108 protein-coding genes (1 of these 108 running past the window's edge) are annotated in these 113435 nt (G+C 58.9%); 58 read left to right on the forward strand and 50 right to left on the reverse strand.

Going from position 1 to position 113435, the window contains the following annotated elements; translation table 11 throughout:
• The first annotated feature begins 68 nt into the window (after nucleotides 1–68).
• From D882_RS1000000132985 to fabF, 9 genes are all read left to right on the forward strand, one after another.
• Entirely contained in the window at nucleotides 69–236 is a 168-nt protein-coding gene (locus tag D882_RS1000000132985) for a DUF6429 family protein (protein WP_218186584.1), read from the forward strand.
• Nucleotides 237–1017: 781 nt separating this feature from the next.
• On the forward strand, nucleotides 1018–2007 hold the full coding sequence (locus tag D882_RS0124485; protein ID WP_027925674.1) for a glycosyltransferase family 2 protein: 990 nt from the start codon (nucleotides 1018–1020) through the stop codon (nucleotides 2005–2007).
• A gap of 1 nt (nucleotide 2008) precedes the next feature.
• Nucleotides 2009–2719 (forward strand): class I SAM-dependent methyltransferase, encoded by a 711-nt coding sequence (locus tag D882_RS0124490; RefSeq protein ID WP_027925675.1) that lies wholly within the window; start codon nucleotides 2009–2011, stop codon nucleotides 2717–2719.
• The gene (locus D882_RS0124495; RefSeq protein ID WP_027925676.1) at nucleotides 2719–3057 is read left to right on the forward strand and encodes an EamA family transporter; all 339 of its coding nucleotides are present in this window, start codon (nucleotides 2719–2721) and stop codon (nucleotides 3055–3057) included. The genes D882_RS0124490 and D882_RS0124495 overlap by 1 nt, the downstream gene beginning before the upstream one ends.
• A 3-nt stretch (nucleotides 3058–3060) precedes the next feature.
• Nucleotides 3061–4857: a DUF2142 domain-containing protein gene (locus tag D882_RS01000000131410; protein WP_155953749.1), complete on the forward strand. Its 1797-nt coding sequence runs from the start codon at nucleotides 3061–3063 to the stop codon at nucleotides 4855–4857.
• Between the two features lie 233 nt (nucleotides 4858–5090).
• On the forward strand, nucleotides 5091–5426 hold the full coding sequence (locus D882_RS0124505; protein WP_027925677.1) for a helix-hairpin-helix domain-containing protein: 336 nt from the start codon (nucleotides 5091–5093) through the stop codon (nucleotides 5424–5426).
• Between the two features lie 475 nt (nucleotides 5427–5901).
• Nucleotides 5902–7323, forward strand: a complete 1422-nt coding sequence (ltrA, locus tag D882_RS0124510) for a group II intron reverse transcriptase/maturase (protein WP_027925678.1) — start codon at nucleotides 5902–5904, stop codon at nucleotides 7321–7323.
• A gap of 227 nt (nucleotides 7324–7550) precedes the next feature.
• On the forward strand, nucleotides 7551–8345 hold the full coding sequence (locus tag D882_RS0124515) for an SDR family oxidoreductase (RefSeq protein WP_027925679.1): 795 nt from the start codon (nucleotides 7551–7553) through the stop codon (nucleotides 8343–8345).
• Between the two features lie 32 nt (nucleotides 8346–8377).
• Entirely contained in the window at nucleotides 8378–9652 is a 1275-nt protein-coding gene (gene fabF / locus D882_RS0124520; protein WP_027925680.1) for a beta-ketoacyl-ACP synthase II, read from the forward strand.
• Here fabF and D882_RS0124525 read toward each other — a convergent pair.
• On the reverse strand, nucleotides 9649–10206 hold the full coding sequence (locus tag D882_RS0124525) for a TetR/AcrR family transcriptional regulator (protein WP_027925681.1): 558 nt from the start codon (nucleotides 10204–10206) through the stop codon (nucleotides 9649–9651). The two genes, fabF and D882_RS0124525, sit on opposite strands and share 4 nt — an antisense overlap.
• A gap of 175 nt (nucleotides 10207–10381) precedes the next feature.
• On the opposite strand from D882_RS0124525, the gene D882_RS0124530 reads away from it, so the two are divergent.
• Both D882_RS0124530 and D882_RS0124535 read left to right on the forward strand, forming a co-directional pair.
• The gene (locus tag D882_RS0124530) at nucleotides 10382–11035 is read left to right on the forward strand and encodes a GntR family transcriptional regulator (protein WP_027925682.1); all 654 of its coding nucleotides are present in this window, start codon (nucleotides 10382–10384) and stop codon (nucleotides 11033–11035) included.
• A 15-nt stretch (nucleotides 11036–11050) separates the two neighbouring features.
• Entirely contained in the window at nucleotides 11051–11902 is an 852-nt protein-coding gene (locus tag D882_RS0124535) for a DUF1989 domain-containing protein (protein WP_027925683.1), read from the forward strand.
• A 46-nt stretch (nucleotides 11903–11948) separates the two neighbouring features.
• Here D882_RS0124535 and D882_RS1000000132340 read toward each other — a convergent pair whose 3' ends face one another.
• Both D882_RS1000000132340 and eat read right to left on the reverse strand, forming a co-directional pair.
• Entirely contained in the window at nucleotides 11949–12116 is a 168-nt protein-coding gene (locus tag D882_RS1000000132340) for a DUF2897 family protein (RefSeq protein WP_081744012.1), read from the reverse strand.
• Between the two features lie 123 nt (nucleotides 12117–12239).
• Nucleotides 12240–13604, reverse strand: a complete 1365-nt coding sequence (gene eat / locus D882_RS0124545) for an ethanolamine permease (protein ID WP_027925684.1) — start codon at nucleotides 13602–13604, stop codon at nucleotides 12240–12242.
• Between the two features lie 416 nt (nucleotides 13605–14020).
• Between eat and kdpF the strand changes: the two genes are divergently transcribed.
• The 6 genes from kdpF to D882_RS0124575 all read left to right on the forward strand — a co-directional run bounded on the left by kdpF (nucleotide 14021) and on the right by D882_RS0124575 (nucleotide 22099).
• On the forward strand, nucleotides 14021–14110 hold the full coding sequence (gene kdpF / locus D882_RS1000000132345; protein ID WP_007899818.1) for a K(+)-transporting ATPase subunit F: 90 nt from the start codon (nucleotides 14021–14023) through the stop codon (nucleotides 14108–14110).
• A gap of 8 nt (nucleotides 14111–14118) precedes the next feature.
• Nucleotides 14119–15813 (forward strand): potassium-transporting ATPase subunit KdpA, encoded by a 1695-nt coding sequence (gene kdpA / locus D882_RS0124555; protein WP_027925685.1) that lies wholly within the window; start codon nucleotides 14119–14121, stop codon nucleotides 15811–15813.
• Nucleotides 15814–15823: 10 nt separating this feature from the next.
• A complete protein-coding gene (gene kdpB / locus D882_RS0124560; protein ID WP_027925686.1) occupies nucleotides 15824–17881 on the forward strand; it encodes a potassium-transporting ATPase subunit KdpB in 2058 nt (685 codons plus the stop codon).
• A 146-nt stretch (nucleotides 17882–18027) separates the two neighbouring features.
• Complete coding sequence (gene kdpC, locus D882_RS0124565) at nucleotides 18028–18573, forward strand: potassium-transporting ATPase subunit KdpC (RefSeq protein ID WP_027925687.1); 546 nt, start codon at nucleotides 18028–18030, stop codon at nucleotides 18571–18573.
• Between the two features lie 136 nt (nucleotides 18574–18709).
• Complete coding sequence (locus D882_RS0124570; RefSeq protein ID WP_027925688.1) at nucleotides 18710–21361, forward strand: sensor histidine kinase KdpD; 2652 nt, start codon at nucleotides 18710–18712, stop codon at nucleotides 21359–21361.
• A 48-nt stretch (nucleotides 21362–21409) separates the two neighbouring features.
• Nucleotides 21410–22099 carry a response regulator gene (locus D882_RS0124575; protein WP_027925689.1) on the forward strand — a complete coding sequence of 230 codons (690 nt, stop codon included), beginning with the start codon at nucleotides 21410–21412 and terminating at the stop codon, nucleotides 22097–22099.
• A gap of 104 nt (nucleotides 22100–22203) precedes the next feature.
• Here D882_RS0124575 and D882_RS0124580 read toward each other — a convergent pair whose 3' ends face one another.
• On the reverse strand, nucleotides 22204–23244 hold the full coding sequence (locus D882_RS0124580) for a patatin-like phospholipase family protein (RefSeq protein WP_027925690.1): 1041 nt from the start codon (nucleotides 23242–23244) through the stop codon (nucleotides 22204–22206).
• A gap of 225 nt (nucleotides 23245–23469) precedes the next feature.
• Between D882_RS0124580 and D882_RS0124585 the strand changes: the two genes are divergently transcribed.
• From D882_RS0124585 to D882_RS0124595, 3 genes are all read left to right on the forward strand, one after another.
• The gene (locus D882_RS0124585; RefSeq protein WP_027925691.1) at nucleotides 23470–23748 is read left to right on the forward strand and encodes a hypothetical protein; all 279 of its coding nucleotides are present in this window, start codon (nucleotides 23470–23472) and stop codon (nucleotides 23746–23748) included.
• Nucleotides 23749–23793: 45 nt separating this feature from the next.
• The gene (locus tag D882_RS0124590; RefSeq protein WP_027925692.1) at nucleotides 23794–24561 is read left to right on the forward strand and encodes a CHAD domain-containing protein; all 768 of its coding nucleotides are present in this window, start codon (nucleotides 23794–23796) and stop codon (nucleotides 24559–24561) included.
• 235 nt (nucleotides 24562–24796) lie between these two features.
• Nucleotides 24797–25594 (forward strand): acyl-CoA thioesterase II, encoded by a 798-nt coding sequence (locus tag D882_RS0124595; protein WP_027925693.1) that lies wholly within the window; start codon nucleotides 24797–24799, stop codon nucleotides 25592–25594.
• On the opposite strand, the gene D882_RS0124600 is transcribed toward D882_RS0124595, so the two are convergent.
• The 3 genes from D882_RS0124600 to D882_RS0124610 all read right to left on the reverse strand — a co-directional run bounded on the left by D882_RS0124600 (nucleotide 25595) and on the right by D882_RS0124610 (nucleotide 28666).
• Nucleotides 25595–25960 (reverse strand): Mpo1-like protein, encoded by a 366-nt coding sequence (locus D882_RS0124600; RefSeq protein ID WP_027925694.1) that lies wholly within the window; start codon nucleotides 25958–25960, stop codon nucleotides 25595–25597.
• Nucleotides 25961–26170: 210 nt separating this feature from the next.
• The gene (locus D882_RS0124605; RefSeq protein ID WP_027925695.1) at nucleotides 26171–27652 is read right to left on the reverse strand and encodes a methyl-accepting chemotaxis protein; all 1482 of its coding nucleotides are present in this window, start codon (nucleotides 27650–27652) and stop codon (nucleotides 26171–26173) included.
• 204 nt (nucleotides 27653–27856) lie between these two features.
• Nucleotides 27857–28666, reverse strand: coding sequence for a TatD family hydrolase (locus tag D882_RS0124610; RefSeq protein WP_027925696.1), 810 nt, complete (start codon nucleotides 28664–28666; stop codon nucleotides 27857–27859).
• Nucleotides 28667–28901: 235 nt separating this feature from the next.
• Here D882_RS0124610 and D882_RS0124615 point away from each other — a divergent pair, with 235 nt between their 5' ends.
• From D882_RS0124615 to D882_RS0124625, 3 genes are all read left to right on the forward strand, one after another.
• A complete protein-coding gene (locus D882_RS0124615) occupies nucleotides 28902–30323 on the forward strand; it encodes a transglycosylase SLT domain-containing protein (RefSeq protein ID WP_027925697.1) in 1422 nt (473 codons plus the stop codon).
• 103 nt (nucleotides 30324–30426) lie between these two features.
• Complete coding sequence (locus tag D882_RS0124620; RefSeq protein ID WP_027925698.1) at nucleotides 30427–30861, forward strand: DoxX family protein; 435 nt, start codon at nucleotides 30427–30429, stop codon at nucleotides 30859–30861.
• A gap of 248 nt (nucleotides 30862–31109) precedes the next feature.
• Nucleotides 31110–31418, forward strand: coding sequence for a hypothetical protein (locus D882_RS0124625; protein WP_027925699.1), 309 nt, complete (start codon nucleotides 31110–31112; stop codon nucleotides 31416–31418).
• Between the two features lie 3 nt (nucleotides 31419–31421).
• Here D882_RS0124625 and greB read toward each other — a convergent pair whose 3' ends face one another.
• Genes greB through D882_RS0124640 form a run of 3 tightly spaced genes read right to left on the reverse strand, consistent with a single transcriptional unit; the run spans nucleotide 31422 to nucleotide 35141 of the window.
• Nucleotides 31422–31919, reverse strand: coding sequence for a transcription elongation factor GreB (gene greB / locus D882_RS0124630; RefSeq protein ID WP_007943614.1), 498 nt, complete (start codon nucleotides 31917–31919; stop codon nucleotides 31422–31424).
• Nucleotides 31920–31953: 34 nt separating this feature from the next.
• On the reverse strand, nucleotides 31954–34458 hold the full coding sequence (locus tag D882_RS0124635) for an ABC transporter permease (protein ID WP_027925700.1): 2505 nt from the start codon (nucleotides 34456–34458) through the stop codon (nucleotides 31954–31956).
• Entirely contained in the window at nucleotides 34458–35141 is a 684-nt protein-coding gene (locus D882_RS0124640; RefSeq protein ID WP_027925701.1) for an ABC transporter ATP-binding protein, read from the reverse strand. The genes D882_RS0124635 and D882_RS0124640 overlap by 1 nt, the downstream gene beginning before the upstream one ends.
• A 10-nt stretch (nucleotides 35142–35151) precedes the next feature.
• Here D882_RS0124640 and D882_RS0124645 point away from each other — a divergent pair, with 10 nt between their 5' ends.
• From D882_RS0124645 to D882_RS0124655, 3 genes are all read left to right on the forward strand, one after another.
• Nucleotides 35152–35757, forward strand: coding sequence for an arylesterase (locus tag D882_RS0124645; protein WP_027925702.1), 606 nt, complete (start codon nucleotides 35152–35154; stop codon nucleotides 35755–35757).
• Between the two features lie 56 nt (nucleotides 35758–35813).
• Nucleotides 35814–36107: a hypothetical protein gene (locus D882_RS0124650; RefSeq protein WP_003226812.1), complete on the forward strand. Its 294-nt coding sequence runs from the start codon at nucleotides 35814–35816 to the stop codon at nucleotides 36105–36107.
• 103 nt (nucleotides 36108–36210) lie between these two features.
• Complete coding sequence (locus D882_RS0124655) at nucleotides 36211–37182, forward strand: L,D-transpeptidase family protein (protein ID WP_027925703.1); 972 nt, start codon at nucleotides 36211–36213, stop codon at nucleotides 37180–37182.
• Nucleotides 37183–37306: 124 nt separating this feature from the next.
• Here D882_RS0124655 and oprI read toward each other — a convergent pair whose 3' ends face one another.
• Nucleotides 37307–37558, reverse strand: a complete 252-nt coding sequence (gene oprI / locus D882_RS0124660) for an outer membrane lipoprotei OprI (RefSeq protein ID WP_003199355.1) — start codon at nucleotides 37556–37558, stop codon at nucleotides 37307–37309.
• Nucleotides 37559–38198: 640 nt separating this feature from the next.
• On the opposite strand from oprI, the gene D882_RS0124670 reads away from it, so the two are divergent.
• Nucleotides 38199–38480, forward strand: a complete 282-nt coding sequence (locus tag D882_RS0124670) for a GNAT family N-acetyltransferase (protein ID WP_027925705.1) — start codon at nucleotides 38199–38201, stop codon at nucleotides 38478–38480.
• Nucleotides 38481–38545: 65 nt separating this feature from the next.
• Here D882_RS0124670 and D882_RS0124675 read toward each other — a convergent pair whose 3' ends face one another.
• Both D882_RS0124675 and D882_RS0124680 read right to left on the reverse strand, forming a co-directional pair.
• On the reverse strand, nucleotides 38546–39622 hold the full coding sequence (locus tag D882_RS0124675; RefSeq protein WP_027925706.1) for a 3-deoxy-7-phosphoheptulonate synthase: 1077 nt from the start codon (nucleotides 39620–39622) through the stop codon (nucleotides 38546–38548).
• A gap of 128 nt (nucleotides 39623–39750) precedes the next feature.
• Nucleotides 39751–40194, reverse strand: a complete 444-nt coding sequence (locus tag D882_RS0124680) for a PilZ domain-containing protein (RefSeq protein WP_027925707.1) — start codon at nucleotides 40192–40194, stop codon at nucleotides 39751–39753.
• Here D882_RS0124680 and D882_RS0124685 point away from each other — a divergent pair.
• The 5 genes from D882_RS0124685 to cysB all read left to right on the forward strand — a co-directional run bounded on the left by D882_RS0124685 (nucleotide 40193) and on the right by cysB (nucleotide 44149).
• A complete protein-coding gene (locus D882_RS0124685; RefSeq protein WP_027925708.1) occupies nucleotides 40193–40579 on the forward strand; it encodes a co-chaperone YbbN in 387 nt (128 codons plus the stop codon). The two genes, D882_RS0124680 and D882_RS0124685, sit on opposite strands and share 2 nt — an antisense overlap.
• Nucleotides 40576–41532, forward strand: coding sequence for a putative 2-dehydropantoate 2-reductase (locus tag D882_RS0124690; protein WP_027925709.1), 957 nt, complete (start codon nucleotides 40576–40578; stop codon nucleotides 41530–41532). The genes D882_RS0124685 and D882_RS0124690 overlap by 4 nt, the downstream gene beginning before the upstream one ends.
• A 24-nt stretch (nucleotides 41533–41556) precedes the next feature.
• Complete coding sequence (locus D882_RS0124695; protein WP_027925710.1) at nucleotides 41557–42462, forward strand: 5'-nucleotidase; 906 nt, start codon at nucleotides 41557–41559, stop codon at nucleotides 42460–42462.
• A gap of 95 nt (nucleotides 42463–42557) precedes the next feature.
• Nucleotides 42558–43061 carry a universal stress protein gene (locus tag D882_RS0124700; protein ID WP_027925711.1) on the forward strand — a complete coding sequence of 168 codons (504 nt, stop codon included), beginning with the start codon at nucleotides 42558–42560 and terminating at the stop codon, nucleotides 43059–43061.
• A 113-nt stretch (nucleotides 43062–43174) separates the two neighbouring features.
• On the forward strand, nucleotides 43175–44149 hold the full coding sequence (gene cysB / locus D882_RS0124705; protein WP_027925712.1) for an HTH-type transcriptional regulator CysB: 975 nt from the start codon (nucleotides 43175–43177) through the stop codon (nucleotides 44147–44149).
• Nucleotides 44150–44158: 9 nt separating this feature from the next.
• Here cysB and D882_RS0124710 read toward each other — a convergent pair whose 3' ends face one another.
• The gene (locus tag D882_RS0124710; protein ID WP_027925713.1) at nucleotides 44159–44641 is read right to left on the reverse strand and encodes a GreA/GreB family elongation factor; all 483 of its coding nucleotides are present in this window, start codon (nucleotides 44639–44641) and stop codon (nucleotides 44159–44161) included.
• A gap of 2 nt (nucleotides 44642–44643) precedes the next feature.
• The gene (locus D882_RS0124715) at nucleotides 44644–45054 is read right to left on the reverse strand and encodes a hypothetical protein (RefSeq protein ID WP_027925714.1); all 411 of its coding nucleotides are present in this window, start codon (nucleotides 45052–45054) and stop codon (nucleotides 44644–44646) included.
• A 124-nt stretch (nucleotides 45055–45178) separates the two neighbouring features.
• Here D882_RS0124715 and earP point away from each other — a divergent pair, with 124 nt between their 5' ends.
• Both earP and D882_RS0124725 read left to right on the forward strand, forming a co-directional pair.
• Nucleotides 45179–46336 carry an elongation factor P maturation arginine rhamnosyltransferase EarP gene (gene earP, locus D882_RS0124720; protein WP_027925715.1) on the forward strand — a complete coding sequence of 386 codons (1158 nt, stop codon included), beginning with the start codon at nucleotides 45179–45181 and terminating at the stop codon, nucleotides 46334–46336.
• A gap of 48 nt (nucleotides 46337–46384) precedes the next feature.
• Entirely contained in the window at nucleotides 46385–46954 is a 570-nt protein-coding gene (locus D882_RS0124725; RefSeq protein ID WP_007943632.1) for an elongation factor P, read from the forward strand.
• Between the two features lie 94 nt (nucleotides 46955–47048).
• On the opposite strand, the gene D882_RS0124730 is transcribed toward D882_RS0124725, so the two are convergent.
• The 4 genes from D882_RS0124730 to D882_RS0124745 form a co-directional block, all read right to left on the reverse strand.
• The gene (locus D882_RS0124730; protein WP_027925716.1) at nucleotides 47049–48065 is read right to left on the reverse strand and encodes an alpha/beta hydrolase; all 1017 of its coding nucleotides are present in this window, start codon (nucleotides 48063–48065) and stop codon (nucleotides 47049–47051) included.
• Between the two features lie 33 nt (nucleotides 48066–48098).
• Nucleotides 48099–48518, reverse strand: a complete 420-nt coding sequence (locus tag D882_RS0124735; protein ID WP_027925717.1) for an organic hydroperoxide resistance protein — start codon at nucleotides 48516–48518, stop codon at nucleotides 48099–48101.
• A 348-nt stretch (nucleotides 48519–48866) separates the two neighbouring features.
• Nucleotides 48867–49328, reverse strand: a complete 462-nt coding sequence (locus D882_RS0124740; protein WP_027925718.1) for a MarR family winged helix-turn-helix transcriptional regulator — start codon at nucleotides 49326–49328, stop codon at nucleotides 48867–48869.
• 70 nt (nucleotides 49329–49398) lie between these two features.
• Nucleotides 49399–50355: a LysR family transcriptional regulator gene (locus D882_RS0124745; RefSeq protein ID WP_027925719.1), complete on the reverse strand. Its 957-nt coding sequence runs from the start codon at nucleotides 50353–50355 to the stop codon at nucleotides 49399–49401.
• 107 nt (nucleotides 50356–50462) lie between these two features.
• Between D882_RS0124745 and D882_RS0124750 the strand changes: the two genes are divergently transcribed.
• Complete coding sequence (locus tag D882_RS0124750) at nucleotides 50463–51212, forward strand: sulfite exporter TauE/SafE family protein (RefSeq protein ID WP_027925720.1); 750 nt, start codon at nucleotides 50463–50465, stop codon at nucleotides 51210–51212.
• Here the strand turns inward: D882_RS0124750 and D882_RS0124755 are convergent.
• A complete protein-coding gene (locus D882_RS0124755) occupies nucleotides 51202–52056 on the reverse strand; it encodes a LysR substrate-binding domain-containing protein (protein ID WP_027925721.1) in 855 nt (284 codons plus the stop codon). The genes D882_RS0124750 and D882_RS0124755 overlap by 11 nt on opposite strands.
• A 96-nt stretch (nucleotides 52057–52152) precedes the next feature.
• Here D882_RS0124755 and D882_RS0124760 point away from each other — a divergent pair, with 96 nt between their 5' ends.
• Nucleotides 52153–52368, forward strand: coding sequence for a DUF1127 domain-containing protein (locus tag D882_RS0124760; protein WP_027925722.1), 216 nt, complete (start codon nucleotides 52153–52155; stop codon nucleotides 52366–52368).
• 64 nt (nucleotides 52369–52432) lie between these two features.
• Complete coding sequence (locus tag D882_RS0124765; protein WP_027925723.1) at nucleotides 52433–53662, forward strand: winged helix-turn-helix domain-containing protein; 1230 nt, start codon at nucleotides 52433–52435, stop codon at nucleotides 53660–53662.
• Nucleotides 53663–53768: 106 nt separating this feature from the next.
• Here the strand turns inward: D882_RS0124765 and D882_RS0124770 are convergent, their stop codons facing one another.
• Nucleotides 53769–55115, reverse strand: a complete 1347-nt coding sequence (locus tag D882_RS0124770) for a class II 3-deoxy-7-phosphoheptulonate synthase (protein ID WP_027925724.1) — start codon at nucleotides 55113–55115, stop codon at nucleotides 53769–53771.
• 162 nt (nucleotides 55116–55277) lie between these two features.
• Between D882_RS0124770 and D882_RS0124775 the strand changes: the two genes are divergently transcribed.
• Entirely contained in the window at nucleotides 55278–56033 is a 756-nt protein-coding gene (locus D882_RS0124775) for a spermidine synthase (protein WP_027925725.1), read from the forward strand.
• Nucleotides 56034–56145: 112 nt separating this feature from the next.
• Here the strand turns inward: D882_RS0124775 and D882_RS0124780 are convergent, their stop codons facing one another.
• Complete coding sequence (locus tag D882_RS0124780) at nucleotides 56146–56937, reverse strand: crotonase/enoyl-CoA hydratase family protein (RefSeq protein ID WP_027925726.1); 792 nt, start codon at nucleotides 56935–56937, stop codon at nucleotides 56146–56148.
• 421 nt (nucleotides 56938–57358) lie between these two features.
• Here D882_RS0124780 and D882_RS0124785 point away from each other — a divergent pair, with 421 nt between their 5' ends.
• Nucleotides 57359–59032, forward strand: a complete 1674-nt coding sequence (locus tag D882_RS0124785) for a DEAD/DEAH box helicase (RefSeq protein WP_007943712.1) — start codon at nucleotides 57359–57361, stop codon at nucleotides 59030–59032.
• A 117-nt stretch (nucleotides 59033–59149) separates the two neighbouring features.
• On the opposite strand, the gene D882_RS0124790 is transcribed toward D882_RS0124785, so the two are convergent.
• Nucleotides 59150–59917, reverse strand: coding sequence for a class III extradiol ring-cleavage dioxygenase (locus D882_RS0124790; protein WP_027925727.1), 768 nt, complete (start codon nucleotides 59915–59917; stop codon nucleotides 59150–59152).
• 103 nt (nucleotides 59918–60020) lie between these two features.
• Between D882_RS0124790 and D882_RS0124795 the strand changes: the two genes are divergently transcribed.
• Nucleotides 60021–60677 (forward strand): thiopurine S-methyltransferase, encoded by a 657-nt coding sequence (locus D882_RS0124795; RefSeq protein WP_027925728.1) that lies wholly within the window; start codon nucleotides 60021–60023, stop codon nucleotides 60675–60677.
• 170 nt (nucleotides 60678–60847) lie between these two features.
• Here the strand turns inward: D882_RS0124795 and htpX are convergent, their stop codons facing one another.
• Together htpX and D882_RS0124805 are read right to left on the reverse strand one after the other, a co-directional pair.
• A complete protein-coding gene (htpX, locus tag D882_RS0124800; RefSeq protein ID WP_027925729.1) occupies nucleotides 60848–61738 on the reverse strand; it encodes a protease HtpX in 891 nt (296 codons plus the stop codon).
• Between the two features lie 319 nt (nucleotides 61739–62057).
• Complete coding sequence (locus D882_RS0124805) at nucleotides 62058–63269, reverse strand: pyridoxal phosphate-dependent aminotransferase (RefSeq protein ID WP_027925730.1); 1212 nt, start codon at nucleotides 63267–63269, stop codon at nucleotides 62058–62060.
• Between the two features lie 226 nt (nucleotides 63270–63495).
• Between D882_RS0124805 and msrB the strand changes: the two genes are divergently transcribed.
• From msrB to D882_RS0124820, 3 genes are all read left to right on the forward strand, one after another.
• Nucleotides 63496–63894 carry a peptide-methionine (R)-S-oxide reductase MsrB gene (gene msrB, locus D882_RS0124810; RefSeq protein ID WP_027925731.1) on the forward strand — a complete coding sequence of 133 codons (399 nt, stop codon included), beginning with the start codon at nucleotides 63496–63498 and terminating at the stop codon, nucleotides 63892–63894.
• A gap of 163 nt (nucleotides 63895–64057) precedes the next feature.
• Nucleotides 64058–64543 (forward strand): glutathione peroxidase, encoded by a 486-nt coding sequence (locus D882_RS0124815; protein ID WP_027925732.1) that lies wholly within the window; start codon nucleotides 64058–64060, stop codon nucleotides 64541–64543.
• Entirely contained in the window at nucleotides 64540–65001 is a 462-nt protein-coding gene (locus tag D882_RS0124820) for a MarR family winged helix-turn-helix transcriptional regulator (protein WP_027925733.1), read from the forward strand. The genes D882_RS0124815 and D882_RS0124820 overlap by 4 nt, the downstream gene beginning before the upstream one ends.
• Here D882_RS0124820 and D882_RS0124825 read toward each other — a convergent pair.
• A complete protein-coding gene (locus D882_RS0124825; protein WP_027925734.1) occupies nucleotides 64985–67306 on the reverse strand; it encodes a response regulator in 2322 nt (773 codons plus the stop codon). The genes D882_RS0124820 and D882_RS0124825 overlap by 17 nt on opposite strands.
• Nucleotides 67307–67472: 166 nt before the next feature.
• Here D882_RS0124825 and D882_RS0124830 point away from each other — a divergent pair, with 166 nt between their 5' ends.
• Entirely contained in the window at nucleotides 67473–68363 is an 891-nt protein-coding gene (locus tag D882_RS0124830) for an ATP-binding protein (protein WP_027925735.1), read from the forward strand.
• Nucleotides 68360–68842: a GAF domain-containing protein gene (locus D882_RS0124835; RefSeq protein ID WP_027925736.1), complete on the forward strand. Its 483-nt coding sequence runs from the start codon at nucleotides 68360–68362 to the stop codon at nucleotides 68840–68842. The genes D882_RS0124830 and D882_RS0124835 overlap by 4 nt, the downstream gene beginning before the upstream one ends.
• Here the strand turns inward: D882_RS0124835 and D882_RS0124840 are convergent, their stop codons facing one another.
• The 8 genes from D882_RS0124840 to D882_RS0124875 all read right to left on the reverse strand — a co-directional run bounded on the left by D882_RS0124840 (nucleotide 68843) and on the right by D882_RS0124875 (nucleotide 80221).
• On the reverse strand, nucleotides 68843–71791 hold the full coding sequence (locus D882_RS0124840; protein ID WP_027925737.1) for an HD domain-containing phosphohydrolase: 2949 nt from the start codon (nucleotides 71789–71791) through the stop codon (nucleotides 68843–68845).
• A gap of 50 nt (nucleotides 71792–71841) precedes the next feature.
• On the reverse strand, nucleotides 71842–75483 hold the full coding sequence (locus tag D882_RS0124845; protein ID WP_027925738.1) for a transporter substrate-binding domain-containing protein: 3642 nt from the start codon (nucleotides 75481–75483) through the stop codon (nucleotides 71842–71844).
• 8 nt (nucleotides 75484–75491) lie between these two features.
• Nucleotides 75492–76118, reverse strand: coding sequence for a response regulator transcription factor (locus D882_RS0124850; RefSeq protein WP_027925739.1), 627 nt, complete (start codon nucleotides 76116–76118; stop codon nucleotides 75492–75494).
• A 406-nt stretch (nucleotides 76119–76524) separates the two neighbouring features.
• Nucleotides 76525–77853 (reverse strand): deoxyguanosinetriphosphate triphosphohydrolase, encoded by a 1329-nt coding sequence (locus D882_RS0124855; RefSeq protein ID WP_027925740.1) that lies wholly within the window; start codon nucleotides 77851–77853, stop codon nucleotides 76525–76527.
• Nucleotides 77854–77888: 35 nt separating this feature from the next.
• On the reverse strand, nucleotides 77889–79052 hold the full coding sequence (locus D882_RS0124860) for an EAL domain-containing protein (protein WP_027925741.1): 1164 nt from the start codon (nucleotides 79050–79052) through the stop codon (nucleotides 77889–77891).
• Nucleotides 79053–79177: 125 nt separating this feature from the next.
• Nucleotides 79178–79519 carry a hypothetical protein gene (locus D882_RS0124865; protein ID WP_027925742.1) on the reverse strand — a complete coding sequence of 114 codons (342 nt, stop codon included), beginning with the start codon at nucleotides 79517–79519 and terminating at the stop codon, nucleotides 79178–79180.
• Nucleotides 79516–79905, reverse strand: a complete 390-nt coding sequence (locus tag D882_RS0124870) for a phage holin family protein (RefSeq protein ID WP_027925743.1) — start codon at nucleotides 79903–79905, stop codon at nucleotides 79516–79518. Before D882_RS0124870 ends, D882_RS0124865 begins: the two co-directional genes overlap by 4 nt.
• A 1-nt stretch (nucleotide 79906) precedes the next feature.
• The gene (locus D882_RS0124875) at nucleotides 79907–80221 is read right to left on the reverse strand and encodes a YqjD family protein (RefSeq protein ID WP_007943326.1); all 315 of its coding nucleotides are present in this window, start codon (nucleotides 80219–80221) and stop codon (nucleotides 79907–79909) included.
• A 305-nt stretch (nucleotides 80222–80526) separates the two neighbouring features.
• On the opposite strand from D882_RS0124875, the gene D882_RS0124880 reads away from it, so the two are divergent.
• Nucleotides 80527–81735: an ammonium transporter gene (locus D882_RS0124880; RefSeq protein WP_027925744.1), complete on the forward strand. Its 1209-nt coding sequence runs from the start codon at nucleotides 80527–80529 to the stop codon at nucleotides 81733–81735.
• A gap of 1 nt (nucleotide 81736) precedes the next feature.
• On the opposite strand, the gene D882_RS0124885 is transcribed toward D882_RS0124880, so the two are convergent.
• Nucleotides 81737–83449 (reverse strand): monovalent cation:proton antiporter-2 (CPA2) family protein, encoded by a 1713-nt coding sequence (locus D882_RS0124885; RefSeq protein WP_027925745.1) that lies wholly within the window; start codon nucleotides 83447–83449, stop codon nucleotides 81737–81739.
• A gap of 207 nt (nucleotides 83450–83656) precedes the next feature.
• On the opposite strand from D882_RS0124885, the gene D882_RS0124890 reads away from it, so the two are divergent.
• The 3 genes from D882_RS0124890 (at nucleotide 83657) to D882_RS0124900 (ending at nucleotide 85343) form a co-directional block, all read left to right on the forward strand.
• Entirely contained in the window at nucleotides 83657–83893 is a 237-nt protein-coding gene (locus D882_RS0124890; RefSeq protein ID WP_027925746.1) for a glutaredoxin family protein, read from the forward strand.
• Nucleotides 83894–84063: 170 nt separating this feature from the next.
• Nucleotides 84064–84381, forward strand: a complete 318-nt coding sequence (locus tag D882_RS0124895; protein ID WP_027925747.1) for a transcriptional regulator — start codon at nucleotides 84064–84066, stop codon at nucleotides 84379–84381.
• A gap of 71 nt (nucleotides 84382–84452) precedes the next feature.
• A complete protein-coding gene (locus D882_RS0124900) occupies nucleotides 84453–85343 on the forward strand; it encodes a pseudouridine synthase (protein ID WP_027925748.1) in 891 nt (296 codons plus the stop codon).
• 67 nt (nucleotides 85344–85410) lie between these two features.
• On the opposite strand, the gene D882_RS0124905 is transcribed toward D882_RS0124900, so the two are convergent.
• Together D882_RS0124905 and mobA are read right to left on the reverse strand one after the other, a co-directional pair.
• Nucleotides 85411–85632: a YgdI/YgdR family lipoprotein gene (locus D882_RS0124905; protein ID WP_027925749.1), complete on the reverse strand. Its 222-nt coding sequence runs from the start codon at nucleotides 85630–85632 to the stop codon at nucleotides 85411–85413.
• Nucleotides 85633–85711: 79 nt separating this feature from the next.
• Nucleotides 85712–86311 (reverse strand): molybdenum cofactor guanylyltransferase MobA, encoded by a 600-nt coding sequence (gene mobA, locus D882_RS0124910; protein WP_027925750.1) that lies wholly within the window; start codon nucleotides 86309–86311, stop codon nucleotides 85712–85714.
• A gap of 81 nt (nucleotides 86312–86392) precedes the next feature.
• Between mobA and moaB the strand changes: the two genes are divergently transcribed.
• The gene (gene moaB, locus D882_RS0124915; protein WP_027925751.1) at nucleotides 86393–86932 is read left to right on the forward strand and encodes a molybdenum cofactor biosynthesis protein B; all 540 of its coding nucleotides are present in this window, start codon (nucleotides 86393–86395) and stop codon (nucleotides 86930–86932) included.
• A 22-nt stretch (nucleotides 86933–86954) separates the two neighbouring features.
• Nucleotides 86955–88142, forward strand: coding sequence for a gephyrin-like molybdotransferase Glp (gene glp, locus D882_RS0124920; RefSeq protein ID WP_177327625.1), 1188 nt, complete (start codon nucleotides 86955–86957; stop codon nucleotides 88140–88142).
• Between the two features lie 62 nt (nucleotides 88143–88204).
• Here glp and D882_RS0124925 read toward each other — a convergent pair whose 3' ends face one another.
• The gene (locus D882_RS0124925; protein WP_027925753.1) at nucleotides 88205–88513 is read right to left on the reverse strand and encodes a hypothetical protein; all 309 of its coding nucleotides are present in this window, start codon (nucleotides 88511–88513) and stop codon (nucleotides 88205–88207) included.
• Between the two features lie 319 nt (nucleotides 88514–88832).
• Here D882_RS0124925 and yegS point away from each other — a divergent pair, with 319 nt between their 5' ends.
• The gene (yegS, locus tag D882_RS0124930) at nucleotides 88833–89750 is read left to right on the forward strand and encodes a lipid kinase YegS (protein ID WP_027925754.1); all 918 of its coding nucleotides are present in this window, start codon (nucleotides 88833–88835) and stop codon (nucleotides 89748–89750) included.
• Here the strand turns inward: yegS and D882_RS0124935 are convergent.
• The 3 genes from D882_RS0124935 to D882_RS0124945 all read right to left on the reverse strand — a co-directional run bounded on the left by D882_RS0124935 (nucleotide 89734) and on the right by D882_RS0124945 (nucleotide 92170).
• Nucleotides 89734–90393 carry a response regulator transcription factor gene (locus D882_RS0124935; RefSeq protein WP_027925755.1) on the reverse strand — a complete coding sequence of 220 codons (660 nt, stop codon included), beginning with the start codon at nucleotides 90391–90393 and terminating at the stop codon, nucleotides 89734–89736. The genes yegS and D882_RS0124935 overlap by 17 nt on opposite strands.
• Nucleotides 90390–91283 (reverse strand): sensor histidine kinase, encoded by an 894-nt coding sequence (locus tag D882_RS0124940; protein ID WP_027925756.1) that lies wholly within the window; start codon nucleotides 91281–91283, stop codon nucleotides 90390–90392. The genes D882_RS0124935 and D882_RS0124940 overlap by 4 nt, the downstream gene beginning before the upstream one ends.
• Before the next feature lie 416 nt (nucleotides 91284–91699).
• The gene (locus tag D882_RS0124945; protein ID WP_027925757.1) at nucleotides 91700–92170 is read right to left on the reverse strand and encodes a hypothetical protein; all 471 of its coding nucleotides are present in this window, start codon (nucleotides 92168–92170) and stop codon (nucleotides 91700–91702) included.
• A 462-nt stretch (nucleotides 92171–92632) separates the two neighbouring features.
• Here D882_RS0124945 and D882_RS0124950 point away from each other — a divergent pair, with 462 nt between their 5' ends.
• Both D882_RS0124950 and D882_RS0124955 read left to right on the forward strand, forming a co-directional pair.
• Nucleotides 92633–93568: a chemotaxis protein CheV gene (locus D882_RS0124950; RefSeq protein WP_027925758.1), complete on the forward strand. Its 936-nt coding sequence runs from the start codon at nucleotides 92633–92635 to the stop codon at nucleotides 93566–93568.
• 149 nt (nucleotides 93569–93717) lie between these two features.
• Entirely contained in the window at nucleotides 93718–94524 is an 807-nt protein-coding gene (locus D882_RS0124955) for an MOSC domain-containing protein (protein WP_027925759.1), read from the forward strand.
• Between the two features lie 69 nt (nucleotides 94525–94593).
• On the opposite strand, the gene D882_RS0124960 is transcribed toward D882_RS0124955, so the two are convergent.
• The 8 genes from D882_RS0124960 to D882_RS0124995 all read right to left on the reverse strand — a co-directional run bounded on the left by D882_RS0124960 (nucleotide 94594) and on the right by D882_RS0124995 (nucleotide 103902).
• Nucleotides 94594–94878, reverse strand: a complete 285-nt coding sequence (locus D882_RS0124960; RefSeq protein ID WP_007940055.1) for a pyrimidine/purine nucleoside phosphorylase — start codon at nucleotides 94876–94878, stop codon at nucleotides 94594–94596.
• A gap of 69 nt (nucleotides 94879–94947) precedes the next feature.
• A complete protein-coding gene (locus D882_RS0124965) occupies nucleotides 94948–95490 on the reverse strand; it encodes an exonuclease domain-containing protein (RefSeq protein ID WP_027925760.1) in 543 nt (180 codons plus the stop codon).
• A 71-nt stretch (nucleotides 95491–95561) separates the two neighbouring features.
• On the reverse strand, nucleotides 95562–97523 hold the full coding sequence (locus D882_RS0124970) for an acetyl/propionyl/methylcrotonyl-CoA carboxylase subunit alpha (RefSeq protein ID WP_027925761.1): 1962 nt from the start codon (nucleotides 97521–97523) through the stop codon (nucleotides 95562–95564).
• A gap of 109 nt (nucleotides 97524–97632) precedes the next feature.
• Nucleotides 97633–98430: an enoyl-CoA hydratase/isomerase family protein gene (locus D882_RS0124975; protein WP_027925762.1), complete on the reverse strand. Its 798-nt coding sequence runs from the start codon at nucleotides 98428–98430 to the stop codon at nucleotides 97633–97635.
• Nucleotides 98427–99584, reverse strand: a complete 1158-nt coding sequence (gene atuD, locus D882_RS0124980) for a citronellyl-CoA dehydrogenase (protein WP_027925763.1) — start codon at nucleotides 99582–99584, stop codon at nucleotides 98427–98429. Before atuD ends, D882_RS0124975 begins: the two co-directional genes overlap by 4 nt.
• A gap of 25 nt (nucleotides 99585–99609) precedes the next feature.
• Complete coding sequence (gene atuC, locus D882_RS0124985; RefSeq protein ID WP_027925764.1) at nucleotides 99610–101226, reverse strand: geranyl-CoA carboxylase subunit beta; 1617 nt, start codon at nucleotides 101224–101226, stop codon at nucleotides 99610–99612.
• A gap of 3 nt (nucleotides 101227–101229) precedes the next feature.
• Nucleotides 101230–102099 (reverse strand): SDR family oxidoreductase, encoded by an 870-nt coding sequence (locus D882_RS0124990; protein ID WP_027925765.1) that lies wholly within the window; start codon nucleotides 102097–102099, stop codon nucleotides 101230–101232.
• A 12-nt stretch (nucleotides 102100–102111) separates the two neighbouring features.
• Nucleotides 102112–103902, reverse strand: coding sequence for an acyclic terpene utilization AtuA family protein (locus tag D882_RS0124995; RefSeq protein ID WP_177327626.1), 1791 nt, complete (start codon nucleotides 103900–103902; stop codon nucleotides 102112–102114).
• A gap of 191 nt (nucleotides 103903–104093) precedes the next feature.
• On the opposite strand from D882_RS0124995, the gene D882_RS0125000 reads away from it, so the two are divergent.
• The 3 genes from D882_RS0125000 to D882_RS0125010 all read left to right on the forward strand — a co-directional run bounded on the left by D882_RS0125000 (nucleotide 104094) and on the right by D882_RS0125010 (nucleotide 106715).
• Entirely contained in the window at nucleotides 104094–104720 is a 627-nt protein-coding gene (locus tag D882_RS0125000) for a TetR/AcrR family transcriptional regulator (RefSeq protein WP_027925767.1), read from the forward strand.
• Between the two features lie 92 nt (nucleotides 104721–104812).
• Nucleotides 104813–105607 carry an ABC transporter substrate-binding protein gene (locus tag D882_RS0125005; protein ID WP_027925768.1) on the forward strand — a complete coding sequence of 265 codons (795 nt, stop codon included), beginning with the start codon at nucleotides 104813–104815 and terminating at the stop codon, nucleotides 105605–105607.
• Between the two features lie 94 nt (nucleotides 105608–105701).
• Complete coding sequence (locus D882_RS0125010) at nucleotides 105702–106715, forward strand: GNAT family N-acetyltransferase (protein WP_027925769.1); 1014 nt, start codon at nucleotides 105702–105704, stop codon at nucleotides 106713–106715.
• Nucleotides 106716–106870: 155 nt separating this feature from the next.
• On the opposite strand, the gene D882_RS0125015 is transcribed toward D882_RS0125010, so the two are convergent.
• On the reverse strand, nucleotides 106871–107419 hold the full coding sequence (locus tag D882_RS0125015; RefSeq protein ID WP_027925770.1) for an RNA polymerase factor sigma-70: 549 nt from the start codon (nucleotides 107417–107419) through the stop codon (nucleotides 106871–106873).
• Nucleotides 107420–107801: 382 nt separating this feature from the next.
• Between D882_RS0125015 and D882_RS0125020 the strand changes: the two genes are divergently transcribed.
• Nucleotides 107802–113435, forward strand: partial view of a non-ribosomal peptide synthetase gene (locus D882_RS0125020; RefSeq protein ID WP_027925771.1) — the 5' portion only. 7350 nt of this gene lie beyond the right edge of the window; only the first 5634 of its 12984 coding nucleotides appear in the window; the start codon lies at nucleotides 107802–107804; its stop codon lies off the right edge, out of view.

The following is a 113435-nucleotide window of genomic DNA, read 5'->3' on the forward strand; positions in this document are numbered from 1 at the left end:
CGCGCTATCCATCTTGATGGCTGCCGGGGTTTACGGTGAGCTTAAAGAGTACGAACGGAGCAACGATCATGGAATGCGACGATAAACTGATTGAAGAAGCCGTGCTTGCCCTGTTTGCAGCCTTCAGCATTGATAACGGCAATGCTTGGAAAGGGTTCGACTTCGACACCATGAACCGATCACATGAACATGGTTTCATCAGTAATCCGGTGACAAGAACAGATCGATTTGGTTGACGGCTGAAGGGTTGGAGCTAGGTCGGCAGATAGCCGACCGGTTGTTTGGGTTAAGAACTCAAGTGGAGCATGTATCCGACTCGGATATCTGACTTCATACCCCGGCCATATGGTAGGCGAGGTTTATGGATCGTTTACGGTTCTTCGAAGCTCCACCTCGGCGACTAGGTCGAGCCGGATGCCAAGATCACCGGGTTCGACTCGGCACTTTTCGTCTTTTTTAAATCGTCAGGCATCGGTTGAAAATACTTTATTGAAAGCGCAACGGCTTTTGCCTTTGGTTTAAACGACTGGCATCCACTTCAAATATTACGTAGCCCCCTCCTGTAAGCTGTCCAGCCCCTCGAAAACGAACCAAAAACCTCGTATTAACGCTTGTTGCGATTGCTGAGGGACTGAGGCATGTTGCTGGCCTGGGGCCTTCGACTTATCGATCCTTGCCCCGTATCCCTGTTTGACTTTCTGACCCGTACTTGGCTGCCTATGTGGCCTATACGGTTTCTCGCCAAAAAATTGCAAGAACACTGAAAAAATGGCCTTTGGTTTTTTTTTTTGCTTCAGTAACCAAAGGTCAACCTATTTGTGGTATTTTCGCCGATAAAATAATCGGGTCATTCACTATGCTGGCTTCAGTTTATGGCATTAATCACAATCCTCTCTTGAACCCCTTCTCATGTCGCGGAATAAAAGACAGCGCCCTTCAAGTATGTGGTTTTTTAGAGGTGCGGAGGCTATGTAATTAAAACATTTCTGCTGCGAATTTTTGAAAAATGGATGCGCGATGAATTTGAATTTAACCGTTGCAGTAGTTATACCTAGTTATAAGGTGTGCAAGCATATACAGTCGGTCATTGAAAAGATTGGCCCAGAGGTCGATCGGATCTATGTGGTGGATGATTGTTGTCCCGATGGTTCCGGCGATTTTGTTGTCGCGTCTTGTCACGACTCACGTGTTAGTGTGATCCGGCATACGGAAAATCAGGGCGTTGGTGGCGCAGTAATGAGTGGCTACAAAGCTGCCATTGAAGAAGGTATGGATATAATTGTTAAAATTGATGGTGATGGCCAAATGGATCCGGGGCTGATCCCGGACTTCATCACGCCGATCGTCATTGGTGAGGCAGATTATACAAAAGGTAATCGGTTCTTCGATCTGGAGGAGCTACGTGCAATGCCCAAGCTTAGATTGTTTGGCAACGCGGTGTTGTCATTTATGACAAAGTTCTCCTCTGGCTACTGGAATTTATTCGATCCAACCAATGGGTATACGGCAATACACAGCGATGCGGCTCGGCATTTGCCATTCTCCAAAATCAGTCGTCGTTATTTTTTTGAAACGGATATTTTGTTTCGTCTCAATATTCTACGCGCAGTTGTCATCGATGTTCCGATGGATGCAAAGTATGGTGAAGAGGTGAGCGGTCTAAAAATATCAAAAATAATGGGGGAGTTTCTTGTAAAGCACGTAAGAAATTTCTTTAAGAGAATTTTTTACAGTTATTACTTAAGAGACATGTCGCTGGCTTCGATCGAGCTTCCGGTTGGTGTGGTTTTGTTGTCGTTTGGAATTTTGTTTGGGGTTTATCAGTGGATGTGGTCCATCAGTATGGGATTGCAAACATCATCTGGCACGGTAATGCTTTCCGCGCTTCCTGTCATTATAGGTCTGCAACTTGTGCTGGCTTTTTTGGGGCACGATATAAATTCTGTTCCTCATAGGCCTTTTCACCGTCTCAAACGCTTTATCAAGTCAGGCAAGAAGAGGACTTAAAATGCAAGAAGAAGACAAAGCGTGGACAAAGTATCGGCAAAAATTTGCCTATGTTTATGATGACTCGAATTATGCCAGTCCGTTACAGTCAATGGTCATGCACGCCAGCCATAAGCTGGCGGAGAAAAAATTTGGCGGGACAACGCATTTTGGTCGGGTGCTCGAAATTGGGGCAGGTACAGGCGAACATTTGCCATTCGTTCGGCATACATTTGATCACTACATACTCTCCGATCTGGACGGTACGACGCTTGAGCGAGCAAAGGAAAAATTGGCAGGAAAGTATGATCAAAAAGTCTCGTTTGTAACTCAGGCTGGAAGTGAACTGGAATATCCGGACAATACTTTTGATCGGGTTGTCGCTGTTCATGTTTTGGAGCACATTTGTCAACCACATTTAGTGTTAAAAGAATGGCGTCGGGTGCTTAAACAGGGTGGGATTTTATCCATACTCATACCCACTGATCCGGGAATGGCATGGCGTTTTGGGCGGCACTTGGGGCCAAGAAAAAAGGCAATTGCCCAAGGGATTGCATATGATTATGTAATGGCAAGGGAGCATGTCAATTCGTGCAATAACCTTATAGCACTTCTTAGGCACTATTTTCCCGGTTCTACAGAGAGCTGGTGGCCGTTCCCAGTATCCTCTATTGATTTGAATTTATTCTTTGCCTTCCACGCTGTCGTTAATAAAGAGGAAGATGTTCAGTGATGATCTATGTCGTCGCCATTTTGTGTGTGCTTGGTTTGGCGATCGGACAAATTCTTTTCAAGACAAGCTCGCTCGCGCTTGCTCAGGCGGGGACTTTTTTTAATTTAAGGGTTATGATCGCGTTGTTTGCGGCCATGTTCCTCTACGGTATAACGTCGATAGCATGGGTTTGGGTATTGCAAAGAATTGAATTGGGTAGGGTTTACCCGTTAATGGCATTAGCTTTTGTTTTGGTGCCAATAGGTAGTCATTTTATTTTTGGCGAGCGCTTTCAACTTCAGTATTTTGTCGGGGTTGTATTTATAGTGTTCGGGATTTTTGTCGCAGTGAGGGCGTAATAATTGAAGTCAGATGCGGATTTTGGTATAGATATGGCTTCAAATAAAAAATGGCCGCTGCTTGCTTTTATTTTGTTTGCTATTTATTTGTTTTTTTCTACCCTTATTCCACCTTTTCAATCTCCTGATGAGTATGACCATATTAAGCGTGCTTATCTGTTGGTAGAGGGGCATATTGTTTTAGACTCTCCGATGGGGCAATCGTCCGGCGGGATGATTGATGTAGGGCTGATCTCATATATAAATTATTACAAAAAATTAATTGGTAAGTTAGATGGCAAATTGTCCGCTGATCAGATAGGGGAAGCAAATTCTATTCTATGGACAGGGCAGAGGGAGTTTAGCTCGGCACCTGGCACGGGATATTACCTGCCAATAGTTTATCTGCCTCAAGCAGTTGGATTGAAGGTCGGTGAAATGTTGGGGGCTTCGGTTGACGTATCCTATAGATTGGCGCGATTCAGTGCGTTGCTAATGGCATCGGTTTTTTTATTTATAGCCTTTCGTTTGTATTCGCCTCCACCGTTGGTCTTGGCATTATTATTGATTCCAATGAGTCTATTTCAGATGGCGTCAGCCAGTCTCGATGTGATATCGACTGGACTTGCTGTCCTGGCTATATCAATATTTATGCGGGTCACCAAAGAGGGGCGAAAGACCGGGCCTGAACTTCTGTATGGGTTGGCCATTTGCGTGTTTTTATTGGCCTCCAGTAGAGTCCATTTATTACCAATGATAGGGTTGTTGTTTGCAACTAGTTTTTACACAAACAGTAAGAAAGGGCTAATTTTAGGTGCGGTCGTTTTATTTGGTGTGCTCGCTTGGTTAGTCTTGGCAGTTAAAACGACCGTTGATATGAGGGTTGTGACCGGATTTACAACCTCAGGTATAGTTAAATTTTATTTGTTACATCCCTTTTCGTTTTTTGAGGTTTTAAGCACGACGATTCCAATGTTCGGTATGTTTTATGTAAACTCTTTCTTGGGTGTGCTGGGTTGGCTTGATACGCCGCTTTCTACAGAGGTGTATTCTCGGCTGTGTGTTCTGCTTTTTTGTGTTTTGATATGCTCGATATCATTTAAACGTCTTCGAACAGAATGGACTGCACGGGCATTATTGGCGGTTTGTGCACTGATTTCGACTTTGTTTGTTTTTTTTGCGCTACTGGTTACTTGGAATGCACATCCGGCGACTGTTATCCAGGGTGTTCAGGGGCGCTATTTTTTGATTTCGGCTCTTTTATTTGCATATGCTTTGGGGGGCGGAGAAAACATAAATCGTTCGTTGTTATCAGTTGCTGGGATTACGGGTGTAGGTTTAATATTTTTGGTTTCTACGTACAGCACGGCCTTCGCACTCCTGGACAGGTATTACGTTGTAAGTAGTCAACCAGTCGCTACTAAAACGGAAATGCTAGTAAGCCCATCGTTGATGATAGATAAATCAATCAAGCTCAGATTCTCCCAAAAGCACTTGGACGATTCCTTGGCTTTGAAGCGTATTGGTGTGATGTTCGCCACATACGTCAGACAAAACCCGGGAGAAGCAGAGCTACGTTTATCTACAGTTGATGGCGCAGTATTTTCACAACGCTTTGTTTTGTCTGATCTTGCTGACAATCAATATCGTTACTTTGACCTTGACCGGAAACGCTACACCTTAGGCGAGATTATCTCAGTGGGAGGCAGCGGTGTCAGTGTTTGGGAGGGGCGAGTGCTATCTGCGGATGCTAATACTTGCATCATTTACGAGTACTTGGACGGAAGAAGGATATCTACGTTAGGTTGTCCGCAACAATAATCACTGCCGGCTGGCGCCTTTGCTGCGCTGATAAGCGCTCGGATGAGGGGGAGGTGGCGGTATCGAAGCAAAATTGACTCGATCCTCCGGTTCAAAACTGACGCACTCGGATCTAGTGTTATTGTTTTACATACTGCAATAGACATATTTTTGACAACCCGCGCTCATCGCCTAAATTTGAGAGGCAGCTTCGGAAAAGCTGCTTTCTCAAACGATGTTATGGAGCTTCATCTATGCGTACTGGCTATTTTTACTCTCTGGTTTTTGCCCTGCTCACCAGCGCTTCTGTTGCCACAATTGCTGCGCCCGCGGCGAAACCCGAAATGGGCAACGCACCTGTGGTGCTGGAAGTTTCCCCTAAGACGCAGTCTGGCAAAGTCGATCTCAATCAAGCCGATGCACCGACATTGCAGCGTGAGCTGTCCGGTATCGGTGAGGCCAAAGCCAAGGCGATTGTTGCGTATCGTGAGAGTAATGGGCCATTTTCGTCTGTGGACGAACTGCTGGAAGTGAAAGGGATAGGCAAAGCGATTCTGGACAAGAACCGCGAAAAACTTCAGGTGAACTAAGCTTGTAGATCAACGCCAGAGGCCGGTCATTGACCGGCCTTTTTGCATGTGCGCCAGGCATGGCGCGTTGCGCGTAAGCGCAACCAGCTTGGCTGTGGTGGCCACGCTGGTGACTTGGAGGTGCAAGTCCTCTACACACCCGGCAAGGGGAAGTGTTAGCCAGAGGCAAGGGTGTCGCGGGTGACTGCGAATCTGAAGGAAGCCCGAGGCAAAATGCTGGCCTGACGAACAGGAAGCGGATAGAGGCGGCGCAGCGGGGTAAGGGGGCATGTTTCCTCAAAGCCCAATACTTGCACGGGACGCTGCGACGTAGATCCGACAGGCATAAGCAGGAAGGTCGCGCGAATTACCCTGGGAGATCTGCACGCTTGCCATTGTGCTACCGAGCGTCGAGAGGCGACGGGATGAGCGTGCAGAAGTCAGCCGAAGCCGTAGTAAGTGACGAATAACCCCGTCACCAAGGGCCGAACAGGTTATGCCGCCAGTAGGCGTCAGAGTCTCGTTGAATACCGAAATGCAGAAATTTCTCCCAGAGAGAACTGTGATTCCAAGTCCCGGACAGAATCCGAGGACGACGGCTAGCAGTGCGCAGGCATCGGCGGCGTCTGTGGCGTGGACGAACGCGGAGCCGGACACGCTGATGGAGCGGGTGCTTGCACCCGCCAACCTCAAGCGTGCGTATCAACGCGTGGTCAGCAACGAGGGCGCACCGGGTGCCGATGGCATGACGGTCGACAACTTGGCGGACTACGTGAAACAATATTGGCCGACCCTCAAGGTGAGGTTGCTGGCCGGCGAGTATCACCCGCAGGGTGTACGCGCCGTTGACACCCCCAAACCCAAAGGCGGAACACGGCAACTGGGCATCCCCAGCGTCGTGGATCGCCTGATCCAGCAGGCCCTGCTACAACAGCTCACGCCGATCTTCGATCCTCTGTTTTCGGACTACAGCTACGGTTTTCGTCCGGGCAGAAGCGCTCATCAAGCTATCGAAACCGCTCGCGGCCATGTGGCGGCGGGACACCGCTGGTGTGTGGAACTTGATCTTAAAAAGTTCTTTGATCGAGTTAACCACGACGTTTTGATGGCCCATATAGAGCGTCAAGTCGACGACAAACGGGTGCTCAGGCTGATCCGCCGTTACCTCGAAGCCGGGATCATGTCGGGAGGTATTGCTAGCCGACGGCAAGAAGGGACGCCGCAAGGCGGCCCACTCTCGCCGCTGCTGTCGAACATCCTGCTCAACGAACTCGACCGCGAGCTGGAACGACGGGGTCATCGCTTCGTGCGCTATGCCGACGATGCGAACATCTATGTGCGTAGTTGCCGTGCGGGCGAACGAGTGATGGCTAGAGCTGAGCGCTTCCTGAGCCAGCGTCTGAAACTGACGCTGAACCGGGAAAAGAGCCGTGTGGCACGGCCTTGGATCTGTGACTATCTGGGCTATGGAATGAGCTGGCATCAGAAGCCGAGACTGAGGGTAGCGTCGATGAACCTGGCTCGCTTGCGCGACAGGATCAGAGACCTGCTGCGCAGCGCGCGGGGCCACAAGATGGCAACTGTCATTGAGCGGATCAACCCTGTGCTGCGTGGCTGGGCAGGCTACTTCAAGCTAAGTCAGAGCAAACGGCCACTTGAGGAACTTGATGGACGGGTGCGTCGCAAACTTCGCTGCTTGCTCTGGCGTCAATGGAAGCAGCCTTCAACGAGGGCGCGCAACTTGATGCGCTTGGGGCTTAGCGAACCACGCGCCTGCAAATCAGCCTTCAATGGTCGCGGCCCATGGTGGAGTTCGGGGGCGTCTCATATGAATCAGGCGTTGCCGAAGAAGCTGTGGGACGAACTTGGGCTAGTCTCGGTACTGGACACGATGAACCGGCTTAGCCGTGTAGCCTGAACCGCCTTATACGGATCCGTACGTACGGTGGTGTGAGAGGACGGCGGATGTAAATCCGCCTCCTACTCGATTCTGGCATTAGGGTGGTGAGACGCCTTTCATCGGCTGATAAAAAATTATGGCTATCATATGTCGCTGATATTATGCCTATAATTCATTCGCGTGCCGCTGAAGCGTGCTGATGTTCAGACGCTCATTTTCCTCAAGTATTTTCCTGGAGCACAGTCATGACTTCCTCCCAGTCCCAAGGTACGGCCCTTGTTACCGGCGCATCTTCCGGTATCGGTGCGATATACGCTGAGCGGTTGGCGGCGCGTGGTTTTGATTTGCTGCTGGTCGCTCGCGACGAGCAGCGGCTTGAGGCGGCAGCGAGCCAGTTGCGCACCGAGTATGGTGTTCAGGTAGAAGTGCTGAAGGCAGACCTGACACAAAAGGATGATGTGCTGCAGATCGAACAACGTCTTCGCAGTGATTCGAGTATCAGCCTGTTGCTGAACAACGCTGGCGTCGCGTCGGATGGTCTGCTGGCAAATGCCGACATGGAACAGCTGGAAAAGCTGATTCAACTGAACGTCACTACGGTCACACGCCTGGCATCAGCGGCAGCCGCCAGTTTTGCCAAGGCCGGCCGGGGTTCGATCATCAATATCGCATCGGTGGTTGCGCTGTTCCCTGAGCGCTTCAATGCAACCTACAGCGCCAGTAAAGCTTATGTGTTAAGCCTGACCCAATCCTTGAATGCCGAACTGGATGGCACCGGGGTCAAGGTCCAGGCCGTTTTGCCGGGCGTCACACGCACCGAAATCTGGGAACGCTCCGGTATCGATGCTAGCCAGATACCCGCGGAAATGGTCATGGACGCAGGTGAGATGGTTGATGCTGCGTTATCCGGCCTGGACCAAGGTGAACTGATCACCATTCCATCGTTGCCAAACGCCTCCGAGTGGGACGACTTTGTGAAGGCCCGCTTGGTCATGGCGCCGAATCTTTCCAAAAGTACCGCCGCCGCACGTTACAAATGAAACACCTTCAATCGTATTGAGGTAATTACGGCATGAGTGATCGTCGAGTAGTTGTCACCGGCATGGGCCTGGTGACTCCATTGGGTAGCGGTGTAGAAGTTGTCTGGGAGCGACTGCTGGCCGGGCGTTCCGGGTTGCGGATTTTGCCGGACGAGGTGGTCGCCGATTTGCCGGCAAAGGTGGGCGGTGTGGTGCCGACTGCCGAGGAGGATGCCGAGGCGGGTTTTGACCCGGATCGGGCGACGCCACCCAAAGAACAGAAGAAGATGGACCGCTTCATTCTGTTTGCCATGGAAGCCGCGCGACAGGCGTTGGAGCAGGCGGGTTGGCAGGCGCTGGACGCGCAAGCCCAGGAACGTACCGCAACCATCATCGGCTCAGGAATCGGCGGATTCGGCGCCATTGCCGATGCGGTGCGCACCACCGACAGCCGTGGCCCACGGCGACTGTCGCCCTTCACCATTCCGTCGTTCCTGGTCAACCTCGCTGCGGGTCATGTGTCGATCCAGCACGGTTTCAAAGGCCCGTTGGGTGCTCCGGTGACGGCGTGTGCGGCGGGGGTTCAGGCGATTGGTGATGCGGCGCGGCTGATTCGTTGTGGCGAAGCGGATATTGCCGTGTGCGGCGGCGCGGAGGCGGCGATCGATCGGGTCAGTCTTGCCGGGTTCGCGGCGGCGCGAGCCTTGTCCAGCGGTTTCAACGAAACCCCGGAACGTGCTTCCCGGCCGTTCGACAGTGCTCGCGACGGCTTTGTGATGGGCGAGGGCGCGGGCCTTCTGGTGATTGAATCCCTGGAGCACGCCATGGCGCGCGGGGCTCAACCGTTAGCCGAGTTGGTCGGCTACGGCACCAGCGCCGATGCTTACCATCTGACGGCGGGCCCGGAAGATGGCAATGGTGCACGTCGGGCGATGTCGCTGGCATTGGCACAGGCCGGTGTTTCAGCCGCACAGGTGCAACATCTCAATGCGCATGCCACGTCGACGCCGGTGGGCGACCTCGGCGAGTTAGCGGCGATCAAGTCATTGTTCGGTTCAGACAACAAGGTGGCGGTGACATCGACCAAGTCGGCGATAGGGCATTTGCTCGGCGCTGCTGGTGGGGTTGAGGCGATCTTCACGCTGTTGGCGATTCGCGATCAGATCGTGCCGGCCACTTTGAACTTCGATAATCCGGACCCGGCGGCGCAAGGTGTGGACATCGTCCACGGTCAGGCGCGGCCAATGGCTATCGAGTACGCGTTGTCCAACGGCTTCGGGTTTGGCGGGGTCAATGCCAGCGTGTTGTTCAAGCGCTGGCAGGGTTAATCCTGCGGTTGTTTAAGAAACGCGCGGGTCACGTCAAGAATCCGCTGAGCCAGCTCCGGACTCTCGACACTGCGCGATAACAACAATGCGCCGACCAGGGCGGACATGATAAAGACGCTCTGGTCAGCGGCATCTTCGCCTTCAAGGCTGTTTTCTATTTGTTGGAGTCGTGCGTTCAGCACCACGTCCGAGGTCGGACTTGGCTGCCCGCGCAAGCCGAGTTCCGAGGACATAGTCGGTAACGGGCATCCTTCATGCGGCGAGGTCTGGTGCCATTCCGACAAATAGGTGTCGATGAACGCTTCCAGCGGGCGATCCTGGGCGAACAGCTCGGCGCAGACGGCGTCGCACTGATCACCCGCTGCTTGCAACGCCTTTTCAACCAGTTCGTCCTTGGACGTGAAGTGCGAGTAAAAACCGCCGTGGGTCAACCCCAGCGCTTTCATCAGCGGTTGCAGGCCGGTCGCACCAATACCGTCGCGGCGGAATCGCGCTGACGCTTCCTTGATGATGCGCTGATGGGTCTGGGCTTTATGGTCCTGCGAGTAACGCATCTGAAATCTCCGCAACAATGCGCCATCTTAACCAATGAAAATAAGATGGCGACTGTACTTCTACTTCTATAAAGCATGCAGATGCGTCCAACTCCGTCCTGAACACGACGTGATCTGGCACGGATAGTGATTACTCATTAGCCAGAGATTGTTGAACAATCATAAGGCGAAGCGCATGAGCAACGGACAGTCCCTGGCCGACCACATCACACTGGAATTGCGTGCCGACATCATTGGCGGCCGATTGGTGCCCGGCATGGCGTTGGTGGAAAACGATCTGGTGTCTGCCTATAACGCTTCTCGCAATACGATCCGCGAGGCCTTGCACCGCTTGGGTCAGGAAGGGTTGACCGTGTATGTCCGCAACAAAGGGGTGAGCGTGCGCAGGCTGGGCGTAGTGGACGTGCGTGACCTGTTCAAGGTCCGGCGCACCCTCGAGTTGCAAGCCATCAATGCCAGCCCGCCGCTGCGCGACGATCAGTCGGCGCGGATGCTCCAGGCCCTGGAAGCCACCGAGCTGGCCAGGGAGCGTGAGGACTGGCGTGCCGTCGGCACTCACAGCCTGGCCTTTCATCAACACATCGTCGGGTTGCTGCGCAGTCCGTTGTTTGATGAGTTCTTCACCAACGTCGTCGCGCAATTGCGTCTGGTGTTCTCCACGGCGCCCGATGAATCACGTTTTCAGGCGCCATGGCTGGCGCGTGACCGGCAGATCCATGCCTTGCTGGCCGAGGGCGATACCCGCGCAGCTGCGGATGCCATGAGCCTTTACCTGGATGATTCGGAACACCTCCTGTTGCAGATATGTACCCCTTCTTCCCATCACTGATCGAGGATTCGTGCCATGTACAAAGACTATCCGGCGGCCTATCAAGTCAGCAAAGGCTCGGCGTTGCAGGTGGATACAGCCTTCTACGAACGGATTCGGGATGCGAAGGACGGGCGGACGCTGATCGAGCAGTTCGAAGTACCGATCCGCACCGGCCGCGCCTGGAACGTGCCGGCAGGCCATGTGTTTCGTGTCACCACACCGGTCGGGCCGCAAGTGGGGGATTTCAACGTCTGGAACGCCCATGACCCACGGGAGCGCTTATGGGCGGCGCGCACCCGTCAATTGCAGGGCGCCCACGTCAGCACCCACGACCGGCTCTGGTCGAACCTGCCTTTTTTGCGGCCGCTGGTGACGATTACCGACGACAGCCTGGCGGGTTATGGCATCGACGAACACGGCGGTCGCTTGCATGATTTACTCGGCACGCGCTGCGATCCTTATGTGAACAAGATGCTCACTGGTGAGGACTTCCATCATCACTGCCATTCCAACCTGACTCGCGCCGTTTTGCCCTATGGCCTGACCGAGTTCGACGTGCATGACGTGCTGAACATTTTCCAGTGCACCGGTCTGAATCACGACGACCTTTACTTCATGAAAGCCTGTCCGGCGCAGAAGGGCGATTACCTGGAGTTCTTTGCCGAGATCGATTTGCTGTGCGCGCTCTCGACCTGTCCAGGTGGTGACCTGTCGCTGGCCATGTGGGGGCCGGATGCGCAGGATCCGCTGACCGTATGTCGACCGCTGGGCGTGGAGATTTATCGGTTGCAGGAGTCGTTGCTGGAAGGCTGGAGCCAACCGGAGCGTGCGGCGTACAAAGGTATGCACGGCTTGCACATCGCCAAAGCCGACTGGGAACAATAAAAGCAAACCCCCCTGTCATTCACTGAGAATGACAGGGGGTTTTTCGTTAGCGGTCCTGTGCTTCCTTGGCATCCATTTCCGCATTGCGTTCAGCGACGCGTTTTCGTTGCTCTTCGGTCAGGTCGACCTTGGTGGCGGTGTCTCGCAACATCATCAAGCCACCAACGATCGAGCCGATTGCAACGACCAGAATCAACCAGGCATACCAGGGCATAGGGCTCTCCTTGAGGCAGGGCGATTGGCGGAGGTCGCCAATCGATCGTGCATACCACTTTGAGCGATGGATTTTCGCAGTGGTTCCATTCTATGCCTGATAAGCCAATCGCACCTGAAGCGTTTACAGCCCGGTCAGCATCGCGTCTGCCGGTGCGTCTGCACGCAATTGCGCCGTGAGCAGGAAGTACACGAAACCTGCCGCCATAAAGCCGAGGAAGATCAGCCCGATCAAGGCGTTGAACCAGGCCATCGCCACCAGGCAGACCACCGCCAGTACCAGCGCGATCATCGGCACCAGCGGATAGCACGGCGCACGGAACGTACGCTCAAGGTTCGGTTCGGTTTTGCGCAGTTTGAACAGGCTGAGCATGCTCATGATGTACATCACGATCGCACCGAACACCGCCATGGTGATCATCGCCGCGGTCAGTGTCATGCCGCCGAGGTTGATCAAACCGTCGCTGTAAATTGCCGCGATGCCGATCACGCCGCCAGCGATGATTGCCCGATGCGGCGTCTGGAAACGCGACAGTTTCGCCAGGGAGGTTGGCAGGTAGCCGGCCCGGGCCAGGGCGAAGAACTGCCGCGAGTAGCCGAGGATGATCCCGTGAAAACTCGCCACCAGCCCGAACAGACCGATCCACACCAGCATATGCAACCAGCCGGAGCTCTCGCCGACCACGGTTTTCATCGCCTGTGGCAGCGGATCGTTGATGTTTGACAGGGTGCGCCAGTCGCCGACGCCGCCAGCGAAGAACATCACGCCCATGGCCAGCAACACCAGGGTCAGGATGCCGCTGATGTACGCCTTGGGAATTGTGCGTTTCGGGTCCTTGGCTTCTTCGGCGGCCATGGCGGCGCCTTCGATGGCGAGGAAGAACCAGATGGCGAACGGAATCGCCGCGAACATCCCGGCAATCGCCGGGGCACCGAACACATCGCTGCCGGCCCAGCCATTCAGCGCAAAGTTGCTGAAGCTGAAGGCCGGCGCAACCACGCCCATGAACACCAGCAATTCAGCCACGGCCAGTACGCAGACGACCAGTTCGAACGTGGCCGCGAGTTTCACCCCGAGGATGTTCAGGCCCATGAACACGATGTAGGCACCGACCGCCGCGTGTTTGGGGTCGAGTGCCGGAAACTGCACGTTCAGGTAAGCACCGATCGCCAGGGCAATCGCGGGGGGCGCGAAGACGAATTCGATCAGCGTCGCCAATCCTGCGATCAATCCGCCTTTTTCGCCAAAGGCGCGGCGACTGTAGGCAAAGGGACCGCCGGCATGGGGGATCGCCGTGGTCAGTTCGGTGAAGCTGAAGATGAAGCAGGTGTACATCGTCGCGACCATGAACGAGGTCACCAGAAAGCCCAATGTACCCGCGACGCCCCAGCCGTAGCTCCAGCCAAAATATTCACCGGAAATCACCAGCCCGACGGCAATGCCCCATAAGTGCAACGTGCCCAGCGTGGGTTTGAGTTGTGTGTTCATGCGGTTGCTCCCTGAACGGTTTGGATTGCTCGGGGGAGGGTGTTTGCAGTGGGCGTGCCAGTGTTGTGATAGCAGTCGTAAAGCGTAAAAAGGTGTCGTATCAGGGATGTTCGCCGCTGGATGAGCGCATTTTTGTGCGCCAGTTGAGGGCAAGGGCGTCAGTTGTGCCGCCATCGCGAGCAAGCTCGGCTCCCACAGGGATTTGGGTCAATCTCCGAATCCGACGCCACCACTGAACCTGTGGGAGCCGGGCTTGCCCGCGATGAGGCCCGCCCAAACACCGCTGTAAAGCAGGCATAAACCCACTCTTTACGCTTTCTTTATGCCCCGCCCGCACCCTCGATCTCGTTCCTTTACAGCCTCCCTGCCGACAATGACTCCACACGCGGCAATACGCCGTAACACGGAGAACTTCCATGAGCGTTCTGGACGGAGTGTCACTGCTACTGGCAGTGGGGCTGTTCATTTATCTGTTGGTTGCGCTGTTGCGCGCGGACCGGAACTAGGAGCGGCTATGCACAGTTATGACTATTGGCTGATCCTCGCGTTTTTCGCGGTGGTATTGGTCCCGGCGCCGTTTCTCGGGCGCTTCTACTACAAGGTAATGGAAGGTCAGCGCACGTGGCTGACGCCGATTCTCGGGCCGGTGGAACGCGGCTGCTATCGCGTGGCCGGCGTTGATCCGCAGGCAGAACAGAGCTGGCAGAAGTACACCTTGGCCCTGCTCGCCTTTAACCTTGCGGGCTTTTTGCTGTTGTTCGCGATCCTGTTGTTTCAGGATCACCTGCCGCTGAACCCGCAAAACCTGCCGGGCCAGGAATGGACGCAAGCGTTCAATACGGCCGTCAGCTTCATGACCAATACCAACTGGCAGTCCTACAGCGGCGAAGCAACCCTGAGCTACCTGAGTCAGATGGTCGGCCTCACCGTGCAGAACTTCGTCAGCGCCGCCACCGGCCTCGCCGTGTTGGTAGCCCTGTGTCGCGGTATCGGTCGCAAGTCATCCAAGACCCTCGGCAATTTTTGGGTCGACATGACCCGCGCTACCCTCTACGGCTTGCTGCCGCTGTGCCTGCTGCTGGCGCTGTATCTGGTCTGGCAGGGCGTGCCACAAACCTTCGCCCAGTACGTGAATGCGGTGACGATGCAAGGCGTCGATCAAGTGATCCCGCTCGGCCCGGCCGCCAGCCAGATTGCGATCAAGCAACTGGGCACCAACGGGGGGGGCTTCTTCGGCGTCAACTCGGCGCACCCGTTCGAGAACCCGACGGCGTGGAGCAACCTGTTCGAAGTCGGCTCGATCATTCTGATTCCGGTCGCCCTGGTGTTCACCTTCGGCCATTACGTCAAAGACCTGCGTCAGAGCCGCGCGATCATCGCCTGCATGCTGGCGCTGTTCCTGATCGGCGGCGCGACTTCGCTGTGGGCTGAATACCAACCGAATCCAACGCTGAACAACGTCGCCGTCGAACAGACCGCGCCGCTGGAAGGCAAGGAGGCGCGCTTCGGCACCACGGCCACGGTGTTGTGGTCGGTGACCACCACGGCGGCGTCCAACGGCTCGGTCAACGGCATGCACGACAGCCTTAACCCGCTGAGCGGCATGGTCGCGCTGGTCAACATGATGGTCGGCGAAGTGATCTTCGGCGGCGTCGGTGCCGGGCTCTACGGCATGTTGCTCAACGTGTTGATCGCGGTGTTCCTCGCCGGCCTGATGATCGGCCGCACCCCGGAATACCTCGGCAAGAAACTGCAAGCCCGAGAAGTGCAACTGCTGGTGGTGACCTTGCTGGTGATGCCGGTCGGCGTATTGGTGCTCGGCGCGATTGCCGCCAGCCTGCCTGGCCCGGTCGCGGCGGTGAGTAACCCTGGCGCCCACGGTTTCAGTCAGTTGCTCTATGCCTACACCTCGGCCAGTGCCAACAACGGTTCGGCGTTCGGCGGCTTCGGGGCCAACACCGCGTTCCACAACCTGATGCTCGGTCTTGGCATGTTGATCGGTCGCTTCGGTTACATCCTCCCGGTACTGGCATTGGCCGGCAGCCTGGCGATGAAGAAAACCGCACCGATCGGCCAGAACAGCTTCCCGACCCATGGCCCGCTGTTTGTGACCCTGCTGACCGTGACCATTTTGCTGGTGGGTGGTTTGACCTTCTTGCCGACGCTGGCGCTGGGTCCGATTGCTGAACATCTGAGCATGGGCTTCTAAGGAATCCATCATGAATATGCCTGTAAGCAAAACCGCCGTCGCCAAGGCGCCGGAACAACCGAAAACCGCGATCTCGGCCCTCTGGCGCCCGGCGCTGGTGCAAGCCTTCGTCAAGCTCGATCCACGGCAATTGCAGCGTGCGCCGGTGATGCTGGTGGTCGAACTGACTGCCATTCTGACCACCGTGCTGTGCTTCATTCCCGACAACGCCGTGCCGACGTTTGTCGCCGCGCAAATCGCTTTGTGGCTGTGGTTCACCGTGCTATTCGCCAACTTCGCTGAAGCCCTGGCTGAAGGTCGCGGCAAGGCCCGCGCCGACAGCCTCAAGGCCGGCAGCGAAGGCTTGAGCGCCCGCCGTAAAACCAGTAACGGCACCTTTCAAGTGGTACCGGCCACGAGCCTGCGCAAAGGTGATGTGGTGCGCGTTGAAGCCGGGGAAATGATCCCCGGTGACGGCGAAGTGATTGAAGGCATCGCGGCGGTCAACGAAGCGGCGATTACCGGTGAATCCGCGCCGGTGATTCGTGAGTCCGGGGGAGATCGCTCGGCCGTCACCGGCAACACCCGACTGGTGTCCGACTGGTTGCTGGTGAAGATCACCGCCAACCCTGGCGAATCGACACTGGACCGCATGATCGCCCTGGTCGAAGGCGCCAAACGCCAGAAAACCCCGAACGAAGTGGCGCTCGACATCCTGTTGATCGGCCTGACGCTGATCTTCCTGCTGGTGGTCGTGACCCTGCAGCCGTTCGCCCACTTTGCCAATGGCAGCTTGCCGCTGGTGTTCCTGGTGGCGTTGTTGGTCACGCTGATCCCGACCACCATTGGCGGTTTGCTGTCCGCCATTGGTATCGCCGGGATGGACCGTCTGGTGCGCTTGAACGTGATCGCCAAGTCCGGCCGTGCCGTGGAAGCAGCGGGGGACGTACACGTCCTGTTGCTGGACAAGACCGGCACCATCACCTTCGGTAACCGTCGCTGCACCGCGGTGCATCCGGCGCCGGGCGTCACCGCCAAGGAACTGGCCGAGGGCGCATTGTTTGCCTCGCTGGCCGATGACACGGCTGAAGGCAAATCCATCGTCGAGTACCTGCGCGGCACTCAGCCACAACCAGAACCCGCCGCCGAGTTGCTGACAGCGGTTCCGTTCAGCGCTGAAACCCGTCTGTCCGGTGTCGACTATCAGGGCCGCGTGTATCGCAAAGGCGCGGTGGATTCGTTGCTGGTCTTCGTCGGCCTGAAACGCGCTGACCTGGCCGCGCCGCTGTCCCGGGAAATCGACAAGATTGCCCAAAGCGGCGGCACCCCGTTGCTGGTCTGCGCCGACGGCAAACTGCTCGGTGTGATTCACCTCAAGGACGTGGTCAAGCCTGGCATCCGCGAGCGTTTCGCCGAGCTGCGCAAATTGGGGATTCGCACGGTCATGGTGACCGGCGACAACCCGCTGACCGCCGCTGCGATTGCGGCCGAAGCGGGCGTCGACGACGTGCTGGCCGAAGCCACCCCAGAGAAAAAACTGGCGCGCATCCGTCACGAGCAAAACGACGGTCGCCTGGTTGCCATGTGCGGCGACGGCGCCAACGACGCCCCGGCATTGGCCCAGGCGGACGTCGGTATGGCGATGAATGACGGCACCCAAGCGGCGCGCGAAGCGGCCAACATGGTCGACCTCGACAGCGACCCGACCAAACTGCTGGACGTGGTGCAGATCGGCAAGGAATTGCTGGTGACCCGCGGCGCGTTGACGACCTTTTCCATCGCCAACGACGTGGCCAAATACTTCGCGATTTTGCCGGCGTTGTTCGCCTCGATTTATCCGCAACTGGGCGTGCTGAACGTCATGCACCTGACCAGTCCGCAGAGCGCGATTCTCTCGGCCATCGTGTTCAACGCCTTGATCATCGTCGTGCTGATTCCACTGGCCTTGCGTGGCGTGCGGGTGCAAGCGGCGAGTGCGGCGGCGTTGCTGCGACGCAATCTGCTGATCTATGGATTGGGCGGGATTGTGGTGCCGTTCGTGGGCATCAAGGCAATCGACATGCTGTTGACGGCGTTGCATCTGGTTTGACGCCATCGTCGGAACGCCGCCCCGGAACAAGCTCGCGCTCACCGGGGAATGCGGTGCTTTTGTAGGCGTGAGCCTGCTCGCGATGAAAGCACCTCGGTGCACCTGATCGAACCCTGTATGTGTTATCCGAATTCGAGGATTTTGAAATGTCCACAATGATACGTCCGGCCTTGAGCCTGTTGGTCCTGATGACCCTGATCACCGGCGTCGCTTACCCGTTGGTGGTCACCGGTGTCGCCCAGGTTGCGTTCCCGGATCAAGCCAATGGCAGCCTGGTGCACGACGCCGACGGCAAGGTCCGTGGCTCGTCGCTGATTGCCCAGGATTTTGTCGGTGACGCCTGGTTCCATCCACGCCCCTCCGCCGGTGCGTTTGCCACCGTGTCGAGCAGCGCAAGTAACCTGTCACCGAGCAACCCGGCGTTGGCCACACGAGTGATCGACGATGCCAACAAACTGCTGGTGCCGGGTCAGGGGCCTGTGCCATTGGCCATGCTGACCACCTCCGGCAGTGGCCTCGATCCACACTTGCCACCGGCCGCGATTGCCTATCAACTGGCGCGTGTTGCCGCTGCGCGTAATCTGCCGGTGTCTACGCTGCAACAACTGCTGGACGCGCACATTGAACAACCATTGGTGGGACCGCCGGTGGTGAATGTGCTGGCGCTTAACATCGCACTGGAAAAGCTGTAAGAGATGATCGTTCCCACACGCTGCGTGGTAACGCATCAATGGACGCTTAGCGTCCGCTTTAAGCAGGGACGCGGAGCGTCCCGGGCTGCATTTCCACGCAGAGCGTGGGAACGATCAATTAGAGAGAGCTTCAAGCATGAGTGATTCCGGCCGCGCCGACGCGTTGTTAGCAGACTTGCCCCGCGATGGCCGTGGCCGGCTCAAGGTTTTCCTCGGCGCCGCGCCCGGTGTCGGCAAAACCTACGCCATGCTGCAAGCCGCTCATACCCAGCTGCGCCAGGGCGTCAAAGTCATTGCCGGCGTGGTCGAAACCCATGGCCGCGCCGAAACTGAAGCGCTGCTCGGCGGCTTGCCGCAACAGCCGTTGGTGCGCTCGGAATACCGGGGCGTGATGCTCGAAGAAATGGACCTGGACGGTCTGCTCGCGGCCAAGCCGAAACTGGTGCTGGTCGATGAACTGGCCCACAGCAACGCCCCCGGCAGCCGCCATACCAAACGCTGGCAAGACATCCAGGAATTGCTCGCCGCCGGCATTGATGTCTACACCACGGTCAACGTCCAGCACCTGGAAAGTCTCAACGATCAAGTGCGCGGCATCACCGGTGTGCAGGTGCGTGAAACCCTGCCGGACTGGGTGCTGCAAGAAGCCTACGAACTGCTGCTGATCGACCTGCCACCAAGGGAATTGCTTGAGCGTCTGCGCGACGGCAAGGTCTACGTGCCGGAGCAGGCGCGGGCGGCCATCGACGCGTTTTTCACCCAGACCAACCTGACCGCCCTGCGCGAAATGGCGATGCAAACCGCTGCCGCGCAGGTCGACAATGACCTGGCCCAGGGGTATCGCCAACTCGGTCAAGCAGCGCCAGCGGTACGTGGTCGTTTGTTGGTGGGGGTCGATGGCGATGCGCAGGCCGAGCGCTTGGTGCGTCACGCCAGTCGCGTTGCCCAGCGCCGGCATTTGCCATGGAGCCTGGTGCATGTCGACAATGGCAGCGTGCGTGACGAGCAATCGCGCCTGCGCCTGCAAAGTGCCCAGCAATTGGCCGAACGCCTCGGTGGCGAAGTGGTGTTGCTGCGTGCCGGTGAAGTCGCGAAGACCCTGATCCAGCACGCCGCCGAACGCCGCGCCAGTCTGGTGCTGGTCGGCCAGTCCCGGCAGCGGTTGCGTCGGCGCTTGTTCGGTGGGGGCTTGGCGTCACGCCTGCTGCGCGATGCGCGCGGGCTGGAAATCAACGTCCTCGACAGCGATGATTTACCGCAACAACCGCGCCAGCGTTCGGCACAATCGCTGGTGTGGTTTGACTACGTGCTGGCACTGGTGGCGACCGTTTTGGCCAGTGCGTTGGCCTGGGGCGTGGCGAGTATTTTGCCGCTGCCCAACATCTCGCTGGTGTTTCTCGCCGCTGTTCTGCTGGTGGCGGTGCGCAGCAGCCTCGGCCCGGCGCTGGCCTGTGCGGCGCTTTCATTTCTGACCTACGACTTTTTGTTCATTCCGCCGAATTTTTCTTTCGCCATCCAGCGCGAAGAAGACGTGCTGACCTTGCTGTTCTTCCTGCTGATGGCGGCGCTCACCGGCAACCTCGCGGCGCGGCAACGTCGGCAATTGCAGGCACTGCGTGACACCCAGGAAGAGACCACCGAACTGCTCGACCTGTCGCGCAAACTGACGGCCGCCACTGATCGCCAAGCCGTGATCAGCGCCGCTGCCCAGCACCTCAACGGCTGGAGTGACTTGCAGCTGTGCCTGCTCAATCAAGACGGGCAGGGTGGCTGGAAAGTCGAAACTGGCGGTCCGATAGAGTTCTCCGAAGCTGAACGCGCTGCCGCCGATTGGGCCTGGCAACACGATCAACCCGCTGGTGCAGGCACCGGAACATTGCCAATGGGGCGTTGGTGGTGGTGGCCGTTATCGGTGGAAGACGGGCCGTTGGCATTGATGGGCGTGTGCGCCAAAGAAGGCCAGACCTTAAGCGGTCAGCGTCGGCGTTTGTTGACCGCATTGAGCCAACCGCTGGCCCAGGCGTTGGCTCGCGCGCAACTGGCCGAAGACCTCGAAGCGGCGCGACTGCACGGCGAAACCGAGCAACTGCGTAGCGCACTGTTGGCGTCGGTGTCCCACGACCTGCGCACGCCGCTGACGTCCATGCGCGGCAGCATCGACAGCCTGTTGGCCCTCGGTGAAGCCATTCCGCTGGAGGATCGCAAGGAGTTGCTCGAAGGCACGCGTGACGAAGCCGAGCGGCTGGATCGCTACATCCAGAACCTGCTGGACATGACCCGCCTCGGTCACGGCGCGCTGAAGCTGGCGCGTGATTGGGTGTCGCCGGCCGATATCGTCGGCAGTTCACTCAATCGACTGCGCGCCGTGCTGGCGCCGTTGCAAGTCAGCACCGACGTGCCGCCGGAGTTGCCGCTGCTGTATGTCCACGCGGCGCTGATCGAGCAGGCGCTGGTCAACGTGCTGGAAAACGCCGCGCGATTCTCACCGGCACATGGGCGTCTGCAATTGCGCGCCGGTGTCGAGGATGGCGAGCTGTTTTTCTCGGTGGGTGATGAGGGGCCGGGTATTCCGGAGGAGGAACGGGCGAAGATTTTCGACATGTTCTACACCGCCGCGCGCGGTGATCGGGGCGGGCAGGGCACCGGGCTGGGGCTGGCGATCTGTCAGGGCATGGTCGGTGCGCATGGCGGACGGATCAGCGTCGCTGACGGCATTGAGGGACGCGGAACGTGCATTACGCTTCACTTGCCCTTGCAGGAACAACCCGCCTTTGAAAGTGAGCGCTGAAGTGAAGCCTGATACCCTTTGGACATCTCCATGCCGCGATCAGAAACCATGAGCCAGACCGCGACCATTTTGGTCATCGACGACGAACCGCAAATCCGCAAATTCCTGCGCATCAGTCTGGTCTCCCAAGGCTACAAAGTGCTGGAGGCCGGCACCGGCACCGAAGGCCTGGCGCAAGCGGCGCTGAACAAACCGGACTTGCTGGTGCTCGACCTCGGTTTACCCGACATGGACGGCCAGCAAGTGCTGCGCGAGTTTCGTGAATGGTCGACGGTGCCCGTGCTGGTGCTGTCGGTGCGTGCGAGCGAAGGGCAAAAAGTCGAAGCACTTGATGGCGGCGCCAATGACTACGTGACCAAGCCCTTTGGCATTCAGGAGTTTCTGGCGCGGGTGCGTGCTTTGTTGCGCCAGGCGCCAGTCGGTGAAGCCCAGCAGGCGGCGTTGACGTTTGGGCCGTTGACCGTGGACCTGGCTTATCGGCGGGTGCTGCTCGAGGGCGTCGAAGTGGCGCTCACACGCAAGGAATACGCGGTGCTGGCGCAACTGGCGCGGCATCCGGGACGGGTGATTACCCAGCAGCAACTGCTCAAGGATATCTGGGGGCCGACCCATACCGAGGACAGTCATTACCTGCGGATTGTGGTGGGGCATTTGCGCCAGAAGCTGGTGGATGATCCGACTCAGCCGCGGTTTATCGTGACGGAGGCGGGGGTCGGGTATCGGTTGCTTGATACTTGAACGTTCCTGCGTGGTAACGCATCCCGTGACGCTCCGCGTCACGATCTCAACAGCGGACACAGGGCGTCCATGGCGGTATTCCCACGCAGCGCGTGGGAACGATCTCAGGGCTCACGCTCATTCTCATACCGATCCAGCGTATCCCGAGCAATCTCGCGTCCCAACGCGATCAACTCCGGCGCCTTGTAAAACTCGAAAAACCGGCAAACCCTTTTCGGCACGTTGATCAGGATGTCCGGCGGATACCCGGCAATCTTGTACTGCGCCAGCGACGTCTGCATCACCTCGAAACTCTGGTTGATCAGGTCCAGCAAAGACGCCGGCCCAACGTTATCGATGATGAACGAACCGGTGGCCGACTTCGGCGCGCCTTCGCGCTCGGGAGCGGCGGCAGGTTGCTGGGCTTCGGGTTCGGCGGATTCGATCCAGGGGTTGATGTCAGCCGCTTCTGCCATCAACGCTTCCTTCTCCAGCAGCAGCAATTGTTCGGCCTGTTTGCGCCGGAACGGCAACTTCGAACCCAGTGAGTTGATCAGGCTGTCGAAACGACTCTTGAACGCTGCCGGTCGCTGGATCACCGGCAATTGATAGTGGCGCTGGTTGGTGGAGTTGAGGTTGACTGCGATGATCAGGTCGCAATGACTCGACACCACTGGCACGATTGGCAAAGGGTTGAGAATGCCGCCATCCACCAGCATCCGGTTGCCCTGCATCACCGGAGTGAAGAGGCTGGGGATCGCCGCCGAGGCGCGCATGGCCTGATGCAGACAACCTTCCTGGAACCAGATTTCCTGCTGGTTGGTCAGGTCCGTGGCCACGGCTGTGTAGGGAATGCGCAAGTCCTCGATATTGATCTCGCCGACGATCTTGCGGATCTGCCCAAAGACCTTCTCACCGCGAATCGCGCCAAGCCGAAAGCTGACGTCCACCAGGCGCAACACGTCGAGGTAATCCAGGCTTTCGATCCAGCTGCGATACTCGTCAAGTTTGCCCGCCGCATAAATTCCGCCAACCACCGCTCCCATGGAACAACCGGCAATGCAGGCGATGTCGTAACCGCGCCGTTCGAGCTCTTCAATGACACCGATATGGGCATAACCTCGGGCTCCGCCTGAGCCCAGTACCAGTGCGATACGCTTTTTCATGAATCGCCCTCGTCTGACAAGGTTCAACAATGCACCCATCAAGGGGCGGGCTTCAATCGCCATGGTCGCTCGACAGGCCTATGGCGTCGTTTTTTCGACACTCCATGGCGGCACTTGGCTATTCTTGCTCACGCTATAGTGAGTTTGCTTCGAGCGGCCAAGGCACTTTTCCCGCGCCGGGCCGTCTTACCTGCACGACTGTTGACCTATCTTGAGGTGGTATTGATGAAAGCCTGGATTTGCGTACCTTTGATTGCGCTGGCGCTCGCCGGTTGTGCCGGCAAAACGGCTTACCGCGAAAGCTGCGGCAGCCAGATTGACGCCGCGTGGCATGAGCTAGACTTGGCCAAGGCCGAAGGTTTCGCCGGGACAGTCAGCTATTCCAAGGCCCTGTCGTTACTGACAGGCGCCAAGACCCAGCAACAATTCGAAGCCTACGAAGGCTGCACCAGCAAAGCCGAGAAAGCGCGCTTCTATATTCGGGAGTCGCGTGCAGGCCGTTGAGGCATGACGCGGGTAAAAAGGGACACTCGATTCAGGGAGTAAGCGATGTCTGATTTGGTTGATCGGTTGGTGGCCCATGTCCTGGGCCTTGAAGTCCGCTTGTTGGCCTGTCAGGCGCGTTTGACTGCCCGCACTGACCCTGAAGCGTTGCACGACCTGCGCACCACGGTTCGCCGTTTGCGCAGCCTCTTGCGCCCCTTGCGCGGCCTGCCCGGTGTCGAGCAGGTGGAAGCGGCGGCGTCCCGGGTCGGCGAGCTGACTACGCCGTTGCGTGATCGCGAAGTGCTGGCGGCGTACCTGCTCGAGCACGGTCAACCCGAAGCCGCCCACCGGCGCATGGCGCTGATGGCCGAGGCGTATCCAGCGGTGGCGGCCAGTCCCGAGCTGGCGCAGTTGCTAATGATCTTCGATGCCTTTCCACGTTTTTTGCGCGCGTCCCAGCGCCAGGGTTTGCTCAAGGGGCTGCGCAAGCGCATTGAAAAACGCTTGGGCAAACAATGGAAGAAACTCGACGTTGCCCTGCACGACCCGGCCCACGACCGTCATCGCTTGCGCCTGTTGATCAAGCGTGTGCGCTACGGCATCGAGGCCTATCCCGAGCTGGACCGCTTGCCGAAGGCTGCCTTGACCCGATTGAAATCGGCACAGGGGGCTTTGGGTGATTGGCACGACAGTTGGCAATGGCTGGCCAGGGCGCAAGAAGAGGCGGACTTGCAGCCTTGTGTCGCGGTCTGGAAAACCACCATGGCTAACGCTGAAGCCCGCGCCGACCGTGTCCTCGACAAACTCAGCGCCCGCTGCTTCAAATCCTGAAAACCGCGCAAATCAAATGTAGGCGTGAGCCTGCTCGCGATGAGGCCGTGACATTCAACAGTGATGTTGGCTGTCATGCCGCTTTCGCGAGCAGGCTCACTCCTACAGGGTTTTGTGTTGAGTATGGAATCTAGTATGCGGCTCTTCTGTCAGTACTTTTGGCCGGAACAGGTGCTGTATCCCCATCGCTGGCTGGTTAAGATCTTCCTCTCCTTTTCCCGTTTCCGAGGTCTTCATGCGCTTTTGCGATCTGCTCGACGCCGTCCGCCAGCAACCGCTGGAGCTGTCTATTCCAGCCGGATGGGCGCAGGGGCGGGCCAGTTTTGGTGGTCTGGTGGCGGCATTGCAATACGAAGCCATGCGCGCAAAAGTCCCGGCAGACCGGCCGGTGCGTTCGCTGGCGATCACCTTTGTCGGCCCCGTCGAGCCTGAAGTGCCGGTCAGCTTTGAAGTCGATGTCTTGCGCGAAGGCAAAGCCGTCAGCCAGGTGCTGGGCCGGGCGATGCAGAAGGGGCAAGTGGTGACGTTGATTCAGGGCAGCTTCGGTGCCTCGCGGCCTTCCGAAGTGGCGATCACGGCTGAACCTGCTCCGGAAATGAAGCACTGGGACGAGTGTCAGGAATTGCCCTTCATCCCCGGCGTGATTCCGGAGTTCATGCGCCATCTGGCAATGCGCTGGGCCGTCGGCGGCATGCCGTTTACCGGCAACTCTTCCCGTCAAATGGGCGGTTGGGTGCGGTTACGTGGGGATGTGAAGGAAGAGGCCGTCACCGAGTCGCATATCCTCGCGCTGGTGGATGCCTGGCCGCCGTCCTTGCTGCCGCACCTGAAAAAAACCGCGATGGGCAGCACGCTGACCTGGACCATCGAATTCGTTCAGCCGTTGCTGGAACTGAGCACGCTGGACTGGTGCAAATACCTGGTCGAAACCGAGCATGCCGCAGACGGCTACGGTCATGCGGCCGCGAAGTTGTGGAGCGCGGACGGCCGGTTGATCGCCATGAGCCGGCAGACGGTAACGATTTTCGCCTGATCAGTGCCGACGATGGCGCTCACGCCAGGCGCGCCACCAGCCGCCGCTGAGGAAAAACCGTGGGAAGGTCAGGAATTGCTCGACCAGCAAGCGTGACACTGCATCTTTGCGATCACTGAACGGTTCGGAGGCTTGCGCCTCCAGGCTGTGACCGTGACGTTGCAGACCCAGCGCAGCGAGCAGGCCGATCACGCCGATGGCGATGTTCAACAGGCTCAGGCTGAACACCCCGGACACAATCAGCAGAAACGCGACAATGAACAGTGGTACGGCAATCAGGTGCAGCACCAGGTTGGTCGGGTGCTGGTGATTGTTCGGGTACGCTCGCCATTGCCAGGCGGGTAGGTTGGGGTGACGTTTGCCCATGTTGAAACTCCTCAATCCGTGTTGACCGTATGATTGAAGAATAGGCGGGGGGAGGGTGGTCGGCGAATCGAGGTTGGCTATGGGGGTGATAGGTGGGGATTGATGTTGACCGGGCTGACGCCATCGCGAGCAGGCTCACTCCTACATTTAATCGCATTCATCTGTTAAAACGCGGTCACTGTGGGAGCGAGCTTGCTCGCGATGGGGCCCTTACAGCCTGAGCTGCCCGATCGCCTTGCTCAACTCCCCAGCCAACGCTGCCAGCTCATGACTGGTCGTCGCAGAGTTAATGGTCTGCTGCACAGTGTTCTCGGTCACATCGCGAATACTCACCACCGCCCGATTCATCTCCTCTGCCACCTGGCTCTGCTGCTCGGCCGCCACCGCAATCTGCGTATTGCTTTCACGCATCTGCGCCACGGCGCTGGTGATTTCGGCCAGCGCGGCGCCAGCTTCTTGAGCCTGCTTCACGCAATCATCAGCCTTGAAGGAGCTTTCCTGCATGAAGTCCACCGCGTCCCGGGTCCCGGCCTGCAAGGCGGAGACCATCAGGGTGATCTCGTCGGTAGAGGTCTGCACGCGCTTGGCCAGGTTGCGCACCTCATCGGCCACCACTGCAAAGCCCCGACCCATTTCGCCCGCCCGTGCCGCTTCGATGGCCGCATTCAGGGCCAGCAGATTGGTCTGCTCGGCAATGCTATGAATCACCCCGACTACGCCGTTTATTTTCTGACTGTCCTCGGCCAGGCGCTGAATCATCTCCGCCGTCTGCTGCACACCGCTGGACAACCCGGCAATCGACTTCTGCACGCGACACACCACTTGCTGCCCACTGCCCGCCAGCTTGTCTGCCGTTTGCGAGAGGTCGCGGGTGGCGCCGGCGTGCTGGGCGATGTGATAGACGGTGGCGGTCATTTCATTGATTGCCGTGGCGGCCTGATCGGTTTCGCTTTGCTGGCCGAGCATGCCGTGGCGCACTTCGTTCATGCTCGAAGCCAGGCGCGCAGCACCGACATCCAGTTGCCGGGCCGTGCTGGCGACGGTGTTGACCACTCGCTGGTATCCGGCCTGCATCGCGTTGAAGGCGTTGGCCATCTGCCCGACTTCATCCTGGCAGGCCAGCGGCACACGGGCCGACAGGTCGCCGGTTTTTTCGACGTGGAGCATCACGTCTTTCAAGGTGTTGAGCTGACTCAGCAGGAAGCGGATCAACAGCTGCGATGCGCCCAACATCGCCAGCATCAAGATAAATACAGCCACCGCGTACTGGGCGAAACGTTCGCTGAAGACTTGACTCAGGCTCGGGCCAAAAGCGATCACCGCGACTTGCTGCCCGTCGGGGCGGGTGAACACCTCGGCACCCATCAACGGGTTGTCACCGAGCAGCGGCATCGGGTGGATCTCGACCCAGCCGTGGCTGTCCGTCAGTTCCAGGAGTGGCTGACCGTTCAACAATGGCGCCTGTCCGCGTCCGAAGGTCAGCAGGTTGTCGGCCTTGGGCAGCGGTTGCCCGACGGGCCAGGCACTGAGCAATCGCGCCTGTGCCTGGGCAGCCCCCTGCGCGGCGTGACTGCGGACTTGTTGTTCGAGTTGCACGGCGTACAGCACCAGCAACAGGGTGGTGAAGAAAGCGACCGCGTTGACCGCCCAGAATTTGTATTTCAGCGAGATGTTGCTAAGCCAGGCACCCATGGAGGTCTTCTCTGATAGCGGAAACAGCATTGGCAAGGTGCCAGCATTGTGCCGCTATCGAAGATTCTGAATTTGATGTGGATCAACATGCACCACAGTCCCCCTGCAGGAGTGAGCCTGCTCGCGATGGCGTTCTGTTGAGACATCAATGTTGAAAGTGCTGGCGCTATCGCGAGCAGGCTCGCTCCAACAGGGGATCGGTGATTACTGGGGGATTGTGGGCAAGCCGAAAAACGCTCGTGCACAGGCAGTGGTGTGATCAGCCAGATCCTCCAGCGTCTCCCCACGATGCAACGCCACTTCCCGCAACACTTCAGTTAAATACGCCGGCTCGTTGCGCCCGTTTTTCGGCTTCGGCCGCAAGCTGCGTGGCAGCAGATACGGTGCATCGCTTTCCAGCATCAAACGTCCGCGTTTGATCTCCTTCACCAACGGATGCAGATGCGTGCCCCGGCGTTCGTCGCAGATCCAGCCGGTGATGCCGATGTGCAAATCAAGATCGAGGTAGCTGAACAGGGCTTTCTTTTCGCCGGTGAAGCAATGCACCACGGCGGCCGGCAATTGATCACGGTAGTCGCGCAGGATTTCCAGCAGTCGCTGACTGGCATCGCGCTCATGCAGGAACACTGGCAACTGCAACTCGACCGCCATCGCCATGTGCTCTTCGAGGACCTTTTCCTGTTGCGGGCGTGGCGAGAAGTCACGATTGAAATCCAGCCCGCATTCACCCACGGCCACCACGTTCGGTTCCTTGAGCAAACTGCGCAAACGCTGGGCGCTGTCAGTGTTCCAGTCGCTGGCCGCGTGCGGGTGAATGCCCGCGGTGGCGAACAGGCGTTGAGCGCTTTTGTCCAAGTGTTGGCACAGTTCCAAAGCCTGTTCGCTGCCCTCGACACTGGTGCCGGTCAGGACCAATTGGCAAACCCCTGCGGCGTACGCGCGGTCGAGTACGGCCTGGTGTTTGTCGGCAAAACTGGGGTTGGTCAGGTTGACGCCGATATCGATGAGTTGCATGGTGCTACCTCGGACCAAAGGCCGGAAAGCATATCAGAGCTGTAGATTTATAAGAAAAGCCAAGAACTACAACGAGTTGAAGCTGTCTCTTGATGCCGCGAGACAGGCCCGGGTGGTCATTGTGCCATCACTGTGCCAGTCTTTCGCACTTTGCCAGCGCTCATGGCGCTCTGTTTCTGACGTTCGATTTCGAGATTTTTTTGGAAATCGGCCCAGTATTCTTTCCGGAGAGTGGATGACACGTCCCTCGATTTTGCTACTGCTGTGCTGTTCGTTGCTGCTGCCGATGCCGGCGGTCGCGCGTCTGGCCGGGCCGCTGCAAGCCGTGCCGGCGGCCAAGGTGCGCGATCTGGCAGAAATTCGCAGTAGCCGCGTGTTGCGGGTGCTGGTCAATCAGAGCCGCAACAGCTCCGGCGAAGTCCAGGGCCAGGCCATCGGCGTCGAATACCACCGCTTGCGCGCCTTCGAGCAATACCTCAACGGCCACGCCCGCGACGGTCAGGAAGTCACCCTCAAGATCATTCCCAAAGCCAAGGATCAACTACTCGGCGCGTTGCAGCGCGGGGAAGGGGATCTGGTCGCGCCCGGGGAGTTGCTCGATTTGCAGCCTGGCCACGCAGTCAGCAGCAGCGAACCGATCGCCAGCAACATCCCGTTGGTGCTGGTGGGGATCAAGGGCGAACGGCGTTACACCCGGGTCGAACAACTCTCGGGCAAGACCCTGGCGTTGCCCACCGGCAGCGCGGCCGGCGATGCCGTGAGCCAGATCAATTCAAGACTCGCACTGCACAAGTTGGCGCCGATAAAGATCGAGTGGGTCGATCCGAGTCTGGCCGTCGAAGACGTGCTGGAAATGGTTCAGGGCGGGATCTTTCACCTGACCATCGTCGAGCAACCGATTGCCGAGCGCTGGGGCAAGATCCTGCCAAAATTGCGCTTCGACAAGCAGTTGTTGATCAGTGATCCAGGCGAAGAATTCTGGTTTGTGCGCCGTGATGCCTCGATGCTGCGGGCGAGCATTGATCGTTTTCTGACGACGTACAAGAAACCCTCGGACCAGGACGTAGCGTTTCTGCGGATTTATCGGCGGCTGTACCAAGTGCACTATCCACTGGCAAAGGCCGACCGTCAGCGCCTGGAAAAACTGCGACCGGTGCTGCAGAAACACGCCGATGCCCAAGGCATGGACTGGTTGAACCTGGCGGCGCTGGCGTTCAAGGAGTCGGCGCTGCAACCCAGCGCCCGCAACGGTGGTGGCCCCACCGGCCTGATGCAAATCACCCCCTCTGCCGCCCAGCGGGTGGGGGTCAACAACATTCAGGACCTCGACGCCAACGTGCAGGCCGGGGCCAAGTACCTGGCCATGATCCGCCGCAAGTTCTTCTCCAGCCCCAAGCTCAACGAACGTGAGCGCATGGCGTTCGTACTGGCGGCCTACAACATTGGCCCGGAGCGGGTTCAGGGTATGCGCGCCGAAGCCCGACGGCGTGGCCTGAATCCCAATCAGTGGTTCTTCCAGGTCGAGCGCATTGCCATGGAGCAGGTGGGGATGGGGCCCGTCAGCTATGTTAATAGCGTGAATAAGTATTACTTGGCGTTCGATCGTGAGAGGGAGTCATTGGAGCCACAGGGACAAAAAGTGGCCTCTCGTAAATAATCAACTAAACTGATTGTTATGTCGCAATTATTGCGCTTTTCACATTTGTTTTATCGATTAATATGGTGCCCAACGAACACACACTCACAATGGATGACACAGCATGAGCTCACTGATCAACAAGGTACTGTTTACCCGCGCCGGTTTCGGCCTGACCGCGATACGGATTGTCGTCGGGATCATCTTCGCAGCTCATGGCGCGCAGAAGCTCTTCGGTATGTTTGGTGGCTACGGCATTGCCGGCACCGCGCAGTACATGGAAAGCCTGGGCCTGGCACCGGGTCACCTGATGGCGATTCTGGCCGGTGGTACCGAATTCTTCGGTGGTCTGGCGTTGATCATCGGTCTGCTGACACGTCCGGCAGCACTGGGCCTGACCTTCCTCTCGCTGGTCGCGATTTTCTCGGTGCACATCCATAACGGCCTGTTCATGGCCAACAACGGTTATGAATTCGCCCTGGCTTTGCTTGGCGGCAGCATCGCGGTACTGATCGAAGGTGCCGGCAAGCTGTCGCTGGACCGCGCCATTACCGACTGACCGCTCTGGCTCAACGAAAAGGCCCGCATTGCGCGGGCCTTTTTTGTTGCGCGTCATTCTTGACACTGTCCGGTCAGCTTCTCTAGGATGTTGCCCATGCGCCGATTTAAACAGCTACTTGCGGGGCGCCAGGTGACTCATTCAGTTGCCGATAGAAGCTTGAAACAGGCTTCGAAATACCGCTAAAGCGCTGGTTCGGTGTTGCCTCTCACCTGCCATGCAGAATTTTGAGGCAGAGACACGACTCGATGAACGCACTTAGCCCTGTAGTACGTCCCGCGCCGATCACGGCACACCTTACCCAGCGCAATCCAAAAATCCTGCTTGGCGGTAAACATCAGCCGACGCTCCTGCGTTACCTCGATGGCTGGCCACGTCGTACCGGCGGGCCTGCAGCCTTCCTGATCCAGTTTGTCGAAGACGGCGAATCGCTGGCTCGATTTGCCAGCGACAGCTTTGACCTTGCGGTGATTCAATCACCGAGCCTCGAAGACGCGCCGGAAGTGATAAAACAACTGACCCGCGTTGCCCGACAGGGGCTGATTACCCGTCGCTAAGGCTCAGAGATACTCAATCGCCACGATGTACACGCATTGCTCACCGGTCGGCGTCTGGACCCGAACTTCGGCGTCCAGCGCCTTGCCGATCAGCGCGCGGGCGAGCGGTGAATCGATACTGATCAGCCCCAGCTTCAGGTCCAGCTCATCCGGGCCGACAATGCGATAGCGCGACTCTTTGCCGTCTTCGTCTTCAATCGTGACCCACGCCCCGAAATAGACCTTGTTCGGATCGCTGGGCTTTTCGCTGACCACTTTCAACGCTTCCAGCCGTTTGGTGAGAAAGCGCACACGGCTGTCGATTTCGCGCAGCATTTTTTTGCCGTAGGTGTATTCCGCGTTCTCGGAACGATCACCCTGCGCCGCCGCCTCGCTCACCGACTGCGTCACTTGCGGTCGCCGTACATGCCAAAGCTCATGAAACTCCGCCCGCATCCGCGCTTCACCTTCGGGGGTGATCAGCGCGGTGCCTGCGGGGCGGGGTGGACGATAACGGCTCATGGCAACTTCTTGTATTTGAGAAGGTTCGAGTCTATCAACCCTCGCGCAACACTGTCAGGGGGCTGGCATTCAACGCACGACGTGTACCAAACACACCGGCACCGCCAATCAGCACCGCACCGATCACCGGCAGCACCAGCAACCATGGATGCGGGTGCCACGGCAGGTCGAAGGCGTAGCGGTAAAGCACCAGACTCACCAGTTCCGAGCCCAGTGCCGCCAACAAACCGCTGACCGCGCCGAGCAAACCGAACTCGATCCGCCGGGCCTTCACCAGCAACTGCCGCTCGGCCCCCAGCGCGCGCAACAGGGCGCCTTGGCGAATGCGTTCATCGAGTGTCGCCTGCAGGCCGGAAAACAACACCGCCATCCCCGCCGCGAGTACAAACAACAGCACATATTCCACCGCCAGCGTGACTTGGGCGAGGATGCTGCGCAGCTGTTCCAGCAAGGCTTCGACTTGCAAAATCGTCACCGCCGGGAAGCTGCGCGAGAGGTCGACAATCTGCTGATCGTGACCGGCCGCCAGATAGAAACTGGTCAGGTAAGTCGCCGGCAAATCTTTCAAGGTGCCGGGCTGGAAGATCATGAAGAAGTTCGGTTGGAAGTTGTCCCAGTTGATCTCTCGCAAGCTGGTGACCTTCGCTTCACGATTGACCCCGCCCACGGTAAACACCAGTTGATCGCCCAGCTTGAGCTTCAGGCTTTCGGCCACTTTGCCTTCAACCGACACACCGGGAACCTCGTCCGGTGTCTGCTCGGTCCACCAGTTGCCCGCCGTGAGTTTGTTGCCCGCCGGCAAGTCTGCCGCCCAAGTCAGGCTCAGGTCGCGCTGGATCGCCCGATCACCCGCCGAATCCTTGCTGACGATGTCCTGCACCGGTTCGCCATTGATGCTGATCAGTCGACCCGGCACCACCGGGTAAAGTGGCGCCGACTGCGCCGACAGTTGAATCAGGCGATCCGTAAAAGCCTGTTTGTCCGCCGGCAGAATGTTCAGCGCAAAATAGTTCGGTGCGTTTTTCGGCAATTGGTTCTGCCAAGTGTCCAGCAACTCGCCTCTGAGCAATGCGATCAGCGCCATGGACAGCAGAATCAGGCCGAAGGCCAAGGCTTGCCCCGCTGCGGCCAGTGGATGGCGCAGCAGTTGGCCCAGACCGAGGCGCCAGGGCAGCGAAGCACGGGCCAGCAGCCGGCGCAGGCTTTTGAGCAGCAGCAAGAGCAAGCCACCGAGCACCAGCGCGGCGATTACGCCGCCGCCGAGCAGGGCGAAGGTCAGCACCAGGTCGAGGCTCAGGCGCCACATGATCAGGCCGAGGGCACCCAGGGCGGCGCCATAGACCATCCAGGTGCTGGACGGAATTGGCAGCATGTCTCGGCGCAACACGCGCAGTGGTGGCACGCGACCGAGCGCGACCAGCGGTGGCAGGGCGAATCCGGCCAGTGCCACCAGCCCGGTGCCGATCCCGGCAATGGCCGGCAGCAGACCACCCGGAGGCACGTCAGTCGGCAGCAAATCATGCAGCAAGGCGAACAGCCCCAACTGAGCCAGCCAGCCGAGGAGGGCGCCACTGAGGCTGGCGAGCAGGCCGAGTACGGTCAGCTGAAAACTGAACAATGCCATGGTTTCCCGGCGTGACAGGCCCAGGCAACGGAGCAGGGCACTGGCATCGAATCGGCGCGTGGCAAAGCGCGTGGCCGACAGCGCTACCGCCACGCCGGACAACAGGACCGCCACCAGACTCGCCATGTTGAGGTATCGCTCGGCCTTGCCCAGCGCGCCGCCAATTTGTCGGTTGCCGTCGCGGGCATCCTGCAGGCGCTGGTTGGCCGCCAGGCCCGGCTTGACCAGTTGGCGATAGGTTTCCAGCGCCTCGGCTTTGCCGCGCCAGAGTTCGCGGTAGCTGACCCGGCTTCCGGGTTGCACCACACCGGTGGCGGCCAGGTCGCTGAGGTTGATCAGCACCCGTGGCGTGAGGCTATAGAAGTTGCCGGCCCGGTCGGGTTCGTAGGTCAGGACGCGTGCCAGTTTCAGGGTTTTCATGCCGACGTCGATGCTGTCGCCGATCTTCAGATCCAGCGCCGTCAGCAGTCGCGCCTCAACCCAGGCCTCGCCGGGTTTCGGGCCGCCGCCAGGTTCTTCCTGAGCAAAAGGCGCCGGGGCACTTTTCAGTTCGCCGCGCAGTGGGTAGACATCATCGGCCGCTTTGATGCTGGAGAGTTGTATGCCGTTATCGGTGGCGATGACGCTGGAGAATTCCACCACTTGAGCGTGTTCAAGCCCCAGCTCCGTACCGCTTTTGATCTGTTCGGGGCGTGCCGGTGAGCTGCCTTCGAGCAACAGGTCGGCGCCGAGAAATTCGGTGGCGCGCAACATCATGGCGCCGTTGAGGCGGGCGCCGAAGTAGCCGATGGCGGTACTCGCCGCGACGGCCACCAGCAGGGCGAAGAACAGCACGCGCAATTCACCGGCGCGGGCATCACGCAGCAGTTGACGGATGGCAAGACTGAACAGGCGCAACAGCGGCAGGCGTGCCATCAAGGCTCCAGTGGGGCGACCAGCAGGCCGGCTTCAAGGCGGATCAGGCGCCGGCAGCGATGTGCCAGGCGTTCGTCGTGGGTCACCAGTACCAGTGTCGTGCCGCGTTCCTGATTGAGTTCGAATAACAGGTCGCTGATGCGTTCACCGGTATGGCTGTCGAGGTTGCCGGTGGGTTCATCGGCGAACAGCACATCGGGCTCGGCGGCAAACGCACGGGCAATCGCTACACGCTGCTGTTCGCCACCGGATAGCTGGCGGGGGGAGTGGGTCAGGCGCTGGCCCAGGCCGACCCGTTGCAGCAACTCGGTAGCCCGCTCGCGGGCATCTTTGCGGCCATCGAGTTCCAGCGGCAACATGACGTTTTCCAGGGCGTTGAGGCTGTCGAGCAACTGAAAGGACTGGAATACAAAACCGACATGCTCGGCCCGAATGCGTGCGCGTTGATCTTCATCGAGGGTGCTCAGCCCTTGCCCGGCCAGCGTGACTTCGCCGCTGCTGGGCAGGTCGAGCCCGGCGAGCAGGCCGAGGAGGGTGGATTTGCCGGAACCGGAGGCGCCGACGATGGCCAGGCTGTCGCCCTTGTTCAGTTCCAGGTTGAGTTCGTGCAGGATAGTCAGTTCACCTTCCGCGCTGGGAACCACTTTGCTGAGGTTCTTCGCGGTGAGAATGCTTGCGCCCATGGAGAATCCGATGCGTGTGTGGTTTTTGAGTGCTGGCCTGGCCTTGATGTGCATGGCCCAGAACGCAGCGGCGGGTACTGTCCTGATCGTTGGCGATAGTATCAGCGCGGGTTTCGGACTGGATACCCGGTTAGGGTGGGTCTCGCTGCTCGAGCAACGGCTCAAACACGAAGGCTTCGACGATAAAGTGGTCAACGCCTCCATCAGTGGCGACACCAGTGCCGGAGGCCAGGCGCGCCTGCCTGCGCTGCTTGCAGAGCATAAGCCGGCGCTTGTCATCCTCGAGTTGGGCGGCAATGACGGACTGCGTGGAATGCCCCCGGCTAATTTGCAACAAAACCTTGCGTCGATGATCGACAGCTCCCGCGACAACGGCGCCAAGGTCCTGCTGTTGGGCATGCAACTGCCTCCTAATTACGGCGTGCGCTACACCGAAGCCTTTGCCAAGGTCTACAGCACGCTGGCCACCGAGAAAAACATCGCGCTGGTGCCGTTTTTCCTCGACGGCGTCGGCGGTCATCCGGACTTGATGCAGGCTGACGGCATACACCCGGCGGCCGGGGCTCAGGACAAGTTGCTGGATAATGTCTGGCCTACGCTAAAACCGCTGTTATGACCCTTTTCTAGGCGCAGGCTTTCGGCTAAGGTGGCGCCCCCGATTTGGAGCCCCCGATGCCGCGTCCTGCCTGGTCACTTTTTGCCTACCAACTGATCGAGCCTGACGAACAGCTGGATCTGTTCGCCTGCCAGGAAGTGCGGGTGCATCTGGTAACCCGTCAACTGGAGCTGGGCGGCTCGGCGGACCGAACCTTGTGCGGCAGCCTGTTGCCTGCACAGCCACGCTGGTCGAGTGTGGACCGTCGAGTATTCCAGGACCAGCGCCTGTGCTCGCTGTGCCGGGCGATCCTTGAATCGCAAAAGCGCGGCACCTCGCCGATCTGGCCAGAGCTGCGTTTTGAGCTCTGACGCATAAAAGATAGCGTGCTATCGGCCAACTCCCCGAAATTCCAGACGGCGGTGTACAATCCCGTTTTTTATACCCTTGTCGATCATGCGAAGGACTTTCCGGATGTTGCCGCGTTTTCCTGCCGTCACCCGCTGCCTGTCTCTTGCCGCCCTTTGTATGGCCGGTCCAGCTGCAGCATTGGAGTTTCCCCTGCCACCGCCCGGTGAAGACATCATCGGCCAGGTGCAGGTGATCAAGGCCAAGTACGAAGATACCTTTGCTGACCTTGGCACCGCTTACGACCTGGGCTACACGGAAATGATCGCGGCCAACCCGGGTGTCGATGCATGGTTGCCGGGCGCCGGTACTGAAGTCATTCTGCCGACCCGTTTCATCCTGCCACCGGGCCCGCGCGAAGGCATCGTGATCAACCTGGCTGAGTACCGCCTCTACTACTACCCCAAAGGCCAGAACGTGGTGTACACCTTCCCGCTGGGGATTGGTCGTGAGGGGTGGGGCTCGCCAATCGCCCATACCACCATCACCGCGAAAACGCCTAACCCGACCTGGACCCCTCCAGCGTCGATCAAGGCCGAGCACGCCGCCGATGGTGATCCGCTGCCGAATGTCGTGCCAGCAGGCCCGGATAACCCTCTGGGGCCGTTCAAGTTCAGCCTGGGCACTCCGGGCTACCTGATTCATGGCTCGAACAAGAAATTCGGCATTGGCATGCGCACCAGCCACGGCTGCTTCCGCATGTTCAACAATAACGTGCTGGAAATGGCGAAAATGGTGCCGGTCGGCACGTCGGTACGAATCATCAACGATCCGTACAAATTTGGCGTAAGTGGCGGCAAGGTGTATCTCGAAGCGCACACACCGCTGGATGACAAGGGCAACCCGTCGGTGGTCGACAAGCACACCGCGGTGATCAACGCGATGCTCAAGCGTGAAGACATCACTAACAACCTGCGCATGAACTGGGATGTGGTGCGTGACGTGGTCGCCGCTGAAGATGGCCTGCCGGTGGAAATCGCGGTGCCGAATGGCTCCGCGCCGATGGTGTCGAATACACCGCTCGATCCGTTGCAGTAAGGCTTGAAAACAACCCGCCGACGCACACCGCGTCGGCGGGTTTTTTATTGCCGGTAGGAAACACCAGGCAATAAAAAAGCCGACCCAAAAAATGGGTCGGCTTGATAACAATCCCGAGGGATTATTACTTGCGGCTAGCTTTGTCCAGCATGCGCAGAGCACGCTCGTTAGCTTCGTCAGCAGTCTGTTGTGCTTTTTGAGCAGCAGCCAGAGCTTCATCAGCTTTACGGTAAGCTTCGTCTGCACGAGCCTGGGAGCGAGCAGCTGCGTCTTCAGTAGCGGTCAGACGTGCTTCGGTTTCTTTCGATGCGCTGCTGCAACCGGTAGCCAGAACTGCGGCCAGAGCCAGAGCAGAGAATTTCAGAACGTTGTTCATCGTGTTCCCCTTCAAGGACTTTCTATTAAGTTAGCTGTCTCCTCAGAGTGAGGAAATAGCCGGCGTACATACTACTCATTACTACTCGTAAGTAAACTGACGTAAAGCAAGAAGCAAAAAAAATTGTAGGCGTTGATTCTTTTTCGAGCAACTTTTAACTGCATTGTCTAAAAAATATCCAGCTGCGAGGCCCGAGATGAGCGAGCCGCTCAAAAAAAGTTCCGCGCACTCACAGGGCTTTTTTTCGGTCTTGGCTAAAGTCTGGCTAGATGAGTTCGTCCATACTTCTGTTCGAATTTTGCGCAGAGGCTCTCATAATCTTTATCCATCTAGAGGTGACTTTAAGAGAGCGGATTCGTCTTATGTCTCAATATCCGGCAATGTTCAGGCTGCCGACCCGCTAAGACCGTCGGTCGAGCCGTCCCTGCGTACCCCCGGAGCAGCACCCGCTGGCTGAGCATGATGACGAGCGCACCTTGAGCATTTTCGCCAATGGTGCCTACTATTTGATACGTGCTCGGTTGCGCGAGATCGGTGCAGTTCTTCTCGGTGTCCATTGGCACGGGGTGGCGTAGATGTTCCTTCGCCGGAAAAACATCGGTAAGGTAGGGGTCAGAATTCAGACCCGCGAGGAGTAGTGATGAGCGAGGCGTTGTCCATCCACCATGACCAGGCTGGTCATCAGTTCGAGACCAATGTGGACGGTCATCGTGCCTACCTGACCTATATGGATCTGGGAAAACAGACCCTGGATATCTATCGCACCTTCGTGCCCAACGCGTTGCGTGGTCGCGGCATCGCTGCGGCATTGACCGAGAAGGCGTTGGAGTACGCTGATGAAATGGGTTACACCGTCATTCCATCGTGCTCCTACGTTGAGCGCTATATGGAGCGTCACCAGCGGCACGCCGCCAAGCTGTGACCCCAACGAACACATAAAAAAACGCCAGGTTTAAGCCTGGCGTTTTTGTGTGCGCTAAACGCTGATCAGGTGCGATCGCGTTTGGGCAGCACGTCCTTGAGCTTGGCATGCATGCTGCGCAAGGTGTTTTCGGTGGCGGACCAATCGATGCAGGCATCGGTGATCGACACGCCGTATTGCAGGTCGGCGAGGTCTTTCGGGATAGCCTGGCAGCCCCAGTTCAGGTGGCTCTCGACCATCAGGCCGATGATCGACTGGTTGCCTTCGAGAATCTGGTTGGCAACGTTCTCCATCACCAGCGGTTGCAGCGCCGGGTCCTTGTTGGAGTTGGCGTGGCTGCAATCGACCATGATGTTCGGCTTGATCTTCGCCTTGTTCAGCGCTTGCTCGCAGAGCGCGACGCTGACCGAATCATAGTTCGGCTTGCCGTTGCCACCGCGCAGTACCACGTGGCCGTAAGCGTTGCCCTTGGTGGTGACGATCGACACGCCACCCTCCTGGTTGATGCCCAGGAAGCGGTGCGGGCTGGAAACCGATTGCAGGGCGTTGATCGCCACGGTCAGGCCGCCGTCGGTGCCGTTCTTGAAGCCGACAGCCGAGGACAGGCCGGAAGCCATTTCGCGGTGAGTCTGGGATTCGGTGGTACGCGCGCCGATGGCCGACCAACTGATCAGGTCCTGCAGATACTGCGGGGAGATCGGGTCGAGGGCTTCGGTCGCGGTCGGCAGGCCCATTTCGGCCAGGTCCAGCAGCAACTGGCGACCGATGTGCAAGCCATCCTGAATCTTGAACGAGTCGTCCAGGTACGGGTCGTTGATCAAGCCTTTCCAGCCGACAGTGGTGCGTGGCTTTTCGAAATACACGCGCATGACCAGATACAGGGTATCGGACACTTCTGCCGCGAGTGCCTTCAGGCGCTCGGCGTATTCGTGGGCAGCCTTGATGTCGTGGATCGAGCAAGGCCCGATGACGACGAACAGGCGGTGGTCGGTGCCATCCAGGATATTGCGAATGACTTCGCGACCCTTGGTGACGGTGCGCAGGGCGGCGTCGCTCAGGGGGATGTCACGCTTGAGCTGGTCAGGAGTGATCAGCGTCTCGTTGGAGGCGACGTTTAGGTCGTTGATCGGTAAATCAGCCATCGTTTACTCGTCAGGTCACGGGTGCCGGCCGCCAGCGAACCCGCGCGGCGGAGCACAGCAAATTAAGCGCGTCGGGGACCCGAACCTTAGCGCGTTAGGCGCCTGCTCGACAATGGGCACACACCTGTTTAATCCAGCACAGCCTGTGCAAATGCCTTGCGCACGGTGTCGTGAGAGAACTCGTCGGCATGTGCCTGGACCCATTCAAGGGCCAGCGCCTGAATACCCTGCAAGTCGTCATGTGCGTCATGCAGGCGGCAATAGCGTTCGATCTGGCACACTTGCTCGCCCATTCGGGCACTGAACATCATCTGCTCGTCGACAAAGGCAATGCCCACCAGGTAGCCGCGTTTGCGCCGCAGGCACCAGGCCACATAGCCCAGGTAGCGCAAGTCGGGGTTCAGGGTCGGCATGCGCACTTCCAGCGCCGTGCCGTGGCGCCAGGCCCTGTGATAATTGCAAGCCATGCCCCCGAGGCTGATAGTGTGCAAGCGCTGTCGCGAGATGCACTCATGTGTGAGCAACGTTAATTCGACGGGCACATCATCAGGATGAGGAATAAAACGTCCCATGAACACGGACTCCCTGTGTCGGCCATCTGACATTCTTTCACCCAGTATAGTGGTCGAATTGGAACTGACCGATTTCGATGCCGACCAACGGCTGCTGGGAATGCCCGGTGTTTCCCTGGTGATTTTTACCAGTGTCGGCTGCGCCAGTTGCCGATTTGCCCGTGAGCAATTGCCAAGGCTCGATCTGGCAGTCGATCGACTGTGCTGGATCGATGCGGGGAACAATGGCGGGGTGGTCGAGCGTTATCAGGTTTTTCATTTGCCGGCGCTGTTTTTAGTGCGCGACGGTGAGTTCTTCGGGGCATTAAAATCGCGCCTGACCGGTACCGAACTCAATGAAGCGGTCGGACGGGCGCTGATGAAAACAGCAGAGGAGTTGCCATGATGGGGGCAGTGACCAGGCCGACAATCGGTGTGATCGGGACCGGCGCAATCGGCGGGTTCTACGGGATGATGCTGGCGCGTGCCGGCTTCGATGTGCACTTTTTGCTGCGCAGTGAATTTTCAGCAGTGGCCGAGCGCGGGTTGCGACTCGACAGCGCGGCGCATGGCGCGCTGACGTTGAACCCGGTTCAGGCCTATTCATCCGCGGAAGACATGCCCGCCTGCGACTGGTTGCTGGTCGGCGCCAAAACCACCAGCAATGCCGACCTGGCCCCCGCCATCATTCAGGCGGCTGCTGCGAACGCCAAAGTGCTGGTCTTGCAGAATGGCCTGGACGTCGAAGACAGCCTGCGAGAGTTGCTTCCTGACTCGTTGCACCTGCTCGGCGGGCTGTGTTTTATCTGTGTCCATCGCACCGGTCCCGGGGAAATTACCCATCAGGCGCTCGGCGCGGTCAACATCGGCTATCACAGTGGTCCTGCGGCCGATGAAGTGGAGCGCGTGGCGATTGTAGAAGAGGGCGCCAGACTGTTCCGCAGCGCTGGCATCGATTCCCAGGCCATGCCGAACCTGCAGCAGGCACGTTGGCAAAAACTGGTCTGGAATGTTCCGTACAACGGTTTGTCGGTTCTGTTGGGGGCCAGCACCACGCCATTGATGGCCGATGCTGACAGCCGGGAATTGATCAAGGCATTGATGGCCGAAGTGGTGCAGGGCGCAATCGCCTGTGGTCACGACATTCCGGCCGGTTACGCTGACCATCTGTTCATGGTGACCGAAAAAATGCCGGACTATTGGCCGAGCATGTACCACGATTTCCTGCACAAGCGACCGCTGGAACTGGCGGCGATTTACGCGCGCCCCTTGGCTGCGGCCAAAGCGGCAGGGTGCGAATTGCCGCTGATCGAAGCCTTGTATCGCAGTTTGAGTTTTATCGATCGACGAAATACCTGAGTCGATCAATCCGGGGGGAAGGGCATGGCCAAGACTATCGACGACAAACTGGTGCTGGCGATTTCTTCGCGGGCACTGTTCGACCTGAGCGAAAGCCACAAGGTGTATCTGTCGAGCGGTGTCGAGGCCTACCGGCAATACCAGATCGAGCACGAGGACGAAATCCTTGAGCCTGGTGATGCCTTCCCGCTGGTGCAGAAACTCCTGAACCTCAATACCCTTCTTGGTCGCGCCCGGGTCGAGGTGATCCTGGTGTCGCGCAACAGCGCCGACACCGGGTTGCGGGTGTTTAACTCGATTCATCACTACGGGCTGGCAATTTCCCGCGCGGCGTTTGTCGGCGGGCGCAGTCCCTATCCGTATCTCAAGGCCTTTGGTTGTGACCTGTTTCTGTCGACGCACGCCGAAGACGTGCGTAGCGCACTGGAGGCCGGTTTCGCCGCGGCGACCATTCTGTCGGGCGGTGCCAGCCGCGCGGCCAGCGATGAATTGCGGATTGCCTTCGACGGCGATGCGGTGCTGTTTTCCGACGAGTCGGAGCGGGTCTACCAGTCGGGCGGCCTGGAAGCGTTTCAGGCCAGCGAGCGCGAAGCCGCCCGTGAGCCATTGCGCGGAGGGCCGTTCAAAGGCTTCCTGGCGGCCCTCAATCTGTTGCAGCGTGAGTTTCCAGACGACGACTGCCCGATCCGCACGGCGTTGGTCACGGCGCGTTCGGCGCCGGCCCACGAGCGCGTGATCCGCACGTTGCGCGAATGGGATATTCGCCTGGACGAATCACTGTTTCTCGGTGGCCTGACCAAATCGGCATTTCTCGAAGCGTTTGCCGCCGATGTGTTTTTCGACGATCAGGCTGGCCATTGCGAATTGGCCCGCGAAGTCGTCGCCACCGGTCACGTACCGCACGGCGTAAGCAACGAGCAAAAGGTTTAAGCCTACCGTTCAACGCGTTACGCAGAGCGTCGTACTCGCCAAGGCACTGCTAAGCTGAATCAAATCTCCGCCATGTTGGCTTGCGAGGAGATCCTATGATTCAGTCGATGCTGTATGCCACTGACCTTGGCCTATATGCACCGTTGGTGATGCAACATGCCTTGGCCCTGGCGCGGACATTCAATGCCGACTTGTATGTGGTCCACGCGGTTGAGCCCATGGGGCTGTTTGCCGAATCGGTGCTTCAAAGTTATCTCGATGAACAGGCCTTGAACGAGTTTCACAGTCAGGGCCTGAGTACCGTCATTGCCAATATCGAGCAGCGGGTGCTCGACAGTTTTCGCGAAGAGCTGGGGGATGAAGGGGAGCAGGATCTGGCGCGAATCCGCGCGGTGCGCGTACTTCAGGGGGATCCGTCGCAGGTGATTCTCGACCAGGCGCAGAAACTCTCTGTGGATTTGCTGATCGTAGGTAGTCATAGCCATGGTGCTGGCGCGGAAACGCCTTTGGGCAGGACCGCCGCGCGCGTGTTGCAGCTGGCGCGGGTGCCGGTCTATCTGGTGCCACTGGTAGAGCGTCGCCGCAAGGAAGATCGCTAGAACACAAATAGTGGCAATTTGACAAAAAAGTTCTAGATTTATTCTTCACGCCATTAATATAGTTATATACCGTCGCTGATGCCCGTGGCGTCTACCTGCTTTGAGGGATTCATATGAAGCTTCAACAATTGCGCTACATCTGGGAAGTGGCGCACCACGACCTCAACGTTTCCGCTACTGCCCAAAGCCTTTACACCTCGCAACCGGGTATCAGTAAACAGATCCGCCTGCTGGAAGACGAACTGGGCGTCGAGGTGTTCGCCCGCAGCGGCAAGCACCTGACCCGCGTCACCCCGGCTGGCGAACGCATCATCACCACCGCCGGCGAAATCCTGCGCAAGGTTGAAAGCATCAAGCAGATCGCCCAGGAATTCTCCAACGAGAAAAAGGGCACCCTGTCGATCGCCACCACTCACACCCAGGCACGTTATGCGTTGCCACCGGTGATCAGCACCTTCATCAAGCAATACCCGGACGTTGCCCTGCACATGCACCAGGGTTCGCCGATGCAGATCGCTGAAATGGCCGCTGACGGCACCGTGGATTTCGCTATTGCCACCGAAGCGCTGGAGTTGTTCGGCGACCTGGTGATGATGCCGTGCTACCGCTGGAACCGCTGCGTGGTCGTGCCACAAGGTCACCCATTGACCAAACTGTCGAAGCTGACCCTCGAAGCCTTGGCCGAATACCCGATCGTGACGTACGTGTTCGGTTTTACCGGCCGTTCGAAGCTCGACGAAGCCTTCAGCCATCGCGGCCTGACGCCGAAAGTGGTGTTCACTGCCGCCGACGCCGACGTGATCAAGACTTACGTTCGTTTGGGACTGGGCGTGGGCATCGTGGCGAAAATGGCGGTCGATGCCAAACTCGATAGCGATCTGGTCATGCTCGATGCGAGCGATTTGTTTGAATCGAGCATCACCAAAATCGGTTTCCGTCGTGGCACCTTCCTGCGTGGCTTCATGTGCGATTTCATCGAGAAGTTTGCCCCGCACCTGACCCGTGAAGTGATGGCTAAAGCCATTCAGTGCCACAACAAGCAGGAGCTGGAAGAACTGTTCGACGGCGTCGAACTGCCGGTCCACTGATCGTTTGTTCTAGACCACCTCGGTAACAGAAAACTGTTGCCGAGCGCCCGCCACCAGAATCTCCACTTCATCCCCTTCGAACTTGCCCAGCAGGTTTTTGCCCAGCGGCGAGCGGGGGGTGATGACGGTGATCAGTTGCCCCACCAGATCGACCTTCAGGCCGGCCGCATCGGGGGCCAGAAACAGCCATTGCTCACGACCGTTCTCGTCTTCCAGGCCGAGCAGTGCACCGACTTCGATGCCGCGCTGATCATCATAAGGACGCAGCATCAGATTTTGGCACAGCGCCAGTGACTGGCGGATTTCCTCCACCCGTTTGGCCTGCCCGGCTGCCAGATAGGACGCCTCCAGCCCCAGGGTGTCGTACTTGTTTTCGGCGATGTTTTCTTCGTGGGTCGCGGTTTCGTAGGCGGTTTGCGCGGCACGCTCTGCGATGTCGAGATCAATCCGCAGCTTGTCGAGAATCAATTGGTGGACGGTCTGTTTGTTCATGATCAGTCGCAGAATTGCAGGACATTGGCGCGGCTTTTTTCGCTCGGCGCGGTATGGTCCTGCTGCAACCAGAACTGGCATTTTGGATTGGACAGATTGCGGCTGCTGCTGCGGGCCTGATCCATGCGCACCTGCTGTTCGTTCTTGCGCAGGTTCTCTTCGTATTGCTCGAACAACGGGCTCTGCGGTGGAATATCCGGCCTTGGCTGTTCGACAATCGGCGGCTTGGCCAGTTGTTCCACGGCGGCGGCTACCGGTGCCAGTTGCTCTTTGAAAAACACCGCTGAGACGAGCCAGCAGGTCAGCGCGATGGCGATAAATCCCAGCCACATACCAAGGGCAATGCTGCCGGTCAATCGCAGGGCGTTAAGCTGGATCGGCAACGGGCGGCGCGGGTTGGGACGGTAGGGCATGGCTGCCTCCTGGCGGATGGTCGCGGGCGAGTGGCGATTGTCGCACGAAGATTAATCGCCGTCGGCTCTTCTGCACGAGGTAATTTATGCGGACAATCGGTGCCTTTGCCAACGGGAACCTGGAATGCCTGAACTGCCTCAAGTGAAAAACCGCCGGCGCTGGGATATTTTTTGCACCGTGGTCGACAACTTTGGCGACATCGGCGTGACTTGGCGCCTGGCTCGCCAACTGGTGGCCGACCACGGGCTGGAGGTGCGCTTGTGGGTCGATGACCTGCGCGCCTTCGAACGTCTGTGTCCCGAGATCGATAGCCATGTCGCGCAGCAATGGCAGGCCGGTGTCGAAGTGCGCCAATGGCCGACCGAGTGGCTGGCCACCGACGCGGCGGACGTGGTCATCGCCGCATTCGCCTGCCAATTGCCGAGCGCCTACATGGACGCCATGGCCGAGCGGGTAAAGCCGCCGCTGTGGATGAACCTCGATTATCTGAGCGCCGAGGACTGGGTGATCGGCTGCCACGGTTTGCCGTCGGTCAAATACAAAACGGTGCAGAAGTACTTCTTCTTCCCGGGATTCCGGCCGGGCACCGGCGGTCTGCTGCGTGAAAGTGGATTGCTTGAGCGTCGCCGGCAGTTTCAGCAAAGTCCCGAGACTCAACGCGAATTCCTTCAAGGGTTGGGCATTGATCGTGCGCCGAACGCGCAATTGATCTCGCTGTTTGCCTATGAGAATGCCGGGTTGTCGAGTTGGCTGGATGTACTGGCCGCCGATTCGTCGCCCACACATTTGCTGGTGCCCGAGGGGCGGATTCTCGGCGATGTCGAACGCTGGCTCGGCGTTGAAGGATTGGCCGCGGGGGCGCTTCATGTTCGCGACGGATTGACCGTCCAGGTGCTGCCGTTCGTCCGACAGGATCAATATGATCACCTGCTCTGGTGCTGCGATTTCAACGCCGTGCGCGGTGAAGACTCCTTCGTTCGCGCTCAATGGGCGGGTCGGCCGATGCTCTGGCACATCTATCAGCAGGAGGAAGACATCCACCTGGACAAGCTCGATGCGTTCCTCGCGTTGTACACAAAAGGCCTGTCCGAGCCCGCCAGCCAGGCGATAAACGGTCTTTGGCACGCCTGGAATGCCGGTCATGATATGTCCGACCACTGGCGCACAGCCCGCAAACACTGGCCAGAGCTGCAAAAACACGCCGAGGCGTGGTGTCTGGAACAAGCCTTGCAGGCCGATCTTGCCGCGGCGCTGGTACAGTTTTATGTAAATTGGATATGATACGCGGCCTAGATTTTTGTAAATCCCATCCAAATTCGGATATTCGCAATGAAAACTGGTAAAGAACTGAAACCCGGTACCGTGATCCGTCTCGAAAACGATCCTTGGCTGGTTCAGAAAGCTGAATTCACCAAATCCGGTCGTAACAGCGCGATCATGAAGACCAAGCTGAAAAACCTGCTGACCGGTTACAAGACCGAGATCGTTTACAGCGCTGACGACAAACTGGACGACGTAATCCTCGACCGCAAAGAAGCGACCCTGTCCTTCATCAGCGGCGACACCTACACGTTCATGGACACCACTGACTACACCATGTACGAGCTGAACGCTGAAGACATCGAAGCCGTTCTGCCTTTCGTTGAAGAAGGCATGACCGATGTTTGCGAAGCGATCTTCTTCGAAGAGCGTCTGGTTTCCGTAGAACTGCCGACCACTATCGTGCGTCAGGTTGACTACACCGAAGGTTCCGCTCGCGGTGACACTTCCGGCAAGGTCATGAAGCCTGCCAAACTGAAGAACGGTACCGAGCTGTCGGTTGCTGACTTCATCGAAATCGGCGACATGATCGAGATCGATACCCGCGAAGGCGGTTCCTACAAAGGCCGTGCTAAATAAGCACTGCTTAAGGAATGAAAAAGCCCGACCTCTGAGTCGGGCTTTTTTGTGGGCGCAATTTCGAATTCAACGTTGCACCCCTGTAGGAGCGGTGTTACTTCTTCAGGTGTTCTTTGAGCTCTTGCGACGCTTGCAGCATCGCCGAACGCACCGCAGGCACCTGGCTCACCACGTTGAGCAAACCGTAGTCGTGGATCATGCCGTTGTAGCGAACCGACGTCACTGCCACCCCTGCCTCATCAAGCTTGCGAGCATAGGCTTCACCCTCGTCGCGCAGCACGTCAGCGCCCGCCGTCTGCACCAGTGCAGGTGGCAAGCCCTTCAGTTGGGCGGTGGTTGCCCGCAGCGGCGAGGCGTAGATCTCGTTACGCTGGTCGGCGTCGGTGGTGTAGTTGTCCCAGAACCACTTCATCATGTTTTTGGTGAGGAAGTGCCCCTCGGCGAACTGGTTGTATGACGCCGTTTCGAAGTTCGCATCCGTTACCGGCCACAGCAGCACCTGGAACTTGATCGCCGGTGTGCCCTTGTCCTTGGCCATCAGTGCAACCACGGCCGCCATGTTGCCACCGACGCTGTTGCCGGCCACGGCCAGACGTTTGCTGTCGACATTGATCTCTTTGCCGTGCTCGGCCACCCATTGGGTCGCCGCATACGCCTGGTTGATCGCCACCGGGTAATGCGCTTCTGGCGACGGGGTGTAATTGACGAACACCGCCACTGCCCCCGAGCCCGTTACCAGATCACGCACCAATCGTTCGTGGGTCGGGAAGTCGCCCAACACCCAGCCACCACCATGGAAGAACATGAACACGGGCAGCTCGCCCTTGACCCCGGCCGGCCGGACGATGGTCAGGCGCAGCGGTTGGCCATCGACTTGAATGGTCTTCTCGCTGACATCCGCTTTAGGCAGTGTCAGTTTCACCGAGGCTTGCGCACCCGTCAGCACGGCACGGGCGTCCTTCGGGGTGAGTTGCTCCATCGGTTTGCCGGTGCCGGCATTCAGTACGTCGAGGAAGGCCTGGGTGTTGTGTTCAACACCGTCGCCTGCAAACGCGTTGCCGATGGACAGGGCGAGAAGGGTGCCGGTCAAGACTTTGCTGAAAGCGTTCATGTTCGTTTCCTGTTCGGACTTTGGGATCAGCGGTTAGACGGTGACGTGCAGGCGCACATCGACGTTGCCACGGGTGGCGTTGGAATACGGGCAGACCTGGTGGGCAGCGTCGACCAGGGATTGCGCGTCGGCTTGTTCAAGGCCCGGCAAGCTGATGTGCAGGTCGATGTCCAGACCGAAGCCGCCAGGGATTTGGCCGATGCCGACATGGGCGGTGATCGAGGCGTCGTTCGGGATGGTGCGCTTGGTCTGGCTGGCAACGAATTTCAGCGCGCCGATGAAGCAGGCGGAGTAACCGGCAGCGAACAGTTGCTCAGGGTTGGTCGCTGCGCCGCCCGCACCGCCGAGTTCTTTCGGGGTAGCGAGTTTGACGTCGAGGATGTTGTCGCTGGAAACGGCACGACCATCACGGCCGCCAGTGGAGGTTGCGATTGCGGTGTAGAGAGTTTGCATGGTGTGAGCCTCATTCGGGTTTGATGTTTTGCGCTAAATGTTTGCGCGCTAAGTAAGTGCGAGATGAATGTATCGCGCAAGTATTTTGCGCGCAAGATAAATTTTTGAAAAAGTTTTGGTCGGGATTTGGGCGGATGATACGGAGGGCCGAGTTAGAGCGGTCGAGGCGAGATTTTCAGGACTGAAAATTTTTTGAGGAAGGGCTGAACGAGGTTGAAAGCACACAACAAAACCAATGTAGGAGTGAGCCTGCTCGCGATAGCGGTGCATCAATCGACATCAATGTTCGAATGTCACACCGCTATCGCGAGCAGGCTCACTCCTACAGGGATTCAGGTGGTAGAGGGATCAGAGGCTGTTCTGCAAATTGTCGCGCAGCACTTGCAGCTCCGCTTGCAGTTTGTTCAGTCGCTCCACGGTCATCCCGCTGGCGCCGAGGATGCACTGCGGAATGCTGCGTGCCTTTTCCCGCAAGGCGCGACCTTGTTCAGTGAGTTCGACGATCACCACCCGTTCGTCTTCGCGGCTGCGGGTGCGGCTGAGCAGGCCTTCGACCTCCAGGCGTTTGAGCAACGGCGTCAGCGAACCGGGATCGGTCAGCAGGCGCGTGCTGATTTCACCCACGGTCAAACCATCGCGTTCCCACAGCACCATCATCGCCAGGTATTGCGGATAGGTCAGGCCCAGCGCTTGCAACAGCGGTTTATAGACCTTGGTCATCAGTAGCGAAGTCGAGTGCAGGGCGAAACACGCCTGATTATCCAGCAGCAGTTGTTCGCAGTTATCCGGGGTGTCGCGTTCGGTGGTCATCTCAAAAGCCTTGATCGGTAATCCTCATGAATCTAGCGGGCGAATCTTTAATGCGCCATATAATTTTCGACTAGTGGCGATCCAGCGTGTTTTGCAGTGCCAGGTCCCACGGCGGGATCGGGCTGAAGCGAGTCTTGAGGTATTCCAGCAACAACCGGCTGCGCGAGTTGGGCTGTTGCGCCAATCGCAAGGCATAGATGCCGGCGCTCTCCGGTTTGGGCAGACCGTTTTCGCAGAACAGCGGCAGCAATTCACCGCGCAGCAGGTATTCACTGGCCAGCCAGGTCGGCAGGTGGGCGATGCCCAGCCCGGCCAATGCGCCACAGACCAGCGCTTCGGCATTGTTGGCGCTCATGCGGATCCGCGTCGGGCGATGCAAATGCATTTGCCCGTCACGTTCGAAGCGCCACGCGAAGGGCGGGGCGAGTCCATCCCAATCGAGGCCTTCGTGATCGACTAACTGTGCGGGCTCGGTTGGCACACCGCGGCGTTGCAGATAGTCCGGGCTGGCGCAGGCAATGCGCACCAGGCTCGCCAGTGGCGTGGCCACCAGTCGGGTGTCGGCCATCTGTCCGGCGCGCAATACCAGATCGACCTTGCCCAGGTTCAAGCCTTGCATGTCGACGAAGCTGTCGATCAGGTGCAGTTGTACGTCGAGGCCGGGGTACAGCATCAGGAAATCGGCAATCACCGGGGCCAGATGCCGTCGCCCGAATGCCGCGGGCGCATCGATTCTGATCAAGCCTTCCGGCGCGCTGCTCAGGGACACCGCTTCGGCCCGTGCCAGCCGAAGCTCGGCGACGATTCGTCGGGCGCGCTCGGCAAAGGCCAGGCCCGCCGGGGTCGCCATCACGGCGTGAGTGCTGCGGGTGAACAACTGGCTGCCGACGGCCTTTTCCAGACTATCAATGCGCCGCGCCACGGCCGATGGGGTCAGGGGATGGCGGCGGGAGGCCGCGGAGAAGCTTCCGGATTCCAGCACATCCAGAAACAGCCCAAGCTGTTCGGTCAATTGATTAGGGTTCATGGTGATCACGGCTATGCGAAGTTGGCACAGCCATTGTGCGGTGCTGTGCGTTTCCGCGCCATCGCGGACTGCGTAGCATGAACACCCTGACAAAAGAGGAATCGCCCGTGATCGAGTTTGTGATGTATCTGGTGTTTGGCGCGGCCCTCGGCACCCTCGGCGGGTTGTTCGGGATCGGCGGCGGTTTGATCGCGATCCCGTTGCTGGGCGTCCTGTTCGGGCTTGATCAACAAATCGCCCAAGGCACCGCGCTGGTGATGGTCGTACCCAACGTCATGCTGGCGCTGTGGCGCTATCACCAGCGCAATCGCATTGAATTGCGTCACGCGCTGCCCTTGGCGTCGATGGGCTTCTGTTTTGCCTGGATCGGTTCGATCTGGGCGGTCGGCATCGATGCGCAAACCATGCGCAGCGGCTTTGTCGCGTTCCTGGTGGCGCTGTCGGCCTACAACCTGTTCCGAATGTTCATCGCCAATACCCCCGCCTCGGCGCAGATGCATTACGGCTGGCCATGGCTGGGTGTGCTCGGCGCGGCTTCCGGGACCATGGGCGGCTTGTTTGGTGTAGGCGGGGCAGTGGTGGCGACGCCGGTGTTGACCAGCCTGTTTGGCACCAGCCAGGTCGTGGCCCAAGGGTTGTCGCTGGCGCTGGCGTTACCCAGCACCGGCGTCACGCTGGTGACTTACGCGGCGCACCATCAGGTCGACTGGCTGATTGGCGTGCCGTTGGCCATCGGCGGGTTGATGAGCATCAGTTGGGGCGTAAAGATCGCCCACGCAATGCCGGAGCGTCTGCTGCGCGGGTTGTTCTGCGGTTTTCTGGTGTGCTCGGCGGTGATGCTCGCGCTTAAAGTTTGAAGCCTTCGACAATGTGCTCGGCCAGGCACTCGGTGATCGGCGACGGGTTGTGCAGATTGCGCACGAGCATGATGCAGGCTTCCGGTAATTGCGGCAGGTCTTCGGCCTCACCGAGGATGCGCATGTCCGGGGTGATCAGGCTTTCCAGTTGCGCGGTCACCGCCAGCCCGGCGCTGACCACGGCCATCAATGCCGACAGGCTCGAACTGTTGTAGGCAATCCGGTAATCACGGCCCATCGCATCCAGTGCGTTACACGCCCACAGCCGGCAGAAACAATCACTGTTGAACATCGCCAGAGGCAATGGCGTCTGCTCATGGGCGCTGAAGCATTGCGCTTCGGCCCAGACGAAACGTTCCTTGCGTAACAACTGGCCAATCTCGGTCCCGGGCTCGCGAGTGACGATGGACAGATCCAGGTCCTGACGTTGCAGCAATTGTTTTGATGATTCGCAGTGAACCTCGATCTGGATCAGCGGATAGCTCTTGGCGAAGCGCGACAAAATCCCCGGCAGAAAGCGCATCACGTAATCGTCCGGTGTGCCGATGCGCACGGTGCCGACCATGTGCGGCTCCCGCAGCGTGTTGAACACTTCGCTGTGGAGTTTGAGAATGCGCCGCGCATACCCCAGCAAAACCTGGCCTTCGGCGGTCAGTTTGACCTGTCGCCCATCGCGTTCGAACAGTTGGCGCTGCAACACGTCCTCTTCCAGACGTTTCATCTGCATGCTCACCGCCGACTGCGTGCGATTGACCAATTCACCGGCGCGGGTGAAACCGCCCTGGTCGGCGATGGCGACAAAGGTACGCAGGACATCCGTATCGATACTGGGGAAAGCTGACATCCATCAATCTCCGAGATGGTTACCATCAGAAACATTCGTTGGATTGATCTTATCCCTCGAGCGAGACTTGAGCCATCCCCAACGGAGGACAACGAGATGAAAGGTCAACATCAACACGTAACGGAAGAAAGATTCTCCATTCATGCGGTATCCGATCTGCTGCACAAGTTTACCCGCTGGTACGAACTTCATCGTGAGCGCGAATTGCTGGCGAGTCTGAGCGATGAAGCACTCAAGGACATAGGCGTCAGTCGTGCCGATGTCGAACATGAATCGGTCAGACCCTTCTGGGATGATCCGATGCATAAATGATGAGGCCATTGCTACACAAACCCCTCTCTGGTGAGGTAGGTTGCGAGCAGACACGGAGGTATTCATGCCCGCAACGCTGTCCTTTTCCAACCGACAAGCTCGACGTCTGGCACTGGCTGCCCAAGGGTTCAACGGGCGCCAGCCGCCAGCGACGATCACGCCTGTTCAACTCAATCGACTGATCGAACGGCTGGGTATTTTGCAGATCGATTCGGTCAACGCGTTAGTGCGTTCGCACTACCTTCCCTTGTTTTCCCGCCTTGGAAATTACTCATCCGACTTACTCGATCAGGCTGCCTGGAGTCAGGGCCGACGTCGCACGTTGTTTGAATACTGGGGGCACGAAGCCTCGTTGCTGCCGTTGTCGATGTATCCCCTGATGCGTTGGCGCATGCAGCGCGCTACGCGTGGCGAAGATATCTATCAGCAACTGGCGCGTTTCGGGCGTGAACAACAGGACACCATTCGCCGGGTGCTGGCCTCGGTCGAAGAACTCGGCGCGCTGGGTGCCGGAAGCCTGTCGACTCGTGAGGAACGGGCCGGGCCGTGGTGGGACTGGAGCGCGGAAAAGCATGCGCTGGAATGGTTGTTTGCCGCCGGCGAAGTGACGGTGGCCGGCCGGCGTGGTTTCGAACGACTTTATGATTTGCCGGAGCGGGTGATTCCTTCGGCCATTTTGCAGCAGCCGGAATTAAGTGAGGCCGAGGCTCAGCGCGGCCTGTTATTGCATGCGGTGACGGCATTGGGTGTCGGCACGGAAAAAGACCTGCGGGACTATTTTCGCTTGAACCCGGCAGACAGTCGCCCGCGTCTGGCAGAACTGGTCGAGGCCGGTGAGTTGCTGACCTGCGAAGTGCAAGGCTGGCGGCAAGCGGCGTATTGCCTGTCCGAGCCGAAAGTGCCGCGCAAGGTTGCGGCCAGTGCATTGCTTTCACCGTTTGATTCGCTGATCTGGGAACGCAGTCGTACCGAGCGGTTGTTTGATTTTCGGTACCGGCTGGAGATTTATACGCCGCAGGACAAGCGGGTTTACGGGTATTACGTGTTGCCGTTTTTGCACAACGAACGGATTGCCGCGCGGGTGGATCTGCGGGCGGAGCGGGCGTTGGGGCGGTTGGCGGTGCACGCGGTACACGAGGAAGAGCCGGGGCTGGATGATGAAGGGATGCAAGCTTTGGCAGTCAATCTGCAGCGGATGGCGGACTGGTTGGGGCTTGAGCGGGTGCAGTTGAATTGTCAGCGGGTGAGTGCCGACAGGTTAAGAGTGGCATTGGCTCAATTCTCTGGTGTTTAAACGGCCGCCATCGCGGGCAAGCCCGCTCCCACATGGATCACCTAAACCCTGTGGGAGCGGGCTTGCCCGCGATGGCGGCCAGTCAAGCAATAAAGAACCTGCTGGCTTAACGCCGAACCTGTTTCAGTGTCTCCGCAATAAGAAAAGCCAATTCCAGCGACTGATCCGCATTCATCCGCGGATCGCAATGGGTGTGATACCGGTCCGACAGCCCATCCTCAGTAATCGGCCGCGCCCCACCAATGCATTCAGTCACGTTCTGCCCGGTCATCTCGATGTGGATACCGCCGGCATAACTGCCTTCCGCCTGGTGAACCTGGAAGAATTGCTTCACCTCGCCAAGGATCTGCGCGAAGTCGCGGGTTTTGTAGCCGCTGCTGGCCTTGATGGTGTTGCCGTGCATCGGGTCGGAGCTCCACAGCACCTGCTTGCCTTCGCGCTGCACTGCGCGGATCAGCGCCGGCAAATGATCGCCAACCTTGTTCGCACCCATTCGCGCGATCAGGTTCAGCCGGCCCGGATCGTTGTCCGGGTTCAGCACGTCAATCAGGCGAATCAGGTCTTCAGGGTTCATGCTTGGGCCGACCTTGACCCCGATCGGGTTGTTCACCCCACGCAGGAATTCGACGTGTGCGCCATCGAGCTGGCGGGTGCGGTCGCCGATCCACAGCATGTGCGCCGAGCAATCGTAGTAATCGTTGGTCAGGCTGTCGCGCCGTACGAAGGCTTCTTCGTAGTTGAGCAGCAGCGCTTCGTGGGCGGTGAAGAAACTGGTTTCGCGCAATTGCGGCGAAGTGTCCATGCCGCAGGCGCGCATGAACGCCAGGGTTTCATCGATGCGGTCGGCCAGGTGGCTGTATTTTTCCGCCAGTGCCGAGTTGGCGATGAAGTCCAGGTTCCACTTGTGCACCTGATGCAGATCGGCAAACCCGCCCTGGGCGAATGCCCGCAGCAGGTTCAGGGTGGCGGTGGACTGATGGTAAGACTGAAGCAGGCGTTCCGGGTCCGGCACGCGGCTTTTCTCGTCGAAACCGATGCCGTTGACGATGTCGCCACGGTAGGCGGGCAGGGTCACGCCGTCGATGGTTTCGTCATTGGCCGAACGCGGTTTGGCGAACTGACCGGCCATGCGCCCGACCTTGACCACCGGGCAACCGGCGGCGAAGGTCATGACGATCGCCATTTGCAGCAGGACTTTGAAGGTGTCGCGGATTTTCGCGGCAGAGAACTCGGCAAAGCTCTCGGCGCAATCGCCGCCCTGCAACAGGAAGGCGCGCCCCTGGGTCACTTCGGCAAACTGACGGCGCAACTCCCGGGCCTCACCGGCAAACACCAGCGGCGGATAACCGGCCAGGGTTTGCTCGACTTGCTGCAAGTGAGCGGCGTCGGGGTATTGAGGTTGTTGCTGGATCGGCAGGGCGCGCCAGCTGTCAGGGCTCCAGGGTTGGCTCATCACGTTCTCTAGTGTTTTACGCTCGGACGGTTATGTTATCAGCAATTAGTGCGTGACCTGTTCCCGTCGCTTCGCGGACAATCGCGCCTTTGCCGCGCCCCCTCGCGGTTTTATTGCGCTGCTGTTTATCACAGGTCGGCGCGGCAGCAATCAGGAGACGAAATGACTGAGGAGCGCGTCGAGCATCTGCTCGCCGAGGTACAGGATGAGTTCGGCGTGATACGCGTGCTGGAAGTCGCCGACTACCGTTTTCTGGAGTTCGGCGATGCCATCGAGCAGAGCTGCGTCTTCACCGCTGATCCGAGCTGGCTCGAGTACGACTACACCCGGGCGATGCTGATCGGTGCGCTGTGCCACGAGCAGCCGGAAAGCGCGCTGTTTCTGGGGCTTGGCGCGGGCACGCTGACTCAGGCCTGCCTGAAGTTTCTGCCGCTGGAAGATGTCGAAGCGATTGAATTGCGCCCGGACGTACCGCGCCTGGCCATTGAATACCTGGGGCTGGATGATGATCCTCGGTTGTATATCCGGGTGGGTGATGCGCTGGAATTGCTCGACACCGCTGAGCCGGCGGACCTGATTTTCGTCGACCTTTACACCGATGTCGGTCCGGGTGTCGGGCATCTGGCCTGGAGCTTTCTGGAAAACTGTCAGAAGCGCTTGAATCCGGGGGGCTGGCTGGTGATCAATCAATGGGCCACCGATGATGGCAAACCGTTGGGCGCGGCGTTGTTGCGCGGGCTTTATCACCGGCATTACTGGGAGCTGCCGGTGAAGGAGGGCAATGTGATTTTGATCGTGCCTTCGGAGCTGGATCAGGAATTGGACATGGACGGTTTGCTCGCCCGGGCCGAAGGGCTGGCGCCGCGATTGGGGTATTCGTTGCAGTCGCTGATCAAGGCGATTCGCCCGGCGACTTAAATGTGTTGCCTGTAATGGCCTCATCGCGGGCAAGCCTTACTCCTACAGGTTGTGGATAACCCTTGTAGGAGCAAGGCTTGCCCGCGATTAAGTCCGAAAAACCAACACAAAATCAAAGCCCTTTGAAGATACCGGGCCGCTTCTCGACCATCGACCGCACCCCCTCCTTGGCATCCTCACTCGCCAACAACTTCTTCACCAGCGGCGGCAATCCCTGCGCCGCCGCCGTTTCCCCTTCATAGCGCGCCTGCCGCGCCGACATCAACGTCGCCTGCACGCCCAATGGCGCCTGCCGGGCAATCCGTTCCGCCAATTCAATCGCCCTTGGCAGCAGATCCTCGCTGGCCATGACTTCCTGCACCAGGCCCAGATGCAACGCGTCATGCGCATCAAACTCATCACCGGTGAGCAGCCAGCGCATGGCATTGCCCCAGCCGGCGACCTGGTGCAGGCGCAATGTGGCGCCGCCAAACGGAAAAATCCCGCGCTGCACTTCTTTCTGGGCAAAGCGGGTGTTACTGGCGCACAGGTTGATGTCAGCGGCCAGCATCAACTCGATGCCGATGGTCAGGCAGTAGCCTTGCGCGGCAACAATCACCGGTTTGCTGACGCGGGGGCCGGCAAAAACACCCCACGGATCGCAGCCACCCGGCGGGGCCTGCCAGCCTTCGGCCAACGCCGCGCTGGCACTGACCAGATCGAGCCCGGCGGTGAAATGCTCGCCATGACCGAACACCACCGCGACCCGCGCCTCGTTATCGGCCTCGAATTCGCCGTAGGCCAGGCTCAGTTCGTTGAGCAGTTCAAGGTCGAAGGCGTTGCGCTTGGCCACCCGATCCAGGCCGATCATCAGGACATGACCGTGTCGTTCGCGGGTGACGCGACTGCAAGCGGGCTGATTCATGGAACAATTCCTCGGGCGGGAAGGGTGTGTCAGACCGCAGGTCTGCTTGCTAACGATGAACCGTTTTAGTGCCATCACCAGCAGGGCCGGGCCTTTGAAAAATAGACCGTGTCAGGATTATCCGCAAAGCCTGTGACACAACGGTGTATCCGTCAGTTTTCCGACAAATAATGCTCCCTTTTTGGGCGAATTCCGGTATAGTGCGCGCCGGCCTTTAACCGGGCCGCGTTTAGGTAGCGCAATTCCCCGAAGTCAGCTTCGGCTGCACGTCCGCACAGCGGACTCTCCCTTGACGAATCTTTTTCATTCATTCGTTTTCGCAAATCCCCGCCGACAAAGCAGCCAGGGCGACTCTTGAGTCTTACACGGCATGCGCAGCTTTGGAGCATGGGTCTTTGCGGATGCACTTAGAGGCAGACCCATGACCCAGGAAACCGGCGGCTTCGCCGCTTTTAATCTTAATCCGAATATCCTTGCAGCCGTCATTGCGACCGGCTACGAAGAGCCTTCGGCTATTCAGCAGCAATCGATCCCGATCATCATGGCCGGCCACGACATGATTGGCCAAGCGCAAACCGGTACCGGTAAAACCGCCGCGTTCGCCCTGCCAATCCTGCATCGCATCGATCCTGCAAAGCGCGAACCGCAAGCCCTGATCCTGGCGCCAACCCGTGAGTTGGCGCTGCAAGTAGCAACCGCTTTCGAAACCTACGCCAAGCAAATGCCGGGCGTTACCGTTGTGGCCGTTTACGGCGGCGCCCCTATGGGTCCACAACTGAAAGCAATCCGTAATGGCGCACAGATCGTTGTCGCCACTCCGGGCCGTCTTTGCGACCACCTGCGTCGTGACGAAAAAGTCCTGGCTACCGTGAACCACCTGGTTCTCGACGAAGCGGACGAAATGCTCAAACTGGGTTTCATGGACGACCTCGAAGTCATCTTCAAGGCTCTGCCAGCAACCCGTCAGACCGTATTGTTCTCGGCCACTCTGCCACAGTCGATCCGTGCCATTGCCGAACGCCATCTGCGCGATCCGCAACACGTGAAGATCCAGACCAAGACTCAGACCGTTACCGCGATCGAACAGGCTCACCTGTTGGTTCACGCTGACCAGAAGACCTCGGCTGTATTGAGCCTGCTGGAAGTGGAAGATTTCGACGCCCTGATCATGTTCGTGCGCACCAAGCAAGCGACCCTGGACCTGGCCAGTGCCCTGGAAGCCAAAGGCTACAAAGCCGCTGCGCTGAACGGTGACATTGCTCAGAACCAACGTGAGCGCGTGATCGAATCCCTCAAGGATGGTCGTCTGGACATCGTTGTGGCGACCGACGTTGCTGCTCGTGGCCTGGACGTTCCGCGCATCACTCACGTGTTCAACGTTGACATGCCGTACGACCCAGAGTCCTACGTTCACCGTATCGGCCGTACCGGCCGTGCCGGTCGCGAAGGTCGTGCACTGCTGCTGGTGACTCCGCGTGAGCGCCGCATGCTGCAAGTGATCGAGCGTGTAACCGGTCAAAAGGTTGCCGAAGTTCGCCTGCCGGACGCTCAGGCCGTTCTCGATGCCCGCATCAAGAAACTGACCAACAGCCTGTCGCCGCTGGTAGCTGATGCCGAATCGACCCACGGTGATCTGCTGGATCGTCTGACTGCCGACATCGGTTGCACTCCGCGTGCACTGGCCGCTGCTCTGCTGCGCAAGGCAACCAACGCTCAGGCGTTGACCCTGGCTGCGATCGAGAAAGAACGTCCACTGGTGCCGAACAATGCACCGCGTGGCGATCGTCCAGAGCGTACCGGTGATCGTCCGGACCGTGGTGATCGCGAGCGTCGTGCTCCGGTTCCATTGGCTGAAGGTCGTGCTCGTTGCCGTACCGCGCTGGGTGCGCGTGACGGTATCGCTGCCAAGAACCTGCTGGGCGCTATCCTGAATGAAGGCGGTTTGGCTCGTGAAGCCATCGGCCGCATCCAGGTACGTGACAGCTTCAGCCTCGTCGAGCTGCCGGAAGATGGTCTGGAGAAGTTGCTGACCAAACTGAAGGACACTCGCGTTGCCGGTAAGCAGTTGAAGCTGCGTCGCTATCGCGAAGATTGATCCGCTCTTGAGCTGATTGATCGCACATAAAAAATCCCCGACTGGTTCGGGGATTTTTTATGCCTGCTGTTTGTGCCCTGCCTGTCCTGCAGCGCCGCACCCATCGCGGTCTACCGGTCAGCCAAAACGATAAATGTCCATGCCCAGCGCGCCCATGGTGAACCCCTGATGCGCAATGCTGAACTCGCCTCCAGCCCCGCGAGCAAAATACAGCGGCAATAAATGCTCATCGCTAGGGTGATTGCGCACGGCATTGGGCGCCTGCTGACGGTAATCGTGCAGCGCCGCTTCATCGTCGGCCGCGAGTTTCTCGATCATCCAGTCGCGGAAGGATTTGGCCCACGGCTCGACGCTTTCCGGGCCCGCATGCCAATCCAGTTCACGCAGGTTGTGCGTGATGCTCCCAGAGCCGATCAACAGCACGCCATGCTCACGCAGGCTGGCCAAGGCATGGCCGACGCGGGTTTGCAGGGCAGGACCGCCACGGGTGGGCAGCGAGACTTGCACAATGGGGATATCGGCTTGCGGATACATCAACGTCAAAGGCACCCAGACACCGTGGTCGAACGGGCGCTTGGCATCGATGCGTGCTGGCAGATCGGCGGCCTTCAATAAATCGACAACCTCCGCCGCCAAATGGGGATTACCGGGTGCGGGGTACTGAACGTCGAACAACGCCTGCGCAAAGCCGCCGAAGTCGTGCCAGGTTTCCGGCCGGGGATTGCCGCTGACCAGCAGCTCATTGCTTTCCCAATGCGCCGATACGATCACGATGGCTTTCGGTTTCGGCAATTCGGCGGCTAATCGAGCTAGAGCCGGTCCGCTGGCCCCCGGTTCCAGTGCCAACATGGGCGAGCCATGGGATATGTACAGGCTGGGGAACATGAAAGAGCTCCTGAGGGGTAAGATGGCGTCATCTTCAGTCAGATCATTGATCTAAATCTAATATAAGTTTTAGGGTCTTTTGATCGAATTTTCGGGATTAATTATGCAGCCGGAGTTTTGGCACAAGCGGTGGACGACGAATCAGATCGGCTTTCACCTGCCGAAAGTGAATCCTTATCTGCAACGGTACTGGCCGCAGCTGGGGCTGGAAGAAGGCTCGCGCGTACTGGTGCCGCTCTGTGGGAAAAGCCTGGATCTGCTGTGGCTGGCGAAGTGCGGTCACGAGGTGTTGGGCGTCGAGCTGTCGGAAAAAGCGGTGGAAGACTTTTTCCACGAGCATCAATTTGATCCGGACGTCAGCGACCAAGACCCTTTCACGGTCTATCGAGCGGGCTCGATCGAGATCTGGTGTGGTGATTTCTTCGCGTTGACGGCCGGTGATGTCGCCGACTGCAGCGCACTGTACGACCGCGCAGCGTTGATAGCCTTGCCACCGATGATGCGCGAGCAGTACGCCGCGCATCTGACGCGGATTTTGCCGAAGAAGTCGCTGGGGTTGCTGATTACCCTGGACTACGACCAGACGCAAATGGACGGCCCGCCGTTTGCCGTGCTGGATGATGAAGTGCAGCGGTTGTTCGGTAGCTCGTGGGCGCTGAAGATTCTAGAGGATCAGGATGTTCTGAGTTCGAGCGGGAAATTCCTGGAGGCGGGGGTTACCCGGCTTGAGGAGCGGGTGTATCGGGTTTCCAGCCATTAAGGTGTGTTGAGTTTGCTGGCCCCATCGCGAGCAAGCTCGCTCCCACATTGGAATGCATTCCCCTGTGGGAGCGAGCTTGCTCGCGATGAGGACAGGAAGAACACCGCATCAACCAGGCAAATAAAAAAGGCCCGCATCACTGCGGGCCTTGTTTTTTTGTTGCTGAACAATCAGCGCTGAAGTCGATGCAGCGCGTTGATACGTTCTTCCAGCGGCGGGTGGCTCATGAACATCCGGGCGAACCCTTGCTTGATGCCACCGTTGATGCCAAAGGCGTTCAGGGTGTCCGGCATGTGTACCGGCAGGCCTTGTTCGGCGCGCAGGCGTTGCAGGGCGCCGATCATCGCGGCAGTACCGGCCAGGCGTGCACCGGCTTCGTCGGCACGGAATTCACGCTTGCGCGAGAACCACATGACGATGGAGCTGGCCAGAATGCCCAGGACCAGCTCGGCGAAGATGGTTGCCACGTAGTAGGCAATCCCCTGGCCTTCTTCGTTCTTGAAGATCACCTTGTCGACAAAGTTGCCGATGATCCGCGCGAAGAACATCACAAAGGTGTTCACCACGCCCTGAATCAGCGCCAGGGTGACCATGTCGCCATTGGCCACGTGGCCAATTTCGTGGGCCAGCACGGCTTTCACTTCATCAGGCGAGAAACGCTCCAGCAAGCCCTGGCTGACCGCGACCAGTGCGTCGTTCTTGTTCCAGCCCGTGGCGAACGCGTTCGCCTCGTAGGCCGGGAAAATCCCGACTTCAGGCATCTTGATCCCGGCTTCCCGGGACAGTTGCTCGACGGTTTGCAGCAGCCATTGCTCGTGACGGGTGCGTGGCTGGGTGATGATCTGGGTGCTGGTGCTCATCTTCGCCATCCACTTGGAGATGAACAGCGAGAACAGCGAACCGGCAAAACCAAAGACCGCACAGAAAATCAGCAGCTGATTGAGGTTCAGATCAACCCCGTTGGCCGCCATGAACCCGTTGAAGCCGAAAAGGCTCAGGGTGATGCTGGCAATCAGCACGACCGCCAGGTTAGTGGCCAAAAACAGCAGGATGCGCATCATGGTTGTAGAAATCTCCTCGTGCTAAAGATGTAGCGTACTGCGGGGTATATAAGGTGCTGCACCGGGCTATTCAACCGGGTGACTATTTCAAACTGTGTCCTACGGCAACAGTCTAGCCGTTTGCAGGCCTTTTCCGATGCGGGCATGGGAAATGTTTGACAGGCAAAGCGCGGCGTAGGCCCCGCCGTCGTTAGACGCGAGCACCCAACCAGTGACCAGGCATGACTTGAAACAAGGAAGTGCGGCGGGATGCAGAGATGTGTTGCTGAATTAATCACCGCGCGACTTTCGCAAAAAGTCGCACGGTGACGAACCCCTTTTACTGACGGTAGGACTTGAGGAAGCTACCGATCCGCCCGATGGCCATCTCCAGTTCATCCACGCGCGGCAGGGTCACCACGCGGAAGTGATCCGGCCAAGGCCAGTTGAAGGCTGTGCCCTGAACCACCAGCAGCTTCTCGGAGAGCAGCAGGTCGAGCACGAACTTCTCGTCGTTGTGGATCGGGCAGACTTTCGGGTCGATCCGCGGGAACGCATACAGCGCGCCCATCGGCTTGACGCAGGTGACGCCCGGAATGTCGTTAAGCAATTCCCAGGTGCGATTGCGCTGTTCCAGCAAGCGGCCCTGCGGCAGCACCAGGTCATTGATGCTCTGATAACCGCCCAGTGCGGTCTGGATCGCATGCTGGCTCGGCACGTTGGCACACAGGCGCATATTGGCCAGCATGTCGATGCCTTCGATGTAGCTCTGTGCGTGATGTTTCGGGCCGGAGATGGCGATCCAGCCGGAACGGAAACCGGCCACGCGGTAGGACTTGGACAGACCGTTGAAGGTCAGGCACAGCAGGTCCGGGGCCAGGGACGCGGTGCAAATGTGCACGGCGTCGTCATACAGAATCTTGTCGTAAATCTCATCCGAGAACACCACCAGGTTGTGCTGGCGCGCCAGTTCGAGCATGCCCAGCAGCACTTCTTTGGAATACACCGCACCGGTCGGATTGTTCGGGTTGATGATCACCAGCGCCTTGGTGTTCGGCGTGATCTTGGCCTTGATGTCGGCCAGGTCCGGCCACCAGTTGGCCTGTTCGTCGCACAGGTAATGCACCGGGTTGCCGCCGGACAGGCTGACCGCGGCCGTCCACAGCGGATAATCCGGGGCCGGCACCAGCACTTCGTCGCCATTGTTGAGCAGGGCCTGCATCGACATCACGATCAGTTCGGAAACGCCGTTGCCCAGGTAGATGTCTTCGATGCCGACGCCTTCAACCTGCTTCTGCTGGTAATACTGCATCACGGCCTTGCGCGCGCTGAACAGGCCTTTGGAGTCGCTATAGCCCTGGGCGGTCGGCAGGTTGCGGATCACGTCCTGGAGGATTTCGTCCGGCGCTTCGAAACCAAAAGGCGCCGGGTTGCCGATGTTCAGCTTGAGGATGCGATGACCTTCCTCTTCCAGGCGTTTGGCGTGCTTGAGCACTGGGCCGCGAATGTCGTAGCAGACGTTGGCGAGCTTGTTCGATTTGCTGACCTGCATGGCGATGTGTTCCCGAAAATGAACGATCCAGGCGGTGTATGAACTACCGTACTGGGAATCCTGCGTATTCACACAGGCCTGACGCCTTGAGATGCAGCACCCATAAATCCGTTTGAATGCGCGTGGTCTGGCTGCCAGACTGGCGTTTGACGAGGCGCAATCATACGTGCCGCCCGATCCGTGGAAAAGGTACAGATCGGGCTTTTTCAGTTGCTGAGGTGTGAAGATGGAAAAGTTGGAAAAAACCCTGGAAGAATGGAAGGCAATGCTCGATCCGGAGCAGTACAACGTGTGCCGCCTCAAGGGCACCGAACGGCCGTTTTCCGGTAAATACAACGGCACCAAGACTGACGGCGTTTACCACTGCATCTGCTGCAACGAGCCGCTGTTCGACTCCAAGACCAAATTTGACTCCGGTTGCGGCTGGCCGAGCTTCTACGCGCCGATCGGCGACAGCGCCATGGTCGAGATCCGTGATGTCAGTCACGGCATGATTCGCACCGAAGTGGTCTGTGCCAAATGCGATGCACACCTGGGGCACGTGTTCCCGGACGGTCCGCCGCCGACCGGCCTGCGTTATTGCATCAACTCGGTGTGCCTGGATCTGGTGCCGCGAATAGTGTGAGCCCTGTAGGAGCACGGCTTGCCGGCGTGGCAATCTCAAGGACGCCATCGCCGGCAAGGCGTGCTCCTACAGGGATTGTCCTGCTTCCATTGATTTATTAAATTGCACACAATTCAATTGCTCGCTATGTTTGTCTCATCTTCTTTCATCAAGAGTGCAAGTCATGACCGACAACCTGCTGAGCATCCCGTGCACCACCATCAAGGGTGAGCAAAAGACCTTGGCCGATTACGCCGGCAAGGCCGTACTCGTGGTCAATACCGCCAGCAAGTGCGGCTTCACCCCGCAATACAAAGGTCTGGAAGAGTTGTGGCAGACCTACAAGGACCAAGGGTTGGTGGTGCTCGGCTTTCCGTGCAACCAGTTCGGCAAGCAGGAACCCGGCAATGAAGGCGCCATTTCCGAATTCTGCGAATTGAATTTCGGAGTCAGCTTCCCGCTGTTCAAGAAAGTCGACGTCAACGGTGCCGGTGCGCATCCGTTGTTCGTTCAGCTCAAAAAGCGCGCACCGGGTGTGCTGGGTTCGCAGGGCATCAAGTGGAACTTCACCAAGTTCCTGATCGGCAAGGACGGTCAGTTGGTCAAGCGCTTTGCCCCGGCGACCAAACCGCAGGACCTGAGCCGCGAGATTGAAGCCCTGCTCAAATGAATAGCCTGTCAGTCGATTCGCTGAAGCTCGACAGTCAGCTCTGCTTCAAGCTGTACGCCGCTTCCCGTGCGGTGATTCGAGCCTACAAGCCGATGCTCGACCAGCTCGGCCTGACCTATCCGCAATACCTGGTCATGCTGGTGTTGTGGGAATGGCAGGAGGCCGCTCCTGAGCAACCGACGGTCAAGGCGCTGGGCGAACGTCTGGCGCTGGATTCCGGCACCCTGACGCCGTTGCTCAAGCGACTTGAGCAACTGCAACTGGTGCAGCGCCAGCGTTCGGCTCGCGATGAGCGTGAGGTGCACCTGAGCCTGTCACCGGCCGGCAAGGCGCTGCGTGATCAGGTCGGCCCGCTCAAGGCGCGCCTGTTGTGCGACAGCGGGGTGGATCTGGATCGCCTGAGTGATCTGCGTAATGGTCTCGATCATTTGCTGGGGCAGATCAAGGCACTGTCGTAGCTGGAACCCATAGATCAAGCAGCGCGGCCAGTTCTTCTCGGCGGAAAGGCTTGGCCAGGTAGTCGCTCATGCCCGCCGCGCGGCAGCGTTCGCGTTCCTCGGACATGGCGTTGGCGGTCAGCGCGACGATGGGCAGTTGCGGCCAGCGTCCGCTGCGACGAATTTGCCGGCTGGCTTCGTAGCCGTCCATCACCGGCATGTTGCAGTCCATCAGCACCAGATCGAAGTCGCTTTGCTCCAGTTGATCCAGCGCTTCGGCCCCATGAGCGGCGACGATGACCTCGCAGCCCAATTTGCCGAGCATGCCTTTGGCGACCAATTGATTGACCGGGTTGTCCTCGACCAGCAATACCCGTCCGCGCCGCTGGTGGGGAAGGGCTTCGATCCGCGCGCCATTGATCATCGTGGTTTCTGGCTGCAAGATCCGCCGCAAGGTCTGGTACAGCGCATTGCGTGCCAGCGGCCGTGCCTGTTGCTGCAAGGGCGCGAGGGCACTCGCCTGTTCGCTGGGCATGAAGTTGCCATAAGCGGTCACCAGCAGAATCGGCGCGTCAAGGGTGGGGCGCAGGCCAAACAGGCATTCGGGGCAGTCGGTGATCAAGACATCAGGTTCAAGTCCGAGCAGCGAGTCATCGATGGAACGCTGTTGATAGTCGAGTCCCCACGCCGGCAGCAGGGTTTTCAGCAGCTCGGCCAGACCGCTGCTGGCCGCGGTGATCGCAATGATCTTGCCGGACAGCGGTGCCGGGGATACGGCGCGAGTGTGAGCGGAGAGCGGCAGCTCGGCGCAGAACTGACTGCCAAAACCGGCTTCCGAGCTGATCGTCAGGCGTCCCTGCATGGCTTCGCAGAGGTTATAGGTCAGGGCCAGGCCCAGCCCTGTACCGCCGAACTGCCGGGTAATACCGGCGCCGGCCTGGGTAAAGGGCTGGAAGATCTTGACCTGGGCATCGTGGGCGATCCCGATGCCGGTGTCGCAGACTTCGATTCTGACCCCCTCTTCGAAGGCAGACAGACGCAAATCGACCCGACCGAAGCGAGTGAACTTGAGCGCATTGGACAACAGGTTGCTGACGATCTGCCGCACCCGGGTCGGGTCCCCCAGCACCAGTGCCGGAAATTGTGGATCGATCAGGCACGTCAACTCCACGCTCGGCGCCGCATTCTGGGAGAGCAGGTTGGCGGTGTCTTCAACCAGCGCGCCAAGGTCGAACGGAATGTGTTCGAGTTCCAGTTGCCCGGCATCGAATTTCGACAGGTCGAGAATATCGTTGAGCAGCTCCACCAGCACTTTGCCCGAGTCGTGGGCGATCGACAGTTGTTGCTGCTGTTCGGCCGTGAGCGGGCCGTCCAGCGACAGCGCGATCATTCCCAACAGACCATTGAGAGGGGTGCGGATTTCATGGCTCATGTTGGCCAGAAAGACCGAGCGTGCTTCAGCCATCTCGATGGCCGTGGTGCGCGCGACTTCAAGTTCCTGATTGGATTGGCTGAGCCGGGCATTGATCGCCTTGAGTTCGGCCGTGCGTGCCGAAACGATGTTTTCCAGTTGACTGAGGTAGTCGGTCAGACGGTTTTCGGCGTTGCGTCGTTGCTGGATCTCGGTGGCGATGTTTTCGAATTGTTGGTTGGCGACTTTGACCAGCACACCGATTTCATCGTTTTCATGCCCCGCCGGGTATTCCAGCCAGGTCGGCTGCGCACTGCGCGGATCGCGGCCACTGAGTTCGCGGATGACCCGCACCAGGGGCTTGGTCAGCATCACGTAGAACAGCGCCAGCAGAATGCCTGTCAGGATCAGGCTTCGGGCGAAGCCGTTGAGCAACGTCACTTCGGCCCGGCGCAGGAAGCGGCTGCCGAAGGCGTAGGTGTCGACTTCCAGTTGCAAGGTCCCGAGCGATTCGTTGGGCAGGTGATCGAGAAACAGACGGTCTTCGAACTGCCGATTGGCGCCGAACAGGAAATCGCTGATGACTCGATAGCCACTTTGCGCGCTTGGGCGTTTGACGCTGGCCAGCACGGTATTGTTGTTGTCGGTCAGTTTCGCGCTGAGGATCGCCGGTGAGCGCACCAGGCCCATGGTCAGTTCCTGGGCGAGTTCGGCGTCGATGTTGTAGGCGATGCGCGAGGCAGGGTTGTGGCTGATTTCCAGCAAAGACAGTATTTCGCGGTTGATGGAGGCGTCTTCGCTGGCATAATCGATGCCTATTTGCAGCAGGCTGAGCAGCGTGCCCAGAATGAAACCGACCAGCACAGTAAGCCTGGCTTGCTTGTATGACAGCCGGTGGGTGAATTTGATGTCCATGGGGTGTTGAACCACTTCCGTTTCCTTTCGCTGCTCAAGCATAGTCGATCATGCATGGATTCCGATGTTCTCGCGAACCCCTGAGCAGGGGATGAACCGGGCACTGAACGCTGTGTATTCGTCGCTGTATCGCCATCATCACTGTGAATGTGCCCGAGGAGAAGACGTGGACGCCCGATTGAATGCTTTTCTTGAACGCGCCGATGCTGTTTTGGCCCGTATCGAGCCGCTGCTGCCCGCACCTCGGCAAGCCATCGACTGGAATCAATGCCTGGCCGCACGCTGGCAACGCGAGGGGCGCAGCGGTTTTCTGCTGCCGCTGCACGTCAGCCTCGACATGCGCCTGTCTGACCTGATCGGCGTCGACCGGCAACTGGAGCAACTGGGGCGAAATACCCAACAGTTCCTCGACGGCATGCCGGCCAACCACGCGTTGCTCTGGGGCTCGCGCGGCACCGGTAAATCGTCGCTGGTGCGGGCCTTGCTGGCCGAACACGCCCAGGCCGGTTTGCGCCTGATCGAGATCGAGCGCGATCACCTGGCGGACCTGCCGCGTGTGGTCGAGCAAATCGCCAAGTTGTCGCAGCGCTTTGTGCTGTTCTGCGATGACCTGTCGTTCGAGGCGGGCGAGGGCGATTATCGCGTACTCAAGAGCGTGCTCGACGGCTCCCTCGAACAAGCACCGGACAACGTTCTGCTGTACGCCACGTCCAACCGCCGTCACCTGGTGCCGGAAAAGGAAAGCGATAACGAAAACTGGAAACGCGTCGACGGTGAACTGCACCCCAGCGAGGCGGTGGAAGACAAGATCGCGCTGTCGGACCGCTTCGGCCTGTGGCTGTCGTTTTATCCGTTTACTCAGGAACATTTCCTCAACGTCGTCGAACACTGGATCGGTCAACTGGCCGGCAAGGCCGGGCTTGAGTGGCAGCGTGACGACGAGCTGGACATCCTCGCGGTGCGTTGGGCAGGAGGCCGAGGCAATCGCAATGGACGTTGCGCTTATCAATTTGCCCGCTATTGGGTCGGGCTCAAGCTGTTGGAGCACAAAGCATGATTGATTTACAGAAGAGCGGCCAAGGGCTGGATGGTTACGGCATGTTGTGGGCGCAGCTGGAATCGTTGCTGGCGGACGAGCGTGATTTCATTGCCAACGCTGCACAGTTCTCGGCGTTCCTGTTCAACCAGCTCGACGATTTGAACTGGGCCGGCTTCTACCTCAACCGCAACGAAGAACTGGTACTCGGTCCGTTCCAGGGGCAAATCGCCTGCGTGCGGATTCCGTTCGGCCGCGGTGTGTGCGGGACGGCAGCGTCGACCTTGCAGACTCAATTGGTTGAAGACGTGCATGCTTTTCCCGGACATATCGCGTGCGACAGCGCATCGAACAGCGAACTGGTTGTGCCGCTGGTCAAGGACGGTCGACTGATCGGCGTGCTCGACCTCGACAGCCCGAAACTGGCGCGGTTTACCGCAGAAGATCAGGCCGGTATCGAGCGCCTGGCGGCGATTTTCCTGCGCCTGACCGATTGCTGATCAAGCACTCAAGCCTGCCTTGACCAGCAGGCTGGTCGGGTCGACGGCGTCAATCTGCTGCGGATCGAGGAATCGTTCTGCGTACTGCAGATAAATGCGCGCCTGGACGAACAGCCCGAACAGTTCCGGGTCAATGTGGGCGTCACGGCACATGTTGGCCATGATGCCCAAGGCCTCGCTCAAGGTTTTGGCCTTCTTGTACGGGCGATCGGCGGCGGTCAGCGCTTCGAAGATATCGGCAATCGCCATCATGCGCGCCGGCAGGCTCATTTCTTCGCGCTTCAACTGTTTGGGATAACCGGTACCGTCCATTTTCTCGTGATGACCGCCGGCGATTTCCGCGACGTTGTCGAGGTGGCTGGGGAAGGGCAGGCGACTGAGCATCAGGATCGTCTGCACCATGTGATGATTGATGATGTAGCGCTCCTCGCGAGTCAGCGTGCCTCGGGTGATGCTCAGGTTATAGAGTTCGCCCCGGTTGTATTTGTACGGCGGTACATCGAGCTTGAAACCCCACGGATTGTCAGCCGGAATCAGCTCGTTTTCGGCACGTTCGAGCAGGTGTTCGGGTTTGTCCGCCAACAAGGGTTCGCTGACCGGCAGCGTCGGGGCCGGTGTGCGTGCCTGGCGGCGATTCTCTTCCCATGAAACCCCAAGTCGATCATCCAGCGTACGAGTCCAGGTGCGTTGAGCAATGCCGCGCAAGCGTTGCAGGTCGGCTTCGGCCATGGCCTCGCCGCCCAGATTGCAGTGGGCGACGAACGCGAAATCATCGTCCAGCCCCGCCAGGCTCGCATTGCGTAATTCCGCCAGCTGACGTTCGTCACCGCCCTGGGCGATGGCCTGCCAGTAGTTGATCCAGGCATCGCGCTTGAGCACCTCGAAACGCGTGCGGATTTCGTGGATGCGGTCGTTCAGGGTTTCAAGCTTGGTGGCTTTATCAACCACATATTCCGGGGTGGTGACCTTGCCGCAGTCATGCAGCCACGCCGCGATGTGCAGGGCTTCCCATTCATCTTCCGTCGGGTGATAACCGCTGAAGGCTGGCTCCTGACTGGCCGCGGCAGCCTCGGCGAGCATCAGTGTCAATTCCGGCACTCTCTGACAATGCCCGCCGGTGTAAGGGCTTTTGGCATCGATGGCGCCAGCCAGCAGTTGAATGAAAGAGTCCAGCAGCTGCTTCTGCCTGGCTTGCAAACGCTGGCTTTCAATACTTACCGCCGCCGCGCCAGACACAGCCTGGAGAAACGCGATACGGTCCGGGCGCAGCTTTTCCAGGTCGCTTTGTGCGCCGCTGTCGGCCAGCAAAAGGACCAGCAGGCCGACGGTTTCGTTATGCCGATTGTGCAGCCGGATACCGATCAGGTGAACCCGTGGACATTCCAGCGCCAGCAGCACCTTTTGCAGATCGGCTGCGTTTTCGAAGCCCAGGCTGGTGACCACATTGTCGGCGCTGGACAACTGCTGCATCCACTGAGGGCTCTGTGAACCCTGGAGTTCGTAACCTTGAATACCAAACGTCGACAACGCCTGAGAGGTCTCGTTGATCACCAGACCGTGGGGCTCCATGCGGTCGCCGTCCTGCTCGCGCAGGTAAATCAGGCCCGCCTGGGCCTGCCCGATCTTCACGGTTTCGAACAGCACCCGTTGCAGCAACGGGGCGAAACGAGTCTCGGCGCTCAAGCTGTCAGAGATCTGGAAAAAGCTCGCGAGGGTGTCCTTCATGCGCGTCATCGACACGCTCAGTTGGTCGACTTCCAGCACGGGGGAGCGTCGGCTGACGGGAAAGTTGAAGTTGAAACTGCGGATCGCATCGGCTTCTTGCACGAGTGAACGTAAGGGTTTGACCAGAATTCTGGAGGTGAGCCACCCCAGCGGCAGGCACAGCAACAACGTTGCCAGCGTGATCAACGCCCCTTGCCAGCGCATGCGGTAGGCATCGACCAGTAATTCATCTTCGGGCACTAACAGCGCCAACTGCAATCCTTGCGGCCCGCCTTCCTGCATGCTGCTGCGGGCCACAATCCATTCGCGACCGGCGGCGTCCAGGCGATTTCCCTCGGACGGATGGGTGAGCAGGGCACCGAGTGCCGGATTCAGATCGGCCGCCTTGATCAAGCGTGCGGTCTGGTCGTCGACGATCAGACGGCTGCTGTCGGGATAGGCAACGGCATTGCCCTCGGCATCGAACAGCACGATTTCGGTATGCGGGGTCACCACATGTTTGGCCAGCGTCGCCGACAGTTCGGCGAGGGTCAGGTCGGCGCCCATCACCGCATTTTCGCCGCTGCGCCGGGCTAGCGTCGTCCCGACATGGTGAGTGGAGAAAAAGACATAGGGTTCGGTGGTGATCTGGCCCTCATCGCTGCGAGCACTGGTAAACCAGGCGCGTGTGCGCGGATCGTAGGTTTCTTCAGGGTTATCCTGGCGGCTGACGAGCGCCAGGTTTTGATCAAAAAACAACGACTGGGACCGCACCTTCCCGGCACCGGAAGGGTGTTCAATGCTCCAGACCTGATAGGCTGCATTCTCCGGGGCATTGGTGAGCGTTCTCAGGGCGGGGGTGCGCAGGGGGCGTACCATGAAAAAGTCGCCATTGCCGTATCCCAGGTACAGCGAGGCCAGGTTGGGATTGTCTTTGAGCGACTGGCTAAAGGGTTTCAGCAGCGCGAGCCGTTGCTCCAGCGCGGACGCCTCGGTCGCCGGGTTGTCCGCCAGCAGGCTCAACAGATGGCGAATCGGTTCATAAGTGCCCTGCAGATCCAGCCGGACATCCTGTTCGATGCGGTTGAACAGTTTTTCACTGCTGGACAAGATGATCTGCGTGGTTTGCCGGTAATTGAAAATGCCCAGCACCACGCCCGTGAGTAGCAGCAGGAAGGTAAACATCACGCTGATATGGACGTGCAGCGGAAACCTGCGTGGATCGGGGCGCAGTGGGTTGGACATTACTGGTCTCTCCGTGATGGTTAACACACTGCTCAGCCGTCCAAGCATAGTTAAGGCTCCATCGTTCTGCTCCTGTCGTTGTGCCCTATTTGTTGTTGCAAGGCGTGCTCCAGCTCGAGCATGGCGTGCTTGATGGCTTGGGTGCAGTCGGCTACGTTTTCGGGGTGGAACGCTTCACGGCAGGCGCTTTCGAGCGCTTCGCAGCTGTCGATCAATCGACTCGCCTGGACGATGCGCGCCGCCCCCTTGATTTTGTGAGCGATATCGAGGAATGACTGGGGGTCTTTGCAGGGGGACAAATCCAGCAATTCCTGGCGGTCCAGACGATTGCTGTTCAGCACTTCGAGCAACAAACGTTGATCCAGCTTTGGATTGCCGCCGGTGAGCAGCTGCAGTCCTTCGAGGCTGAATGCGGGGCGGGCGATCGGTTTGACGCGTTCAATCCACAGTCTCAAGGCCGCGAGGCTGAGGGGCTTGAACAGGCAGTCGTCCATCCCCGCGTGTTTGCAGCGTTGTACTTCTTGCGGTTGTGCGTTGGCGGTGAAGCCCAGCAGGGTGCACGCCTCGCGCGACTGTTGCTGTTCGTATTGGCGAATCAGGCGGGCCAGTTCGTAGCCATTCATGACCGGCATGTTGCAATCGACAATCACCAGATCGAACAGCCCGTGCTTCCATGCCTCGAACCCGGTTTCGCCATCCGTTTCAGCGCAGTGGTGGTGCCCCAAAAACTCCAGTTGCTGGCACATGAGCAAGCGATTGGCCGGGTGATCGTCGACCACCAGGACGTTCAACGGAGTTGAGGTAGGGTGAACAGTCGCTTCGACGGTTTTCGGTCTCAGGTCTGGCGGCAATGTCGTCAGGTGCAGCGCTATCTCGACCTGCGTACCGGCTCCGACCTGGCTACGCAACTGCAGACTGCCGCCCATCATCTCGCACAGCGTACGGCTGATCACCAGGCCTAACCCGGCGCCTCCTCGGGTCGACTGCGCGCTGTGGGTTGCCTGAGTGAATGGCTCGAACAAACGCTGTTGATCCTGCTCGCTGATGCCGATTCCGCTGTCCTGAACCTGCACGCGCAACAAAACCCGCTCGGGCTCGTCTGTGGCCTGCCACTCCACCACAATCCGCACCTGACCCTGTTCGGTAAACTTGATGGCGTTGCTGACCAGATTGGAAAGCACCTGCTTGAAGCGCATCGGGTCCAGCAACACATCGGGTGGCGGATGGGCGGGGCTCAAGTCCAGTAACAGATGCAGGTGTTTCTGTCGGGCGAGGCCGTCGAAGATCCTCACCACCGACGCTACCGTTTCACCCAGATGGACGCGCTCCGGATTCAGGCTCAAATGCCCGGATTCGATGCGCGCAATATCGAGAATGTCCCCGATCAGTTCCAGCAGGTCCTTCGCCGAGTGGTATGCGACGTCGATGGCGGGTCGGTCCGGATGAGCGGGTTCGATTCGTTTGAGGGTCAGCTCCAGCATGCCGATGATTGCATTCATCGGGGTGCGAATCTCATGGCTCATGGTCGCCAGAAAAGTGCTTTTGGCTCTGTTCGCTTCATCGGCGCGTTCCTTGGCGGCTCGAAGGTCATCAAACAGTTGTCGCCGCTCGCTGATGTCAATCCAGCCACCAATGATGCCCTGTACTTCACCCTTCGAGTCCCGGTAAGGCAACACCCAGTGGTAAATCGTCAGTTTGCGACTGCCGATTTGCAACGTGCGATCGAGAATCAACGGTGCACCTTCGTTTACGACTCGCTGATAGTCAGACTCAAACTCCCGTGCCTCGAACGCGTTGCTCAAGTTGCCTTGAATGACACTTTTACCGATCACGTCTTCGTACTTTGCGCTGAAGGCTTCCAGGTAACTGTCGTTGCAGCTTTGCAGCACCCCCTGACGGTCCCGCACGTAGATCGGATGCGGCGTGCCGTTGACCAGCGATCGCATGAACTCAAGTTGGTCATTCAATGCGAGTTCAGCCGCCTGACGCTGTTTGATCTGACGACGCATGTAAGCGTTCCAGGCAACAGACATCAGCAGTAGCAGGCCAACCCCCAGCACCACCTGATAGAACACCCGGTGGTAGTTGCGCCAGGTGTTTTGCGATGTCGAGGCGTAACCCCGCCAGCGGCTGTTGATAATGCCCAGTTCTTGCGGGGTAATGCTCAGCAACGCCTTGTCGAGGATGGCGCTCAGTTCTTTGGCGTCGCGTCCGGTTGCGAGGGAAAACGCAGCCTGTTGCGTGCCAACGGTGGAACTGATCTGAAGCGTCTGCTCGAAGACTCTGGATGAGATGAAGTAGTTCGCAATCACCAGCGAGGTTACGGAGCCTTCAGCCTTGCCCTCTGACACCAGTTGCACGGCACTGAAGGTGTCGGGGGTTTCGATCAGAGTGAGGTTCGGGAACTCGAGACGCAGGTAATCCACCATCGGATTACCCTGGGCAATCGTCAGGCGTTTACCCGAAAACTGTGTGAGGTCGTTCGGACTGCCGGCCACTTTGCGCGTCAGCAGGACAAAAGAGTTTTCCAGATAAGGGCGGCTGAAATTCAGCAGCGTTTCACGGTGTGCGCTGGGCAGCAGGGCGGCAATCAGGTCGGTCTGATGCTGACCGATACGATCAATCATCTCGTCATCACTTCGGCTGCGTTGGATCTCGAAGCGCAAACCGGTGCGCAACCTGATCAGTTCGAGCAGATCGGCAGCGACACCTCGAAAGTTGCCGTCGTTATCGAAAAATGTCAGCGGCGCAAACGCTTCATTGACCACCACGCGAACCACCGGATGTTGCGCCAGCCAGCGTTCTTCGCGAGTGGTAAGTTGCAGTTTGTGATCGGTGAGAAGAATGTCACTGCCTGCACTCCAGCGTTTGGCAATCTCTTCCCGCGAATGGGTGGGTGTGGCATTCAGTATCGTGTTGATGATCCCAAGCAGTTCCGGGTTGTTGCGGTGCACGGCAAAACTGAAGCCGTGGACTTCGTGTTTACCGAAGTTGGCCATCCGGACGTTGTTCAGGTAACCCTTGTTGATCAGGTAGTGGGTCGAAATGGTGTCACCGAGAAAGACGTCCGCCTGGTCGAACGCAACCGCGTTAATTGCATTCTGGTAAGACGGGTAGGCCGTGATGATCGCCTTTGGATACAGGGCTTTGACTTCTTCCATCGGTAAATAGTGGTACACCATGCTCAACCGCAATCCGGCCAGTCCATCGGACAGGGATCGGGTTTCTCCTTCGCGTGTCACCAGAACCGGTTGGTCCGCGGCGTAAGGTGTCGACAGCACAATATCGGCGTTACGGGCCTCAAATCCGTTGGCGCTGCCGAGCATGTCGACCTCACCGTTTTCTAGCGCCTTGATGGCATCTTCCCGGGATGCGTAGCGCTGAACCTTGACTGGCAGGCCGGTCGCCTTGCCAAGGATGCCGGCGTAATCAGCGGTGAAGCCTTCATAGTCGCTGCCGCTGCTGGTCAGGTCGAAAGGCGGGTAATCGGGGGCTGAGCTACCCAGAATCAATTCGCGTTTGTTTTTGATCCATTGTCGCTGTGATTTATCCAGTTGTACTTCCATGTGCCCGACCATTGAGCGACTGAGCAGGGTGTAATGCTCGCTGGCGGAGTGTGTCGCAGACACTGAGGTGCTCAGGCACAAGCCGGCAGTGATCAGTATCAGATAATCCTTTAAACGACTGGGCATCCGGTCTCTCACACTAAGGCGTTGCGTTTTGCCATATCGATAAGTTCAACCAGTGATTTGGCTTTGAGTTTTTGCATCAAGCGTTTTTTATAGGTGCTGACGGTCTTGTTGCTCAGGAACATGCCCTTGGCAATTTCCTTGTTGGTGCGGCCTTGTGCAAACAGTTGCAATACCATCAATTCCCGGTCGTTGACTGACTTGAATAGCTCCAGGTCGGCATATCGCGTGTCATCGCTACGGACGGGGTTCAGCGCCTGGCTGGGGAAGTAGTTGTAACCGGAAAGCACCGCTTTGATTGCACTGACCAGCTCACTCAGGTCTTCCTGTTTGCAGACATATCCCGACGCGCCGGACTGCATGCAACGAATACCGAACAAGGTCGGGCACTGGGCCGTTAAAACCAGGGTTTTTAACGGAGTACACATGGCATTAAAACGGGATAGAACTTCCAGTCCATCCAGTTTGGGAATGCTGATGTCGAGAATAACCAGGTCTGGCATGCATTCGCGGACCATCTGCATGGCGTCGACCCCGTTATCCGTTTCGCCGACGACTTTATAACCTTCATGTTCGAGCAACATTCGGACGGCAAGACGGATAACGGGGTGATCGTCGACAATAAAAACGGAGTTCATAATCAGATCCCATGCGAGCTCAAATAAAGCGCGCACCTTAGCTCAGATAGTTGAGGGGGCGCATGAACTGACAGGTCGATAGCAGTGATATAGGACAAGTCCTACAATTGAAGAGGAATGGGACTACGTTCCAGTTCGGATTTGAATGAGGATCAAGAGAAGTGTTGTATGTAGTAAGTTGATTGTTGAGTGATAGGTTTTTAGGAAGATGTCAGGGTCAATAAGTTTATAACGTCTGATTGTTTCAATGATTTTATCAAGTAACCAGGCAGCGGTAGATCTGTTGGTCGGCAGCTTTAAGTGTGTCCAGTTTCGCCGGATGTCAGACTACTCGAATGTATTGCCTGATCATTCCAGCACTCGACCCGCGTTCGGACAATCTGAACAGCGGGTCGGGGCGGGGGCGTCAGCGGCTTGAGCGACCGGTCATTTCCAGGGCCATTTCACTGGCATAGCTGTCGGTCATGCCGGCGATGAAGTCGATCATCCGCAGGAATGAAGTGTGCAAAGGCCCGCGAGGATCGGGTGCATTGTTGCCCAACAAGTCGAGGATGCGGCGACTTTTGAACGACGGCGTTCGACCATTGTGTTGTTCCAGTGCCGCGCCGCAGAAAGCGTTCAGTAGAATCTCCAGCGTGGTGTAGGCGCCGATTTCATGCAGTGTCTTGCGCTTGTCCTGGAAGATTTTTTTCCTGGCCATGTCTTTGGCATTCAGGACACAGCGCTTGGCCGGGCCATGCATGTGCTCCACCAGATCGCCGGGCAGTGTACCGGCCAGCAGGGCGTCCTGTTGTTCGACGAAGGCCCGGGCCGCTGCATTGGTCAGGTGTTCGATGGCTTTGCCCCGCAGGATGGCCAGCTTGCGTCGGCGCGAGTCCAGCGGGCCCAATTGGCGATAGGTTTCCGGAAGATCGTCGCCCACCAGATTGAGCAGTAACGACTCGACTTCGGCGTACTCCAGCAACTCCATTTCCAGGCCGTCTTCCAGGTCGATCAGCGCGTAGCAGATGTCATCGGCGGCTTCCATCAGGTACACCAATGGATGGCGTGCCCAGCGCTGCTCCTCCAGTTGAGGCAGGCCGAGTTTATGAGCGATCTGCTCCAGCAACGGCAGTTCGCTCTGATAACAGCCGAACTTGTGCTTCTTGTAGCCCAGCGAGTCAGCGTGCTTCGCCGTCCAGGGATACTTCAAGTAAGTACCCAGCGTGGCGTACGTCAGCCGCGTACCACCATCGAACTGGTGGTACTCCAATTGAGTGAGCACACGAAAGCCTTGGGCATTGCCTTCGAAATTCAGGAAGTCATTACGTTCGACTTCGCTCATGTCATCCAGCCAGCCACGGCCTGCGGCCTGCTGGAACCAGTGACGGATGGCGTCTTCGCCGGAGTGACCGAAGGGTGGATTACCGATGTCATGCGCGAGGCAAGCCGACTGCACCACCATCCCCAGGTCACTCGGTTCGCACCAGTCTGGCAACGCGCTGCGGATGGTTTCACCGACACGCATGCCCAACGAGCGCCCGACGCAACTGACTTCCAGCGAGTGGGTCAGGCGCGTGTGGATGTGATCGTTACTGGTGACCGGATGGACTTGGGTCTTGCGTCCCAGCCGGCGAAAGGCACCTGAGAAAATAATGCGGTCATGGTCTTTGTGGAAAGGGCTGCGGCCGAGTTCTTCCGGGCTGTGCAGCGGCTTTCCGAGGCGTTCGCGGGTAAGCAGGGTTTGCCAATCCAAGGCTGGTCTCTCCGTCAGGTGACTGATGCCTTAGCCTAGAGCCCGGCGGCGTCGATGTCGATGAGCAGCAGTCGCTCGCCATTGTCGAAAAATTGCCCGGCGGTGAGGCAATACTGGTTGCTGGTGGCATCGCGGTACGTGTTGGAAAGTGTAAGCCGACGCTCGTCCCAACCCTCTGCCAACAAGTGATAGAAATACGGACGCCATGACCAGTTGTGACCCAGGTACCGGGTGTCCGATTCCCAGGCGTTGTTTCGCCATTCAAGGTTGGGCGTCAGTTGCGTGCCGTGGCGATCGCATTGATAGAAGCGCAACAACCAGGGGAATGCGTCCAGATGGGGCAGGGCGCTGAGCGGTGCGTGGGCTTGGGCCCATGTCTGCAACAGGGTCATCAGCTCGCCGAGTTGCTGGCGCATGACCATCAGCCGCCCACGCTCAGCCAGTTTTTGTTGAACATACCGTTGGCGCAGCTGTGCGAAGCGCTCGACAAAAGCGTCCGGGGCAAAGAAGTCGGCTTGTGCCTTGGCAAACAGAAAACCCTGCACGTACCGGGAGCCGCACTCCAGGGCAAAACTCAATTGAGCTTCGGTTTCCACCCCTTCGGCAATGATCCAGCAACCGGTTTTCTCGGCCATCTGCGCCAGCGCCTTCACCACATCGCTGCTTGGACCGCCCAATGCCGCCGCCTGGAACAAGCGCATGTCGAGTTTGAGAATGTCCGGTTGCAGGGCCAGTACGCGATCGAGTTGAGAATAACCGGCGCCGAAATCATCAATGGCGATTCGTGCGCCTGCCTCTCGGTAGCGAGCCACGACGTCAGCCAGGCGCTGAATGTCGCCGCCCAGTTCGGTTATTTCGAAGACGATGCGTTGCGGGTCGACGTTGTGCCTGCGCAGTTGCTTGAGGCTTGGCAGCGCTTGATCCGGGCGCAGGCGATTGATCCAGCGCGGGGAAATGTTCAGGCTGAGAAACCAGTCCGAGGGCGCTTCATGCAAACGACTGAGCGCGTTGTCGCGGATCTGCCGATCAAGACGCCGCAACGCGATGGCGGGTGTCCTCGGGTCGGCGAAAAGCGGGCCCACCGAGGCCAGTTGACCGTCGGCCTGTTGCAGTCGGCCCAATGCCTCGACGCCGGCGATACGGCCGGTGGCGGTATCGATGAAGGGTTGAAAGCAGGCGAGCGGTTGCCCGTCGATCACGAGGCCTCCTTGGTTAAGGTCTTGTTTTTGGATACCTGGTCACCGGATAGGCACACAGGATTGAACCCCTCGATAGAGAGGCTCATCCCGGTGGTATTGCAAGAATGCAGCCAGAGAGTGGCTATTTAGTCTTTTCGCGAGTTGCTTTGCAGGACCAGCTTGATCAAGGGCCCCAGGCTGGTGCCCAGACGAACCAGCCGAGTCAGGCTGCTGGCGCCGCCGTTGCGGGTACTCTTGCCGGTCAGAAAGCCGAGCAAGGTGACAGCTGCCACGCCCCAGAGCGGGGCGTGCTTGATGCCAAAACTGTCCTGCAGGTCTTGCTTCATTCCGCGAATCCGCTGCAAGGGTTGTAGCAGTTCCCGGGACTCGAGGCGGATTTCCTGACGGTGCATTTCCATGCGCAGGCGAATCAGTGCCTTGCGCATTTCCGCGCGCGAGCTGTTATTGGGCAGTTGAGGCAGGCTCATGGCAACAGGCGCTCCCGATCGTTGGCCAATTCTTCCAGGGTGCCATGGAAGGGCGAGGACTCATCGAAGACCGCTGCTTTCAAACGCAATCCACAGAAGATCGCGGCTAGGGTATAGAACACGCAGAGCCCGATGATGGCGGCGAGGCGATAGGTGTCCCAAAACACAATCAACACCAGCGTCGACAACCCCACTAGCAACAGCAATGCAAAGACCAGCGCCAGGCCTGCAAACAGCAGCAGGCTTACGGTGCGCGCTTTTTGTTCCTGCAACTCGATGCCGAACAGTTCGACATGGCTGTGCAACAGTCCGAGAAACGCGGCACCCAGGCGCCGCGATGAAGCGCTTGTGCCCGTCGCCGACGAGCCGGATTCGCCGATAGACATATCAGCGCCGAGAAGCTAGCAGGCCAATGAGGAAACCTACCCCAGCGGCGATGCCGACCGATTGCCATGGGTTGGCCTGCACGTAATCTTCGGTCGCGGTGACAGCGGCCTGACCGCGTTCGCGCAACGAGTCTTCGGTCAGCTTCAGGGTTTCCCGGGCACGCAACAGACTGTCGTGGATCTGGGTGCGCAGTTCATCTGCCTGATCGCCGGCCAGGGTCGCGGTGTGCTCCAGCAACCGCTCTGTGTCACTGACCAGGGTCTGAAAATCGTTCATCAGGATTTCTTGAGCAGTCTTTGCCTTGATGCTGGCCATGGGTGGATCTCCGTAAGTGGCTTCTGATGGGTTCGAGTATGAGCCTTGTGCGAAGGTTCAGTACAAATGACTGGTACAACTTTTGCTGTGTCGTGGTGCGTTTGCCGGCGCCGATGCGCTGTTGCCGGGCATGATTTCAGGAAAACCTCGGCTCAAACAATAAAAACTCGCGCGATGATTTCGCTCTGATGCGCCAAAGCGGTTCATGGGGATCAGTGATTCGATCCGCATAAGCTGCAACTTGGTGCGTTAGCAGTCTGCGTGAACTGCTTTGGTGCTTTTTTAGCCTTTAGGTCTGCCATTCCATGGAAAATCTGCAAAGCGCTGTGGACAGTCTGGTCCATAGCTCCAATACATTGTTCATCCTCATTGGCGCGGTCATGGTGCTGGCCATGCACGCCGGTTTCGCCTTTCTTGAGGTTGGCACGGTTCGGCAAAAGAACCAGGTCAACGCCTTGTCGAAAATTCTCAGCGACTTCGCCATTTCGACCCTGGCCTACTTCTTTATAGGCTATTGGATTTCCTACGGGGTGACGTTCCTGCAACCGGCGCCGGTGATCAATGCCGACCATGGTTATGGATTGGTGAAATTCTTCTTCCTGCTGACCTTTGCAGCCGCCATCCCGGCGATCATTTCCGGCGGCATTGCCGAACGCGCCCGGTTCGTCCCGCAATTGTGCGCGACCGCGCTGATCGTGGCGTTCATCTATCCCTTTTTCGAAGGGATGATCTGGAACGGCAATTATGGTTTGCAGGCCTGGTTGCTGGCGCGATTCGGCGCCAGCTTCCATGACTTTGCCGGTTCCGTGGTGGTGCATGCCATGGGCGGCTGGCTGGCCCTCGCGGCGGTGTTGTTGCTCGGGCCGCGACAAGGACGCTATCGCGATGGCCGCCTGGTGGCGTTTGCTCCGTCTAGCATTCCCTTCCTCGCCTTGGGCTCGTGGATCCTGATTGTTGGCTGGTTCGGCTTCAACGTCATGAGCGCCCAGACCCTGCAAGGCGTGAGCGGACTGGTGGCAGTGAACTCGTTGATGGCCATGGTCGGCGGAACCGTGGCGGCGCTGATCGTCGGGCGCAACGACCCAGGCTTTCTGCACAACGGCCCATTGGCCGGGCTTGTGGCCATTTGCGCAGGCTCCGACCTGATGCACCCGGTGGGCGCACTGGTGACCGGCGCCATCGCCGGGGCGCTGTTTGTCTGGTGCTTTACCGCGGCGCAGGGCAAATGGCATATCGACGATGTGTTGGGCGTGTGGCCTTTGCACGGTCTGTGTGGCGTGTGGGGCGGTATCGCGTGCGGCATTTTTGGCCAGAGTGCGTTGGGCGGCCTGGGCGGTGTAAGTCTGATCAGCCAGTTGATCGGCACCTCGCTGGGTGTGGTCGTGGCGCTGGCTGGTGGTTTTGCGGTGTATGGAATGATCAAGGCGTTTCATGGACTGCGCTTGAGCCAGGAAGAGGAGTACTACGGTGCGGATTTGTCGGTGCATAAGATCGGCGCCGTCAGTCAGGACTGAATCAATTTTCCGCATCTTCGGCTCCGGGATAAAAATCGTGGAGCATCCGATAGCGATCATGCCGGATCTGATCGGCCCGCTCCTGTACCTGATGGGCGGGCAGTCCCAGCATGATCAGTGCATGGGAGGCGAGCATCAGGCTGGACTCCAGCAACTCGGGTACGACTTCGTTGGCGCCGGCTTCTTTCAGCTCGGCCAGTTGGCTGTCATCGCGGGTACGAACCAGAATCGGCACTCTTGAATTGATCCGGCGAGCCTCCTTGAGGATCGCCAGCGCGATGTCAGGTTGGTCCACCGCAATTACCAGCAACCTGGCACGCGCCAGTCCGACGGCAAGCAGTAATTCACCTCGACGCGAGTCTCCATAGTGCACGCTGCTTTCGCTGACAGCCGCTTCCTCAACCCTGACCGGATCGTGGTCCAGTGCAATGTAAGGTTGTTGCTGATGACTCAGGCAGCGACCGATGGACTGGCCGACGCGCCCGTAACCACAGATGACCACATGCTTGTCCAGATCCGCGTTCAGCGCGCTGATCTCTTCAAGTTGGGCCTCCTTGTTGGATTTTCGATGCAGATGTTTTGCGATGGATGGGGCCGCGCGCAGCATCAGTGGCGTGACCAACATCGAACAGAACGTCGCAGCCAGCAGCAAGCCGCCGAGTTGCGCGGGCATCAGATCGCTTTGCTGCATCTGCGCCATCAGCGCAAAGCAGAACTCACCTCCCTGGGCCAGTGCCAGACCGCTGCGCCAGGCGGTTTCGCCATCGCTGCCACGCCATTTGACCAGCAGCGCCACCACGGTTCCCTTGATCAGCAGCAATCCCAGGGTCAGGCCAAGGATCAGCAGCGTGTGGCTGGCGAACAGATTCAAGTCGATCAGCATGCCGATGGTGACGAAAAACAACCCGAGCAGAATGTCCCGAAACGGTCGGATATCGGCCTCGACCTGATGCCGGTAATGACTTTCGCCCAGTAGCATGCCGGCGAGAAACGCGCCCAGGGCAGGGGAAAGCCCCAGCAAGTGAGTCAGCCAGGCGGTCAGCAGGACAATCACCAGAGCCAGCAGTACAAACAGTTCGGCGGAGCGGGCGGCGGCGACTTCATGGAACAGTCTTGGCAACAACCAGCGGCTGGCCAATAGCAACCCGCCGAACAACACCACGGTTTTTATCAGGGTCAGGGGCAGCGCCCAATACCAGGCCTGATCACTGTTTCCGGCGAACACGGGCACCAGTGTCAGCAGCAAGACGGCCACCACGTCCTGGAACAGCAATACGGCGATGGCATTCTGGCCATGACTGCTGAAAATTTCGCCAAGGCTGGTCAGCTCCTTGCTGACGATGGCCGTGGACGACAGCGCCAGCCCCGCGCCCAGCAACAGCGCGGGAGTGACCGGCATCCCGAACATCATCAGTAAAACACCCAGCAACAGTCCGCAGGCCAACACTTGCAAACTGCCAAGGCCGAACACCACATGTCGCAGTGCGATCATTTTCGTCAGGGAAAACTCAAGACCGAGGGAGAACAGCAAGAACACCACACCTAATTCGGCAAGGTGTGGCAACCCTTCGCTCTCATCTACCCAATTGAACGCGGTCGGGCCAATCATCAACCCCACGCACAGGTAGCCGAGGACCGGGGGCAATCGCAGGCGCTGGAACAACGCGATGACCACTAGAGAGGAAACGAGAATAATCAAGAGATTGGCAAACACTAAAAGCTCCGCTGACAGACGCTGGCTACTCAAGCGTAGAAGCAAAAAAAACGTGAGCATTGCTTAAATGGCACAAACGACGCCTGATTTGCGTCAGGGTTATTCCGCCATCATGGCGATTCATGTTGTCGGGCAGAAAATTCGACGGCTCGACGGCTTTTCGGGGCAGGCCTAGAATAGTTACTTAATTTTTTCGGTTGAGCGCTCATGCCTCCTGAATGTCAGCTGTTCGGCACCCTGGGGTGCCATCTCTGTGAAGTGGCCGAAGCCGAGCTGATGCCGTTGGTTGAACACGGTCTGCTGGTCGAGCTGGTAGATATTGCTGACGATGAAACCTGGTTCGCCGCCTACAGTCTGCGCATTCCGGTCCTGCGACGAGTCGATACCGGCGCGGAACTCGGTTGGCCATTCAGTGCCGACGAGGTGGTGGCGTTCTTGCGTTAAGCGGTTTTTGTGCTGGCGATGGTCCCGTCTGTCGAACTTTGCGACTGATCCCCTTGGCTTAACCGATGCTCTTCGGATACTGTATGCGTATACAGTTATTCGGAGTGCTGCCTTGACGTCCCGGGTTTCCGGGTTTGAGCAGGCAGTTCCAGGCGTGAGAGGGATGAATCGTGGTCAATGTCGAACAATTGAAAAACAGCGTGAACCGGATGTCGGTCGATGTTGTGCGCGAGGCTGTCCTCGAATTGCGTCTGGACGGTTTGGTGACGGAAGGAAAAACGCCTTTTAACAAATTGCACTTCAACACCTGTTTTGCCGAGATCGAGGCGCTGTTCCAGCGTGCGGGTTACCACCGGCAGCTGGATGTCGTGGGCTATCAGGGGTTGTTGTACGCACTTTACGACCCGGCTCGCTGGGAAGCCGTCGATGTGTTGCGCTGGCTCAAGGAATTCACCGAAGCGGCGGCGCGTACACAGATTCCGGCATGAGGATTCTCCGCTAGGTTCGATTCGGCCACTGTTGGATAATGCTGCCCTGTATTGAGGGTTAGAGCTTTCGTATGTCCACTTCATCTTTTTCTGCCGCACACAGCCAGGCCAGCACACTCTACTTGCCGCCGGGTTCGTGGCTGACCGTTATCGATTGCCTGTGCGAGCATTTCAGCGCTATCGGTCGCGAACAATGGCTGGACAGGGTGGCCCGCGGTCGCGTGCTCGACGGGCACGGAATGCCGATTGCATTCGATCTGCCGTACAAGGAAGGGCTGCGGATTCATTATTTTCGTGAGGTTGCGGACGAAAAGCCGATCCCGGTGGTCGAGTCGATCCTCTATGCCGATGAGCATTTGGTGGTCGCTGACAAACCGCATTTTTTGCCGGTGACTCCGGCAGGCGAGTACGTTGAACAAACGTTGCTGAGGAGATTGATCCGTCGTCTGGACAACCCACACCTGGTGCCGTTGCATCGTATTGACCGGCACACCGCGGGGCTTGTGCTGTTTTCCGCCAACCCGAAGAGCCGCTCTGCGTATCAATCGTTGTTTCCGACACGGCAGATTGAAAAGTACTACGAGGCAATCGCCCCTGCATTGCCTGATCTGACCTTTCCATTGGTGCATAAAAGCCGGCTCATCGATGGCGAGCCGTTTTTCCGCATGCAGGAAGGTCCGGGTATCAGCAATACCGAGACAGCGGTCGAGGTTCGGGAAAAGAACGGAGATCTCTGGCGGTATGCGCTTTACCCGGTGACGGGCAAGAAACATCAATTACGGGTGCACATGACTGCGCTGGGCGCCAGTATCTGTAACGACCCGTTTTACCCGCAGGTGCTCAAGGACGTTGAAGATGATTATGCCAATCCGCTGAAACTGCTCGCGCAGGGATTGCGGTTTGTGGATCCGGTCACCGGCCAGGAAAGAGCGTTTGAAAGCACCCTCATCTTGCAGTGGTGAAAAAATCCCGGCCACGAAAAAGCCCGCGTCAAGCGGGCTTTGTCTTATCTGGCCGGTGCAGTAAAGATTACAACTCTTTAACGGTACGAACCTGATCCTTGTTGATGCGGGTTTCCTTGCCATCCAGCTGTTCGAATTCGTAGAAGCCCGATTTTTCATCGTACTTTGGCGAGTCGACTGCCTGGATTTCGCGGCCATCATTCAAGGTGATCACTGTCGGCGATGCGCAGCCCGCCAAGGTCGCGAGGCCTGCTGCGAGCATGAGAGTGGCGAGGGTCCGATGGGTCATGAGTGTATCTCCGAATAAGAATTCTTTTGGTTACTGAGCTTGTAGACGTACACAACGCACGCAAGTTCCTTGGCTAGTGTCATTCTGACACGGTATGCGCGCTTAGCAATTCCGGGGTGTTCAGGTTGGCCAGTCGAGGGTCGTTGTCTGCGCATTGCAGGGCGGTTGCCTCCAGTTTACGCATGATGCGTCCAGGGCTGCGTTCACCTTCATTCCATGCCGTGTCGAACGCGGCGCAGAGAGCGACAGGGATAACGCACAGCAACGGTTCCCAATGTGCACCCTGGCGCAGCATCAGCGGTTTGTCCGGATGCTGGCTGGCCATTTCGCGCATGCTGAGGAGCAGGGCATCGTCGATGCGGGGCACGTCGCACGGTAAGACCAACAAATAAGGATGACGGGCAGCCTTGAGGCCGGCGCGAATCCCGGCGAGGGGACCGGGAAAATCGCCTTCGTCGTCATGGACCAACTGATCAGCGTAGGGCGCGTATTTGTCCAGGTTCCTGTTGCACGAGATGATCAGGTCATTGCTCAGGTCGCGGGTCTTGCGATGCAGGTGCGCGATCAGCGGCGCGCCGTGCCATTCCAGCAAACCCTTGTCCTGACCGCCCATGCGTTGGCCGCGGCCACCTGCCAGGAGCAGAATGGAGCAGGGTGGCAATGCCGGGTTCGAGGTCATGGCGGGTCTCCATGGGGGCGCTGAAAAAGTGAAGCGCTGTGATATAACACCGAGCTGTTTTTCCTACAACTGGACGAGCCTATGAAAGCCAAGGCTGATGTACCTTTCGCGCCGCTTAACATTGCGGTGCTGACTGTCAGTGATACTCGAACCCTGGAAACCGATACGTCAGGTCAGGTTTTTGTCGACCGCTTGAGCGCCGCCGGCCACAACCTGGCCGCTCGGGTTCTGCTTAAAGATGATCTCTACAAAATCCGCGCGCAAGTCGCCAACTGGATTGCCGATGAGGTGGTGCAGGTGGTTCTGATCACTGGCGGTACCGGGTTCACGGGGCGTGACAGCACGCCAGAAGCGGTGAGTTGCCTGTTGGACAAGCAGGTAGATGGGTTTGGTGAGCTGTTCCGGCAGATTTCCGTTGCGGACATTGGTACCTCGACCGTCCAGTCCCGGGCGCTGGCCGGTTTGGCCAACGGTACGCTGGTCTGCTGCTTGCCCGGTTCAACCAATGCCGTGCGCACTGGCTGGGATGGGATTCTCGCCGAACAGCTGGATTCCCGGCATCGTCCCTGCAATTTCGTCGCTCACTTGAAGCAGGCGCAACCCTGTGAATCCCGTGGGTAAGCCAGGTAAAACCGGCAGCCTGATGCCGGTCGAGGTGGCGTTGGCGCGCTTGCTGGAAATGGCAGAGGCCTCGCCCATCCGCGAGCGTGAGCGTTTGCCTGTGGCGCTAGTTCAGGGGCGCGTGCTCGCCGATGACCTGGTTTCAACCCTTGATCTGCCACCTTGGCCAAACAGCGCCATGGATGGCTACGCCCTGCGGGCCGCTGACTGGACGGGTGAACCGTTGGTGGTCAGTCAGAAGATCTTTGCAGGTCAGGCGCCCGAACCGCTGCAACCCGGCACCTGTGCCCGCATCTTTACCGGTGCGCCGGTGCCAGCAGGTGCCGACTGTGTCGAGATGCAGGAAAATGCCGAGGTTCAGGCGGATGATCGAGTCCGTTTCATCGAGCCCATGACCCCCGGTCAGAACATCCGGCCACAAGGTCAGGAGACAACGGTGGGCGAGCTTGTTTTGCCGGCCGGTACGCGCCTTGGATCAATCGAACAGGGTTTGGCGGCATCGCTGGGTTGCGCTGAGCTCGATGTTGTTCGCAAGGTCCGTGTTGCGGTTCTCTCTACCGGAGATGAATTGGTTGAACCGGGCCAGGCCCTGGGCCCAGGACAAATCTACAACAGCAATCGCGTGTTGCTGTGCAGTTGGTTGCAACGCCTGGGTTGTGAAGTCATCGATGCCGGTATTCTTCCAGATGATCTGGAGAGCACTCGTGTTCGCCTGGCTGAGTTGAACGAGGTTGATCTGATCCTCTCAACTGGCGGAGTGTCGGTTGGCGAAGCCGATTTCCTCGGCATGGCCTTGCGCGAAGCGGGCGAGTTGACGCTATGGAAGCTCGCCATCAAACCGGGTAAGCCGCTGACTTTCGGGCATTATCGCGGTGTGCCCGTGATTGGTTTGCCCGGCAACCCGGCGTCGACATTGGTCACTTTTGCGTTATTGGCAAAGCCCTATCTTCTGCGCCGTCAGGGTGTAAAAGAGGTCGAGCCATTGAAGTTCCAGGTGCCGGCCGGGTTTGTCTGGCCAAAGGCGGGCAATCGACGGGAATACTTGCGTGGTCGCCTGGAGAATGGTCGGGCGATCATTTACAAGAATCAGAGCTCCGGCGTACTTCGCAGTGCCGCCTGGGCCGATGGCCTGGTTGAAGTGTTGGAAGATCGCACGTTGATCGAGGGTGAATATGTAGTGTTCATTCCTCTGAGCGAAGTTCTGAACTGACGCGTAGGGCTCAGTTGCCGCAAGCCCGGTAAAGCGCCGGGTCTTGCGTGCATGGCTGACGCTTAACGAACCAGAAGTGTCACGACCTGATCAAAGCGGCTGTTGGCAACCCAACCCAACAGGCCGAGGACGACCGCTGCCCCGCCTGCCGAATAGGCAAGTCTGTGTTTGATGGATTTGACGTCATTGCGCACTTCATCCATGTCTCTTCGGATGTATTTCAGATGAGTTTCCAGTTCAATGACGCGAGGTTCCATGTCAACTCCTGCAGCGGGTTTTGCGTTGTTGTTGAATTCAGCCTGATGATTGGTGCGATTTTCCGAGAACGGCTTTACCGGAGGGAGCGGCAACTTGATGTCATGGGTTTGCATGGAGAAAGACGCTCCTTGCATCTATGCCCTTTGAATAGCCGAAGCTTATATAATTTGCTTTTGTAACCTTTGGTGAGTGTCTACTCATTGCCTGCACATCCCTGTGTGGTTGCTTTTGATGACGTATAGCCGCCGAAACCAAGGTGAACCATTCGCCCCGGCGGGTCAATTAAGCCGATTCCTCATATATCGTAAGAAAATATCCCAACCTGTAGGACCGCAAACCAGCATGCCTCGAAAAATCTCAACGTCGTGCGACCTTTATAGGGGGCAGTGAGGTCAACATCTCCTGAATGAATTCCAATCAGGAGCTACGACAATGAGTGAGCGCAAGGCGCTGTTGATTCTGCATGGCAAGCAGGCACTCAACGAGGAGGTCCGCGCGGCTGTCGAAGGCAAGCGCAAGCAAGGGTGGACACTGGCCGTGCGGTTGACCTGGGAAGCGGGGGACGCGCAGCGCTGGGTGGAAGAAGCGTTGAGCGCAGGCTATACGCAACTGATTGCCGGCGGCGGCGACGGCACGTTACGCGATATTGCCGAGGCCCTGGCGGCGCACCCGAATCAGGCCAGCCTGGTCTTGATGCCATTGGGTACGGCCAATGATTTTGCTCGCGCGGCTGGCGTGCCTTTAGCACCGGCGCTGGCACTGGATCTTCTGGAGGTTGCGCCACACGCTATCGATCTGGGGGAAGTAGGAGGCCAGGTCTTTCTGAACATGGCCACGGGCGGTTTCGGCAGTCAGGTCACGGCCAATACGTCAGAAGACCTGAAAAAAGTCCTCGGCGGCGCAGCGTATCTGTTTACCGGCTTATCACGCTTCAGCGAGTTGCATGCGGCTTATGGCGAGTTGCAGGGGCCGGACTTTCATTGGAGCGGCGAGCTATTGGCGCTCGGTATCGGCAATGGTCGGCAGGCGGGAGGCGGGCATGTGCTATGTCCGGAGGCGCTGGCTGACGATGGTCTGCTGGATATCAGTATTTTACCGGCACCGCAGGAAGTGGTCGGTACGTTGAAAAACCTGCTGGCCGATGGCTTTGGCATCGATAACATGTTCGTGCGCGCTCGTTTGCCCTGGGTCGAGATCAAGGTCTCGGAAGGTCTGCACATCAACCTTGATGGCGAACCTCTGGAGGGCGACAACCTGCGCTTTACGGCGCGTGCCGCAGCGTTGCGCGTGCATTTGCCGGAAAATTCACCCCTGTTGAGTACATTGCAGTCAGCTAATCGTCCAGGCTGATGATTTGCTCGCGTACGGCAAACAGGACAAGGCCGGCGACATCGTAGATCTGCAGGCGCTTCATGATCTGCGAGCGGTGGGTTTCAACCGTCTTGATACTGAGGCTCAGGCCATTGGCGATTTCCCGGGTGGATTTTCCGCGAACAATCAGTCGCAGGATTTCCAGTTGCCGGGCTGTCAGGTTATGTGATTCTTGCGTTTCCGGCTGCTGCTTCTGGTTCCGGATCAGCGCCTGATTGATGACCGTGTGGGCGATGGCAGGGCTGAGGTAGCGTTCGTTGTTGCGCAGGGCATCCAGCGCATGTTCCAGCTCGGTGGCCGTGGTGTCCTTGAGTAAATAGCCATGAGCACCGGACTCCAGCGCTTGCATGATGAGCGCGGGATCGGTGTGCATCGACAGAATCAGTACCTTGCTTTGCGGGCGTACCCGCTTGAGTCGCTGCAAGGCTTCAAGACCGCTGGTCTCCTTCATGGAGATATCCAGTAGGACGATGTCAGGGGACAGTTTCTCGACCATTTCGAGCAGCTGCGAGCCGTCATTGGCCTCGCCAACTACCGCATAGCCGGGAATGTCCAACACCAGGGCGCGTACGCCAGCCCTGATCAGCGAGTGGTCATCCACCAGAAGTAAATTACAAGTCAATGCAAAACCTTATTCGTACTGGCCCGTTCGAGCGCACGGGGCGCCCAGGGGAAAAGTGCTTCGATTTGAGTGCCTTTGCCCAGCACGCTACTCACGGCCAGGGTCCCGCCCAACTGATCGATCCGTTCCTGCATCCCGGCCATCCCCCGCTGTCCCTCTCGACCGGGATCAACCGCGGGTGCGAAACCCTGGCCGTCGTCGCTGATCAATAGTGTCAGGCCTTGGGGCATGCGCTGTAGTCGGACCAGAAGATTTTTTGCATCGGCGTGGCGCAAAATATTGGTCACTGCTTCCTGGGTGATTCGAAAGGCTGCCACCGCCATTTCTTCCGGGACGCCGGTCAACCGTTGATGGCATTCCAGGCTCCAGTGCAGCGAGGTGTTGGCCAGGGTCTTGAGCAGATGCGCACGCAGACTGGCCTCCAGCCCGAGACTCGTCAATTGCCTGGGATTAAGGATGGCCGAGACGTCACGAACTTTGGTCAGGGTTTCTTCCAGCGTGTCGCAGAGCACCGAACACTGGCCCTGCATTTCATCAGGCATCCGACGTTTGAGCCATTCACTTTGCAGTTTTGCGGCGGTCAGCAACTGGCCAATATCGTCGTGCAATTCTCTGCTCAGACGATGACGTTCATTTTCCTGTACTTCCAACAAGCGGTCCGCCAGCTCTTGCGGTTCAAATTTTATCGACTGGCTCGAGAGGCGATCCTGGACCCGGACGCAGGCCAGTGCCGCGAGATTGAACGCCAACAAGCTCAGTGCAAGGGAGGTGGAGAAACCGAAGACCAGCAGGCTGCCAAGTGCCGAACAGGTGCACAGCAATAGCGTGAGCCGTCGAGCGTTTTTCTGGGACGGTGGCCATGAGGTGACTGACTTGAGGCTGGCGTACATAGCGGATGGAGCCAATGAATGTTCGCTGCGGGCAGACCGGCCATAGTGGCTGACGGGTCTCTGTCTGAAAAGCTGTAGTGACTCGTCTTGAGCAGAGCGGGCTCCTCTGGTGGAACCACAGCCTTTAGCGGCTTGCTCTGATCTGAAGTCCACTTTGCCATTAATTGGCGTCAACTAATGGGCGGCATAATACCACTTAAGATACCGTTGGTCGCGTTTGGTATATATGCCCATAGCGTCAGGCAATAACGCGATGGACGAGAGTTCCACTATGGAAAAGTTTTACGAAGGGGAGTAACGATTAATATCGAGTTGTCGCGCAAAGGCATGAAATATTCAATTGCGACATGAGCCCACTCATTTATAGAGCGGCTGCATGGCAATAAGAACACACATGGTTAAGTTGTCAGACTCATTCAAGCCTGCCGTTCCGAATAGGAAACGAGCGTAAACGGTTTGGAATTAACCGGTAACTGAAAATGACTCTGTCCGACCTGCAGCGCAAAGGCTTCGATCAGGGAGGTCTGTTCGCTGTCATCCAGGCTGAGCTGCCCGGTGGTCTGATCGATGAGTTCGAGTTGCCAGGCCATCAGCGTGAAGCAATCCTTCAACGCGCCCAAGGCGTGCTCGTGCAGGTCAATGTGGGGGTGGGCGTGGTTCAGTAAACCGTGAATATGCAGGGAAAACTCCGACACGGCTTCCAGCGCCAGGGCATCGGCCCGGCTTGCCAGTTTGAGCAGGCTGCTGAGCATGCAATCGATTGCGTCCTTGTCATTGCTGATCAACTGCAGATGGCTCAGGCACTCCTCCGACTTGGCCAGAAGTGTTTCCGCCTCGACAAGAAACTCTGGCAAACGCTGAGCCCACTGCTTGGGTTTCTTCGGCATGCTTATCTCCACAACGTCATGTCAAATGAGGGGATGTCGCGTATGTCGACCAGGACGTCCAACGTCCCGACGCTGCCATGCCGGCATGAGATCGCGCTCCTGCAGGCCTGAGTGCAGGCTTGGGAACTCGAGAGGGTGGATGGCCACTTACCTGCGATCGCACACAAAAGCCTGACTCCGTTCATGCAATGAGAATGGCGTCACATTAATGGCTATTGGATATCGCGAATATCAGGTTGGACCTGATTGTTAATAGGGGAATCCCTTACACGAGGGAACCTAACGTGCAAACCGTGGTCGCGCCGTCGGGAATGAAGCAGATGAATCGCGGATGCAGTAAACCATGATGTTAATGTGACATCAATGCTCGATCGTGGCATTTTGTCTCAGGGTCAAGATTTGGCAATAACAGCCGATAACCCTCTTTAAGTGAATTAATCAGAACAAGCCCAGGAGTCATTAATGGCCGGCATTCTCGACACGGTAGACCAACGCACGCAACTGGTGGGTGAGAATCGCCTGGAAATTCTCATGTTTCGCCTGGCTGGCCGGCAATTGTTTGCGATCAACGTCTTTAAAGTGCAGGAAGTGCTGCAACTGCCCAAGCTGACCCTGATGCCACAGCGTCATCCATTCGTCTGCGGCGTGGTCAATTTGCGCGGCCAGACGTTGCCGGTGATCGACCTGTCCCAGGCCATCGGCATGCGTCCGCTGATCCCGAGCCCGACCAGCACGATCATCGTCACCGAGTACAACCGCTCGGTGCAGGCATTCCTGGTTGGCGGTGTGGATCGCATCGTCAACATGAACTGGGAAGCCATTCTGCCGCCGCCGACCAGCGCCGGTCGCCAGCATTACCTCACGGCGATCAGCAAGGTCGATGACCAGTTGGTGGAAATCATCGACGTCGAGAAAGTCCTGGCCGAAATCGTGCCGTACAACGCCAAAGTCTCGCGCGAAAAACTCGACGATCCGGTACTCGAACGCGCCCGTGGCCGTGAAGTGCTGCTGGTCGACGACTCCAATGTCGCACTGTCGCAATTGCGTGACACCCTGGGCCAGTTGGGTGTGAAGATGCACATTGCCAGCGACGGCTTGAAGGCGTTGAACATGCTCAAGGCCTGGGCGGACACGGGCGTGTCCATGACGGACAAGCTGTTGATGGTGTTCACCGACGCCGAAATGCCGGAAATGGACGGCTATCGCCTGACCACCGAAATCCGTAATGACCCGCGTCTGCGCGGCCTTTATGTGGTCCTGCACACCTCCCTGTCGGGAAGCTTCAACGACTCGATGGTGAAGAAAGTCGGCTGCGACAACTTCCTCTCCAAATTCCAGCCGGACAAACTCGTCGACGTGGTGCGCCAGCGTCTGATGCTCGACGAAGTCCCGGCCTGATCACGATCAAGGACTGGCCACTTTCCCTGTAGGAGCGAGCCGCCCGGAGCAGGCTCGCTCCTACAAGGGGGCAGTGCTCTGTTTTCAGCCTTTGATTCGGTGACCAAGCTCGTATAGGGTGGCCTTTTTTGACCATCAGGGAGCTGGCCATGTTGCGTCTGAGCGCGCTTTACCGTTATCCGTTGAAATCCGGCAAGGGTGAAACCTTGCAACAGGTCGGCCTCGACAAACTGGGGCTGGACGGTGATCGACGCTGGATGCTGGTAGATGAGGCCAGCGGACGTTTCCTGACCCAGCGCGCCGTCCCGTCCATGAGCCAGTTGTCGGCGTTGTGGAATGCCGAAGGCGGCTTGACCCTCAGCGCCCCGGGCCGCTCGCCGATCGACATCGCCTTGCCCTCCAGCAACGCTGAACTGCGTGGCGTCACCCTCTGGCGCGACACCTTGCGCGTGCCGGATGCCGGTGACGAGGCGGGTGCCTGGGTCAGTGAGTTCATCGGCAAGCCTACACGCCTGGTGCAGGTTCCCCTTGATCGTGCGCGCATGACCGAGGCCGGTTACGGCAAGGACGATGATCAAGTGGCGTTCGCCGATGGTTATCCATTGTTACTGATCGGGCAGGCGTCCCTCGAAGATTTGTCGCAAAAGGTCGGACGTTCCCTGGAAATGCTGCGTTTTCGACCGAACCTGGTGATCGAGGGCAGCGAAGCCTATGCCGAAGACAGCTGGAAGCGTATTCGCATCGGCGATGTCGAGTTTCGGGTGGTCAAGTCCTGCTCTCGGTGCATTCTGACCACCATCGATCCGCAAACCGGTGAGCGCAGCGATGACCGGGAACCGCTGGCCACGTTGCAGAAATACCGTGCCGAGGCCGACGGCGCGATGTTTGGACAGAATCTGGTCAACGACAGCAATGGTCGTCTTGAAGTCGGAATGCCGGTGACGATTCTCGAATAAAAGCCCCGGAATGAAAAATGCCCGTGTCCAAAGACACGGGCATTTTTTATCGCGATTAAAACCCGGGGGTTAGCCGCGGTATTCACACAGGTAAGCGGTGTCGACGGCCACTTTCAGCTGGAATTTGCTGTTGGCGGGCACGTTGAACTGGCTACCGGCGGCGAAGGTTTCCCAGTCGCTGCTGTCAGGCAGTTTGACGGTCAGGGCGCCGCTGACCACGTGCATGATTTCACGTTGGCTGGTGCCGAATTCGTATTCGCCCGGAGCCATGACGCCAATAGTCGCAGGACCTTCAGCGGTGCCAAAGGCGATCGACTTGACGGTGCCGTCGAAGTACTCGTTGACTTTAAACATGGGCGATTCCTCGAAAAGGGCTAAAAAGGGCCGGCCAGTATGCACAAGGCCTTGAGCGTCGTCACCTCTCTAGGAGGGGAGAATCAGCGGTAATAAGCGAGCGGTATTGCGCGCATCTTCCAGTGCCCGGTGTTGCTGTCCGGTGAACTGCATGCCTGCCAGTTGCAGGGCGCCATTGAGCCCCAGCGGGCGTTCCAGGCGCCTGGCCTTGGCAAAGCGCTGCTTGAGGTTCATGTGCGGCACGCGGCTCAAGGCGCTGTCGAGTTGCAGGCGCTCCCACTCCTGAACCAACTGTTTGCGATCGTAGTCGCCCCAGCTCGCCCAACCTTCCAGGCGTGAATGATGCTGGCCCAGCCAACGCTCGAACGCCGGCCAGACCTCGGTCAGCAGTTGCGCAGTATCGATATTGCCTTGGGTGATGTGCGTCAGCTCCCGGCAAAACGGTGTCAGCAAGGGCCGCCGCTGTGGCCGCACGAAACGCTGGAAGTGGTCCAGTTCGCGACCTTTGCGGTCCACCAGGGTGGCACCGATTTCGATGATTTCCATTTCCGTAACTGGCCAGCCACCTTCATCGGTGGTGGCTTCCAGATCTATCACCAGCCAGTGAGGCATCGCAGGTTTCCTGGTATCCGCGTCCTGATAGGGCTTGAGCGTAGCCAAACCCGGCGGATCCGCCTAGCGGCTTATTCGACCTCCAACAAAATCTGACGATTTTTGACCTGATCGCCGACCTGAACCTGCAAGCGTTTGAGCACGCCGTCGATGCCCGACTTGAGCGGATGCTCCATTTTCATGGCTTCGAGCACCACCAATAGCTGGCCTTTGCTGACCGTGCTGCCCTCACTGACCAGTACGTCGACGATGGCGCCGTCCATCGGTGCCTTGAGCGTGCCGGAACTGACGCTGGCCTGACTGCTGACCAGCGCCTGGGTCCGATCCAGCAGTTTCAAACTGCCGGGCCGCGCGAACAACCACAGGTGCCCGGCCTCGAGTCGATAGGCATGACGCTGGTGGATACCGTCAATCTCCAGCATTGCCCAGCGCCCATCGCTACGGATGATCTTCAATGTGAGCAGTTGCCCGGCGACTTGAATCCGAAACGCCCCGTCAGGCGAGGCGTTCAATTCCACCGGCCAATCCTGGTCATTCAGGCCGATGCGGTAATGCAAGGGCACGCTGGCATTGTTGCGCCAGCCCTTCAGCGGTGCCGCGTGAGCCTGTGCCGACGCTTGATAGAACAGCGCCGCAGCGATGGCCAGCTCCGCAGCGCTCGGGACATGCGCCTGCAAGCACGGATCGTCAGCAAAGCAAGTCGGGATGAACCCGGTGTTGAACTCGCCGCTGATGAATTGCGGGTGTTGCAGCAGACTGGCAAGCAGGCGCTGATTGCTCTGTACGCCCAGCAGCACGCTGTCCTGCACCGCCCGCAACAACTTGCGTCGGGCCTCTTCCCGGGTTGCACCGTGGGCGATGATTTTGCCCAGCATCGGGTCATAGAACGGACTGATGTCCTGGCCTTCAATCAGGCCATGATCGATCCGCACACCATTGTGCAACGCCGGCTCCCACGCCTTGACTTGACCGGTTTGCGGCAGAAAGTCGTGAGCGGGATCTTCGGCGTACAAACGTACTTCCATGGCATGCCCGCTGAGCTGAACCTGCTCCTGTCGCAATGGCAGCGGTTGTCCTTCGGCGACGAGCAGTTGCCAGGCCACGAGGTCCAGCCCGGTGATCAGTTCGGTCACCGGATGTTCCACCTGCAGCCGGGTGTTCATCTCCAGAAAGTAGAACTGCCCGCGTGCATCCAGCAGAAATTCCACCGTGCCGGCGCCGACGTAATTCACCGCCCGGCCGGCCTTGAGCGCAGCCTCGCCCATGGCCTGACGCAACTCGCCGGTCATCACCGGGCAGGGCGCTTCTTCGATGACTTTTTGATGGCGGCGCTGGATCGAACAGTCGCGTTCGCCGAGGTAGATCAGGTTGCCGTGCTGATCGCCGAACAATTGAATCTCGACGTGGCGCGGGTCGATCAAGGCTTGCTCGAGAATCAGTTCGTCGCTGCCGAAACCATGCTGCGCTTCGGAGCGTGCAGTACGCAGTTGTTCCAGTAACTGGCTGGCATCCTGTACCAGGCGCATGCCTCGTCCGCCCCCGCCCGCACTGGCTTTGATCATCAGTGGGTATCCGATGCGTTCAGCTTCACGACTCAGGGTTGCATCGTCCTGTTCGGCGCCTTGATAGCCTTTAACGCAGGGCACTCCGGCATCGATCATGGCGATTTTCGACAGGCGTTTGCTGCCCATCAGCTCAATGGCTTCGGGGCTGGGGCCGATGAAGGTAATACCCGCGTCACGGCAGGCAAGGGCGAAGCCAGCGTTTTCCGAGAGGAAGCCGTAGCCGGGGTGGATCGCATCGGCACGGGTGCGCCGGGCCGCGTCGATGATGGCCGGGATGTTCAGGTAAGACTGCTGCACCGGGGCCGCGCCGATGTTGACGGCTTCGTCGGCCATTTGTACGTGCAGGGCATCGGCGTCGGCGTCGCTGAAGATGGCGACAGTGCGATAGCCCAGCGCCTGGGCAGTGCGCTGGAGGCGGCAGGCGATTTCACCGCGGTTGGCGATCAGGATTTTTTTGAGTGCGGGCATGAAGGCTTTCCTTGATATGTGCGGTGAATGTGATGGCCTCATCGCGAGTAAACCCGCTCCCACATTTGGAATGCATTCCCCTGTAGGAGTGAGCCTGCTCGCGATGCTTTTAAGAGGCCCACCCCGGTTTTCTTTTTTGCACAAAAGCCATCGTCCCTTCGATGCCTTCTGCGCCCGTCACTGCTTCGCTAAACCACTGCGCCGCGTCATCCAACAGTGCATCCGACGGTTGCCCGGCACTCGCCAGCAACAGTTTTTTAGTCGTCGCATTCGCCCCCGGCGCGCAGCACAGCACATGGGCGAGGACTTCATCGAGGCGTTCGGCCAGCGCTTGCGCGTCATGCTCGACAAAGTGCACCAGGCCCATGCGCCGCGCCTGAGTACCGTCGAAACGCGCGGCGGTCAGCGCCAGGCGCCGGGTCTGGGTCAGGCCGATGCGCTGGACCACAAACGGGGCGATTTGCGCGGGCAGCAAGCCAAGGCTGGTTTCCGGTAATCCGAACTGCGCCAGGTGATCGGCCAGGGCGACATCACTGACACACGCCAGCCCCAGGCCACCGCCTAACACGGCGCCTTGCAGCACCGTAATCACCACTTGCGGCGCGTGTTGCACCTCTTGCAGCAGTGCGCCAAAGGCCCGGTTCAACTCGCGATAGGCGTCCGAACCTTGAGCGCGTGCGTTGGCCATGTCCTTGATGTCGCCACCGGCACAGAAATGTCCGCCGGCACCGCCAATCACCAAGGCCCGAACCGCACGATCATCACGCACCGCCGCAAGGACCGCGCGCAGTTCGGCGACCATGTGCAGACTCATCGCATTGCGGCTTTGCGGACGATTGAGGGTGATGTGCAGCACGCCGTTATGCGACTCCAACAGCAGCGTCTGGCAATCGGGCAGGGTGCTCATTTCTTTTTCCCCGGCAGAATACCCATGAGTTTGCAGATGATCCCCAGCATGATTTCATCGGCGCCACCGCCAATCGACACCAGCCGCACATCGCGGTAAGCGCGGGCCACCGGGTTGTCCCACATGAAACCCATGCCGCCCCAATATTGCAGGCAACTGTCGCTGACTTCACGGCCCAGACGCCCGGCCTTGAGCTTGGCCATGGAGGCCAGGCGAGTGACATCCTGGCCTTTGATGTATTGCTCGGTGGCCTGATAGACCAGCGCCCGCAGGCATTCGATTTCGGTTTGCAGCTCGGCCAGACGGAAGTGGATCACCTGGTTGTCGATCAGCGCATTGCCGAAGGTTTTGCGCTCCTTGCAGTACTCGATGGTGCTGTCGACGCAATACTCCAGGCCCTTGATCATGTTCGCCGCGCCGAACAGCCGTTCCTCCTGGAATTGCAGCATTTGCATCATGAACCCGGCGCCTTCATGGCCGATGCGGTTGCGTTGCGGCACACGCACATTGTCGAAAAACACCTGGGCGGTTTCCGAGCTGCGCATGCCGAGTTTGTCCAGGTGCGAGCTGAGGCTGATGCCGGGGGTGTTCATCGGCACCATGATCAGCGACTTGTTGATGTGCGGTTTGTCGTCCGAGGTGTTGGCCAGCAGGCAGATGAAATCGGCGCTGGGCGAGTTGGTGATCCACATCTTGCTGCCGTTGATCACGTAATCGTCGCCATCCTTGCGGGCAGTGGTTTTCAGCCCGGCGACGTCGGAGCCGGCACCGACTTCGGAAACGCCGATGCAACCGACCTGTTCGCCGGTAATCGCCGGGCGCAGGAATTCTTCACGCAATTCATCGGAGCCGAAGCGGGCGAGGGCGGGCGTGCACATGTCGGTCTGCACGCCGATGGACATCGGAATGCCGCCGCAATGGATGGTGCCGAACTCTTCGGCCGCGGCAATCGAATAGCTGTAATCCAGCCCCATGCCACCGAATTTTTCCGGTTTGGAAATTCCCAGCAGGCCGAGGTCACCGGCTTTGCGGAAGATTTCATGGATGGGGAAACGACCGGCCTTTTCCCATTCCTCGACGTGGGGGTTGATCTCGTGATCGACGAACTGGCGCACGGTGCGGCGCAGTGCTTCGTGTTCCTGGGTGAAGATCATTTTTATTGTTCTCCTAAAGGCCGGTCTAGAACCTGGCGACGCCAAAACTGTTGGTTTGCAGCGGCCGCACCTCGGCCTCGTGACAGATATCCAGCACGTAACCGAGCAACGTCCGCGTGTCCCGCGGATCGATCAGCCCGTCGTCCCACAGGTTGGCACTGCCGTAGAGGGCGGTGGACTGGCTGTCGAGTTTCTGTGCGGTGACCTGTTCCAGCATGTCGAGCATTTTCGGGTCCGGCACCAGACCGTCCTTGAGCTGTTTGGCTTCGGTGACAATCCGCAGCACCTTGCCGGCCTGGGCACCGCCCATCACGGCCGTGCGGCTGTTGGGCCAGGCGAAGATGAAACGCGGGTCGAGGCCACGCCCGCACATCGCATAGTTGCCGGCACCATAAGAGCCGCCGACGACAATCGTCAGTTTTGGCACCCGGGCATTTGCCACTGCTTGAATCATCTTCGCGCCATGTTTGATCACGCCTTGCTGTTCCGATTCGGTGCCGACCATGAACCCGGTGGTGTTGTGGAAAAACAGCAGCGGCGTCTGGCTCTGGTCGCACAGCTGAATGAACTGCGCGGCCTTGCTCGCACCCTTGGGCGTGATCGGGCCGTTGTTGCCGATGACGCCGCAGGCACGGCCCTGGATTTTCAGGTGGCCGCAGACGGTCTGCTGATCAAACTCAGCCTTGAATTCGAGGAAGTTCGAACCGTCGGCGATACGGGCGATGATCTCGCGCACGTCATAGGGTTTTTTCGGGTCGTCCGGGATCAGGCCCAGCAGCTCGTCGATGGGGTAGAGCGGTTCTTCCCAGCGATGTACCGGACGCCAGGGCAACTGATCGTTCCAGGGCAACAGGCCGACGATCTCGCGCACCTGGCGCACGCCGTCGGCATCGTTCTCGGCCAGGTACTCGGCGGTGCCAGCGGTTTGCGCATGCATCTCGGCGCCGCCGAGTTCTTCGTCGGTGGCGACTTCCCCGGTTGCCGCTTTCAGCAGTGGCGGGCCGGCGAGAAACAGCTTGGCCTTGCCGCGCACGACCACCACGTAATCCGACAATCCCGGCTGATAAGCGCCGCCCGCAGTGGCCGAGCCATGCACCACGGTAATCTGCGGTAATCCCATGGCCGACATCCGCGCCTGATTGGCAAAGCTGCGCGCGCCTTCGACGAAAATGTCCGCGGCGTAATTCAGGTTGGCGCCACCGCTTTCGGCGAGGGTGATCACCGGCAGTTTGTTCTCCATGGCGATCTGTTGCAGGCGCAGGGACTTTTTCAGTCCGCTGGGGGAAATGGTCCCGCCCTTGATCGCACTGTTGTTTGCCACCACGAGCACGCGGACGCCGGACACGTAACCGATCCCGGCGATCAAACCACCACCGGCTGCGCTGCCGTCCTTGTCGTCGTGCAGCTTGTAGCCCGCCAGGCTCGCCAGTTCGAGGAACGGCGCGCCGGGGTCGAGCAGCAGGTTGAGGCGTTCACGCGGCAGCAGTTGGCCACGCTTGTCGAATTTCGGCTTGGCTTCGGCTGCCTTGTTCAACAGGTTCTGTTCGAGCTGGCGCACGTGTTCGATCACGGCCAGCATCGCGTCGCGGTTCTGGGCGAACTGCGCGCTGAACGGGTCCACTTGCGATTGAATCACCGGCATGGCTTATTCCTTGTCCTTGAGCACGTCAGGTAAGTACGCGCGGTGAAAACCGTTGTACGACTCGCTGTTCGTAGCCTTGTGGATCGGCCACGCGCGCCCGCCGAGGCTGGCGCCACCGTCGATGCGCAAGGTGCTGCCGCTGACAAATGCCGCGGCCGGGCTGAGCAGGAACACAATTGCAGCGCAGACTTCCGATTCGGTGCCGATGCGTTTCAGCGGCACGTGTTCGCGCAAGGTCGGTATCACCGCTTTGAAAGCGCCTTCGTAAGTGTCCATGCCGCTGGACGCGACCCACCCCGGCGCCACCGCGTTGACCCGCACCCCGGCGTAACCCCATTCGAAGGCGGCAGTCTTGGTCAGGTTATCCATGCCCGCGCGCGCCGCGCCTGAATGGCCCATGCCGGGCATGCCGCCCCACATGTCGGCGAGCATGTTGACGATGGCGCCGCCATGCTTGCTCATGGATTGATTGAACACTTCCCGGGCCATCAGGAAACCGCCGACCAGATTGGTGCGGACCACGGTTTCGAAACCTTTCTGATTGATTGAGGCCAACGGTGACGGGAATTGCCCGCCGGCGTTGTTGACCAGACCGTGGATCGGCCCGTATTTGCGAATCAGTTCGCTGACCAGATGCTTGACTGCATCTTCCTCGCGAATATCGCACACGGCCCAATCCGCCTTGCCGCCGTCTTCGGCAATCTCGGCGGCAACGCTTTTCAACTTGTCGGCCTTGCGCCCGACCAGCAGCACATGCGCGCCCAGCGCTGCCAGTTCATGGGCGGTGCAACGGCCGATGCCGCTGCCGCCACCGGTGACAAGAATGGTTTGGCCCGCAAACAGATCGGTTTTGAAGATCGAATCGTAAGCCATGGCGGCAGTCCTCTAGTTGACCTGGTCGGCGATGCGCTGCGGCACCGGAATCTGGATTTCCAGCAGCTGCTGGGCGAAGGCCTTGCCTTGCGGGTCGATCCGCAGGCTGGCCACGCCACCGCCGCCGAGGGCGTTCTCCAGTAGAAAATTCAGGCTGTGGGTGCCCGGCAAATACCAGCGCTCCACGCGCCCGTGAACGGGGTCGAGGACGTGGCTCATCCAGTCGACCATGACCTCCGGCGTCAGCGCTTCGGCGATCCACGGCAGGTACTCGGGCTCGCGGGCCATGACGCCGATGTTACTGTGATTGCCCTTGTCGCCGGAGCGCGCGACCGCGAGTCTGATCAGGGCCACGCTGGCGTCGGCGCGGTCGCTGGGCTGCGGTGGGTCGAACGGGACAGGCAAGTCATCCGGGTCGAGCACATCGACGGCGGGCAGCGCGCAGGGGTGGCGCCGGCCGTTGAAATCAATGTCCAGCGTGCAGGCGGTTTTGTCGATAAGGAAGGAGAACAGCCGGATCAGCGGATACACCGTTGGCCGCCCGCCGACGATCCCGGTCAGCCCCGGCGCCATGCCGGTTGCAGCCTGGGCGATTTCCCGGGAGAACACGATCAAGGCCTGCTTGCTCGGGTGACGCACAGCGAGTTTGATCACCACTTCGCGGCTGTCCGTGCGCTGGCCGTGGGGGCCGTAGGTGGCCTCGCTGCCGAGCAGTTCGATGTTCATTTCGCTGTAGGGCGCCCAGCCGCGCTGGCGGAAAATATCCGAGGTCTTGTTGATGATCGCTTCGCTGACCCGTCGCGCCTTGTCCACCGCATCGATGCCTGCAATCAAGCAACTGGCGGTGCAGCGGAAACCGTCCGGGTACGTCGCGCTGACCTTGTACTGATCGGTTGGCGGCAAGCCCTTCGCGCCATGCACCTGAACCGCGTTTTTGCCCTGTTGCTGAAGTTTGACCTGAGTGAAATCGCAGACCACATCCGGCAGCAGGTAAGCCCGTGGATCGCCGATTTCATAAAGCATCTGCTCGCCGACGGTCAGTGGCGTGACCAGGCCGCCGGAGCCTTCCGGTTTGCTGACGATGAACTGGCTGTCGGCGCTGACCTCGACGATAGGGAAGCCGATGTGTTCGTAGTCGGGCACTTCGCGCCAGTCGGTGAAATTGCCGCCGGTGCACTGGGCGCCGCATTCGATGATGTGGCCGGCCAGCGCCGCTTGGGCGAGTTTGTCGTAGTCGTGCCAGGACCAGCCGAATTCATGCACCAGTGCCGCGCTGACCACGGCGCTGTCGACCACGCGCCCGGTGATCACGATGTCCGCACCCAGGCGCAAGGCTTCAACGATGCCCGGCGCGCCGAGGTAGGCGTTGGTCGATACGCACAGGGGCGGTAACGGCGCGCCGCTGAACATTTCATGAAGGCCGAGGCTACTCAGCTGTTTGAATTGCGGTTGCAGGTCATCGCCCAGCAACACGGCGATTTTCAGCGCCACACCGGCCTTGTCGCAGGCGGCTTGCAGGGCGGCGGCGCAGGCGAGTGGATTGACGCCGCCGGCGTTGCTGATGACACGAATCTTCTGTTCGGCAAGTTGCCCCAGCAATGGGCTGAGGACTTCGATGAAGTCCCCCGCATAGCCGGCCTGCGGGTCTTTCATCCGTGCGCCGGCCATGATCGACATGGTTATTTCGGCCAGGTAGTCGAAGACCAGGTAGTCCAGGCGTCCACCTTCCACCAGTTGCGCGGCAGCGGTCGAGGTGTCGCCCCAGAAGGCGCTGGCGCAGCCGATGCGAATCGTTTTAGGCACAGTCAACTGCATAGCCACCTCCCAGTGAAGTGCATCGAGACTACCAAGCAAGCGCTTGGTTTGTAAACGCCTGAAATATCTTCTGCCCGAGCGCTTGCTTGGTGGTCGTTGCCAGCTTAAATTGCCCGCGCAACCCCCGTTGTTTCAGCGGCGAGCGGCGTATTTGATTGATCGACTGTAGGAGAGAACGGGTGGACGAGCAAAAAGCCCTGAGGGTCATGCGCGAATTGGTCGACAACGGCCAGTTGACCGACCCGGACAGCGCCCGCGGCAAACTGCTGCAAGTGGCGGCTCACCTGTTCCGCAACAAAGGTTATGAACGCACCACGGTGCGCGATCTGGCGGGCGCCGTGGGCATCCAGTCAGGCAGCATTTTTCATCACTTCAAAAGCAAGGACGAAATCCTTCGCGCCGTGATGGAAGAGACCATCCGCTACAACACTGCGTTGATGCGGGCGGCCCTGGCCGAGTCCAGCAACGTCCGCGAGCGAGTGCTGGCGCTGATTCGTTGTGAATTGCAGTCGATCATGGGTGGCAGCGGCGAAGCCATGGCGGTGCTGGTGTATGAATGGCGCTCGTTGTCCGAAGACGGGCAGGCGCAGGTATTGGCACTGCGTGATATTTATGAAGAACTCTGGCTGCAGGTGTTGGGCGAAGCCAAAGAGGCGGGTTTCATTCGCGGCGATGTGTTCATCACGCGGCGTTTCCTGACGGGTGCATTGTCGTGGACCACCACCTGGTTTCGCGCTGACGGCAGCATGAGCCTCGATCAATTGGCCGAGGAAGCCTTGATTCTCGTGCTGGAAGAAAAACAATAAGGTTGTGCCAATCTAAGGAAACTGGCTAAGTGGCCGAAACCGCCTAGCTTGAATGCATTGATGCGTATTTTTTTGGGGAGTGGGTTGTTTTGATGTCTTCGCCAATCAGGACGGCTTCGCGGCTTTTGCTGGCGTCGCTTGCGGCGCTCTGGGTATTGCCGTCCCACGCTGCACAACTGGTGCGAGTGGGGGCGGCGCATTTTCCGCCCTACACCATTCGCCCGGAAACCGGTGTCGACACCGGCCTGCTGCCTCAGCTGGTCGAGGCGTTGAATCGCGAGCAAAGCGATTACCAGTTTGTCCTGGTGCCCACCTCCATTCCCCGGCGCTTCGGTGATTTCAAGCAGGGCCGGGTCGACATGGCGATTTTCGAAAACCCGGATTGGGGCTGGCAGGACATTCCCCACACCAGCGTTGACATGGGGCTTGAAGACGCCGAGATTTTCGTCGCGCAACGCCTGCCGGAACGACTGCAGAACTATTTTGTCGACCTCACCGGCAAGCGCCTGGCCCTGTTCAGCGGCTATCACTACGAATTCGCCAATTTCAATGCCGACCCGAAATTCCTCGCGCAAAACTACAACGCGACGCTGACCTATTCCCACGACAGCAACTTGTTGATGGTGTTGCGCGGGCGGGCGGACATTGCCTTGGTGACGCGCTCGTACCTGAGCGATTACCTGCTGCGTAATGAGAAGGTCGGCGATCAACTGCTGGTGTCCCAGCGCATCGATCAGGTCTATCACCACTACGCCATCCTCCGCCCCTCCGCGCCGATCACTGGCGAAGCGTTCGGCAAATTGCTGCAAGGGTTGCGCGACAACGGCCAGATGCTGAAGATTTTTGATCCGTACAAAATCGCCGTAGTGCCGGTACCGCGAAACTGATATCGCGCCACAGTATTTACGCACGTGTCTTAAATTTCCGGGCCCGGCTCACGTCACATCGTTGAACTGTCGACGACTAACGTGAGCCCGACCCATGCCCGATTTGAATGACCTGACTGGCCTGGCCCTGCCTGCCGAAGGGCCGCTTGTAGCGGATGAAAGCGAAAACCGCCTGCACCTCAGCCTGCAAGGTCAGCCGTTGATCCAGCTGCGCCTGACCCGCGAGCCCGAGTTACAGGTGCAAGTGGAAGAGCATTTTGGCCAACCGCTCGAACACGGCATCCGGGCGGCGTGTTATTGGCTGTTTGCTCGTGATCCCGCTTGCCAGTGCCTGACCTGGCAACTCGATGAAGTGCCCACCGATGTACTGCTCAGCGGATTGCTGATTCCCACCGAAATCGCCGGCCAATATCACTGTTTGCGCACCCTGTTCTGGCAAATACCTCAGCCATGGCTGGGTGAATCGCTGGTCGTCAGTTATCCGCAGCATAGGGTCATCAGCAACGGCAAGCGTCATCCGCTGCGCCCACCGAAGCCGCGGGGCGAAGTCTATCGGCGTTTTGATGCGCGCCTCGGTGCCTGGATTTCCCTGCGCACGGTAGACATTGAATTGGACCTGGAGCGTTTCAATCGCTGGCAGAACAGCCCGCGCGTGGCGAGTTTCTGGCAGGAGGAGGGCAGTCTCGAACAGCATCGCGACTACCTGGAAAAACTGGCGGCGGACCCGCACACGGTCACCCTGGTCGGCTGTTTCGATGATCAGCCGTTTGCCTACTTCGAAGCGTATTGGGCCAGGGAAGATCGCATCGCGCCGTTCTATGACGTCGATGATTACGACCGGGGCATCCACATGCTGGTGGGTGAAGAAAACCACCGGGGGCCGCACAAAGTGGCGAGCTGGTTATCGGCGCTGGTGCATTACCTGTTTCTTGACGACCCGCGCACGCAACGGGTGGTGGCCGAGCCTCGCGCGGATAACGCGAAGATGATCGGGCACATGCAGGGGCAGGGTTTTTACTGCGAGAAAGAGTTCGACTTCCCGCACAAGCGGGCGGCGTTGATGGCGGTGGGGCGGGAGCGGTTTTTTGATCGGTGCCGGTTGACTTGATGTTTATGGCTCAAGACCTGTACTGGTCTTGAGTCAGCCATCGCGAGCAGGCTCACGCCTACATTGGATCTATGGTGAACACACTATTCGTGAACACTGGAGATCTATTGTAGGAGTGAGCCTGCTCGCGATGGGGGCACCACAGAATCCAGATCCTAACGACGAGCAAAAGTATCCGCCCGACTCCCCGACACCTTGCGGCAATGCACCAGCGCATCACGAATCATGAAGTTCACCAGGGTCGGCGATACGCCGAGTTCCTTGGCGATGTCCTTCTGCGGCACCCCGTGCAGGCGGTACATCTCAAAGGCGTAGCGGGTGCGGCTTGGCAGCTCCGTCAGCGCATCGGCAATGTGCTCAAGAGTCGAGAAGTTGATGTGCGAGGTTTCGGGTGAAGCACCTTGGATCACCACGTTCAGACCTTCCTCTTCAGGGCCGGAATACTTCTGCTCCAGCGCCTGCTTGCGGTAGTGGTCGATCGCCAGGTTGCGCACGATCTGGAACAGGTAGCTGAGCTGCGCCTTGAACGAGGAGGTGATCGCCGGTGCGGATTGCAGCCGGAAAAAGGCATCCTGCACTACGTCTTCGGCGCGTGACCGGCAACCGGTAATGCGGGCTGCAATCTTGACCAGAATCAGTCGATTGTCGACGAAGGCCTGAAGTAGCGGTGAATCGCACCTGCTTGTGGATACTTGTTCCGTCATGGAAATCACCCTGCTGCCAATAGGTTGGTGGGACGGCACGAAACCCGTGCCGCCCGACACGTCGAGCGACAAATTAGGCTGAATGATAATGATTGTCAATTGAGAAAGAGAAGTAATGCGCCTCGTCGGTGCAAAGTGCGAACTGCCGCACGCCGACGTCCTCGCTTGCACCCTCCATCCCCACTGGCTATCCGGCCTGTCGACTAATTATTTGCAGACGTCATCCGTTCTCATTGGTGAAAGGCGCCGGGCAAATTCCGGCCACAGCCGCATTCCCAAAGCCTTGCGCGGTCGGCGAAGACCGCGTCCTGCACGCCTTCCCATGGGGCGTGACGTCACAAAACCGATTCCACTTGCAAGCCGATATCAGGCAGGAAACCTCATGACCGACGCGTTCGAACTCCCAAGCACACTGGTCCAAGCCCTACAGCGCCGTGCGGCCCTGACGCCGGATCGGGTGGCCTTGCGTTTTCTTGCCGACACGCCGGATCAGGCGGTAGTCCTCAGTTATCGCGAACTGGATCAGCGCGCGCGAACCATTGCCGGTGCGTTGCAAGCCGAGGCGGAGTTTGGCGATCGCGCGGTCCTGTTGTTTCCCAGTGGTCCGGATTACGTTGCCGCGTTTTTCGGCTGCCTGTATGCAGGCGTGATCGCGGTGCCGGCCTATCCGCCGGAGTCGGCCAAACGTCATCATCAGGAACGCCTGCTGTCGATCATCGACGATGCCCAACCGCGCTTGCTGCTGACCAGCGCCGATCTGCGCGACGCGTTGCAGCAGATCGAAGGCGCGCCGCCGCTGCTCTGCGTCGACACTCTCAATGTTGAACTGGCGGATCGTTGGGTCGAACCAAACCTCGAAGGCAACCACATCGCCTTCCTGCAATACACCTCCGGTTCCACCGCGGTGCCCAAAGGCGTGCAAGTCAGCCACGCTAATCTGGTGGCCAACGAAGTGCTGATTCGCCACGGCTTTGGCATTGATCTGAACCCTGATGACGTGATCGTCAGCTGGCTGCCGCTGTACCACGACATGGGCTTGATCGGCGGTCTGTTGCAGCCGATTTTCAGCGGCGTGCCGTGCGTGTTGATGTCGCCGGCGTACTTCCTCGGCCGGCCGCTGCGCTGGCTGGAAGCGATCAGCGAGTACGGCGGCACCATCAGCGGCGGACCGGATTTTGCCTACCGGCTGTGCAGCGAGCGGGTCAGCGAATCGGCGTTGGAACGGCTCGATTTGAGCGGCTGGCGTGTGGCGTACTCCGGTTCCGAACCGATTCGTCTCGACACCCTGGAGCGCTTCGCCGAGAAATTCGCCCCATGCGGATTTACCCCGGACAGTTTCATGGCGTCCTACGGCTTGGCCGAAGCGACGCTGTTTGTGGCTGGCAGCCCTCGTGCTCAGGGCATTGGCAACCTGCGCGTAGACGATCAAGCTCTGGCGCAACATCGCGCGGAATCGGGCGAGGGCTGCGCGATCATGAGTTGCGGCTTCAGCCAGCCGGATCACGCGGTGCTGATTGTCGATCCGGTTGCGCTCACTGAACTGGCCGAGAATGCTGTCGGTGAAGTCTGGGCCACCGGGCCGAGCATCGCCCTCGGCTATTGGCGCAACCCCGAGGCCAGCGCCAAGACCTTCGTCCAGCACAACGGCCAGACCTGGTTGCGCACCGGCGACCTGGGGTTTATGCGCGACGGCGAACTGTTCATCACCGGGCGCCTGAAGGACCTGCTGATCGTTCGCGGGCACAACCTCTATCCACAGGACATCGAGCAGACCATCGAGCGTGAAGTGGAGGTGGTGCGCAAAGGTCGCGTCGCGGCATTCGCGGTCAATATCGACGGTCAGGAAGGCATTGGTGTCGCCGCCGAAATCAGCCGCAGCGTGCAGAAAATCCTGCCACCCGAAGCGCTGATCAAAGCCATCCGCCAAGCCGTGGCCGAAGCGTATCAAGAAGCGCCGAGCGTGGTGGTGCTGCTCAATCCGGGGGCGCTGCCCAAGACGTCGAGCGGCAAGTTGCAGCGCTCGGCGTGCCGCCATCGTCTGGCGGAGGGCAGTCTCGACAGCTATGCGCTGTTTCCGTCAGCGGCCACGGAGCGTGAAGCAAACACCGAATCCGGTTCTGAGCTGCAATCCCTGATCGGCCAGATCTGGTGCGAACAATTGCAGGTCAAACAGATCCATGCCGACGACCACTTCTTCCTGCTCGGTGGTAATTCCATCGCCGCCACCCAAGTGGTTGCGCGCCTGCGTGAAGCACTCGGCCTGGAGCTGAACCTGCGCCTGTTGCTCGAAGCGCCGTCCCTCGGTGCATTCGCCAGCGCTGTGGCTCGGCAACAACAGGATGGTGGCCTGGTCCAAGGCGCGATCACCCCGCTGTCGCGCACCGAAGCCCTGCCGCAATCCCTGGCGCAAAACCGCCTGTGGATTACCTGGCAACTCGACCCGCACAGCAGCGCCTACACCATTCCCGGTGCGTTGCGTTTGCGTGGCGAGCTGGATCAAGACGCATTGCGCGGCAGTTTCCAGCAACTGATCGAGCGCCACGAATCCTTGCGCACGCGGTTCTTCGAGCGTGACGGCGTGGCGCTGCAACAGGTGGATGCCGCCGCCGGGTTGAACCTGCGATTGATCGACATCAGCGGCCTGCCAGCCACCGAGCGTGAAGCCCGCGCCGAGCAAATCCGTGAGGACGAGGCGCGCACCCCATTTGATCTGGAGAAAGGTCCGCTGTTGTGGGTGACGCTGGTACGCCTCGATGATGAAGATCACCAGTTGCTGGTGACGATGCACCACATCATCGCCGACGGTTGGTCGCTGAACGTGCTGATCGACGAGTTCTCGCGCCTGTACGCCGCAGCTTCCCAGGGACAACAAGCAACACTTCCGGCCTTGCCGACGCAGTACGCCGACTACGGCAGCTGGCAGCGTCAATGGCTGGCGCAAGGGGAGGGTGAACGCCAATTGGCTTATTGGAAAGCGCGGTTGGGCGATGAGCACCCGACGCTCAATCTGGCCACCGACCACCCGCGTTCGGCACAGCACACTCACAGTGCGGCGCGTCATTCCGTCAAACTGGACGCGACCTTGAGCGATGCCATTCGCCGGACCGCACAGGCGCATGAATCAACCCCGTTCATGCTATTGCTCGCCGGGTTCCAGAGCCTGTTGCACCGCTACAGCGGCCAGCGCGACATCCGCATCGGCGTGCCGAATGCCAACCGTCCACGCCTTGAAACCCAGGGGCTGATCGGCTTCTTCATCAACACCCAGGTGCTGCGTGCCGAAGTGGATTCGCGACAGCCTTTTGTTGAGCTGCTGGCGCAAACCCGTCAGCACGCATTGGACGCCCAAGCGCATCAGGACCTGCCGTTCGAGCAACTGCTCGAAGCGTTCCCGCAAGCCCGCGAACAAGGCCTGTTCCAGGTCATGTTCAACCACCAGCAACGGGACTTGAGCACACTGCGCCGGCTGCCGGGATTGCTCGTCGAAGAGTTGCCGTGGCACAGCCGCGAAGCCAAGTTCGACCTGCAACTGCACAGCGAGGAAGATCAAAAGGGTCGCCTCAGCCTGTCCTTCGACTACGCCAGCGAACTGTTTGATGCGGCGACCATCACCCGTCTTGCCGAACACTTCAGCAACCTGTTGCACGCCATTTGCGAACAGCCCGACACCGCCATCGGCGACCTGCCGTTGCTGACCTCAAGTGAGCACGATCAGCAAACGGCCTGGAGCGCGGCGCCTTGCACGCCGGCCAGCCAATGGCTGCCGCAACGGCTCAACGAACAGGCGAAACTGACACCGGAACGCACCGCCCTGCTGTGGGACGGTGGCGCCATGGACTTCGCCGACCTGCACAGCCGCGCCAACCGCCTCGCGCATTACCTGCGCGACAAAGGTGTCGGCCCGGACGTGTGCGTGGCCATTGCTGCGCAGCGTTCGCCGCAATTGCTGATCGGCCTGCTGGCGATCATCAAGGCTGGTGGCGCGTATGTGCCGCTGGACCCGGACTATCCGGCCGAACGCCTGGCCTACATGCTCGGCGACAGCGGCGTCGAGTTGCTGCTGACCCAGACCGGGTTGCTTGAACGTCTGCCGGCCACCGAGGGTGTCAGCGTGATTGCCATGGACGCGCTCAACCTCGACGGTTGGCCGAGCCATGCGCCGGGGCTGCATTTGCACGGTGACAACCTCGCCTACGTGATCTACACCTCGGGCTCCACCGGTCAGCCGAAGGGCGTCGGCAACACTCACGCGGCGCTGGCCGAGCGACTGCAATGGATGCAAGACACCTATCGCCTGAATGACACCGACGTGCTGATGCAGAAGGCACCGATCAGTTTCGATGTGTCGGTATGGGAGTGCTTCTGGCCGCTGATCACCGGCGCCCGTTTGCTGATGGCCGGCCCCGGTGAACACCGCGACCCGCATCGCATTGCGCAGTTGGTTCAGCAATTCGGCGTGACCACGCTGCACTTCGTACCGCCGTTACTTTCGTTGTTCATCAATGAACCGCTCACCGCTGAGTGCACCAGCCTTCGCCGCATCTTCTCCGGCGGCGAAGCCTTGCCGGCCGAACTGCGCAACCGTGTGCTGGAACAATTGCCCGCCGTGCAACTGCACAATCGTTATGGCCCGACCGAGACCGCGATCAACGTCACCCACTGGCAGTGCACCACGGCCGATGGCGAGTGTTCGCCGGTTGGCCGTCCGGTGGGCAACGTCATCTGTCGCGTGCTCGACAGCGACCTCAACCCCGTACCGGCCGGCGTCCCCGGCGAATTGTGCATCAGCGGCATCGGGCTGGCGCGTGGTTATCTGGGGCGTCCGGGCCTGACTGCCGAACGCTTTGTCGTTGATCCGCTGGGCGAGCCGGGCGCACGTCTGTATCGCACCGGCGACCGTGCGCGCTGGACTGCTGACGGCGTGATCGAATACCTCGGCCGTCTCGATCAGCAGGTCAAATTGCGCGGCTTCCGTGTCGAACCGCAAGAGATTGAAGCGCGGTTGCTGGCGCAGGAGGGCGTTGCACAAGCCGTGGTGCTGGTGCGCGAGACGGCAGTCGGCGGGCAGTTGATCGGCTACTACACCGTCACAGAAGCCAGCGAAACCGAAGACGCCCAGACAACACGCCTGATCACCGCGCTGGCGGCCGAGCTGCCGGAATACATGGTCCCGGCGCAGCTGATGCGTCTGGCGCAAATGCCCTTGAGCCCGAGCGGCAAGCTCGACCGTCGCGCCTTGCCTGAGCCGCAATGGCACGTGCGCGAGCACGTCGAACCGGTCACGGCGCTGGAGCAACAGATCGCCGGTATCTGGCGCACAGTGCTGGGCCAGACGCAAATCGGTCTTCGCGACGATTTCTTCGCCCTCGGCGGTCACTCGTTGCTGGCCACACAAATCATTTCCCGCACGCGCCAGGCCTGCGACGTCGAATTGCCGCTGCGTGCGTTGTTCGAGAACCGTGAACTGGGTGCATTCGCCGAGCAGGTTCGGCTGATTCAGGTCAGCGGCCAGACCAACGAGCAACCGCCGATCGAGCAGGTCGACCGCAGCCAACCGGTGCCGCTGTCCTATTCCCAGCAACGCATGTGGTTCCTCTGGCAGATGGAACCGGACAGCCCGGCGTACAACGTCGGTGGCATGGCGCGGCTGCGTGGCGTACTCGATGTCGGGCGTTTCGAAGCGGCGCTGCAAGCGTTGATCATGCGCCACGAAACCCTGCGCACCATGTTCCCGAGCGTCGACGGCGTGGCCCGGCAACAGGTGCATGGGCAAACCGGAATGCGCATGGACTGGAAGGATTTTTCCGCACTGGCGGGTGAAATCCGCGAGCAACGCGTCCAGCAACTGGCTGACGACGAGGCGCATACGCCGTTCAATCTGGAAACCGGCCCGCTGCTGCGTGCCTGCCTGGTCAAGACTGCCGAGCACGAACATTACCTGGTGCTGACCCTGCACCACATCGTTACCGAAGGCTGGGCGATGGACATCTTTGCCCGGGAACTGAGCGCGCTCTAC

Source organism: Pseudomonas sp. URMO17WK12:I12 (genome assembly GCF_000514395.1).
Classification (GTDB): Bacteria; Pseudomonadota; Gammaproteobacteria; order Pseudomonadales; family Pseudomonadaceae; genus Aquipseudomonas; species Aquipseudomonas mucoides.

Bases quoted from the DNA above. Each gene is read 5' to 3' on its own strand.
- D882_RS0124745 (WP_027925719.1), bottom strand. From the start codon at position 50,355: ATGAACCCTAATCAATTGACCGAACAGCTTGGGCTGTTTCTGGATGTG.
- D882_RS1000000132340 (WP_081744012.1), bottom strand. From the start codon at position 12,116: ATGCCCTGGTATGCCTGGTTGATTCTGGTCGTTGCAATCGGCTCGATC.
- D882_RS0124775 (WP_027925725.1), top strand. From the start codon at position 55,278: ATGACTGAGGAGCGCGTCGAGCATCTGCTCGCCGAGGTACAGGATGAG.
- D882_RS0124725 (WP_007943632.1), top strand. From the start codon at position 46,385: ATGAAAACTGGTAAAGAACTGAAACCCGGTACCGTGATCCGTCTCGAA.
- D882_RS0124700 (WP_027925711.1), top strand. From the start codon at position 42,558: ATGATTCAGTCGATGCTGTATGCCACTGACCTTGGCCTATATGCACCG.
- ltrA (WP_027925678.1), top strand. From the start codon at position 5,902: ATGCCGCCAGTAGGCGTCAGAGTCTCGTTGAATACCGAAATGCAGAAA.
- D882_RS0124595 (WP_027925693.1), top strand. From the start codon at position 24,797: ATGCGCTTTTGCGATCTGCTCGACGCCGTCCGCCAGCAACCGCTGGAG.
- D882_RS0124635 (WP_027925700.1), bottom strand. From the start codon at position 34,458: ATGGCACGCCTGCCGCTGTTGCGCCTGTTCAGTCTTGCCATCCGTCAA.
- D882_RS0124805 (WP_027925730.1), bottom strand. From the start codon at position 63,269: ATGCAGGTCAGCAAATCGAACAAGCTCGCCAACGTCTGCTACGACATT.
- atuC (WP_027925764.1), bottom strand. From the start codon at position 101,226: ATGCCGGTGATTCAATCGCAAGTGGACCCGTTCAGCGCGCAGTTCGCC.
- D882_RS0124625 (WP_027925699.1), top strand. From the start codon at position 31,110: ATGAACGCACTTAGCCCTGTAGTACGTCCCGCGCCGATCACGGCACAC.
- D882_RS0124650 (WP_003226812.1), top strand. From the start codon at position 35,814: ATGCCGCGTCCTGCCTGGTCACTTTTTGCCTACCAACTGATCGAGCCT.
- D882_RS0124695 (WP_027925710.1), top strand. From the start codon at position 41,557: ATGGCCAAGACTATCGACGACAAACTGGTGCTGGCGATTTCTTCGCGG.
- D882_RS0124950 (WP_027925758.1), top strand. From the start codon at position 92,633: ATGGCCGGCATTCTCGACACGGTAGACCAACGCACGCAACTGGTGGGT.
- kdpB (WP_027925686.1), top strand. From the start codon at position 15,824: ATGAATATGCCTGTAAGCAAAACCGCCGTCGCCAAGGCGCCGGAACAA.
- kdpA (WP_027925685.1), top strand. From the start codon at position 14,119: ATGCACAGTTATGACTATTGGCTGATCCTCGCGTTTTTCGCGGTGGTA.
- D882_RS0125015 (WP_027925770.1), bottom strand. From the start codon at position 107,419: ATGACGGAACAAGTATCCACAAGCAGGTGCGATTCACCGCTACTTCAG.
- glp (WP_177327625.1), top strand. From the start codon at position 86,955: ATGCCGGTCGAGGTGGCGTTGGCGCGCTTGCTGGAAATGGCAGAGGCC.
- msrB (WP_027925731.1), top strand. From the start codon at position 63,496: ATGGAAAAGTTGGAAAAAACCCTGGAAGAATGGAAGGCAATGCTCGAT.
- D882_RS0124615 (WP_027925697.1), top strand. From the start codon at position 28,902: ATGACACGTCCCTCGATTTTGCTACTGCTGTGCTGTTCGTTGCTGCTG.
- D882_RS0124575 (WP_027925689.1), top strand. From the start codon at position 21,410: ATGAGCCAGACCGCGACCATTTTGGTCATCGACGACGAACCGCAAATC.
- D882_RS0124685 (WP_027925708.1), top strand. From the start codon at position 40,193: ATGAACACGGACTCCCTGTGTCGGCCATCTGACATTCTTTCACCCAGT.
- moaB (WP_027925751.1), top strand. From the start codon at position 86,393: ATGAAAGCCAAGGCTGATGTACCTTTCGCGCCGCTTAACATTGCGGTG.
- D882_RS0124600 (WP_027925694.1), bottom strand. From the start codon at position 25,960: ATGGGCAAACGTCACCCCAACCTACCCGCCTGGCAATGGCGAGCGTAC.
- cysB (WP_027925712.1), top strand. From the start codon at position 43,175: ATGAAGCTTCAACAATTGCGCTACATCTGGGAAGTGGCGCACCACGAC.
- D882_RS0124610 (WP_027925696.1), bottom strand. From the start codon at position 28,666: ATGCAACTCATCGATATCGGCGTCAACCTGACCAACCCCAGTTTTGCC.
- oprI (WP_003199355.1), bottom strand. From the start codon at position 37,558: ATGAACAACGTTCTGAAATTCTCTGCTCTGGCTCTGGCCGCAGTTCTG.
- D882_RS0124875 (WP_007943326.1), bottom strand. From the start codon at position 80,221: ATGGCCAGCATCAAGGCAAAGACTGCTCAAGAAATCCTGATGAACGAT.
- mobA (WP_027925750.1), bottom strand. From the start codon at position 86,311: ATGACCTCGAACCCGGCATTGCCACCCTGCTCCATTCTGCTCCTGGCA.
- D882_RS0124900 (WP_027925748.1), top strand. From the start codon at position 84,453: ATGTCCACTTCATCTTTTTCTGCCGCACACAGCCAGGCCAGCACACTC.
- D882_RS0124515 (WP_027925679.1), top strand. From the start codon at position 7,551: ATGACTTCCTCCCAGTCCCAAGGTACGGCCCTTGTTACCGGCGCATCT.
- D882_RS0124795 (WP_027925728.1), top strand. From the start codon at position 60,021: ATGCAGCCGGAGTTTTGGCACAAGCGGTGGACGACGAATCAGATCGGC.
- D882_RS0124955 (WP_027925759.1), top strand. From the start codon at position 93,718: ATGTTGCGTCTGAGCGCGCTTTACCGTTATCCGTTGAAATCCGGCAAG.
- D882_RS0124620 (WP_027925698.1), top strand. From the start codon at position 30,427: ATGAGCTCACTGATCAACAAGGTACTGTTTACCCGCGCCGGTTTCGGC.
- D882_RS0124495 (WP_027925676.1), top strand. From the start codon at position 2,719: ATGATCTATGTCGTCGCCATTTTGTGTGTGCTTGGTTTGGCGATCGGA.
- D882_RS0124740 (WP_027925718.1), bottom strand. From the start codon at position 49,328: ATGACCACCGAACGCGACACCCCGGATAACTGCGAACAACTGCTGCTG.
- D882_RS0124815 (WP_027925732.1), top strand. From the start codon at position 64,058: ATGACCGACAACCTGCTGAGCATCCCGTGCACCACCATCAAGGGTGAG.
- D882_RS0124780 (WP_027925726.1), bottom strand. From the start codon at position 56,937: ATGAATCAGCCCGCTTGCAGTCGCGTCACCCGCGAACGACACGGTCAT.
- D882_RS0124845 (WP_027925738.1), bottom strand. From the start codon at position 75,483: ATGCCCAGTCGTTTAAAGGATTATCTGATACTGATCACTGCCGGCTTG.
- D882_RS0124640 (WP_027925701.1), bottom strand. From the start codon at position 35,141: ATGGGCGCAAGCATTCTCACCGCGAAGAACCTCAGCAAAGTGGTTCCC.
- D882_RS0124580 (WP_027925690.1), bottom strand. From the start codon at position 23,244: ATGAAAAAGCGTATCGCACTGGTACTGGGCTCAGGCGGAGCCCGAGGT.
- D882_RS0124990 (WP_027925765.1), bottom strand. From the start codon at position 102,099: ATGGCTTACGATTCGATCTTCAAAACCGATCTGTTTGCGGGCCAAACC.
- yegS (WP_027925754.1), top strand. From the start codon at position 88,833: ATGAGTGAGCGCAAGGCGCTGTTGATTCTGCATGGCAAGCAGGCACTC.
- D882_RS0125010 (WP_027925769.1), top strand. From the start codon at position 105,702: ATGCCCGATTTGAATGACCTGACTGGCCTGGCCCTGCCTGCCGAAGGG.
- D882_RS0124840 (WP_027925737.1), bottom strand. From the start codon at position 71,791: ATGTCCAACCCACTGCGCCCCGATCCACGCAGGTTTCCGCTGCACGTC.
- D882_RS0124825 (WP_027925734.1), bottom strand. From the start codon at position 67,306: ATGGACATCAAATTCACCCACCGGCTGTCATACAAGCAAGCCAGGCTT.
- D882_RS0124940 (WP_027925756.1), bottom strand. From the start codon at position 91,283: ATGTACGCCAGCCTCAAGTCAGTCACCTCATGGCCACCGTCCCAGAAA.
- eat (WP_027925684.1), bottom strand. From the start codon at position 13,604: ATGAACACACAACTCAAACCCACGCTGGGCACGTTGCACTTATGGGGC.
- D882_RS0124535 (WP_027925683.1), top strand. From the start codon at position 11,051: ATGTACAAAGACTATCCGGCGGCCTATCAAGTCAGCAAAGGCTCGGCG.
- D882_RS0124680 (WP_027925707.1), bottom strand. From the start codon at position 40,194: ATGGGACGTTTTATTCCTCATCCTGATGATGTGCCCGTCGAATTAACG.
- D882_RS0124710 (WP_027925713.1), bottom strand. From the start codon at position 44,641: ATGAACAAACAGACCGTCCACCAATTGATTCTCGACAAGCTGCGGATT.
- D882_RS1000000132985 (WP_218186584.1), top strand. From the start codon at position 69: ATGGAATGCGACGATAAACTGATTGAAGAAGCCGTGCTTGCCCTGTTT.
- D882_RS0124945 (WP_027925757.1), bottom strand. From the start codon at position 92,170: ATGCCGAAGAAACCCAAGCAGTGGGCTCAGCGTTTGCCAGAGTTTCTT.
- D882_RS0124870 (WP_027925743.1), bottom strand. From the start codon at position 79,905: ATGTCTATCGGCGAATCCGGCTCGTCGGCGACGGGCACAAGCGCTTCA.
- D882_RS0124490 (WP_027925675.1), top strand. From the start codon at position 2,009: ATGCAAGAAGAAGACAAAGCGTGGACAAAGTATCGGCAAAAATTTGCC.
- D882_RS0124850 (WP_027925739.1), bottom strand. From the start codon at position 76,118: ATGAACTCCGTTTTTATTGTCGACGATCACCCCGTTATCCGTCTTGCC.
- D882_RS0124670 (WP_027925705.1), top strand. From the start codon at position 38,199: ATGAGCGAGGCGTTGTCCATCCACCATGACCAGGCTGGTCATCAGTTC.
- D882_RS0124865 (WP_027925742.1), bottom strand. From the start codon at position 79,519: ATGAGCCTGCCTCAACTGCCCAATAACAGCTCGCGCGCGGAAATGCGC.
- D882_RS0124525 (WP_027925681.1), bottom strand. From the start codon at position 10,206: ATGCGTTACTCGCAGGACCATAAAGCCCAGACCCATCAGCGCATCATC.
- kdpF (WP_007899818.1), top strand. From the start codon at position 14,021: ATGAGCGTTCTGGACGGAGTGTCACTGCTACTGGCAGTGGGGCTGTTC.
- D882_RS0124785 (WP_007943712.1), top strand. From the start codon at position 57,359: ATGACCCAGGAAACCGGCGGCTTCGCCGCTTTTAATCTTAATCCGAAT.
- D882_RS0124485 (WP_027925674.1), top strand. From the start codon at position 1,018: ATGAATTTGAATTTAACCGTTGCAGTAGTTATACCTAGTTATAAGGTG.
- D882_RS0124820 (WP_027925733.1), top strand. From the start codon at position 64,540: ATGAATAGCCTGTCAGTCGATTCGCTGAAGCTCGACAGTCAGCTCTGC.
- D882_RS0124975 (WP_027925762.1), bottom strand. From the start codon at position 98,430: ATGAGCACCCTGCCCGATTGCCAGACGCTGCTGTTGGAGTCGCATAAC.
- D882_RS0124530 (WP_027925682.1), top strand. From the start codon at position 10,382: ATGAGCAACGGACAGTCCCTGGCCGACCACATCACACTGGAATTGCGT.
- D882_RS0124715 (WP_027925714.1), bottom strand. From the start codon at position 45,054: ATGCCCTACCGTCCCAACCCGCGCCGCCCGTTGCCGATCCAGCTTAAC.
- D882_RS0124585 (WP_027925691.1), top strand. From the start codon at position 23,470: ATGAAAGCCTGGATTTGCGTACCTTTGATTGCGCTGGCGCTCGCCGGT.
- D882_RS0124765 (WP_027925723.1), top strand. From the start codon at position 52,433: ATGCCCGCAACGCTGTCCTTTTCCAACCGACAAGCTCGACGTCTGGCA.
- D882_RS0124760 (WP_027925722.1), top strand. From the start codon at position 52,153: ATGAAAGGTCAACATCAACACGTAACGGAAGAAAGATTCTCCATTCAT.
- D882_RS0124970 (WP_027925761.1), bottom strand. From the start codon at position 97,523: ATGCCCGCACTCAAAAAAATCCTGATCGCCAACCGCGGTGAAATCGCC.
- D882_RS0124505 (WP_027925677.1), top strand. From the start codon at position 5,091: ATGCGTACTGGCTATTTTTACTCTCTGGTTTTTGCCCTGCTCACCAGC.
- D882_RS0125005 (WP_027925768.1), top strand. From the start codon at position 104,813: ATGTCTTCGCCAATCAGGACGGCTTCGCGGCTTTTGCTGGCGTCGCTT.
- D882_RS0124755 (WP_027925721.1), bottom strand. From the start codon at position 52,056: ATGTCAGCTTTCCCCAGTATCGATACGGATGTCCTGCGTACCTTTGTC.
- D882_RS0124735 (WP_027925717.1), bottom strand. From the start codon at position 48,518: ATGCAAACTCTCTACACCGCAATCGCAACCTCCACTGGCGGCCGTGAT.
- D882_RS0124730 (WP_027925716.1), bottom strand. From the start codon at position 48,065: ATGAACGCTTTCAGCAAAGTCTTGACCGGCACCCTTCTCGCCCTGTCC.
- D882_RS0124690 (WP_027925709.1), top strand. From the start codon at position 40,576: ATGATGGGGGCAGTGACCAGGCCGACAATCGGTGTGATCGGGACCGGC.
- D882_RS0124960 (WP_007940055.1), bottom strand. From the start codon at position 94,878: ATGTTTAAAGTCAACGAGTACTTCGACGGCACCGTCAAGTCGATCGCC.
- D882_RS0124605 (WP_027925695.1), bottom strand. From the start codon at position 27,652: ATGGGTGCCTGGCTTAGCAACATCTCGCTGAAATACAAATTCTGGGCG.
- D882_RS0124790 (WP_027925727.1), bottom strand. From the start codon at position 59,917: ATGTTCCCCAGCCTGTACATATCCCATGGCTCGCCCATGTTGGCACTG.
- earP (WP_027925715.1), top strand. From the start codon at position 45,179: ATGCCTGAACTGCCTCAAGTGAAAAACCGCCGGCGCTGGGATATTTTT.
- D882_RS0124770 (WP_027925724.1), bottom strand. From the start codon at position 55,115: ATGAGCCAACCCTGGAGCCCTGACAGCTGGCGCGCCCTGCCGATCCAG.
- D882_RS0124675 (WP_027925706.1), bottom strand. From the start codon at position 39,622: ATGGCTGATTTACCGATCAACGACCTAAACGTCGCCTCCAACGAGACG.
- D882_RS0124645 (WP_027925702.1), top strand. From the start codon at position 35,152: ATGCGTGTGTGGTTTTTGAGTGCTGGCCTGGCCTTGATGTGCATGGCC.
- D882_RS0124570 (WP_027925688.1), top strand. From the start codon at position 18,710: ATGAGTGATTCCGGCCGCGCCGACGCGTTGTTAGCAGACTTGCCCCGC.
- atuD (WP_027925763.1), bottom strand. From the start codon at position 99,584: ATGATCTTCACCCAGGAACACGAAGCACTGCGCCGCACCGTGCGCCAG.
- D882_RS0124880 (WP_027925744.1), top strand. From the start codon at position 80,527: ATGGAAAATCTGCAAAGCGCTGTGGACAGTCTGGTCCATAGCTCCAAT.
- htpX (WP_027925729.1), bottom strand. From the start codon at position 61,738: ATGATGCGCATCCTGCTGTTTTTGGCCACTAACCTGGCGGTCGTGCTG.
- D882_RS0124925 (WP_027925753.1), bottom strand. From the start codon at position 88,513: ATGCAAACCCATGACATCAAGTTGCCGCTCCCTCCGGTAAAGCCGTTC.
- D882_RS0124890 (WP_027925746.1), top strand. From the start codon at position 83,657: ATGCCTCCTGAATGTCAGCTGTTCGGCACCCTGGGGTGCCATCTCTGT.
- D882_RS0124655 (WP_027925703.1), top strand. From the start codon at position 36,211: ATGTTGCCGCGTTTTCCTGCCGTCACCCGCTGCCTGTCTCTTGCCGCC.
- D882_RS0124965 (WP_027925760.1), bottom strand. From the start codon at position 95,490: ATGCCTCACTGGCTGGTGATAGATCTGGAAGCCACCACCGATGAAGGT.
- kdpC (WP_027925687.1), top strand. From the start codon at position 18,028: ATGTCCACAATGATACGTCCGGCCTTGAGCCTGTTGGTCCTGATGACC.
- greB (WP_007943614.1), bottom strand. From the start codon at position 31,919: ATGAGCCGTTATCGTCCACCCCGCCCCGCAGGCACCGCGCTGATCACC.
- D882_RS0124590 (WP_027925692.1), top strand. From the start codon at position 23,794: ATGTCTGATTTGGTTGATCGGTTGGTGGCCCATGTCCTGGGCCTTGAA.
- D882_RS0124835 (WP_027925736.1), top strand. From the start codon at position 68,360: ATGATTGATTTACAGAAGAGCGGCCAAGGGCTGGATGGTTACGGCATG.
- fabF (WP_027925680.1), top strand. From the start codon at position 8,378: ATGAGTGATCGTCGAGTAGTTGTCACCGGCATGGGCCTGGTGACTCCA.
- D882_RS0124905 (WP_027925749.1), bottom strand. From the start codon at position 85,632: ATGACCCATCGGACCCTCGCCACTCTCATGCTCGCAGCAGGCCTCGCG.